The 115343-nt window shown below is 61.6% G+C and carries 101 protein-coding genes and 2 tRNA genes (2 of these 103 only partly in view); 49 read left to right on the top strand and 54 right to left on the bottom strand.

Going from position 1 to position 115343, the window contains the following annotated elements:
- From A8B82_RS05100 to A8B82_RS23850, 3 genes are all read right to left on the bottom strand, one after another.
- A protein-coding gene (locus A8B82_RS05100; RefSeq protein WP_067289054.1) for a class I SAM-dependent DNA methyltransferase crosses the window boundary here: on the bottom strand, window positions 1–2230 show its 5' portion. 680 nt of this gene lie to the left of the window's left edge; the window shows 2230 of its 2910 coding nt (coding positions 1–2230); the start codon lies at window positions 2228–2230; the stop codon falls past the left edge of the window.
- Window positions 2231–2315: 85 nt separating this feature from the next.
- Window positions 2316–2957 carry a hypothetical protein gene (locus A8B82_RS05095; RefSeq protein WP_067289493.1) on the bottom strand — a complete coding sequence of 214 codons (642 nt, stop codon included), beginning with the start codon at window positions 2955–2957 and terminating at the stop codon, window positions 2316–2318.
- Between the two features lie 264 nt (window positions 2958–3221).
- On the bottom strand, window positions 3222–3917 hold the full coding sequence (locus tag A8B82_RS23850) for a DUF4145 domain-containing protein (protein WP_161489421.1): 696 nt from the start codon (window positions 3915–3917) through the stop codon (window positions 3222–3224).
- 499 nt (window positions 3918–4416) lie between these two features.
- On the opposite strand from A8B82_RS23850, the gene A8B82_RS05085 reads away from it, so the two are divergent.
- The 3 genes from A8B82_RS05085 to A8B82_RS05075 are packed head-to-tail and all read left to right on the top strand — an operon-like array spanning window position 4417 to window position 6346.
- Window positions 4417–4851, top strand: coding sequence for a hypothetical protein (locus A8B82_RS05085; protein ID WP_067289048.1), 435 nt, complete (start codon window positions 4417–4419; stop codon window positions 4849–4851).
- A 26-nt stretch (window positions 4852–4877) separates the two neighbouring features.
- The gene (locus A8B82_RS05080) at window positions 4878–5273 is read left to right on the top strand and encodes a hypothetical protein (protein WP_067289490.1); all 396 of its coding nucleotides are present in this window, start codon (window positions 4878–4880) and stop codon (window positions 5271–5273) included.
- 8 nt (window positions 5274–5281) lie between these two features.
- Window positions 5282–6346, top strand: coding sequence for a hypothetical protein (locus A8B82_RS05075; RefSeq protein WP_067289046.1), 1065 nt, complete (start codon window positions 5282–5284; stop codon window positions 6344–6346).
- Between the two features lie 426 nt (window positions 6347–6772).
- Here A8B82_RS05075 and A8B82_RS05070 read toward each other — a convergent pair whose 3' ends face one another.
- The 7 genes from A8B82_RS05070 to A8B82_RS05040 all read right to left on the bottom strand — a co-directional run bounded on the left by A8B82_RS05070 (window position 6773) and on the right by A8B82_RS05040 (window position 14525).
- Complete coding sequence (locus A8B82_RS05070; protein ID WP_067289044.1) at window positions 6773–7159, bottom strand: hypothetical protein; 387 nt, start codon at window positions 7157–7159, stop codon at window positions 6773–6775.
- A gap of 124 nt (window positions 7160–7283) precedes the next feature.
- Entirely contained in the window at window positions 7284–7571 is a 288-nt protein-coding gene (locus A8B82_RS05065; protein ID WP_067289041.1) for a winged helix domain-containing protein, read from the bottom strand.
- Between the two features lie 97 nt (window positions 7572–7668).
- Window positions 7669–7860 carry a helix-turn-helix transcriptional regulator gene (locus A8B82_RS05060; RefSeq protein WP_067289039.1) on the bottom strand — a complete coding sequence of 64 codons (192 nt, stop codon included), beginning with the start codon at window positions 7858–7860 and terminating at the stop codon, window positions 7669–7671.
- Window positions 7861–7961: 101 nt separating this feature from the next.
- Complete coding sequence (locus A8B82_RS05055) at window positions 7962–8843, bottom strand: hypothetical protein (protein WP_067289036.1); 882 nt, start codon at window positions 8841–8843, stop codon at window positions 7962–7964.
- The gene (locus A8B82_RS05050; RefSeq protein ID WP_067289034.1) at window positions 8843–10063 is read right to left on the bottom strand and encodes a tyrosine-type recombinase/integrase; all 1221 of its coding nucleotides are present in this window, start codon (window positions 10061–10063) and stop codon (window positions 8843–8845) included. Before A8B82_RS05050 ends, A8B82_RS05055 begins: the two co-directional genes overlap by 1 nt.
- A gap of 237 nt (window positions 10064–10300) precedes the next feature.
- Window positions 10301–13231, bottom strand: coding sequence for a polysaccharide pyruvyl transferase family protein (locus A8B82_RS05045; protein ID WP_067289032.1), 2931 nt, complete (start codon window positions 13229–13231; stop codon window positions 10301–10303).
- Window positions 13232–13367: 136 nt separating this feature from the next.
- Window positions 13368–14525, bottom strand: a complete 1158-nt coding sequence (locus A8B82_RS05040) for a cytochrome P450 (protein ID WP_067289030.1) — start codon at window positions 14523–14525, stop codon at window positions 13368–13370.
- A gap of 33 nt (window positions 14526–14558) precedes the next feature.
- Between A8B82_RS05040 and A8B82_RS05035 the strand changes: the two genes are divergently transcribed.
- Complete coding sequence (locus tag A8B82_RS05035; RefSeq protein WP_067289028.1) at window positions 14559–15458, top strand: glycosyltransferase family 2 protein; 900 nt, start codon at window positions 14559–14561, stop codon at window positions 15456–15458.
- Between the two features lie 578 nt (window positions 15459–16036).
- On the opposite strand, the gene A8B82_RS05030 is transcribed toward A8B82_RS05035, so the two are convergent.
- The 4 genes from A8B82_RS05030 to A8B82_RS05015 are packed head-to-tail and all read right to left on the bottom strand — an operon-like array spanning window position 16037 to window position 19311.
- Window positions 16037–16861 (bottom strand): phytanoyl-CoA dioxygenase family protein, encoded by an 825-nt coding sequence (locus A8B82_RS05030; RefSeq protein ID WP_067289026.1) that lies wholly within the window; start codon window positions 16859–16861, stop codon window positions 16037–16039.
- Window positions 16858–17724, bottom strand: a complete 867-nt coding sequence (locus A8B82_RS05025; protein ID WP_067289024.1) for a phytanoyl-CoA dioxygenase family protein — start codon at window positions 17722–17724, stop codon at window positions 16858–16860. The genes A8B82_RS05030 and A8B82_RS05025 overlap by 4 nt, the downstream gene beginning before the upstream one ends.
- 4 nt (window positions 17725–17728) lie before the next feature.
- Window positions 17729–19015 (bottom strand): polysaccharide pyruvyl transferase family protein, encoded by a 1287-nt coding sequence (locus A8B82_RS05020; protein ID WP_161489420.1) that lies wholly within the window; start codon window positions 19013–19015, stop codon window positions 17729–17731.
- Window positions 19016–19023: 8 nt separating this feature from the next.
- Window positions 19024–19311 (bottom strand): acyl carrier protein, encoded by a 288-nt coding sequence (locus A8B82_RS05015; RefSeq protein ID WP_067289018.1) that lies wholly within the window; start codon window positions 19309–19311, stop codon window positions 19024–19026.
- Between the two features lie 88 nt (window positions 19312–19399).
- Between A8B82_RS05015 and A8B82_RS05010 the strand changes: the two genes are divergently transcribed.
- On the top strand, window positions 19400–20152 hold the full coding sequence (locus A8B82_RS05010) for a class I SAM-dependent methyltransferase (protein ID WP_067289015.1): 753 nt from the start codon (window positions 19400–19402) through the stop codon (window positions 20150–20152).
- A 103-nt stretch (window positions 20153–20255) separates the two neighbouring features.
- Here A8B82_RS05010 and A8B82_RS05005 read toward each other — a convergent pair whose 3' ends face one another.
- Both A8B82_RS05005 and A8B82_RS05000 read right to left on the bottom strand, forming a co-directional pair.
- Complete coding sequence (locus A8B82_RS05005) at window positions 20256–22094, bottom strand: polyketide synthase (protein ID WP_067289012.1); 1839 nt, start codon at window positions 22092–22094, stop codon at window positions 20256–20258.
- Window positions 22091–24169: an AMP-binding protein gene (locus A8B82_RS05000; RefSeq protein WP_082899143.1), complete on the bottom strand. Its 2079-nt coding sequence runs from the start codon at window positions 24167–24169 to the stop codon at window positions 22091–22093. Before A8B82_RS05000 ends, A8B82_RS05005 begins: the two co-directional genes overlap by 4 nt.
- A gap of 95 nt (window positions 24170–24264) precedes the next feature.
- Here A8B82_RS05000 and A8B82_RS04995 point away from each other — a divergent pair, with 95 nt between their 5' ends.
- A complete protein-coding gene (locus A8B82_RS04995) occupies window positions 24265–25284 on the top strand; it encodes a hypothetical protein (protein ID WP_161489419.1) in 1020 nt (339 codons plus the stop codon).
- Window positions 25285–25298: 14 nt separating this feature from the next.
- On the opposite strand, the gene A8B82_RS04990 is transcribed toward A8B82_RS04995, so the two are convergent.
- Both A8B82_RS04990 and A8B82_RS04985 read right to left on the bottom strand, forming a co-directional pair.
- On the bottom strand, window positions 25299–27731 hold the full coding sequence (locus A8B82_RS04990; protein ID WP_067289006.1) for a class I SAM-dependent methyltransferase: 2433 nt from the start codon (window positions 27729–27731) through the stop codon (window positions 25299–25301).
- Window positions 27732–27840: 109 nt separating this feature from the next.
- The gene (locus A8B82_RS04985; protein WP_161489418.1) at window positions 27841–30558 is read right to left on the bottom strand and encodes a glycosyltransferase; all 2718 of its coding nucleotides are present in this window, start codon (window positions 30556–30558) and stop codon (window positions 27841–27843) included.
- Between the two features lie 345 nt (window positions 30559–30903).
- On the opposite strand from A8B82_RS04985, the gene A8B82_RS04980 reads away from it, so the two are divergent.
- The 5 genes from A8B82_RS04980 to A8B82_RS23450 all read left to right on the top strand — a co-directional run bounded on the left by A8B82_RS04980 (window position 30904) and on the right by A8B82_RS23450 (window position 37243).
- Complete coding sequence (locus tag A8B82_RS04980; RefSeq protein WP_067289002.1) at window positions 30904–31827, top strand: choline ABC transporter substrate-binding protein; 924 nt, start codon at window positions 30904–30906, stop codon at window positions 31825–31827.
- Window positions 31828–31909: 82 nt separating this feature from the next.
- Window positions 31910–32743: a choline ABC transporter permease subunit gene (gene choW / locus A8B82_RS04975; protein WP_067288999.1), complete on the top strand. Its 834-nt coding sequence runs from the start codon at window positions 31910–31912 to the stop codon at window positions 32741–32743.
- On the top strand, window positions 32740–33756 hold the full coding sequence (gene choV, locus A8B82_RS04970; protein ID WP_067288997.1) for a choline ABC transporter ATP-binding protein: 1017 nt from the start codon (window positions 32740–32742) through the stop codon (window positions 33754–33756). Before choW ends, choV begins: the two co-directional genes overlap by 4 nt.
- 189 nt (window positions 33757–33945) lie before the next feature.
- On the top strand, window positions 33946–34215 hold the full coding sequence (locus A8B82_RS04965; RefSeq protein WP_067288994.1) for a hypothetical protein: 270 nt from the start codon (window positions 33946–33948) through the stop codon (window positions 34213–34215).
- A 181-nt stretch (window positions 34216–34396) separates the two neighbouring features.
- Entirely contained in the window at window positions 34397–37243 is a 2847-nt protein-coding gene (locus A8B82_RS23450) for a calcium-binding protein (RefSeq protein WP_082899141.1), read from the top strand.
- Between the two features lie 78 nt (window positions 37244–37321).
- Here A8B82_RS23450 and A8B82_RS04955 read toward each other — a convergent pair whose 3' ends face one another.
- Complete coding sequence (locus tag A8B82_RS04955) at window positions 37322–38335, bottom strand: Hint domain-containing protein (RefSeq protein WP_067288992.1); 1014 nt, start codon at window positions 38333–38335, stop codon at window positions 37322–37324.
- A gap of 521 nt (window positions 38336–38856) precedes the next feature.
- Here A8B82_RS04955 and A8B82_RS04950 point away from each other — a divergent pair.
- The 5 genes from A8B82_RS04950 (at window position 38857) to A8B82_RS04930 (ending at window position 42625) form a co-directional block, all read left to right on the top strand.
- Window positions 38857–39636, top strand: coding sequence for an SDR family oxidoreductase (locus A8B82_RS04950; protein ID WP_067288990.1), 780 nt, complete (start codon window positions 38857–38859; stop codon window positions 39634–39636).
- Window positions 39636–40760 (top strand): hypothetical protein, encoded by a 1125-nt coding sequence (locus A8B82_RS04945; RefSeq protein ID WP_067288987.1) that lies wholly within the window; start codon window positions 39636–39638, stop codon window positions 40758–40760. The genes A8B82_RS04950 and A8B82_RS04945 overlap by 1 nt, the downstream gene beginning before the upstream one ends.
- A gap of 69 nt (window positions 40761–40829) precedes the next feature.
- On the top strand, window positions 40830–41930 hold the full coding sequence (locus A8B82_RS04940) for an ABC transporter ATP-binding protein (protein ID WP_067288986.1): 1101 nt from the start codon (window positions 40830–40832) through the stop codon (window positions 41928–41930).
- On the top strand, window positions 41923–42276 hold the full coding sequence (locus A8B82_RS04935; RefSeq protein ID WP_067288983.1) for a Lin0512 family protein: 354 nt from the start codon (window positions 41923–41925) through the stop codon (window positions 42274–42276). Before A8B82_RS04940 ends, A8B82_RS04935 begins: the two co-directional genes overlap by 8 nt.
- Entirely contained in the window at window positions 42269–42625 is a 357-nt protein-coding gene (locus A8B82_RS04930; RefSeq protein ID WP_067288980.1) for a Lin0512 family protein, read from the top strand. The genes A8B82_RS04935 and A8B82_RS04930 overlap by 8 nt, the downstream gene beginning before the upstream one ends.
- Window positions 42626–42703: 78 nt before the next feature.
- Here A8B82_RS04930 and A8B82_RS04925 read toward each other — a convergent pair whose 3' ends face one another.
- Together A8B82_RS04925 and A8B82_RS04920 are read right to left on the bottom strand one after the other, a co-directional pair.
- Window positions 42704–43369: a helix-turn-helix transcriptional regulator gene (locus A8B82_RS04925; RefSeq protein ID WP_067288978.1), complete on the bottom strand. Its 666-nt coding sequence runs from the start codon at window positions 43367–43369 to the stop codon at window positions 42704–42706.
- 21 nt (window positions 43370–43390) lie between these two features.
- Window positions 43391–43699 (bottom strand): hypothetical protein, encoded by a 309-nt coding sequence (locus A8B82_RS04920; protein ID WP_067289485.1) that lies wholly within the window; start codon window positions 43697–43699, stop codon window positions 43391–43393.
- A 214-nt stretch (window positions 43700–43913) separates the two neighbouring features.
- On the opposite strand from A8B82_RS04920, the gene tatA reads away from it, so the two are divergent.
- Genes tatA through A8B82_RS04900 form a run of 4 tightly spaced genes read left to right on the top strand, consistent with a single transcriptional unit; the run spans window position 43914 to window position 46615 of the window.
- Window positions 43914–44177 (top strand): twin-arginine translocase TatA/TatE family subunit, encoded by a 264-nt coding sequence (gene tatA, locus A8B82_RS04915; protein ID WP_067288976.1) that lies wholly within the window; start codon window positions 43914–43916, stop codon window positions 44175–44177.
- A gap of 6 nt (window positions 44178–44183) precedes the next feature.
- A complete protein-coding gene (gene tatB, locus A8B82_RS04910; RefSeq protein ID WP_067288974.1) occupies window positions 44184–44864 on the top strand; it encodes a Sec-independent protein translocase protein TatB in 681 nt (226 codons plus the stop codon).
- A 3-nt stretch (window positions 44865–44867) separates the two neighbouring features.
- On the top strand, window positions 44868–45776 hold the full coding sequence (gene tatC / locus A8B82_RS04905) for a twin-arginine translocase subunit TatC (protein WP_067288972.1): 909 nt from the start codon (window positions 44868–44870) through the stop codon (window positions 45774–45776).
- Complete coding sequence (locus A8B82_RS04900) at window positions 45773–46615, top strand: ATP-binding protein (RefSeq protein WP_138069672.1); 843 nt, start codon at window positions 45773–45775, stop codon at window positions 46613–46615. The genes tatC and A8B82_RS04900 overlap by 4 nt, the downstream gene beginning before the upstream one ends.
- A gap of 2 nt (window positions 46616–46617) precedes the next feature.
- Here A8B82_RS04900 and A8B82_RS04895 read toward each other — a convergent pair whose 3' ends face one another.
- From A8B82_RS04895 to A8B82_RS04835, 13 genes are all read right to left on the bottom strand, one after another.
- Window positions 46618–47646, bottom strand: coding sequence for a Hint domain-containing protein (locus A8B82_RS04895; protein WP_067288970.1), 1029 nt, complete (start codon window positions 47644–47646; stop codon window positions 46618–46620).
- 145 nt (window positions 47647–47791) lie between these two features.
- Window positions 47792–49021 carry a LysM peptidoglycan-binding domain-containing M23 family metallopeptidase gene (locus A8B82_RS04890; protein WP_067289481.1) on the bottom strand — a complete coding sequence of 410 codons (1230 nt, stop codon included), beginning with the start codon at window positions 49019–49021 and terminating at the stop codon, window positions 47792–47794.
- Between the two features lie 62 nt (window positions 49022–49083).
- A complete protein-coding gene (locus tag A8B82_RS04885; protein WP_082899140.1) occupies window positions 49084–49740 on the bottom strand; it encodes a protein-L-isoaspartate(D-aspartate) O-methyltransferase in 657 nt (218 codons plus the stop codon).
- Window positions 49737–50522 (bottom strand): 5'/3'-nucleotidase SurE, encoded by a 786-nt coding sequence (surE, locus tag A8B82_RS04880; protein WP_067288968.1) that lies wholly within the window; start codon window positions 50520–50522, stop codon window positions 49737–49739. Before surE ends, A8B82_RS04885 begins: the two co-directional genes overlap by 4 nt.
- Before the next feature lie 80 nt (window positions 50523–50602).
- Window positions 50603–51238 (bottom strand): SDR family NAD(P)-dependent oxidoreductase, encoded by a 636-nt coding sequence (locus tag A8B82_RS04875; RefSeq protein WP_067289475.1) that lies wholly within the window; start codon window positions 51236–51238, stop codon window positions 50603–50605.
- 144 nt (window positions 51239–51382) lie between these two features.
- Window positions 51383–51649 (bottom strand): pilus assembly protein PilZ, encoded by a 267-nt coding sequence (locus tag A8B82_RS04870; RefSeq protein ID WP_067288966.1) that lies wholly within the window; start codon window positions 51647–51649, stop codon window positions 51383–51385.
- A gap of 126 nt (window positions 51650–51775) precedes the next feature.
- Window positions 51776–52198: a hypothetical protein gene (locus tag A8B82_RS04865; RefSeq protein ID WP_067288964.1), complete on the bottom strand. Its 423-nt coding sequence runs from the start codon at window positions 52196–52198 to the stop codon at window positions 51776–51778.
- A 43-nt stretch (window positions 52199–52241) separates the two neighbouring features.
- Window positions 52242–53726 (bottom strand): amidophosphoribosyltransferase, encoded by a 1485-nt coding sequence (gene purF / locus A8B82_RS04860; protein WP_067289473.1) that lies wholly within the window; start codon window positions 53724–53726, stop codon window positions 52242–52244.
- 992 nt (window positions 53727–54718) lie between these two features.
- Window positions 54719–55837 carry a PAS domain-containing sensor histidine kinase gene (locus A8B82_RS04855; RefSeq protein ID WP_067288962.1) on the bottom strand — a complete coding sequence of 373 codons (1119 nt, stop codon included), beginning with the start codon at window positions 55835–55837 and terminating at the stop codon, window positions 54719–54721.
- A 66-nt stretch (window positions 55838–55903) separates the two neighbouring features.
- A complete protein-coding gene (locus A8B82_RS04850; protein WP_067288954.1) occupies window positions 55904–56458 on the bottom strand; it encodes a CvpA family protein in 555 nt (184 codons plus the stop codon).
- A gap of 26 nt (window positions 56459–56484) precedes the next feature.
- Window positions 56485–57852, bottom strand: coding sequence for a DNA repair protein RadA (gene radA / locus A8B82_RS04845; protein WP_067288952.1), 1368 nt, complete (start codon window positions 57850–57852; stop codon window positions 56485–56487).
- 55 nt (window positions 57853–57907) lie between these two features.
- Window positions 57908–59134, bottom strand: a complete 1227-nt coding sequence (locus tag A8B82_RS04840; protein ID WP_067288950.1) for a Tm-1-like ATP-binding domain-containing protein — start codon at window positions 59132–59134, stop codon at window positions 57908–57910.
- Complete coding sequence (locus A8B82_RS04835) at window positions 59131–60615, bottom strand: aldehyde dehydrogenase family protein (RefSeq protein WP_067288948.1); 1485 nt, start codon at window positions 60613–60615, stop codon at window positions 59131–59133. Before A8B82_RS04835 ends, A8B82_RS04840 begins: the two co-directional genes overlap by 4 nt.
- A gap of 174 nt (window positions 60616–60789) precedes the next feature.
- Here A8B82_RS04835 and A8B82_RS04830 point away from each other — a divergent pair, with 174 nt between their 5' ends.
- From A8B82_RS04830 to A8B82_RS04795, 8 genes are read left to right on the top strand one after another with little or no spacing between them, the layout of a single operon-like run.
- Window positions 60790–61725: a tripartite tricarboxylate transporter substrate-binding protein gene (locus A8B82_RS04830; RefSeq protein ID WP_067288945.1), complete on the top strand. Its 936-nt coding sequence runs from the start codon at window positions 60790–60792 to the stop codon at window positions 61723–61725.
- Between the two features lie 51 nt (window positions 61726–61776).
- Window positions 61777–62310 (top strand): tripartite tricarboxylate transporter TctB family protein, encoded by a 534-nt coding sequence (locus A8B82_RS04825; protein ID WP_138069669.1) that lies wholly within the window; start codon window positions 61777–61779, stop codon window positions 62308–62310.
- Entirely contained in the window at window positions 62310–63914 is a 1605-nt protein-coding gene (locus A8B82_RS04820) for a tripartite tricarboxylate transporter permease (protein WP_067288942.1), read from the top strand. The genes A8B82_RS04825 and A8B82_RS04820 overlap by 1 nt, the downstream gene beginning before the upstream one ends.
- A complete protein-coding gene (locus A8B82_RS04815) occupies window positions 63895–65151 on the top strand; it encodes a cytochrome P450 (RefSeq protein ID WP_067288940.1) in 1257 nt (418 codons plus the stop codon). The genes A8B82_RS04820 and A8B82_RS04815 overlap by 20 nt, the downstream gene beginning before the upstream one ends.
- 7 nt (window positions 65152–65158) lie before the next feature.
- Window positions 65159–66451, top strand: coding sequence for a glutamine synthetase family protein (locus tag A8B82_RS04810; RefSeq protein ID WP_067288938.1), 1293 nt, complete (start codon window positions 65159–65161; stop codon window positions 66449–66451).
- 1 nt (window position 66452) lies between these two features.
- Window positions 66453–67187 (top strand): type 1 glutamine amidotransferase, encoded by a 735-nt coding sequence (locus tag A8B82_RS04805; protein WP_067288935.1) that lies wholly within the window; start codon window positions 66453–66455, stop codon window positions 67185–67187.
- Window positions 67187–67987, top strand: a complete 801-nt coding sequence (locus A8B82_RS04800; protein WP_067289467.1) for an IclR family transcriptional regulator — start codon at window positions 67187–67189, stop codon at window positions 67985–67987. Before A8B82_RS04805 ends, A8B82_RS04800 begins: the two co-directional genes overlap by 1 nt.
- 13 nt (window positions 67988–68000) lie before the next feature.
- Entirely contained in the window at window positions 68001–69356 is a 1356-nt protein-coding gene (locus tag A8B82_RS04795) for an aminotransferase class III-fold pyridoxal phosphate-dependent enzyme (protein WP_067288933.1), read from the top strand.
- Window positions 69357–69473: 117 nt separating this feature from the next.
- Here A8B82_RS04795 and A8B82_RS04790 read toward each other — a convergent pair whose 3' ends face one another.
- On the bottom strand, window positions 69474–70394 hold the full coding sequence (locus A8B82_RS04790) for an SMP-30/gluconolactonase/LRE family protein (protein ID WP_201120741.1): 921 nt from the start codon (window positions 70392–70394) through the stop codon (window positions 69474–69476).
- Window positions 70395–70516: 122 nt separating this feature from the next.
- Here A8B82_RS04790 and A8B82_RS04785 point away from each other — a divergent pair, with 122 nt between their 5' ends.
- The gene (locus A8B82_RS04785; protein ID WP_067289462.1) at window positions 70517–71287 is read left to right on the top strand and encodes an SDR family oxidoreductase; all 771 of its coding nucleotides are present in this window, start codon (window positions 70517–70519) and stop codon (window positions 71285–71287) included.
- A gap of 122 nt (window positions 71288–71409) precedes the next feature.
- On the opposite strand, the gene A8B82_RS24660 is transcribed toward A8B82_RS04785, so the two are convergent.
- From A8B82_RS24660 to selA, 5 genes are all read right to left on the bottom strand, one after another.
- The gene (locus tag A8B82_RS24660) at window positions 71410–71931 is read right to left on the bottom strand and encodes a UGSC family (seleno)protein (RefSeq protein ID WP_268873792.1); all 522 of its coding nucleotides are present in this window, start codon (window positions 71929–71931) and stop codon (window positions 71410–71412) included.
- 23 nt (window positions 71932–71954) lie between these two features.
- On the bottom strand, window positions 71955–73559 hold the full coding sequence (locus tag A8B82_RS04770) for a peroxiredoxin family protein (RefSeq protein ID WP_067288926.1): 1605 nt from the start codon (window positions 73557–73559) through the stop codon (window positions 71955–71957).
- Window positions 73560–73615: 56 nt separating this feature from the next.
- Window positions 73616–73710 (bottom strand) — tRNA-Sec (locus A8B82_RS04765).
- A 191-nt stretch (window positions 73711–73901) separates the two neighbouring features.
- Entirely contained in the window at window positions 73902–75812 is a 1911-nt protein-coding gene (selB, locus tag A8B82_RS04760) for a selenocysteine-specific translation elongation factor (protein WP_067288923.1), read from the bottom strand.
- Complete coding sequence (gene selA / locus A8B82_RS04755; protein WP_067288920.1) at window positions 75809–77203, bottom strand: L-seryl-tRNA(Sec) selenium transferase; 1395 nt, start codon at window positions 77201–77203, stop codon at window positions 75809–75811. Before selA ends, selB begins: the two co-directional genes overlap by 4 nt.
- A gap of 237 nt (window positions 77204–77440) precedes the next feature.
- On the opposite strand from selA, the gene A8B82_RS04750 reads away from it, so the two are divergent.
- The 4 genes from A8B82_RS04750 (at window position 77441) to A8B82_RS04735 (ending at window position 83787) form a co-directional block, all read left to right on the top strand.
- Window positions 77441–78577: a TAXI family TRAP transporter solute-binding subunit gene (locus A8B82_RS04750; RefSeq protein WP_067288917.1), complete on the top strand. Its 1137-nt coding sequence runs from the start codon at window positions 77441–77443 to the stop codon at window positions 78575–78577.
- Window positions 78578–78659: 82 nt separating this feature from the next.
- Complete coding sequence (locus A8B82_RS04745; protein WP_067288916.1) at window positions 78660–80651, top strand: TRAP transporter permease; 1992 nt, start codon at window positions 78660–78662, stop codon at window positions 80649–80651.
- 5 nt (window positions 80652–80656) lie between these two features.
- Window positions 80657–82231 carry a class I adenylate-forming enzyme family protein gene (locus A8B82_RS04740; protein WP_067288914.1) on the top strand — a complete coding sequence of 525 codons (1575 nt, stop codon included), beginning with the start codon at window positions 80657–80659 and terminating at the stop codon, window positions 82229–82231.
- An 11-nt stretch (window positions 82232–82242) separates the two neighbouring features.
- Complete coding sequence (locus A8B82_RS04735; protein ID WP_067289459.1) at window positions 82243–83787, top strand: acetolactate synthase large subunit; 1545 nt, start codon at window positions 82243–82245, stop codon at window positions 83785–83787.
- Between the two features lie 146 nt (window positions 83788–83933).
- Here A8B82_RS04735 and A8B82_RS04730 read toward each other — a convergent pair.
- A tRNA-Thr gene (locus A8B82_RS04730) sits at window positions 83934–84009 on the bottom strand.
- 275 nt (window positions 84010–84284) lie between these two features.
- Between A8B82_RS04730 and A8B82_RS04725 the strand changes: the two genes are divergently transcribed.
- Complete coding sequence (locus A8B82_RS04725; protein WP_067288912.1) at window positions 84285–85160, top strand: hypothetical protein; 876 nt, start codon at window positions 84285–84287, stop codon at window positions 85158–85160.
- A 12-nt stretch (window positions 85161–85172) separates the two neighbouring features.
- Here the strand turns inward: A8B82_RS04725 and A8B82_RS04720 are convergent, their stop codons facing one another.
- Both A8B82_RS04720 and A8B82_RS04715 read right to left on the bottom strand, forming a co-directional pair.
- Window positions 85173–86591: a pyridoxal phosphate-dependent decarboxylase family protein gene (locus A8B82_RS04720; protein WP_067288906.1), complete on the bottom strand. Its 1419-nt coding sequence runs from the start codon at window positions 86589–86591 to the stop codon at window positions 85173–85175.
- 69 nt (window positions 86592–86660) lie between these two features.
- Window positions 86661–87548, bottom strand: coding sequence for a 2-dehydro-3-deoxygalactonokinase (locus A8B82_RS04715; protein WP_067288904.1), 888 nt, complete (start codon window positions 87546–87548; stop codon window positions 86661–86663).
- Window positions 87549–87718: 170 nt separating this feature from the next.
- On the opposite strand from A8B82_RS04715, the gene A8B82_RS04710 reads away from it, so the two are divergent.
- From A8B82_RS04710 to kynU, 8 genes are read left to right on the top strand one after another with little or no spacing between them, the layout of a single operon-like run.
- A complete protein-coding gene (locus tag A8B82_RS04710; RefSeq protein ID WP_067288901.1) occupies window positions 87719–90010 on the top strand; it encodes a bifunctional salicylyl-CoA 5-hydroxylase/oxidoreductase in 2292 nt (763 codons plus the stop codon).
- Window positions 90007–90741, top strand: coding sequence for an SDR family NAD(P)-dependent oxidoreductase (locus tag A8B82_RS04705; RefSeq protein ID WP_067288899.1), 735 nt, complete (start codon window positions 90007–90009; stop codon window positions 90739–90741). The genes A8B82_RS04710 and A8B82_RS04705 overlap by 4 nt, the downstream gene beginning before the upstream one ends.
- Window positions 90738–91202 carry a MarR family winged helix-turn-helix transcriptional regulator gene (locus tag A8B82_RS04700; RefSeq protein WP_067288897.1) on the top strand — a complete coding sequence of 155 codons (465 nt, stop codon included), beginning with the start codon at window positions 90738–90740 and terminating at the stop codon, window positions 91200–91202. Before A8B82_RS04705 ends, A8B82_RS04700 begins: the two co-directional genes overlap by 4 nt.
- Window positions 91192–91992, top strand: a complete 801-nt coding sequence (locus A8B82_RS04695; protein WP_067288894.1) for an enoyl-CoA hydratase family protein — start codon at window positions 91192–91194, stop codon at window positions 91990–91992. Before A8B82_RS04700 ends, A8B82_RS04695 begins: the two co-directional genes overlap by 11 nt.
- A gap of 58 nt (window positions 91993–92050) precedes the next feature.
- Complete coding sequence (locus A8B82_RS04690; RefSeq protein WP_067289456.1) at window positions 92051–93199, top strand: acyl-CoA dehydrogenase family protein; 1149 nt, start codon at window positions 92051–92053, stop codon at window positions 93197–93199.
- Between the two features lies 1 nt (window position 93200).
- Complete coding sequence (locus A8B82_RS04685) at window positions 93201–94820, top strand: AMP-binding protein (protein WP_067288892.1); 1620 nt, start codon at window positions 93201–93203, stop codon at window positions 94818–94820.
- Window positions 94817–95644: a tryptophan 2,3-dioxygenase gene (locus tag A8B82_RS04680; protein WP_067288889.1), complete on the top strand. Its 828-nt coding sequence runs from the start codon at window positions 94817–94819 to the stop codon at window positions 95642–95644. Before A8B82_RS04685 ends, A8B82_RS04680 begins: the two co-directional genes overlap by 4 nt.
- A complete protein-coding gene (kynU, locus tag A8B82_RS04675; protein ID WP_067288887.1) occupies window positions 95645–96835 on the top strand; it encodes a kynureninase in 1191 nt (396 codons plus the stop codon).
- 243 nt (window positions 96836–97078) lie between these two features.
- Here kynU and A8B82_RS04670 read toward each other — a convergent pair whose 3' ends face one another.
- Window positions 97079–99106, bottom strand: a complete 2028-nt coding sequence (locus A8B82_RS04670; protein WP_067288885.1) for a PhoX family protein — start codon at window positions 99104–99106, stop codon at window positions 97079–97081.
- 199 nt (window positions 99107–99305) lie between these two features.
- Here A8B82_RS04670 and A8B82_RS04665 point away from each other — a divergent pair, with 199 nt between their 5' ends.
- The 4 genes from A8B82_RS04665 to A8B82_RS04650 all read left to right on the top strand — a co-directional run bounded on the left by A8B82_RS04665 (window position 99306) and on the right by A8B82_RS04650 (window position 103615).
- On the top strand, window positions 99306–100802 hold the full coding sequence (locus A8B82_RS04665) for a 5'-nucleotidase C-terminal domain-containing protein (RefSeq protein WP_067288884.1): 1497 nt from the start codon (window positions 99306–99308) through the stop codon (window positions 100800–100802).
- 219 nt (window positions 100803–101021) lie between these two features.
- A complete protein-coding gene (locus A8B82_RS04660; RefSeq protein ID WP_067288882.1) occupies window positions 101022–101666 on the top strand; it encodes an ATP-dependent Clp protease proteolytic subunit in 645 nt (214 codons plus the stop codon).
- A 132-nt stretch (window positions 101667–101798) separates the two neighbouring features.
- Window positions 101799–103064, top strand: a complete 1266-nt coding sequence (gene clpX, locus A8B82_RS04655) for an ATP-dependent Clp protease ATP-binding subunit ClpX (protein WP_067288879.1) — start codon at window positions 101799–101801, stop codon at window positions 103062–103064.
- A 194-nt stretch (window positions 103065–103258) separates the two neighbouring features.
- On the top strand, window positions 103259–103615 hold the full coding sequence (locus tag A8B82_RS04650) for a RidA family protein (protein ID WP_067288877.1): 357 nt from the start codon (window positions 103259–103261) through the stop codon (window positions 103613–103615).
- On the opposite strand, the gene A8B82_RS04645 is transcribed toward A8B82_RS04650, so the two are convergent.
- Window positions 103612–105378: an FkbM family methyltransferase gene (locus A8B82_RS04645; protein WP_067288874.1), complete on the bottom strand. Its 1767-nt coding sequence runs from the start codon at window positions 105376–105378 to the stop codon at window positions 103612–103614. The two genes, A8B82_RS04650 and A8B82_RS04645, sit on opposite strands and share 4 nt — an antisense overlap.
- Window positions 105379–105542: 164 nt before the next feature.
- Between A8B82_RS04645 and A8B82_RS04640 the strand changes: the two genes are divergently transcribed.
- On the top strand, window positions 105543–105926 hold the full coding sequence (locus A8B82_RS04640; RefSeq protein ID WP_067288872.1) for an NADH:ubiquinone oxidoreductase subunit NDUFA12: 384 nt from the start codon (window positions 105543–105545) through the stop codon (window positions 105924–105926).
- A 26-nt stretch (window positions 105927–105952) separates the two neighbouring features.
- Window positions 105953–106306, top strand: a complete 354-nt coding sequence (locus tag A8B82_RS04635) for a DUF2155 domain-containing protein (protein WP_067289454.1) — start codon at window positions 105953–105955, stop codon at window positions 106304–106306.
- On the opposite strand, the gene aat is transcribed toward A8B82_RS04635, so the two are convergent.
- The 9 genes from aat to A8B82_RS04590 all read right to left on the bottom strand — a co-directional run bounded on the left by aat (window position 106270) and on the right by A8B82_RS04590 (window position 115003).
- Window positions 106270–106905: a leucyl/phenylalanyl-tRNA--protein transferase gene (gene aat, locus A8B82_RS04630; RefSeq protein WP_067288869.1), complete on the bottom strand. Its 636-nt coding sequence runs from the start codon at window positions 106903–106905 to the stop codon at window positions 106270–106272. The two genes, A8B82_RS04635 and aat, sit on opposite strands and share 37 nt — an antisense overlap.
- 5 nt (window positions 106906–106910) lie before the next feature.
- Window positions 106911–108263, bottom strand: a complete 1353-nt coding sequence (accC, locus tag A8B82_RS04625; protein ID WP_067288867.1) for an acetyl-CoA carboxylase biotin carboxylase subunit — start codon at window positions 108261–108263, stop codon at window positions 106911–106913.
- A 10-nt stretch (window positions 108264–108273) separates the two neighbouring features.
- Complete coding sequence (gene accB / locus A8B82_RS04620) at window positions 108274–108777, bottom strand: acetyl-CoA carboxylase biotin carboxyl carrier protein (protein ID WP_067288864.1); 504 nt, start codon at window positions 108775–108777, stop codon at window positions 108274–108276.
- 279 nt (window positions 108778–109056) lie between these two features.
- The gene (locus A8B82_RS04615; RefSeq protein WP_067288862.1) at window positions 109057–109599 is read right to left on the bottom strand and encodes a superoxide dismutase family protein; all 543 of its coding nucleotides are present in this window, start codon (window positions 109597–109599) and stop codon (window positions 109057–109059) included.
- Window positions 109600–109743: 144 nt separating this feature from the next.
- Complete coding sequence (locus A8B82_RS04610) at window positions 109744–110496, bottom strand: ABC transporter ATP-binding protein (protein ID WP_067288859.1); 753 nt, start codon at window positions 110494–110496, stop codon at window positions 109744–109746.
- 39 nt (window positions 110497–110535) lie between these two features.
- Window positions 110536–111300 carry an ABC transporter ATP-binding protein gene (locus A8B82_RS04605; RefSeq protein ID WP_067288857.1) on the bottom strand — a complete coding sequence of 255 codons (765 nt, stop codon included), beginning with the start codon at window positions 111298–111300 and terminating at the stop codon, window positions 110536–110538.
- 11 nt (window positions 111301–111311) lie between these two features.
- Window positions 111312–112520, bottom strand: coding sequence for a branched-chain amino acid ABC transporter permease (locus A8B82_RS04600; protein WP_067288855.1), 1209 nt, complete (start codon window positions 112518–112520; stop codon window positions 111312–111314).
- Window positions 112521–112523: 3 nt separating this feature from the next.
- On the bottom strand, window positions 112524–113552 hold the full coding sequence (locus A8B82_RS04595; RefSeq protein WP_067288853.1) for a branched-chain amino acid ABC transporter permease: 1029 nt from the start codon (window positions 113550–113552) through the stop codon (window positions 112524–112526).
- A gap of 104 nt (window positions 113553–113656) precedes the next feature.
- Window positions 113657–115003 (bottom strand): substrate-binding protein, encoded by a 1347-nt coding sequence (locus A8B82_RS04590; protein WP_067288851.1) that lies wholly within the window; start codon window positions 115001–115003, stop codon window positions 113657–113659.
- Between the two features lie 227 nt (window positions 115004–115230).
- Here A8B82_RS04590 and A8B82_RS04585 point away from each other — a divergent pair, with 227 nt between their 5' ends.
- Window positions 115231–115343, top strand: the beginning of a protein-coding gene (locus A8B82_RS04585; protein ID WP_067288849.1) for a helix-turn-helix domain-containing protein. The gene runs 1183 nt beyond the window's last position; the window shows 113 of its 1296 coding nt (coding positions 1–113); it begins with the start codon at window positions 115231–115233; the stop codon falls past the right edge of the window.

Raw genomic sequence — 115343 nt, 5'->3', positions numbered from 1 at the left:
TCTCAGTCGCGCTTGCGTGGTCATGTTGCGCCCGCAGTTCGGGTAGTAGACGCCCTTTCTCATCTGGCGTGACTGCAAGGTGCTCGAAAGGCTTCTCCCAACAAGCAGCCTCGGCTTCATTTAGGAGCCTAGGAAAATCTAAAAACCAGATGTCTCTTGGTCTGGCGGTAAAATCGTCTCCATTCCAATATGGTTTTAGGACCTCTGAGTTGGGTTGCCCGTTCGGGTTCTTTGGCAGCATCAACCATTCTCGTGCCACTTTGCCTTGCACATCGAACGGACCACTTTTCTGGATGCCAAGCATACTTTGGTTTCGGTTCTGTGCGAGCGGTTTGGCCAAAGTTAAGTTGGTTCCGGAAGTAAGGTTCGGATTGATCTCCGAAACTGATTGCCCATTTAACAGCGCTACACTCGGTGCCGCGTCTTTGTGGCAAAAATTGATTATAGAGACTCTTACCGCAGCGCCGTTAACTACCCAGGGTTCATCAGACCAAGCTTCAAATATGAATGCATCGCTCGAAATGCGCCGCATAACCGGTAGGTTCGAGTTCTTCGAAATTGAGTTGGTAGCGACCAAACCTGCGCGACTTGCGTGACCATTTGCAATCATTTCGCGCGCCTTTTCGAACCAGTAGCAGACCAAATCTGTGAATCCTGGAAGTCGTCCGACAAACGCGTTTCTAATGGTTTCGGTTGCCGCAACACCTAACGAGCCCTTCATCAGTTTTGCGCCCAAAAAAGGTGGATTCCCAACAATCACATCAACACTTGGCCAATTCGCTTCTGTGCCATCCGAGTTCACAATTGCATCCCGGTTTTCAATCGTCTTGAGAGACCGCAAGATCGGATTTTTCGCCGCCTCGAACCCGTTGCGGCGCATCCACTGGATTTCCCCTATCCAAACCGACACGCGGGCCAGTTCCGCCGCATAGGCGCTCAACTCAATTCCCAGCACCACCTCGGGGCCAATCTGCGGAAACCCTCGGGGCAGGCCCAGCGCCTCGGCCTCAAGGTTCACCCGGTGTTCGATGTTCTTGAGTTCCAAAAGCGCGATGTAGAGGAAGTTTCCTGACCCACAGGCCGGGTCCAGCACCCGGAACGCCTTGAGGCGGTCCAGAAACGCCTGATGCAGGGCCTCGGCCTTGTCCAGTGCGCGGGTCGCGGCGGCTTTCTGTGCCGTGCTGAGCAGCTTGTCCTTGGTCGCTTTGGGGGCTTTGTCGATCAGGTCTTCGATCTGGGATTTCACCTCGGCCCATTCGGTCAAGAGCGGGTCCACAATGACCGGATTCACGATCTGCATAATCTTGTCACGGTCGGTGTAGTGTGCGCCCAGTTGGCTGCGCTTAGCCGGGTCCAACCCGCGTTCGAACAAGGTGCCAAGGATGGACGGGTCAATGTCGGACCAGTCAAGATGTGCGGCGCGAATGAGGTCGTCCAGATCTTCCCATGCGAGCGGCAACACATCATCATTGTCGAACAGGCCACCGTTGAACCAGTCCACCTGTTCAAAGCCCACCATGCCGCCATCCTTCATCGCGCCGAACAGGGCCTTGGCATGGATGGCAAAGGTTTCGGGTTTGGGACGTGCCGCCTTTATCATCCGTTCAAACATTTTGTTCGGCAGAAGCTCTACGTCCTCGGCAAACATGCAGAACACCAGACGGTTGACGAAATGCGCCACCTGTTGCGGGTCGTGACCGCGTTCCCGCAGGCGCTGGGCGAGATTGGCAAAGTTCTGCGCCGCCTGTTCCGTGACCAGTTGCCGGGTCTTGGTCGGTTTGAAGGTTTCGGGGTGCAGAAAGGCGTTGCGCAGCTTGTCGCGGTTGGCGGCGTCCTTGAGGTCTTCCAGTGTCAGGGTGTGGACCTGCTGCACCGTGTTGGTCCAGTTGGTGTGGATGCGTATCACATCCATGTCCGATACGATCAGAAGGGGCGGGTTCTCCAGCGCAATGGCGTATTGCAAAAGCTGGTCAAACGCCTTGCCCAGATTGGCGCGCTTGCCCTTGTATTCCCACGCAAAGCAATCCTTGCGCCAGACATCCGCCCAGCCTTCGCCGCCACTGGTCTTGGACGCGCCTTTCTCGAAGGTGAACCATTCGCCTTTGCCGTCTGCCGTTGTCGGATCGTCCAGTTCCAGCAAACGGCACAAGTCAATGAAATGCGACTGGGATGCGGACCGTTCTTTGAGTTCAGTATTGCGCCACTTGTTGATGAAGTCTTGAGGCGTCATGGATGGTCCTAACAATTCCGCGCCCGCCCAATAGACGCATGGTTCGCGCTGGCGTCAACTGTAGGGTGAGTGGTGTGTGCAGTTGTCAGGTGTCGAAATACATCTTGAGTTCATCTTCGCTGAGAAGGTGGCGAAATTTGCTGAGAAAGAGTTGGTTTGCTTGGTCCTCGCACCACTGGATTTCCCAACGTTTGCGCTGATACGTCCGTTGCCACATGCCCTTGGGTTTCGGTGCAATCCAGTGGGCGGTTCCCGGTTCGCCGCCTAGCGCCATGCGCAGTTTGTTTGCGCGGCGCAACATGCGGTCGTAGCGGGCTTCTGACTGGCTGGTGTAGGCGACGTTGTAGCAATGACGGCACAGGAAGTAGCGCCCGCCCGAGAACAGCTTGCCAACGCGGCGTCCACAGGCGCGACCGTTCACGACGCCGGAGCAAATAAAATAGGGCCTTTTATTCCCGTAGTTGCAAGGCGTGTAGGTGAGCCGGGTCAATTGTTCGATGCTTTCCCAGTCGCCGCCATAAAGGCGGACACGGTAGTCTAGGACAAAGCGCCCGTCCTCGGCACGGTAGCCAATACGCGCGATTTCTTCGCCATTTCTTGACCAAACCCAATTGCCCATTCTGCCGGGTTCAAGACACCCTTCCCGGTGAAGGCGGTTCACGTCGAGTGAGCGACATTCCTCGGCCTTCTGTTTGTAGCCGGGTCGTCCTGAGCCGTATCCGCCCATGATTGAGTCTCCGAATTTTTCCGAAATCATTAGGGAAGTTTAACTTTATCGGTGCACTTCGAGTGTCAGTTTGTCAGACTTTTTCTGAATTGAGGATGTGTGCGAGTTGCGACTGGCCGGGTTGGCGAGGTGTTTCGCGTGACGATAGGGATACCTCCCCTTTTTTTGGAGCGAATATTGCAAACGCAGGGATAGAATGGGTTTCCGGAAAAAGGTGCCAGAGATTGAGATGCCCCTCCCGTTACCCCGCAGAGCGTTTGTTCATTAGACCTTTTTGGGTTCCTTTTGTTTTTGTGGTACTTTCGCTCTTAGGTCTTCGGAGATCTCCTCCATTAAGAATGAGCGATGAAGGAAGCTCTCCAAAAGCGTTACCATGGCTTCTAGTTGCTTGGCCGTTGGCTCCCAACCCCGATGCGCAGCAGCGCTACCAGCATCAATAAGTACGGCCAGAACGTTTCGTTCGGTTTCGACAATGAACCCAACCGATTTAAGTTCTGCCAGTTTTTGCTCAAACGAAAGACCTGGATTAATGCCAAGCAATTCAGCCGCGCGGTCAAAGGTTGTCCTCATTGCGATGGCTGCAAGAGTTCCAAGATCGTTGCTCATTGCAGTAAAGACATCACTAAGAAGCTTCCACAGCCTGCGGTCTTTCCATTGCAGCTTTGATAGCCAATCTGGAGGCCGACGGTCACTAGCGCGTGGCCAGAACTCGACATTTTCTACGTAGTATGGCTCGGCTTGGCCATTTTCGTCATATTGATAGTCGATGTCTTCTGAGTTGTAGCTTCTAGACTTAAAGTAAAATTGGGTGCAGCCGCCACAGCGGAGAACGCTATAGATTGTAGAGCCGCTGATGTCCGGATGGTCTATGCTTTCGACGTGTTGAGCGACGACAAATGCCTGTCTTGAGCCGCACTGCGGACAATGGCCGTTTTCAAAGTCTGGCAATTTTTGTGGCAAATCATGGCTCCACTGATGCCTTTTGGGCGTATACGACCGTTGAGCTTTCAAGCCGCACATATTTGTGCAAGCGTTTTTACTCTCGTGCTACTTAACCGAACGACGACTGCCGATGGCTAGATGTATAAATGTCCGCTTTCTTGTGACGCAAGTGTAACCAGATCGGCCTTCTGCGTCACAGTATTTGTGACGGTTCATCGCTCTACGACCTTAAGTTTGCCCCTAGTGTCACAATCATTGTGACGGGGCGGCACAGATTTTGTGCGGGGGTTCTGCACTTACGGCGATGGCGCAAAAGTAGTGTGGGGCCGCAGTTTGGCTTAAGGATGCACGATACCTAGGTGCTACCAAACTGAGATCTTTTGGAGTTCCGGATACATGTTGGTAAGTTTAAGCCGATTCCAACTAGACATACTGGTGCGCAACGGCTCAAGTTATGCAAGCGAGAACAAGAATTTCTCCGTGTTGCCCACTACAATAGCAAGGCAGGAAAACAACAATGGAGCAGATCGCCGGTGGATTGCTGCAACTCAGCTATCGAGATAAGGGGATTCGAATAACCGCGCCTGGTTCAAGGAGACTGTTGGTTTCAACTCCGGACATTCCGATACAGGACCATCAGTTGGTAATCCAAGATTTTCTTTATGATACTCAGGAGTTACACCTCGCGGAAGTTGGTTTAAGATACATTTTACACGAGCTGATTGCCAAGGGAACCATCAAGTCGTTGAGGTTTAGTCACATTTCAACACTGCCTGTGTCGTCTTCGCTCGCTGATCCAAAATTGTACTACAGATTTGACCAAATTCACGAAGTGCTTAAGAATATGATGCCGGACTTTGGCTATGTAGTCGCGGACGCCAGGTTGATGACACGTCTTGATGTAATGGATGGGCTCTTTGAGCTCTCCGCTGTTGAACTATCGTGTGAGTGATGGCGCGCAAGAACGAAAGGTGCGTTTTGTCCAGTAGAGATAAGCATTTGGATTTCATCCAAGCGACGATTTCTCGCTTGGCCCAGAACTCGTTTCAAATAAAGGGTTGGACTGTTTTGTCGGTCTCTGCTGTCCTTGCGATAGCCTTCCGCGAAAGCAGCTCAGGAGCAGCAATCTTGGCACTGATACCCACAATTATGTTCTGGTTTCTGGACAGCTACTATCTCGCTTTGGAGCGGATTTATAGATCCATGTTTGACGAAGTTCGGCAACGCGACGAAGGCAAAATCGATTTCAACATGATTGTTCCGAGAGGGGCTGTATCGATAGCTGCTGTGTTTGAATGCATGTGGTCAATCAACAACACAATATACTATCCAACTATTGTCGTCATATTAATCATCACTGCAGCATTTTTTTGAGAGGTGGTATGAAAGTCTGTAAGATTTTTGTTGTCGGACCTGAGGAAAACGGTACTGAAAAGCCGGGTTATTTGCACGTCAAGGAGGCAATTTACAAAATATTTAATGAGTTTGTCGATAAGGGAAAAAGTAAATTTGATGCATTAGAGGTTTATGACCCACGCAACAACCCGGGTGGTGACAACTTCAATAACTGGATATTTGCTCAAATCGACACCTGTAACCTTCTGGTAGCCGACATTACGAGTTTCAATCCAAACGTTGTTTATGAAGTGGCTCTCGCACACTCGCTAGGTGTTCCTTGTCAGTATGTTCGGTTTGGAAAACAAGAGGACGGAGAATTCTATCTTGAAGGTGAAGAGGCTAATCCAGACAGCATTGCCCATTATTTCAACAATGCGCTTCTGTCGCCTGCTAGCACCGTCGATCAGGCAATCCTGGGTAAAGGTCAGTTCGCTGAGAGGCTTGAACTTTTTTTCAAAGAAGGTCGTTCGCCAGCGCAAAACTTGATGACAACATTCTATGGCGGCGTTCCATTAGTAGATGCTGAATTTACTCGTGGTCTAGCGCAAACCTATTGTCGAAACTTCTTACTACCAATGCTCCGAGTTGAAATCACTGAAGAGATGCCTGCTCGGAGGTTAAAAATCGTGATGCCAGACACCTTTGCTAGACCTGACAGTGTCGCTCGTGAGAAGCTCATTCAAGCGCTCGATGGCGGAGGTTACGGCGAACTTGGCAAGAATATGCTTGGGCGCAAATTCAACGTCATTTACGAACCTTCAACTGGCACTGTCTACGACTTGCCGTCCATTGCATTTACGATTGCTGACTGCAGGCGTTTCAAGGGCGTCAATAACAGGGAAATCTACTCTGAATTGGATAAGGACCGGCACACTGATGTAATGTGCCGCAAGTTCGTAAGTGAAGTCCGAATTCAACTTGAAGAAAATAACAACAACTTGGAGACTTTGGCTGGTGACGTCAGTTTTGTTTGGCTAAGCCAAATTGTTGGAGATTGGGCAAAAGATGGTAGACTAATCAACCACGATCCTCTTGAACAACCAAACTAAGGTTTCTTCCTACTGGACTCTGCGCCACAGAAAATGTCAACTTCTTCTGAAAGCTCGGCACATTAACTACTTGAACCGCGATCTGTCCGGGTTGGTTTTGTGCCGCAAACAATGCCTCGGTCCGCCAGTGCGGTGCTGTATGATGGTCACACATAACGGGCGCCCGTCAACGAACCGCCAATCACTCAAACGGTCCGCTTCGAAACATGATGTTTGACATTTTTGTTTGCGCTCTCTTGTGACGCCCGAAATCCAAAACCGTTCTTTCACGTCACAATTTTCAGGAAGTTTCCTTTGCATTTTACTTTTTTCAAAAGGCTTTGTTGATGGCGCGGACGCGACCACCTACCGGCATCAACAAAGCCTATTCGAAGTCTCACCGTCACAGTCTTTGTGACACCCTGTCCCGTTCTTTGTGCGGGGCTTCTAAATTTGCCGCCATAACGCGAACGCTTTTGACGGGGCTTTCATGTCGTCACTTGGCAACTCTGTTAGCTTCCAATGCGATGTCTGACCAACGCCAGACGGTCCAAGATGCGGAGCTTGCTTCATCACGATGAAATACCGCGACTCTAGTTCCTTGAACCATGGTCCAACAGTGTTGCGGTGCACGTTCAGCGCCTTGGCTGCGTCCCGGTGGCTAAGGATGATGCGCCCGTTGTTCGATCCGGTGTAGCGGCGTTTCAATTCAATATAGAGTGCCCTCGGACCGGGGGCCAAGGTTGCCCATGCCTCGGTCTTTTGAAGCCACTCAGGAAGTTGGACGAAACGCCCAACTCCCTTCTTTTGGTGTTTGTAGGATTTACGCGCCACTAGCGTTTGCCTCCGAACAATTCGCCGAATGTGCGTGCCCAATGGCTAGGTAAGTTGTGTTTGTGGATCAGGTGACGCTCAAAGGCGCTGAGCGTGTCACGGCGGGCTGTAGGGCGCGTTGGTGTCATTTTGTCACCTCTGAACCCAGCGCCTTAATTTGAACGTCACAGGCAAGCCTGTAGCGCGCGTGTTGGCCAGGATAGGGGCCTTGGTGTGGTTCCATCTCTGTGTCGATCTGGATGCCGCGTTCGCGCAACCTATGAACATTAGCCGACCAGCGCGGCGCGGGGCGGTCGATGGTGGCGACACCCTGCGCGCCTGCCATCGAAAGTTGAGCCATTGCCCAGCCCAAACGGCCTTCAAATTCGAACGTGTGGGATGGTTCGCTCAAGAGCGTTACTTGGATTTTCATTCTACCGAGTCCTTTACGAAGGGAGTTCAGCGCGGTATCTGGAAGGTGTCTAGACTACCCAGCGCCCGCGCCAGTTTTGCTACTGCGTGGGCGTTGATTATTCTGCGCCTGCGGATGTCGGGCGGTTTGCGAGCCAAGCCTCGATTGCGCTTTGAGGCCATGCGACCGCGCGCTTCCCGATGCGGATAGGGCGGGGGAATTCCCCTGCGTCCATCATTGCGTAGATGCTGCTTCGACTGAGTCCGGTTGCCGCTTCGACGGCTGGGCGGCGGAGGTGAAGTTCTGCCATTTTGGTTTCCTTAACATCTGTTTGGATGTCTCAGGAATTTGAACCAAATCTGCATCGCTGAAAAGCTGGGCAAGTGGGCAATGGCTGGGCGCTAGGCGATGCTAATTTTGCCCACCTACTGCCCAGTCTTCCCAAAGGTCATTCTGCTTTAGCGCTCTTACAATACTCCGACGTGAATAACCTACTTTTAGTTCCACAGTTTCCCATGTCGCTTTCCCTTTGCCGTTTGGATAGGCTGATAGCAAGCAATCCATAACGCTCTGATGTGGCGTCTCTTTCGCAGTTTTTGAAGTCCTGATGCTGACCTCAAGTGTATTCCAGTCAATGTCTTGGAAGCCAATTTCAGAGTAAATTTCCGAGTTCGATTCAGGAATGTCGTTAGGGTTCCAGCAGATCGACCATCCAATAAATGGTCTTACTTGCTCCTCAATAAATTTCTTAACGTCGTTGTCGCTTGGCCCATGGCCAAACGAGCTTTGATGGAATAATTGCACCGAGTGCGGCTTGAGTTTGATTTGGCCGGTAACATAGTCGATGGAGCAGAAACGATTTTTTGCGTCGGCAATCTTAAAGTTCCCGTTTCGGAAATATTCGAGGTAGCCAGATGATTCTGAAATCCCAAACTTTTTCGCCGCAAGTGGCCAGCTCCACCAATCAAGTGCATCGCCGTGGGCTTTAATTGGTGCCGGACAACGCATTGTCCTTCCAGAGGGTGAACAAAGAACTGCGTCAAAAGTGTCTAGGAAGTTGGCTAGAACCCAAAGCTCGCAAACCTGAAGCGCAAAATTTATCTCACCTAGGTTTTCTGCGAAGCCCTCATTGAGTAGCTTTTGGTGGATGAATTGGTCGATTTCATACGAACTCCAATCCTCTGCAGCGCGCACGAAGGATGGGAATCGTGTCGCCAGGGCGAGGTCTTGCGTCCAGTCGCAGGCCGCACAACAGATTTCATCCCATGACCAATACCCTTCAGGCGTGAACATTAGCCAATCCTCGCAACGGATGCTGTCCAGTTCGCCGTGAAGTCGGACCACTTCTCCATTAGCTTCTGTCGCTTCTCAAAAAAGTCCGACCGCGCATAGGCCGCCTCGGCCTTGTTCTTCACAACATGCGCCAGTGCGGCCTCTGATACTTCGCGCGGCGTGTTGGTCCGCTCTTGCGCCCATGTCTTGAACGAGGTGCGGAACCCGTGAACGTCCACATCATAGCCCAGCGCCTTCGTTAGTTTAAGCAAGGTCATGTCAGACAACGGTTTTCCGATTTTAGTCCCCGGAAAAACCAGACCTTCACCCGTGCCAAGTTCGCGGGCTTTTTTCAGGATTGCCAAAGCGCGTGGCGACAAGGGAACCCGATGCTCTTTCTTCGATTTCATGCGTTCGGCTGGGCGGGTCCAGATGCCTTGCTCCAGATCAATTTCTGACCAATCCGCCTTGCGAACTTCACTGGAACGGGACGCGGTTAAAATAACCATTTCTAACGCAAGCTTGGTCAATTCTCCCGCGTCCGATGCTTGCAACGTTCCAATGAACTCTGACACCTTGTCATAGGGCAGGGCCTTGCGGTGTTGCTGCGTGTCGATCTGCTTTGGCAGGGCTTGGGAAATCGCCTCTGCCGGGTTGTCCGTCCGCCAGCCGTTTGCGACCGCCCACTTCATCACTGTGCCGATGCGTTGGCGAACGCGCCGTGCGGTTTCAGGCTTTTCGAGCCAGATGGGTTGCAGAACGGCCAATACATCAGCCGTTGTCACCTCGGACACCTTGAGTTTGCCGATGCGTGGGAAAGTGTACGTGTCTAAAGTAGAGATAAATTGAGCGGCATGTTTCTTGTTGCGCCATGTGGGTTCGTGGATTTTGTGAACCTTGCGGGCGGCTTCCTGGAATGTCAGAAGCGCCTGAGCGGAGCGCTTGGCTTGCAGCGGGTCTCCACCCGCCCGCGCCAGCTTGCGATTCTGCAGGGCGGTCTCACGCGCTTCTGCCAAGGTAACAAGAGACGCGCTGCCCATGCCAATTTCGGTGCGCTTGCCACGAATTGTGATGCGCTGCACCCAACGCTTTGCACCCGATGTGTCCACCTTGAGAAACAGGCCGTGACCGTCCGTGTATTTGCCGGGGTTGGTGACTGTGCGGACAAATGCGGCGGACAAGGCTTTCTCAGCCCGCTTGCTTGGTGTCTTACGTTCGATTTCCTGATTTTTGTCCGCCATAACGTCCCCCATTATTAATAGGAATATGGGGGACGGCCTTGGAACACACAAGACGCAATATGTGTTTAAGTAGCTGAATTTAGTATTTTATTGGAACTGGTCGGAATGTGTTTAGGCGGACTGAGCCTCCGCCATTATCCCCAACGCGAACCGATGACACCGCGATGGGCCCTTAAACAGCATCCGCGCCGCTTTCGCGTTTCTGGCAAGATCAATCTTGCCGGGCATCCCCGGTCTTCAGCCCGCAGAACTGCGGCAGGCAGGGGTCTCCGACAGCGCCTCGTTCAGCAGGCGTTTCAGGGTGCCGTCGGTGATTGCTGGCAGCGCGATGTGATGCGTGTCAATGCCATCGAGGATGATCGTGCGGGCATTCTGCACCTCGTCGATTGCACGTAGGCGTTTCATGTCGGGTGCATAACTTCCGCCGACAACCTGGGTCAGCTGAAGCTTGGGGTGGGAACGCAGCTGCGGGCGCAGATCAAAGGCATCCAGATCGGTCCCGAATATCTCTGCCATGCCGCGCCGGGCATGGTCCGCGTCCTGAGCGTCGGCAGCACTGGGGGTGACAAAACCGGCCAGTGAAATGACAGTATCCGCATCAATGGCGAGGCCCGTGCGCAATGCGGCATATCCGGCGGCCGAGCCGCCGATTGCAACCACTTTTCCCGCGCCAAGATCTGCAATCAGGGAGGCAAGTGCCGTCTGCATTGCCGTTTCATCCGCGCCAAGTTCAGGAACACCCTTGAGGAAAATCTGCCCGTGAGGATCGCGAAGGTAGATGATATGCGCCGGAAGATCCGCCAATATCGTATCCAGATACCGGCTGTTGATATAACTCAGCCCTCCGATCAGACCTTCAAACACGACAACAGTGTATTCTGCGCCTCTTTTTCTGACAATTCTGACATCGCCGTCCCCAAGCACCGCTTTGCGGGGGCGCGATTTTCCCAGGACATCAAGCGCGGCCAGCAAGCTGCGCGCGGTTGGGCCCAGAAGTTCTGTTTCGTCAAGGCGGACCAGGGTTTCGCGGCCTTCGCTCTTGGACCCGGCGCGCAGGGCGAAAAGCGCATATTGCAGCAACCAGGACGGTTCCGGCTCAAGTGTTGTCGCCACCCGCTTGAGGTCCGCGAATATCTTCTTGTCCTCAGCCCGTGTCAGGAAAACACGATTGAGCCTGTAAACCGTCCGCCATTCCAGCGGGTGCAGTTCCAGCGCCCGCCGCAGGGCCGACACGGACAGGTCGAACCGCCCCGCAGCCGCGGCCAGCCTGCAAAGGCGGCACAGGCTGACAACATCTTCTGCCCCGGCCTCGACATCGGCCTGCAGCCGATCCACGGCTTCCACCAGGGGGAGTTCCAGCGCATGAAGCTGTTTTCGAACCTTGGCCGCATAGTCGGGCAGGGGCCCGTCCTGCTCTGCCTTCCTGAACAGGTCGAGCGCAAGCTGGAAATCGCCGCTGGCATCTGCACGCATTGCAAGGCGCAGCATCAAATGCGTGCTTTGGGGGCGTTTTTCGAGTGCGGTCTTGAGAAACGCGATCTGCGCCTGCAAGGGTATCAACGCCAATACATCCCCGGTCGCGCCTTTCAACATGGTTTCGTCTATGTCCGGTCGCGCGAGGCCTGCGTGGAACAATGCCATGGCAGCATCGGATTGACCGGCGCGGGACAGGCTTTTCAGATGGATGTTCCAGACCCAGGGGTTGTCGGGCCATGCCTCGACCAGTTTTGCCGCCAGATCGACGGCCTTTTGGGTCTCATCCCGTGCCATCGCCAGCCGCACCTCGGCCAGACGGGCGGGAAGATGCGAAGGGGTCTGCGCAAGCTGGCTGGTGATCAGTTTATCTGCCGCTGAGTAGGCCTGATCGGCCATCATCCGATCCAAAGCCTTGGCATCCCATTCCATCGGGGCATCGGGGGCCGTGTCACCGGGTGGTGGGAGTGGCTCCTTGCCGGGCCGGGGTGGGGACACGGCACCGTGCCGCATGACCGCGACGGCATCTGCAAGCGCCGTGTCTATGTCGGCACCCGGAAAGATGTCTCCATGCGTCATCATCTGCCGACCGGAGGCAAAAATCCGCGTGACCTCGCCCCAGTGGGCGTCAAGCTGCGACGCAATCGAGGCAGGCAGCGGTTGTTTCGGCTGTCCGAGAACGCCGGGCAGATCCATCAGCGCGGTTTCCCAGCTTCCGACAACATCGTCGGCCCGGTCCATCTGGATCGCCTGGCCTTCAAACTTGTGCAGGTTCGGCACAGCCACCAGCCGCGCCGGGACATCATAGGCGGCAGCCGTGATCTGACCGTGCAGCGATGCCCCGAGATAGGCGTCCGATCCGGCGATCACGGCGGCAATGTCCTGCAAGGTATCGGCATCCTCGAAAGGGATGGTATGGCGGGGTGCCGCGTTGTTGATCGCCCGGACCAGCTCATGATCGCCGTGGCAGCGCCCGATGGCGATCAGAACTGCGGTTGCGCCATTGTCCTCAAGTGCGGCATCCAATTGCTGTGCAAAATCGGCGACAGAGGTCGTGCGCAGGCTGCGCGCCTTGACGTGCAGCGCGATCACAGACCGCGCCTTTGGGATTTTCAGTGTTTTTCTGATCCGGGCAAAGCGATCTTTCAAGGTGGCTTTGGACCACAGGAGGGGCAGATCGGTTGCCGTGTCCGGCATCACCTCCGGGCGGCGACCTGTCCAGCGGTCCATGGCATCGGCGCTTTGTGCGTCCCGCACGGCAAAACGGTCGGCGGCCGCCGCGACATGTTGCAGCCAGTCAGGGCCGCGCGCCGCGCCCTCCGGGGCCAGCACGCCCGGCGCATTCCAGGCCACCGGCAGGTCATGGCGCACAGCATGGGCGGTCGCACCGGCCCACAGGGAGGGGTAGGCAATATCGCTGTACCCCGGCAGGCCAAAGTCGCGGATGTGAACGATATTTCCGCCCCCGATCAGGATACCGTCGAAGGTATCCACCGTGTTCGCAAACTCCTCCACCGCGATGACAGGCACCGTATCGCGGTAGCGGGTGACCCCGGCTGTCGGTGAAACGGCCACGACATCAATGCCTTCACCCGCCAATCGTTGCTGGGCCAGCAGAGGAAAAAGAAGGTCGCCATAGTTCTCAACGTCGAAAGTGCCGAAAATTGCGATACGGCGCTGTTTGGAAGCAGGCATGAGAGTCTCCGGACGGCCACGGGAAAGGGGCGTGGAAATGAAGCATAAGCAGAGAAAACACATACCGCTGCTGGCACGTTACCTTGCACTTTATCGCTATGGTTGCAATGACCACAGAGTCAATGGGTTGCAGGCGTCAGAGTGGCGCAAAGCGCAGACGGCAGGTATCGTAGCCCCTGACCAAGGAACACCGCGTGTAGGTCCGATCGTCTTCTTTTGCGGCCAAGGGTTCTGACAGGCGAAGGGTTTCCAGAACAGCATCCAGAAGGATGCTCAGGAACTGACGGCTGGTCTGGCTGCCGGTGCAGGCAAGTGCGCCAAACGAGAACGTGGCCGTCTGACGGCGCGGGCGGTCGAGGCGGAATGCGTCGGGGTCGTCCCAGACTTCGGGGTCGCGGTTGGCCGCCGCCAGATCGAGCGTCACGCGAGAATGGGGCGGCAAACGCGTGTCGCCCAGATCCAGACCGGCGGGGCCGACCTGACGGGACATATAACGTATGCCCGCCAGCAGACGTTCCACCTCTTGCAGGTACGCCGGGCGCATATCCGCGCGGTCGCGCAGAACCTCCTGAATGTCCGGATTGTCGGCCAGATGCGCAAGCATCAGACAGCCGGTTCTGGACATGGGTTCCAAGGCCAGAAAGGCAGGCGAAGTCAAATGCAACAGCGGCAACGTCTGCCCGGCGGGCCAGCTCATGTTCAGCGCCGAGAGATTGCGCAGGATGGCGGCGGCCTTCGGCTCCAGCTTGACATAATCAGGGATCGCCATCTGCTCAAGGCTTGCCATCAGGTCAATGAGGTCCTCTGCGATTTCCCGGCCCGTTGCGGCGTCGATCCCAAGCGCTGCGGCACGCCATTCAACAATTGGTTTCTGCACCGCATTTGCCATCGCGTCAGCATCGGTTTCGCCGGCAGAGATCAGCGCGGCGAGGGGAGAACGGAAATCCAGCGCGGGCAGGCATTCCATAAACCGCTTCGTCACGGTGATGGCGTCCCTGCGCTCTGCGTCGTTGGGGGTGCGGTGCGCGCGGCTGATATGACTGAACAGACGGAAAATACTGTCAACATCACTGCGCTTTTCACGGAACCGGGAAAAAACCCTGAGAGCAAGATCGTCCGTGGTGGTGCCAGGGTCTGCCATCAAGGCGCGCACGTCCCGCATGCGCGACACATGCCAATGACCATAGCCGCGCCGCCAGGGAACGCCGACCACGATGGGGTCGAGGTTGGGGTCCGCCGCCTCGCGGATCATGGACGGGCCGAAGGCTTGAGAATTCAATTCTGATGTGCGCATAGTCGGGCCTGTCTTTAAAAGAATGGTGCCGTTGTGCAGGTTAAGCCCAGTGTCTCGCAAACGGAAGGCGCTGAAGCGGCGACACCCGATATTTCGATCGCGATCACGTGCTGGCGCATGGATCGGGAACTGCCCCGCACGCTTTGGTCACTGTCGCGCAGCTTTCAGCAAGGGGCCGAAGGGCTGAGCTGGGAAATCATCGTGGTCGACAACGGCTCTGAGCAATTGCCTGCCGCGCCTGACATGACGCCTGTCCCGCAGATCATTGCGGCAACCAGCCCCGGTCCGTCGCCGGTCAGTGCGATGAACCAGGCACTGTCGCTGGCACGCGGCAAGATCATTGGCGCATGGATCGACGGCGCGCGCATGGCGTCATCAGGCCTGTTGGCCGCCGTGGCCCGTGCGGCCGCGGCACATCCGGCCCCCGTGATTGCCGTTCCCAACCGGCAGTTCGGGTCTGACCGGCAGGCCACGGCCACGCAGCACGGCTATGATCAGGCCACCGAGGACGCGCTGTTGTCACGGGCCGGCTGGCCCGACCCGGCGGCGGACTTTTTTGCCGTGTCATGGCCGGAAGAGGCCTCCGCCACCGCACCGATGCTGGAATCGAATGCCTTGTTTCTGCACCGCGACACCTGGGCGGCGCTTGGTGGCTTTGATCCGCTCTTTACAGAGCCGGGCGGCGGCATGTGCAATCCCGACATGCTGGACCGGGCGCTGAACCACGCCGGGACGCAGTTTGTCCGCATGGCCGGGGTCGCGACATTTCATCAGATCCACGGCGGCACATCGACGTCTGACGCCGCACAGGCGGTACGGAGCGTGAAGGAAGCGACGCGGAACTATCTGCGTTTGCGCGGCAAACCACCACGCAAGCAGCGCGCGCCCGGCTGGCTTTATGATGCAACGACCGGCGTGATGACCCGCAGCTAGAAATTGCCGCACAAAACCGGGAAACGATATTACAGCGTTTCGGGATAACCTGAATCATCGCACATCACTTTTCGCGTTCGACCGAAGGGAGAGGCAGCGAACAAGTGATCCAAGTATATCCCGGACCGCTATACGCTCCTCGGATATGCCAAATCAACAGGTTACAGCGTCCTGGCTTTGAATTGAGGCAGGCTACATCGCCACTGTCCCGAGAGCGCGTAGCTTGGCGGGGTATCGGCGCTTCCAATTTCACGCGAAGTGTCATAGCGGCCCCGGTGCTCTTGCCCGCCCCATCCGCCAGTGCTTTGCAAATGAAGACATGTCATTTTTGACATGTCTTCATTTGCAGGTCAGCGCCGAGCGCATTTCCCGACAAGGCATATCGTTCAAAAGTGGGAACCGGTTCTGAACGCCCCGGACATGCGACATTAAGGCGCCCCGCCTTAAACTTGAATCGCCGATACCCTGCCGCGCTTCGCGCTCTCGGGACATCGGCGATACGGAGTGTATCAGGTTAAAGGCGGGACGCTGTAACAAGTCAGAGCGCGTCGTGTGAATTCGAATGAACGCGACACTTTCTAGCGCGGTTGCTGATCAATCCCGGCCGCTTCGCGCTGCACCAGAGAGGCCGAATGCCTCAGAATGTCGCGGTAGCGCCGCAAGGCCGCAGGCTCAAGATCGGACTGCGGCCGCTCTTCCAGAAGATAGGTGCCGTGGTCGCGCCCACGCACATGCGTGGCATAGCCCTTTTGATCGCCAAGCTGCCTGACATCACCGGCGACATAGCGGATCGCAAAACCGATGCGTCTGCCGGAAGTTGCCTGATTGGGGGTCGACCCATGCACCAGTGTGACATGGTGGAGCGACATTTCACCCGGTTCGAGCGGGCACATCACGGCGCTTGCCTCATCAACCTCACCCGCGACCTCTTCGCCCAGTGGCAACATGGATGAGGGCGCGTTCCTGACCGCATGTGGAAGCGCGCTCAAATGGCTGCGCGGCACCACGCGCAGGCATCCGCTCTGCGGTGTGCTGGGGGTCAGGGCAAGCCATGCGGTCAGCCCCCTGGGCGCATCCAGCCCCCAGCAGGTGCCGTCCTGATGCCAGGGCACCACGCTGGATGATCCGGCATCCTTGGAAAAGAAACTTGATCCCCAGCATAGGATGTCCGGCCCGAGAATGTTCTCGACGTGGTCGAGGATGCGGTGATCGTGAACAAGGTCCCACAGGAACGGATAAAGCAGGTGACCCTTGGCGTTGAGCCGCGCAAACCCTTCCTGACCAAGGCGGCGTTCGGCCCGTTCAAGTCGGATCACAAGCTCCGCCGCAGCTTCTTGCGGCATGACCCTGATGGGGCTGGCAAAGCCTTCTCGGGCGAAATCCTGCGCCAATGTATCGGTCATTTCAGGTGATCCTTTCCTGCCGCCGATTCGGCAAGATGACGGGTCTTTGCGTTGCGGATGACGTTGGCAGCCTGTCGGATGATCCCGCCGTGCCGGGCCAATGCAGCGGGGTCCATTTCAGCCTCAGGCCGCATTTCAAGCGGCCCCTGCGCCAGGTTCCTGCCGCGCACCAGCGTCGCGGTGCCGCCTTCCTGGCGGACCCGCGCGGATGTATAGCGGATCACAAACCCCAACCGGCGGTCGTCAGAGGCATTTGGCCCGGACCCATGCAGCACCTGTGGGTGGTGCAGCGACATCTGCCCCGGTTTCAGCGTCATCCAGACCGCCTGGCTGAGGTCAAGCTGGGTCTCGACTGCTTCCCTTGCGCCCAGCATGTTTTTGTCGTCACCCGTGTCCAGATGGCGCAGCTGCCGCGCATGAGTGCCGGGCATCGCCTGCATGGCACCGGAAGCGGTAGTGGCGTCACTCAGGGCCAGCCAGGCCGTTGCGCCATTGTTTTCATCCAATCCCCAGAATGTCGCATCCTGATGCCAGGCGACATAGCCGTCCGAGTGGGCGGGTTTGTCGATCACGCTGGAGCCGATGCACAGAATGTCCTCTCCCAACAGGCTGCTGACCCGGTCAACGATGCGGGCGTCGTGGACGACATCCCAAAGGTAGGGCAGCAGCAAATGGGGCTTGGCGCGCACCAATCCGGACAAGCGCCCGTGTTTTCGGGCCTCCAGCGCTTCGATGCGCGCTCTCAGCGCTTTGGCCTCATCTTCGGGCATCACGTCAATCGGGTGCAGAAATCCGTCGCGCTGAAAAGTCTCGCATTGGGTCGCGTCCAATCCGGCGGGGCGGGCAGGGGAAAGCTGTGTCATGGTTTCAGAAAGGCTCCATCTCGCGTACGTCGGCACCGTCCACTGCGGCTGCGCGGTCTTTTGCGGTTGTGAAAGGCGTCATTGCCCAACCCGGCCCTTCGCGGTCCAGCCCGGCACGCATTGCAAGCGCCGCGAAACGCAGTCTTGCACTTCGCTTTGGTGCCGGTCCGGTGGCAAAGGCAGCGGCAATACTGTCCCAATGCTGCCCAAGCTGCGCCGAGATGGCTTTCGGCAGGGCAGGCGGGGTGGCGGCAAGTGTCCGGGGCAGTGCAGCCAGTGCCGCAGCCCAGTTGTTCACAAGGTCCTGGGGCCGTTCCAGATGGGCAACCAGACCGTCGAATTTCCGATAGGCAGGCCGTGCAACCAAAAGCCCCGGCACACCATATGCCGCCGCAGTGATGTAGCCGTGCGCGGAAGAACCTGCATAGGCCCTTGCATGGGCAAGCAGTGCCGCGACATCGCGCAACCCTTCGGGCCGGTCAAGCGCAACTGCCGGGGTGCCTCGGTCGCGGACTGCCGCAGCAACATCGCGTGCGATGCGGTCATCGGCATGTGCTGTGCCCAACCCGATCAGGACCGGCGTAAGGTCCAGCGACCGGCAGGCTGCCGCCAATCCATCGGCAAAGGACGGGATCGGTTCACCGCCCAGCGATCTTTGCCGCACATGGACGGCCAGCACGCGATCCTTCCGTTCCAATCCCAACTGGGCGCAGAGGCGGGAAAAGTCATCTGCCAATCCGTCCCGAGGCCAGACGCGGTCCAAGCCCAGGATCGGGTCCGGCACGATTGTTGCCGTGGGAGCATTGGCCATACGGGCGGACCCCGCGTCCCGCAGCGACAGGTAATCCGCAGCGGCAAAGGCTGCGGTGGCAAGGGGGACGACACCCTGGCGCAGCGGGTGCGGTGTGCCTGGCGCGTTCCAGGCGACGGGCACGTCACGCAAGGCCGCCACCAGGGTCGATCCCAGCCAAACGGAAGGCGCGACCGCCGCACCAATGCCTTGACCGCGATATTCCCTCAGGGTGTCCATCCGGTGCGTATGCACGATGTAGCCGCCCCCGATCAGGATGCCGGAAAATGACCTGCCGGGATCGAGGGCCGACCAGATCGGACGGCTCGGCAAAGCCTGCTTCAGATTGATCGTGGCCCCGGTTGGCGAAAGCGCCTGCACCTGGTATCCGCGCAGGCCCAGTTCATGCGCCGCCACCACGGGGAACATCAGGTCGCCGAAGTTGAGCATGTCGAACATGCCGGAAATCAGAACCTCCCTGGAGCCTTCTGATCCGGGCACATCCGATGTCATACTGTGGCGGAACGTTCGCTGATCCGTTGCGCGATATGCAAAGACAGTGCTGCGACGGAAGGGTTGTTGAAGACCTCGCTCGGGCTGACCTCAATCTCGTATTGTTCTTCCATCATGCCGCACATGATGGTGATCTCAACGGAATCCAGACCATAATTGTCAAAGCGGTCGTTGACCGGGAAAGAGTCCTTCGGCATGTCGATCACGGATGAAATATAGTTCACCATCCAGTCGCTGACCGCAGCCGCGCGAGTGGTGTCCTCTGAGGTTCCGTTGGTGTGCATGGACGTCCTTTCGTCGGTGAATTGTAGAATAGCAATTGACTTGAAACGCAGTATTCCCTTTCCTCAGACGACAACCAAAAGGATAGCCATGTCAAGCGAATGCGCCCTGAGATTGAAAGAAAGTGACTATGATTTCGCCATTCTCCATCCAGCGCTGCGTCGCCTTTTTGGGGCAAGCGATCTGTACAACTATGGCTATTGGCGCGACGCCGATGGTGGGCGTGTCACGACGTTGCCGGAGGCCGCAGCAAGGCTGGTCCAACTGCATGTAGAGACCGATCCGGGGCGTGGCAACACCCGTCGTGTACTTGATGTGGGGTGCGGGCTTGGCGCATGCACCGGGATGTTCGCAGCCGCCTACCCGGATGCAGAAATCACCGGGGTCAACTACTCTGCGCGCCAGATCGCCCATGCGGAACGCTATCATGGCGGTCCGCGCATCAATTTCCGACAGATGGACGCGACGGCGCTGGATTTTCCGGACCAGAGCGTTGACTGCATTCATGCTGTCGAAGCCGCCATGCATTTCAACCCGCGCCGCAGGTTTTTCGAAGAGGCGCGCAGGGTTCTTGTGCCGGGCGGACGGTTGATCCTGACCGATGTTCTGGCGCGCAGGCCGACGACCTTCATTCCCGCCGCCAACAACGAATCAACGATCAGCGACTATGCCCGGACCTTGGTGGAAACCGGGCTGCAACCCATTGATATTTCGGATGTCCTTGCCGATACAGCCGCGCCCTTTGCCAAGGCAATGCACGATAATGCGATGCATGCCTACGGGCGCGCCATCGAGGAAGATGTTTCAGGCTATCTTCTTGTCCATGCCGTGAATCCCGGCTGACCGACCAGCAGATTGCTGTCAATTCGCTGGTTCTGCCTTTTGAAAGGCGGTCCATTGCCGGTGCAGTCACTGTCCTTGCCATCGCAGGAACCTCAGCAGGGGGTCACTTTCCCGCCTCTGGCGGGGACGGCGTTTCAACGTACCAGCAACGTTGCCTGTCGAACGGGTATCCCGGCAGGTCGGGTGCCGCTGGGTCCGCTTCTGTGACGGCGCGGGTATCAAGCGTCGCACCGGCAAGATGCAATGCAAGCAGGGCTGCCGGGATCTCTCCGGTCGGGGCCGAGACCCTGACGGCGCCTGTTCCACCCGCATCTGATGCGACAAGGTCCGGGCAGGCCCGGCAAAGGGTGGCGAACAGGGCTTCGGACAAGGGTTCCGGCGTTTCAAGCATGACGTGACCCAAAAGCCGTGCGGGCTGTTGCGCTGGGCCGGAAACGATCCTGCCCGCAGCCGCCCTGGCCTCTGCGATGGTATCGGCCTGAAACCCGGCGCGCAGGTTCAGACCACCCCACCGGCGCGTTACGGTGGCCGACAGCCTGTGCAAGCAGACCTGCGGATCATCCAGCGCGGCAAGAAGCTGTGTTGCCCGATGGCGAAGTGCCGCCGGACTGGCGGCAGACAGCAAAAACAGGTGGCCGCCTGATGTCGTTCGGGCACCTGCACCCGGCGCTGCCGCCGCGTGGGCATCGGCGGAACAGACGATGGCATGGCAATTCAGCCCGCTCATGCCGAAGGAACTGACGCCAGCAACCCGGCGCTGGCTTTGCCATGAGCCTGTGACCTGCGGCACTTGGAACGGAAGGGCGTTCCAGTCGATGCGAGGGGAGGGCGTTTCAAAATGTGGCTGTCCCGGCAGGATGTTGTCGCGCACCATCACAATCGCCTTGATCAGGCCTGCGATGCCCGCTGCCGCCTCCAGATGGCCGACAGCGGCCTTGATCGACCCAAGTGCAGCAGGTGGACGTTTCCGGTCGGCAAAGACCTCAGCGAGGGCCAATGTTTCGATTGCGTCACCCAATGCTGTTGCGGACCCATGCGCTTCGATTGCGCCGATATCGTCCACTGTGACCCCGGCAGACCGCATCGCCCCTGTGATGACCCGCACCTGTCCTGCGCGCGACGGGGCGCTCAAGCCGTTGCTGCGCCCGTCCTGGCCGGTCGCCCAGCCCGGCAGGACGGCGTGGATGCGGTCGTTGTCGGCCAGCGCATCCGGCAGCCGTTTGAGCACCACGATACCGCAGCCTTCGGACCGGACGAACCCATCCGCGCCCGCCTCGAATGGACGTGTCTGGCCAGTGGGCGACAGGACATTCATTTTCCCCAGCGCCATGAAACCGGCTGGGTTCAGCAGCACGTTGACGCCGCCGGCCAACGCAATATCACAGTGGTCCAGGCGCAGCGCGTCGCCCGCCAGTGTCACGGCCGTCAGGCCCGAAGAACAGGCGGTATCCACAGTCAGCGAAGGCCCGGTAAGGCCAAGGCAATAGCTGACCCTGCCGGAGACAGCAGCGTTCTGTACCGCATTTGGCAAATGGGCATTGCTGGCAAAATCCGGGGATCGCGCCATTTGCATCGCATGATCTGAGGATGCCACACCGATGTAAACGCCTGCCGGAGTGCCTTCGAGATTGGCGGGAGACAGGCCCGCGTCCTCCAGCGCATGCCAGGCCATTTCCAGAACCAGACGTTGCTGGGGGTCCAGCAGCGGCGCTTCATTGGCAGAGATGCGAAAGGGATGGCGATCAAAGCTGTCTATGCCGTCCACTAGGCCCATCGCCTGGACCGGCAGGCGGTCCGCCCCCATCAGCGCCAGACGCGCAGGCGTTACCGGGCCGGTTCCGCTGCGGCCCGTCCGCAGCATATTCGCCAGATCCGCCACAGAGGCCGCGCCGGGAAACCGGCAGGCCATGCCAACAACTGCAATCGGGACCTGCGACGTCATGACTGCGGCGCCTTCATCCGGCTTGCCAGTGTTGTTGCCAACATGCGTGGGTCGGGCAGATCGAACAGTTCCTCTGTCTGAACCTGCGCGCCGATTGCGGTTTCAAGGTCCAGCGACAGGTCGGTCAACATCAGGGAATCGAGCCCCTGATCGCTCCAGGGCAGATCGGGGTCGACCTCGTGCAAAGGAACATCCGTCGCGGCAGCGACCCAGGCCAGGAAAAATTCCAACAGCGTTGCCGCATCAAGCTGGCCGTTCCGGGCTGTCTCGGCCAGCGCACCGATTGCGACAAGCTGGGCTTGCCTCGATTTTGCGTGGTCCGGTGTCCAGTCGCACAGCACCTGCTGTGGTTCGCTTTGCAGCCGCACATGGCTGGCGCTGCGCCTGATCTTGCCGCTTGAGGTCCATTGCAACGTGCCGGGCCGAACCAGCACCACACGATCCGCCTCGACCCCAGTTTCCGCCATCAGACGCCGCCAAAGGCGCGATGCAAGGTCCATGTCGCCGCTGCTGGCAGCCGTCGAGGGCAGGGCATCCCGGTCGGTTGAAACCTCTGCGATAAGCACAATTTCATTTTCGCCGGTTTGCCGCACGGCAAGGCGTCGGCGTCGGACACGGGGCTCGACGCCATCCAGAACCAGTTCCAGATCGGCGGCATGCAGGGTACGTCCGTGCCACAGCACGATGTCCTTCATACGTCCGGTGACATAGAGTTCGCCATCAAGCAGGAATCCGGTGTCGCCACTGCGCAGATAGGGGCCTTCGCCGGTTGCGGTGTAGGCACCGAAAGTCTTGCGGCTTTCTTCTGGCAATCCCAGATAGCCGCTGCCCATGCTGTCCCCCGCAATCCAGATTTCCCCGATCCGGTTCGGCGGGCAGGGTTGTCCTGTCTGAGCTGAAACGATCTGCACACCACCCGTTGTCCGGACCGGCCCGGAAGACACAAGCTGTCGGCCCTGTCCGTTCTCGGCGGTGACCACGATGTCACGCTCCATCGCCGCAGGGTCGAACCATCCGGTTGTGGCACCCTTGCCCCCGCTTGCCCCCGAAACCAGAAGCGTTGCCTCCGCCAACCCATAGCAGGGCAGGAATGCCTGCGGGTCGAAACCGCAGCCCGCAAAGGCTTGGGCGAAACTGTCCAATGTCGTGGCCTGAACCGGTTCGGCACCGTTCAATGCCACCCGCCACGACGCCAGATCCAGCTCGGACCGGCGGCCTTGCGGAATTGTTCGCACGCAAAGATCAAAGGCAAAATTCGGTGCGACAGACAGGGTCGCGCTGAAACGGCTGATCGCCTCCAGCCACCGGATGGGCCGTTTGATGAAGGCCACCGGGGAGAGCACGTAAGTGATATGCCCGCGCCAGAGGTTGAAGAGCAATCCGCCCATCAGCCCCATATCATGTTCCGGCGGCAACCAGGTCACACTGCGTTCTTGCGCGCGCGGTTGAACAGCTGCCGCAATCGCCTGCTGTTGTGCGGCCAGGGCGGCATGCGTCACCAGCACCCCGCGCGGTGTGCTGGTCGAGCCGGAGGTATATTGCACGACCGCAATGTCGTCCGGTTGCACATCCGGCAATGGCATGTCCTGTTGTGACCCGCCGATCCCTGCAAGGTCTTCGATGAACAGCAGATTATGCCCGGCAAACAGATCGTCCGCCGCTGCCGCAGCAATTTCCGCAGGGTTCGCACCGGTCAGAATCGCCACGCAACGGGCTTCTTTCAGGATCGCCGCCGCCCGCGCCCGCATGACGGCGCCTGCCGGAAAGGCGACCGGCACTGCCGCACATCCTGCCATGAAAATGGCGATTAGCCCGGTTACGAAGGCAGGCCCATGACCGCACATCAGGGCAACCCTCGCCCCTTTAGTACAGCCCGCCGCCACAAGCCCGAGTGCCAATTCGCGCGCATTTATTGCAAGCGCGCCATAAGTCAGTTCCTGCGATGGGCCTGTGGGGTTGAGGTAGTGAAAAGCGATGTCCCCGTACCTGGATTCCCCATGCGACATGACAACCGCTGGCAGCAAGTCGCAAGTGGCCGGGGCAGGGCGGTACACGGCATCTGGCAACCCCGTCATTTGTTGTCCCTTGAGGTGCGTTTGACAGCTTCGAGTTGCAAGTCGGGCGGGGGTAACATCCTATGCGCGGGTGGGGCAAAGCGAAGACGGGACAAATGACAGGAACTGAACCAAGGCTCTTGATTATCGGCTTTTCGAATGTGGCCACGAAATGGGGCTTTTCCATCCCGACGATCGAACGCCTCAAATCCGTCTGGCCGGGGGTCGAAGCCTTTCGCGTCGGTTTGGGCGCGTTGCAGCCACAGGTCATCCCCCCCTATATCCGTACTGCGGCAGAGGCGTTGGGGCCGTTTACCCATGTGCTGCTGGAAATCAATTCTTCGGCTTACGCCATGCATCCGCTTTCGACCGAAGAAAATGGCCGCGAGCTGTTGGCGGATATTCTTCTCACCGTTCAGGATTGCGGGGCGGAGGCGGCGTTCATGTTGCACCTGCGGCACTGGACGCGGCCGGTTTGTCTTGATTTCGACGCCCTTGTTAGCCGGTTCTGCGCGGAACTGGATCTGCCGATCATCGACCTTTCCCAAGGCTGGATCGCGCAACATGGTGCTGATCAGGTCGCGGCGTGGATGCGCGATGAAACGCACACCACAAAAGAGGGCGGCGAAGCCATGGCAGAAACCCTGACGCCTTTTCTGATCGACTTTCTGGGCCGCCAGCCCTCGTTGACAGGGCGCAACCTGCCGCGCCCGCGCTTGCGGCGCGGGGTCTTGTCGACAGCACCATTGCTGGAAGGGTGGCCGAGGGAGCGACATGAATGCCTTGGCCTGCCCCTTGATTTCGCCCGGATAGACGGGGGCGAGGCGCGCCTTCAGCTTGACCACACGGTAAGGGCGCAAGGCCTTGTCCATATGTTTCACTGCGCAGGAGGGCGCAACACCGTGACACTGGACCCGTCTGGCGAAACCTTGCCCCTGACCACGATTGATCCCCACAGCAATGTACCTCGGGTTGGCGTCTTGGCCTTTGACAAGATGCGCGGTACCGATCTGCGGGGCCTGACGATCTCGTCTACGGAACCTGCCGACGACGTCCAATTGCGCAAAGGCGTCCGGGAAACGCCGTTGCGGATCTATGTGGGGCCACTGCTGACCCTTGAACCTGTGCAAGACTGACCGGCCCATTGCGTTCATCTGCGATGCAGTACCCAGGATTGACGCTTGGCCTCAACTTCGAAACCCTGTTCATGGGCAAACTGCTTGACCACATCCTGCATGACGAACTTGCCGGTCTCGTCCGGCCAAAGCCAATCGTCACCGCACAGGATGGCATCCGGGAAGAGATGATGCGCAATCTGAAGGTCGACCTGATGCTTGAAGGCATCAATATAGATCAGGTCCGGAATGATGTTGCGGCGGCGCAGGTAATACAGCGCTTCGGGTGACGAAAGGCGCAGCGGATAAAAGCGGTCCTTGTAGGCGCGCAGATTGTTCAGTGCCACGGGGTAGTTTCCGTATTCCAGCAATAGCCCGGCAATCCGTTCCACTTCGCCGTCGGAAAGATGCTCGATATGGCGGGACATCGTCGGATGCGTCAGCATGCTCTCGACATACTCCGCCCAATTGCCATTCCAGGGGTCCACGCCGATCAGTTCGAGATCCGGTTTGGTGTTCAGCCAGTGCAGGGACGATCCGCCCAGAAAGCAGCCGATTTCGACCATCAGGCGGATATCTTTTTCGATCAACTGGCGTTGAACGATCTCGCGGCCCCCGTCGCCGTTGCAGTCCAGCGCCAGCAGAAAGGGAGGGTGCTGATCCCAGGGGAAATCGGGCCATGGCTGGTCCCGTTTGAGCTTGGCCAACCCAAGGATGGCATCAGAACCGAGGGGGACATCCTCGGCTGGATAGACAGACCCTGCAATGTCGCGTTCTGTACGGACCATTGAAACGAACGGGGCGGTTTTGACAAACGGGGCAACTGACGATTGCGCAGCGGCTTGCGGCACCGGGGGCTGTTTTTCCTGCTTTGGTCGCGAAAGCGCCTCGGCCGGGGGGCGCGCGCCTTTTTTATAATGAAAGATGCTGTGGCCCGAAATGCCCTGCCAGGCGACGGTCGGAATGACGGCCCGGCGCAGGTCGTCGCGTTTGAACAGCTGGATGGGTTCGACCAGATGCTCACCCGGTCCCCAGACCTTGGACAGCAGCGCTTGCAGGTCAACAGAGCCGAAGATCCGCATATGGTCTTCCTGCCCGAAGCGGGCAAGCCGTTCGGCATCGGTCAGGTCCGGCGAAAGATCCTCGATTGTCCTTTCGCCCCGGATCGGAACAGACAGGAAATGAATGCCGCCGGGTGCCAGAATGCGGTCCATCTCGCGCAGGACGGTTTCCACGTCGCAGGGCACGTGCTCCAGTACATGGCTGTGCAGGATCAGATCATAGCTGGCATCGGGGATGTCGCCAAGGTCGGTGCACAGGTCCAGCTTGCGCATCTTGATGAATTTGCTCTTGTAGCGCTCGACATCCAGATCAGCGCCCTGATAGGCGTCGCCGGACAATTCCGTCAGCTTGCGCGCAAGCCCAAGCTCAGGCGCAAGATGCAGAACCCGTTTGCCCGCCTCGAAACCGCCAAGCCGGTCGAGCGTCATCCACATCAGGCGGTTGCGTTCAACGCTTCTGCATTTCGTGCAGCGGGCATTGCTGCGTCCATTGAATGCTTCAAATTCCGTTCCCTGGCAAATCGGACATTCCAGTTCGGGGGCCTGGGATGCGCCAGAACCGTTACCGGCCTTCGCGACGGCGGGGGCAGGCGGATCGGACGGGCGGGTGATGGCGGGGCTTTGCCCGATGTGGCTGACCGGACGTCGCGCGCCGGCGGACACGATCTTGCGCAGCACGAAGGTTGCGTTTGAATGGCTGGGATTGTGAGCGATGCTGCGGCGCACCACCGCCAACCGCCCGCCAAGGGAACGCAGCATGTCGGAGATATCGGCCCCGTAATCTGTGTAGACCAGACATTTCGTCCCATCGCCGGAATTGTGATAGCGGGCGGGCTTGATGAATACCTCTTCGCCATCCACGAATTTGACGCGTGGCTCGGTATGGTCGGGAAATGGGAAATCGTTGGGGATCGTGAACACATGCACCCCGCCGGGCCTCAGCACGCGCAAGGTCTCGGCAAATGCAAGTTCGATATTGGGCAGATGTTCCATCACATCGGACGAGATGATCAGGTCAAAGCTGTCCTCATCGAATGTCAGCTGGGTCAGGTCTTCGTTGCGGACACCGTTCGAGGATTCGCTGCCAAGCGGCTCCTCAGGCCGGAAATAGGACCGCGTGTAATTCTTCAACCCCTGCAGGCGCTGCACAAATGGACCACGAAGGGCGGGTTCATAGATGGCGACATCCTGCAGCAGCTTCTTTGAAACAAGATCGTCAATGGACAAGGCCTGTCCGCGACCGAATTCGTCGATGATGACGCTGGCCTGATCCCGCCAGCGCAGGGTGAAGCGACAGTTGGGGCAGGGGTAGGACTCGCGCAGGGACCGCTCATTCCCAAGGGAAAAACTCCCCTGGTGGCCGCAGATTGTACAAAGTCCGTGTTGTTGGGTTTCCTGCAAATTCATGCCTCCTTGCACGAAGTAAATTCAGCCTGACGCCCTTTGGCGACCAGGGGCCACGGCATTCCGGGAAAGTCTGGTGATGGGGGCCGGGATGCCATATTCGGTAGTACGATCAGTCGAGGGGCGGGAGCAGCTCCGCCACAACCCTCGGGGTTTGAGGATTCAGCACTTTTTTATCGTCCTTCCTGCCCGCAAATGATTGGATAATGATTTTCATGTAGGCGCGCGCCGACGGGTTCTTTCCGTCTTCAGGCAGGTCGATCCGGGACACTTTGTCCGACAGGTGATGCTGTTCGAACGCCTGCTTTACCGCATCGAGAAACCCGGCATGGTCCGGAAAGACGGACAGCCCGTCATCCGCCGCAAGACCAAGCACTTCGGTAGAAATCACGGGAACGCCCATGGCCCGGTACATATGTACCTTCAGCGGGTTCATGTAGGACGATATCTCGTCCGACAGATGGGGCAGTATCGCCAGATCGCAACTGCGCAGCAGGTTCAGAACCTGTGATTCCTGCATCGGTCCCCAGTATACGACATTCTTTCTGGCGGTAAGCCTGCTCAACGCGGGAATCTGTCGTCTTGCCGCACCGACCAGGTGCAGGGTGATATCATCGGAAATCAGGGTCAGGCTCTCCAGCAGGGCCCAGTCGATCCTGTCGTTCATGTTGCCGGAGTAGATGACATTGAAGCCGGTCTCGCCGCCCATGCGCTCCTGAGGCATCTGCTCTTCCGCGCCAGAATACCAGTTCGAGATGACCGAAACTCTGCCGCTCTCGATGTCCTGATCCGTGATCATTCCGTAGTCCTTGAAGAAATCCACGTTGAATTGCGAATTGAACACAAGTGTCTCGGCCATTGAGATGAGGCTGAAATATTGCGACCCCACATACCTCTTTGTCGTCTCGTTCGCCCATGGAAACTGATTGTCCACGATATCAATGATGCAACGGAATTGCGAAATGATGTCATAGACTTCTTCGAGAAAGCGAATGACCGGGAACAGGATCAGCATGCTGTGTGTCGGAGAAATGCCCTGTTCGACCAGGTAGGACATGAAGTCTTCGTTCAGGGACCCGACGGAGGAATGCAGGATTGTGTGATAATCGACATCAAAACCGTCCCTGTAGGACCTTGCGATCTTCCGGTCGATTGCGGGGCCGACAATCTTTGCATCACCTGAAAACTCAAAAGCCTGCTTGAGGATGGAATCGTAAGTGGTCCGGTGGCAAAACTCCAAAACGATGACCCGGAAGGACGGGAAAAGCGATTTGTAGGATCGCGCAATCTGATCAACACGCCGACCGTAGATGCCCGCGTCATTCTGTTTCCACAGAAGGACCAGTGTGTCCTGGGGTGCAACGGCCTGTTCGGATTTGTCAGCGGCCAGAAGGCTGAAACTCATCGGAAGTGTCGTGGCTTTCGCCTCGGCTGTGTGAAAAGCCTCATAAGCGCCATCGAAGGAGAACTGATGCGGTAGCCCGATCTCTGTTTGCAGCGCCATGGCGTTCTTGATGGCTGCGGAAAAGGTTGAACCGTGGAAAATGAAGACCCCGTTGACGTTCTCCAGGTCCTCGACGCTTTGACTGTAGGGGACAAGCGCAGGACGCCCCACGGCCAGGGCATCGCCGATCTTCGATGAAATCTGATACTTTGTGATGCTCTCGTCATTGACGCCCTGTGTCGGAAACCCGGTGAGCACCACATCGAACGTGGAAAGCAGGTCGAACAGGTCGGCGTTTTTGACATTGTCCTGTACGACGACGCCCAGTTCGATCAGTTCATCTTTCAAAGATGCCGGGCTGAAATCGCCATATACGTGAAATTCCAGGGGTATCTGCAAGTTCCAACTGGACACACGAATGGCCCGCGCAGCTTCGATCAGCCCCTTGTGGGGCCGCACGGTTCCGATAAAGCCGATCTTGATGGCTTCGGGATGTGCCGCCGGTGGCGTGACGCTTTGATAGGCAGGTCTCGCATGGCGGACAATCTCGGCATCGCATTCAACGGCCAGTGTCGCGCTTGCCGCCGTATGTGCGGTTATCGCCCTTTGCAGATAAGAGGCCAGCGGCACCGAATTCGGGCCATAGTAGCGATCCGCCTTGGTCTGTTTGGAAAAATGATGATCGTTGTCGTCATGATCCAGGATCAGTTTCGTGGTCTTGCCGGAAATCCGCGCCGCCAATTCGAATGTGGGCAGCCTGGGCTTGCTCAGCCAGATTGTCGGAAAATGCAGACCCACCATCTGGAAGAGCGAAAAATACCGATGCCGGTCATCCCAGGGGATGACGATCCTGTCGAAATTCTCATTCTCCAGGGGGGGCCATAGTTTGGTGCCAAATTCCGAAAAATTAAAAGAGAACAGAAAGGCAGGTCGATGTTTGGCGATCACGTTGTAAAGGACATGGGCCCGGCCAATCGGGTTGTGGCTTGATTCCCAGCATGCGATCGCAACGCTGTCGGGGCTCTTTGAAACCTGTCTGGCCTTCATGACTTGTTGCAGGATCGCGCCCGCCGGGACGCGCTGTTCTGCAATTTTTACGTGTACAAGCCAGGAGCGCTCTCCGTTGCAGGCATGCAGCTCAAGCCGGTCCCCGATTTCGATGCCCTCGGCAGAGAATTCAAACCCAAGATCGCCGGGCAGGCCAACCTTGCTATTCACATCCCGTCGCGGAATGTCTTTTCGTAATAATTTGATTGGAAAGTTATTTTTCAGGACGAGCGGCTCGGTGCCGTCCTCTGCACCCACCAGCCATCCGCTGTATTTGCCGTCTGCCTGCTTTTCGATCCTGCCCAATGCCTCGCCTTGCCGATACGGTAATTTGGTCATTGTGTCGGCATTAGGCATAGTTACACTCTCAGGTGTGGGGACAACCTTGAGTGGTATACCAGCATCTTCGGGAACGGGAAGCACTTTCCTGCCGGTTTTGCGACATTAGGGTCCTGATCCTGACCTCGCCGGAAACGACGCCGCCGGAACATCAGATCGACACCGCACGGTGCGTCGAGGGCGAAGGTTGCCACGGGGTGTTTGTACCGCTGTGACCTTTGCGGTAATGAAGGGGCAGCCACGGGCAGGGGGCGCGCGACCGGCGATCAACCGATTTATCCGGTTGCAAAGCCGCGCGGGAGCGCTTTCCTGTAGCTACACAAAAACAACAACGGGAGATCACCTATGAAAAACCTACTTGCCACCACCGCTGTTACCCTCACGGTCGGCACAGCCGTTGCCGCCGCAGGCTGTGACAAGGTCACGTTTTCCGACGTTGGCTGGACCGACATTACCGCCACCACCGCCGCTGCCACCGTCGTGCTGGATGCGCTGGGCTATGAGACGGAGATCAAGATCCTGTCGGTGCCCGTCACCTATACCTCGATGGCTGCGGGCGACATTGATGTCTTTCTGGGAAACTGGATGCCCACGATGGAGGCGGATATCGCCAAGTACCGCGACGATGGCACCGTGGACACCGTGCGGGCCAACCTTGAAGGCGCAAAATACACATTGGCAGTGAACAAGGCGGCAGCGGATCTCGGGATCACCTCCTTTGACGCCATCGCCGCCAACGCCGAGGCGCTGGACGGCAAGATCTATGGCATCGAGCCGGGCAATGATGGCAACCGACTGATCCAGTCCATGATCGACGACGATGCCTTTGGCCTGAAGGATTTCGAAGTGGTCGAAAGTTCCGAGCAGGGGATGCTGGCGCAGGTCCAGCGTCAGTCCCGCAAGGAAGAGCCGATCGTCTTCCTTGGCTGGGAACCGCATCCGATGAACGCCAATTTCGAACTGACCTACCTGACCGGCGGCGATGACTTCTTTGGTCCCGATCTGGGTGGTGCCACAGTCTTTACCAACACCCGCGCAGGCTATGTCGGGGAATGCCCGAACGTGGGCAAGCTGCTGGAAAACATGGAATTCTCCCTTGCCATGGAGAACGAGATCATGGGCGCGATCCTGGATAACGGCCAAGACCCGGAGGATGCGGCCGAAGGCTGGCTCAAGGCAAATGCCGGTGTGCTGGATACCTGGCTGGCGGGCGTGACCACCAAGGACGGCGGCGACGCCATGGCGGCGGTCAAGGACGAACTGGATTGATCGCCATCAATGAATGAAAGATGCCCACCCTCGGCGGGGTGGGCATTTTTATGATATTGCCTGACGTAACGGGGACGCGCGGATGAACTGGCTGACCGAAAACAAGATACCCATCGACGATGTCGCCGAAGGCGCTTTCGAGTGGTTGCAAATCAACGGCGGCTGGTTCTTTGACGGCCTTTCCGACGCGATGGAGGCGCTGATCGAGGCGATCCTGTGGGTGTTGCAAACGCCGAACCCGCTGATCATCGTCGCGGTCTTTGCGGCCCTCACCTGGGTCATCCAGCGCAACTGGAAAGTGCCCGCGCTGGTCATCGTGGGGTTCCTGTTCATCCTCAACCAGGGCTATTGGGAGGAAACAACCGAAAGCCTTACGCTGGTGCTGTCGGCCTGTGTGGTCTGCATGGGGGTGGGCGTGCCCATCGGCATCGCGGCGGCACACCGTCCCAGGCTGTACCGTTTCATGGCTCCGGTGCTGGACCTGATGCAGACCTTGCCGACCTTCGTTTACCTGATCCCGGCCATCGTGTTCTTTGGCATCGGCATGGTGCCGGGGCTGATCGCCACGGTGATCTTTGTGCTGCCCGCGCCCATCCGGTTGACGCAGCTTGGCATTTCAAGCACCCCCAAGGCGCTGCTTGAGGCGGCCCAGGCCTTTGGCGCGAAGCCAAGCCAGACGCTTTGGAAAATCGAACTGCCCTATGCCCTGCCGCAGATCATGGCGGGGCTGAACCAGACCATCATGCTGTCGCTGTCGATGGTGGTGATCGCGGCACTTGTGGGCGCCGATGGCCTTGGCGTGCCGGTGGTGCGGGCGCTCAACCAGGTGAACACCGGCCTTGGTTTTGAATCCGGGCTGATCATTGTTGTCGTGGCGATCATGCTCGACCGGATGCTGCGGGTGACACGCAAATGAAAAACGCTGTTGAATTCGATAAGGTGAGCATCGTTTTCGGCGACAAGCCGGAACAGGCCTTGCCGTTGATGGACAAGGGCCAAAGCCGGTCCGAGATCGAGGCGGCGACGGGGCAGGTGCTGGGCGTGCACGACTGTTCGCTCAATGTGGCCGAAGGTGAGATCCTTGTGTTGATGGGCCTTTCCGGCTCGGGTAAATCTACGCTTCTGCGTGCGGTCAACGGGCTGAACCCGGTTGTGCGCGGGTCTGTCACTGTCAATGACGGCGCATGGTCGGCCAATGTGCAGGGCTGTTCAGCGCCCGACCTGCGCAAGGTCCGCCGCGAATGCGTGTCGATGGTGTTTCAGCAGTTCGGCCTGCTGCCCTGGCGCAGCGTGCGCGACAACGTGGCGCTGGCGCTGGAACTGGCCAATGTGCCGCGCGGCGAAAGACTGGAGCGCGCGGACAGGCAGTTGGCGCTGGTGGGCCTGTCGGATTGGGCCGACCGCAAGGTGGGGGAACTGTCCGGCGGGATGCAACAACGCGTGGGCCTTGCCCGCGCCTTTGTCACCGAAGCGCCGATCCTGCTGATGGACGAACCTTTTTCGGCCCTGGACCCGCTGATCCGCACCCGCTTGCAGGATGAATTGCTGGACCTGCAACGCGATTTGAAACGCACGATCATATTCGTCAGCCACGATCTGGACGAGGCATTCAAGCTGGGCGGGCGCATCGCGATCATGGAGGGCGGGCGGATCGTGCAGGTCGGCACCCCGCGCGAGATTTTCTCGAACCCTGCCTCCGATTACGTTGCCGAATTCGTGGCCAACATGAACCCGCTTGGCGTGCTGACAGCGCGCGACGTGATGGGGGCAGCGCAGACCGGAGAACACGGATCGGTGGATGCGGAAATGCCGGTGGCCGATCTGATCACCCGTTTGAGCGGGGAGGAAACCTGTCTCGAAGTACGCGAAGGCGATGTGATTATCGGATCGGTCACCGCACAGACAATTGTCGATCGCCTGAAAGGCTGAAGGTTCCGCAGACCTGCTGTTACAGCGTCCCGCCTTTAACCTGAAGCATATCACTTCGCCAATGTCCCGAAAGCGCGCAGCGCGGCAGGGTATTGGCGCTTCAATGTGCAGGTAGGGCGCTATAAATCAGGTGGTTGACAGGGCGGATTTGCTCTGCCCAGATAATTTGCCTCTGGGGGGAGATTTAAAATGTTGTACTTTTTCTTGATCAGCGCGGTCGTTTTGGCAATACTGAGGTGCCTGTCGGTCTATTTTCCCGATGGAACAGCGATGCAGTTTTTTGCAGATAAGCTGGTTCTATTCGCGTATTTGGCCTCGGGACTTTTGCTTGTCGCCGCGGCAATGAGCGAAAAGGGTTTGTCGAATGCCCAGACCTCGGTATTGCTGAAGATTGCGGGGTTCTGGGTTATAGGGTTGGTTATTGTCTGGGGGGTTCCTGCGATTTTCCGCAGGATGTGAGCCTTTCGGAAATTGCATTTGTGCAAGAGATTTCGGGGGGAATTTTTGATCCTGTTGTTGCGGCGGCTTCGCGCCATGCGCCTTTCCTTTTCCAAAGGTGGCCATGTGCACATGCGCCCGGAAACACCTGCCAATCCATTTCGTCATTCACAGAGACACACATAATTTTTAAGGAGAAACCATGCCCCAGACTCAGCTTGCAGAGGACCCGACCACGGAAGTGCCCGAGGTCCTGACCACAATCACCTTTTCAGAGCAACCGCAGAATACCACCAACCCGACCTTTGAATTCGACAACAATACGGTCACCACTGTGGGCCAGATTGTCAGTGACGGTGCCCAGCCCAATACGCCGGTGATCGCAGCCAATACCAGTTACCGGGGCCCGGTGTTCCTGTATTTTGAAAACCCTGTGAACTACGTCAGCCTCGATGTCGGCTATTTCGACAATGTCGGCAGCACCCGCATCGAATTCCGCGATGCGGCGGGCAATGTCGTGCATGTCGCCCACAATACCGGCCTTGGCGTTCTGACCTTCGAATTCGAATATGACCTTGGCATCGCCTCGGTCGCCGCCATCGACGAAAGCTTTGATGACGCGGGGTTTTCGGTCGATACCGTGGTCTTTGGCGATCCGGTTGCTGATCTGGACCCGCCGACCATCGAACTGCTCGATACGGTGCCGGCCGGGGTCGACCGCGATCTTGGCGTGATCGAGGCGGATACCGAGTATTTCTTTTCCGATTCCGTCAGCGAAGTGGACACCGAGGACTACATCCGCGTCACCGCGAACGAGCAATTGACCGCGACGATCCGGGTCTATCTGAACGGCAATCCAAACGATGTGCGCGAACTGGCCGTGACCTTCGAGCAGGGGGTGAACATCATCCAGCTCAGCGCGCTGCCCGGTTACACCGATGCCGAACCCTATTCGGTGATTGTGGATGTGAATCCGCCGACACGCTTGCCAGAGGATGATCTGATCGACGATCTTTTCGCCAGCGTGGCAGGGGCGCTTGTCTTTGATTTCAACGCCAAGAAACACGAGATTTTCCAGCTTGTCGTCGACAACATGGATAATGCCGACGACGCGGCGCGTATCCTGGGCAAGATCGGCAAGGCTTTTGGCGTCTTGGGGCTGGTGCTGGACATCGGCAACCGGATCGACAACGTCTACAATTCCAATGACGCGCCCCGGCAGGCCTTTATCGAGATTGTGGATATGTTCACAGGGATGGCCGCGACAGGTGCCGTCACTGCCGGCGTTTCTTTTGTCGGAACGCCAATTGCGGGGGTCCTGGGCGGCTTTGTCACCGGGCTGATCTATACCTTCGGGCTCAGTAACTCCGTGCGCAACACGGCGAACGGCTGGTACGATGACCTGCTGAACGAGGCGAACATCGAAAACAGCGGCGCATTGCCGGGCGATGTGATCGGGGTCGATGAGGTTGCGGGCGATGTCGATATTTCCGCGAACATCTTCGATGCAGAATTCTATCTCGACACCTATGCCGACGCCGCCGAGGCGGTGAACTCGGGTGCGGCTGTCAGCGCGCTGGCCTATTACCTGTCGATCGGGATCAACCAGGGCCATCAGATCAACGATCAGGGCACGGTTGTCGCACCTGCCGACCTGGCGCTGAATGTCACCATCGACAATCCGGCGAACCTCTTTGACATCGGGGTCTTTGCCGCAGAATTGGGCACGCGGCCCGGTGACGGCGTGACCACGCCAGAGGCCGACCTGGCCGATTACATCAACCAGCAACGGACCGACGGCACCGAATACGCGTTCAACGCCGCGCTCTCGGCGCTGGCCAACCGGGTCGCGGTGGACTGGATCGGGAACCGTGCCGAGGCGCCGTTCAGCGTGGCTTCTGCCGCTGCTGCGGCAACCTGGGCCGAGATGTTGACCAACGGCCAAAGCTATCAGGCCGCGCTGGACAGCATCGCCGATGCGGCAGGCATCGACCTGTCGCAGACCCAGATCCTCGCGGCCTGGAACCCTGGTGCCACGGCGGCAGAGGTGTTTGCCTATCTCAGCAACTCGACCGCCGGGTCACAGGCGCTGATCGGGCTGGATTACAACTCCATGGGCATCGCCAACTTTGGTGGCATGTGGGTGATCCTGCTGTCCGACGATTTCCTTGCCGATGATGTGACAACGCCCGACGACAGCGGCGTGTTGTTCCTGTTCGGAGAGGAAACCTCCGATTTCATCGTTGGCAGCGAAAGCGCGGATGACATCAGCGCCTTTGCCGGCAACGACGAGGTCAACGCCGCGGGCGGGAATGACATGATCGACGGCGGTGGCGGCAACGACACCCTGCGCGGTGGGTCCGGCGACGACATGATCGAAGGCGGGAACCAGGAAGACCTGCTTTTCGGTGATGCCGGCAATGACACCATGGATGGCGGTGCCGGGTTCGACCTGATGTATGGCGGCACTGGCAATGACTTCATGAACGGGGGCAACCAGGCCGATAACCTCTTTGGTCAACAGGGCGAAGATACACTGCTGGGCGGCAACGGGTTCGACCGGCTGTTTGGCGGCGATGACGACGACGTCGCCTATGGCTGGTTCGGGACCGATGCGCTGTTTGGTCAGCTTGGCAATGACCGGCTTTATGGTCAGGGCGACAACGACCGGCTGTTCGGCGGTCTGGGCAATGACTTTGTAGATGGCGGGGCCGACGACGACGAAATCGCCGGGGGTGCCGGGTTTGACACCATCGCCGGCGGCACAGGTAACGATGTGCTGGTCGGTAACTTCAACGCCGACACGTTCATCTTTGCCGATTTCGGTGGCGGTTTCGGTCAGGATACGATCCGGGATTTCGACGCCAACAACGTCTTTGAACGGATCGACCTGCGGTATGTCTCCTCGATCCGGGATCTGAACGATCTGATGACCAACCACGCGACGCAGGTCGGGCAGGACGTGTTGATCGACGCGGGCGGTGGCAACACCATCCTGCTTGAAGGGGTCGACCGCAACGATCTGGATGCGAGCGACTTCATCTTCTGATCCCGATCCCGCACCAACGACAGGGGGGCCGTCACCGGCCCCCTTTTCATGCGCGGCAGGCGTTCCGCCGCCTGCCTCTCAGCGTGAGGAGGCCTTGCGCAGCAGTTCCGCGGCGTCTGGCCGTTTCAACAGCTTCTCGTTCACGTCCAGCCCGGCATGGGGCAGGTCGTAATGGCCGGGTATCACCTCGCCCATGGCCTGGGACAGGTCATCGGGCAGGATGGCGCGGGTCCTTGTGTCGATCAGCATCGTCTCGGCCGCGATCCCCTCGGCATAGATTATCTGGTGGCTGTCAAACAGAAGCTGGAAATAATCCACAAAACCGCCGTCCAACAGGGTGACGGTATAGCCGTTCACCAGATGCCGTGCCTTGACCAGCAGTTCTGACCGCCCCGCGCCAACCTCGTCGGTGCGCTGGTAGATGAACAGGCGATGATCCGGGCTGACAATCAGGTCGTTCTCATTGTTCAATGCGCCCGCCGCGATGCGGATCGGGGCGAAATCACCCACCGCGCGCACCGTGCTCTCTCCGATCCAGCGCACCGCCTGCACGCCATCGTCGCGGGTCAGCACCCGGTCGCCCACGGACAGATCCTCGATCAGGCGCTGTTCGCCGCTGGCCAGCGTGATGTGGGTGCCGCGCGTGAAGGACACGCATCCCACCTGGGCAAACTTCCGGCGCGGGGTGTCGGTGTCGATGCCAACAAGGCGGTATTCCACCTGCGGCAGCAATTGTGCCATCGGCAGAAGATAGATTTCCGCCGCCGATCCGTCCTGATCCACCTCCACCAGCAAAAGCGCCTCCTGCGTCTGGCCGTCGGGGGACATGAACATCAGCGCGCTGTCCAGATGCAGCGCCGAGCCGGGCGCGCCAGTTTCGCTGTCCTCGGCCACCGTGAAACGGTTCCCCGCCGAGGGCAGCAATGACAGCCGCAGGGGGGTCACATCAAAGGGCAGCTCATAGATGTCATCCAGCACCAGTTCGGTCGCAAAGGACAGGGTATCCCCCATGTTGGCCCCATCGGTTGCCCGAATGTCACTGGCCCTGAAAACCGGGGCGGACTGGGCAGGGGCGGGGCGGGATCGGGCCATCGGAACCTCGGTTGAATTGGTATTCTGGTCAGCGGATTACGCTAGAATTGTGTCGCACTTGGGTCAAGCCCGCGGTGTTTTGCTGGCATCCCCGGCGGGGCGTGCAAGGGTGTCGCCAAAATTGCCCGTTTCTGCGCGACAGCGTCCCGCCTTTCTTCTACTGCATCTGATCTGCAAATGAAGACATGTCAAAAATGACATGTCTTCATTTGCAAAGAGCCAGGGGATGGGGCAGGCAAGGGATACGGGGCCGCCTTGGCACTTCAATTTCAAGGCGGGGCGCGCCAATGCGTTTCGGGATCTACCTGGATCACTAGTTCGCGGCCTCCCCCTTCGGTCGAACGCGAAAAGTGATGTGCGATGTTTCAAGTTTATCCCGAAACGCTGTAAGAGAGCTTGAAATAGCTGGCTATTCCGGCTCTCTCTTGCCTGGAACTGAGCAATTTTGGACCGAAACGGGTGGTGGACAATGCATGTCCACACGCCCTAGGTCTTTGGCAACCAATCAGAAGGAATCGCAAATGGATTTGGGTATCAAAGGAAAAACGGCACTTGTCTGCGCGTCGTCAAAGGGGCTGGGCCTGGGCTGTGCCGAGGCGCTGGCAGAGGCTGGTGTCAACCTGGTGATGAATGCGCGCGGGGCCGAGGCGCTGGATGCGGCAGCAGAGCGGCTGCGCAGCGAATACGGCGTATCGGTCAAGACCGTTGCGGTGGATGTCGCCACCGAAGAAGGGCAGAAAACCCTGATCGACGCCGCTGGCGAGATCGACATCCTGGTCAATAACGCAGGCGGCCCGCCCCCCGGCATGTGGCACGAATGGGACCGGTCCAATTTCATCGCGGCGCTGGATGCCAACATGCTGGCCCCCATTGCCCTGATCAAGGCGCTGGTGCCAGCAATGATGGACCGGGGCTGGGGCAGGGTGGTCAACATCACCTCGCAATCCGTGCGCGCGCCCGTCGGTATTCTGGGCCTGTCCAATTCCGCCCGCACCGGGCTGACCGGCTACGTCGCGGGCACCTCGCGTCAGGTTGCAGGCTCGGGCGTGACCATCAACAACCTGCTGCCCGGTATCCATGCCACTGACCGGGCCGATGCGCTGGACAGCGGCGTGGTCAAGGCCAAGGGCATCACGATGGAGGAAGCACGCAAGCAACGTGCCGCCGAAATCCCTGCCGGCCGCTATGGCACCCGTCAGGAGTTTGGCGCGGCCTGCGCGTTCCTGTGTTCGCAACATGCGGGATTCATCGTGGGGCAGAACTTGCTTCTGGATGGCGGCGCAACCAATATCACCATGTGATGGCAGAGCCGTTTTCGCTGAAGGACCATCTGTTCAACGCGGAAACTATCGGGGAGCTGGCGGAGGAATATGCCGCCGGCCTGCCGGGGTTCGACGCGGCGCGGTTTCAGCAAGAGACCCTGGCAGGTTTCCCGGAACGCGGGTTGATGGAGCGGCTCGACTGGATTGCCGATTGCCTTGAGCCGCATCTGGCCCCCGACTTCCCGACCATGGCAGAGCAGGTGGAGGCGATGATGCCGCCGCCGCTGGACCCGACGCTGCGCGACGATGACTTTGGCCGCTTTATCCATGCGGTGCCGGGGATATTGGCAGTACGGCACGGGTTGGAGGACCATCGCGCGCGCGCGCTGGACCTGATCCATGCCGCCACCCGGCGGTTTTCGATGGAGTTCTATATCCGTCCCTTCCTGAACCGCTGGCCCGAAGAAACCCTCGTCCGGCTGGCGGGTTGGGCGGGGGATGACAATTACCACGTCCGCCGTCTGGTCAGCGAAGGCACAAGGCCGCGCCTGCCCTGGGCGCGGGCCGTGACCCTGACCAGCGATCAGACCCTGCCACTGCTGGAAAAGCTGCACGCGGATCAGACGCGCTATGTCACAAGGTCGGTCGCCAACCACCTGAACGATATTGCAAAAAAGGAGCCAGACCGCGTGGTGTCCGGGCTGCGCGACTGGGCGAGGGCGGCGCAACAACAGCCAAAGGAACTGGCATGGATGACCCGCCACGCCCTGCGCACCCTGATCAAACAGGGCGATGAAGCCGCGCTTGACCTGTTGGGATACCGCCGCGACGTGCCGGTGACCGCACGGCTTGAGTTGGAGGCAGGCCGCGTACCCATCGGCGGCGCGCTGAGCTTCTCGCTGCAACTTGAGGCCCCGCAGGACCTGCCGGTGATGGTGGACTACCGCCTGCGCTTTGTCCGGCCCGGCGGGAAAGAGGCTGAAAAGGTCTTCAAGCTCAAGGCGACGCAGATCGACGCAGGCCAAAAACTGACCCTGCGCAAGTCCCACAAGCTCAAGGGCGACGCGACAACCTTTACCCTGCATCCGGGTGTTCACGGGATCATTGTGCAGGTCAACGGTGTCGATGTGGCGCATACCGACTTCATGCTGACATCTGGCTGACCTGTGCGGGTGCTTGCGGGGACACGGCGGGGCTGATAGCTGCTCTCCGAGTGATTTAATCGGATACCCATGACTGCCGACATTCCCCGCCTCGAAATCAAAGACCTCAAACGGTCCTATAACGGCCGCCCTGTGGTCGACGGCGTGTCCCTGCGGATCATGCCGGGGCAGGTGACCTGCCTGTTGGGCCCGTCCGGCTGCGGCAAGTCCACGACACTGCGGATGATCGCAGGCGTGGAAATGCAGGACAGCGGCACCATCCATGTGGATGGCAAGCTGATCTGCGACACCGTGTTCCGCGTGCCCCCCGAACGGCGCGGGATCGGGCTGATGTTTCAGGACTTTGCCCTGTTTCCTCACCTCAGCGTCGCTGACAATGTGGGCTTTGGCCTGAAAAAGGGCACCCGCGCCGAGAAACGCGCCCGGATCGAGGAGCTGCTCGACCGGGTCGACCTCAAACGCTACATCGACGGCTATCCGCATCAACTGTCGGGCGGCGAACAGCAACGTGTGGCGCTGGCCCGCGCACTGGCACCGCGTCCGCGCATCATGCTGATGGATGAGCCGTTTTCAGGCCTCGACAACCGGCTGCGCGACGGCATCCGGGACGAGACGCTTGGCATCCTCAAGGAAGAGGACACCGCCGTTCTGCTGGTCACCCATGAGCCGGACGAGGCGATGCGCATGGCGGATGAAATCGCCCTGATGCGCGACGGGCGGATTGTGATGCAGGGCGCTCCCTACAACGTCTACACAAGGCCCGTGGACCGCGCGGCGGTTGCGGTCTTTTCCGACGCCAACCTGCTGCGCGCAAGGGTCGAGGGCGCGCTGGCCGACACGCCGTTCGGGCAGTTTCTGGCCCCCGGTGTGCCGGATGGCACGGATGTGGATATCGTGTTCCGCCCCCAGCACCTGCGCATCGACTTTGACCGCGCCGGGCAGGGGCCGCGCCCGACCGCGACGGATGGCACGGCGGCGCGGGCCGTGGTGGAACGCGCCCGCTTCATGGGCAATGAATCACTGGTCGAATTTGTGCTGGACGATGGCGGGCTGCGGCTCAGGGCGACGGTGCCGAATGTGTTCCTGCCGCAACCCGGCGCCGTGATGTGGCTGACCGTGCGCCGCGACAGATGTTTTGTTTTCCCGGTGACAGGAGGGCGCGATGCCTGAAACACTGATGGTGGAATTCGGCATGGGGTCCTCCCTGCGCCGGGGCGATCACACCCAGGCCGCAACCCGCGCGGTGCGCGATGCGCTGTGGCATAATTCGATCAACCTGGCGGAGCTTTTCGGCTTTGATAAGAAAGACATGCGCATCACTCTTGATGTTGGGGTCCAGCAGCCCGACAAGGTGGATGCCGAGGCGCTGCGCGCGGTCTTTCCCTATGGCCATGTCACGGTGAACCTGCATCTCGGCGGGCTGGACGTGCCGCGGCCCGACGGGGACGGGCATCCAACGATCATGGCAAATGTCGCCCTGTCCGTCGGTTTTGACATGGAGCGGGTTGATGGCTGAGCAGCGTGTGATCATCGAAATGGGCATGGGCAACGACCTGCACGGCATGGACTATACCAAGGCCAGCGCAAGGGCGATCGACGACGCGCTGCGCCATTCCTCGCTGCCGCTGTTTGCGGTGACCGGCCTGTCGCATGAAGAGATGCGCGTGCAGGTCACGGTTGCGGTGCAGGAACCTGACAAGGTGGATGTCGGCGCGCTGACCGCGAAACTGCCGCGCGGCCGGGCCGAGGTTCGCGCGGTATTCGGCGGGCTGAATGTGCCCGCCGGGGGCGAAACCATCGTGATCGCGCAGGCCAGCGTGGAGGCGTTTCTGCCACCGCAGACCGGGTGGCGGTTGAAGGGGTGATCCGGCTGCCGGATGCCGTTTTCTTCGAAGAAAACGGTCCGGAGTTTTCGAAAACTCCGGCGGCGCGCGCATTTCGGGTCAAGGCTCGTAATCCTCGATCCGCTTGCCCGGCTCGTCCACAAACAGTTCCGGCAGGGCCTCGGCGCTTTCGATCAGGTCGAGACGAAAGACGCGGAAACCCTCGCGCAGCTCGCACCAGGCGGTCAGGGTCCAGACGCGGCCCCAGTATTCCATATGCAGCGGGCGCACGGTGCGGGTGGTGACCATCGCCTCCCTGGAGGTATAGACCAGCCGCAGCTTTTGCCGTGCCTTGATCGCCGCGCGCACCACCGGCATATGGGTGAAATTATGGGTGGCATCGGCAAAGGGGTAGACCGCGAATTTCCAGGCGTCCGCCTCCGCGATGGTCTGGGTCGGCAGCACCGCGTCGATCTTGTCGGCCAGCGTCAGGGCCGCGGCCTTCAAATCCGCATCGGCAATCTGCGTGGCCACGGCAATGCCAAGGTTCAGCGCCTCCAGCTCTGCCGGGGTCAGGGTCAGCGGGGGCAGGGTGATGGCCTGGGTGATCATGTAACCGACGCCGCGCTCGCCCGCGACCGGCACGCCAGAGGCCACCAGCGTGTCCATATCGCGGTAAATCGTGCGGGTTGAAACCTCCAGCCGGTCGGCAATGTCCTGCGCGCGGTGCAGCCGCCCGTCGCGCAGGATCTGGATGATGTCAAAAAGGCGGTCCGTGCGGCGCATAAACGCTAAACTGACACCGCGTCAGGGCTGCTGCAAGGTGATCCTTGCATGCCGCATCTGTACCTCGCCGGGGGCAATCATCGCCATCAGCGCCGCTGCCTCCGGGGCATTGGCAATCCCCTGCGCCGCGCGCTGGGCTGCTGCCATATTCTCCCAGATGACATGATCGGTCCAGAGCCCGGTTTCATCCACCGACAGGGTGCGGCGTATCATCCCGCCGCTGCGTTCGATAAACGGTGCCAGATCCGCTGCCGCCCTGGTAAAGGCCGCCTCATCGCTGCCGGCGATCAGCCGGAATGTGACGATTTCGCTCACGTGTTCTTGTGTCATCTTGCTCTCCTTGATGATTGACAGCTTGCCTATGACAGGGTCCAACTGACATAAACCTGTCAGTTGAAGTGCGGTGCGCGCGAAAAACATCAATTGCACGGGGCTGGCGGCGGTTTTGCACCGCTTTCACCCTTCATGGTGCCGGTGCGCAGCGGTAGACAGGATCAAACGGCCACCCATTTGGGGGCATCATGGATTACATGGGAGAGATGAGATGTTGAACAATATTGGCCTGCCGGGCCTCTTGCTGATTGCGGTGGTGGTGCTGGTGCTTTTCGGGCGCGGCAAGATCTCCAGCCTGATGGGTGAGGTCGGCAAAGGCATCACCAGCTTCAAGAAAGGCGTCAGCGAAGGCGAGACCGAAGTGACGCAGGTCGAGGACCTGGATGGTGCGGACCTGCCCAGCCACAGCGACACCGGCACGCACCCCAAGACGGACAAGCTTGCCGACAAGGGCGCGAAAAAGAACAAGGTGTAATCACCCATGTTCGATATGAGCTGGACCGAGCTGTTGGTCGTGGGCATCGTGGCGCTGATCGTCGTGGGCCCCAAGGACCTGCCGGTGTTGTTCCGCAAGGTGGGGCAGTTCGTGGGCAAGGCCAAGGGCATGGCGCGCGAATTCACCAGTGCGATGAACGACGCGGCCGACAGCAGCGGCATGCGCGAGATTTCGTCGAACCTGAACACCTCTCTCAAAGCGGCGACGAACCCGTTGGGGGCGGCCATGGACGGGGTGAAATCGGCGACCAAGTCGCTTGCGGACATCGACCCGGACAGCGAAACCGGCAAGCTGGCCGCGCAACGGGCCGAGGACGTGAAGAAAATTCAGGCCAAGACAGCCCGCACCGCTGCTGAACGCAAGCAACGCGAGGCGGCAGAGGCGATGGCCCGCGCCGACGCGCTGGAAGCCGAATCGGCCCCGGCTGCGCCAAAGCCGGAAACACCCAAGCCCGCCGCGAAGAAGGCCCCCGCGGCGAAAGCCCCCGCGAAGAAGGCCCCCGCCAAGAAGCCCGCCGCGAAAAAGCCGGTTGCGACCAAAACTGCCGGAACCAAAACTGCCGGGACCAAAACGGCAGCCAAATCTGCCGCAAAATCCGCCGCCCGGAAGCCCGCCGCGAAAAAACCGGCAGCCAAGCCTGCCGCCACAGCGGCCAAAAAAGAGTAAACCATGAGCGCCACCGACGATATCGACGACAGCGCAGCGCCGCTGATCGAACATCTGGCAGAACTGCGCACCCGGCTGATCCGGTCGGTGCTGGCCTTTATCGTGGGCATGGTGATCTGCTTTTCCTTTGGCAGTGCGATCCTGGATTTCCTGCTGGTGCCGATTGAAAAGACCATGCGCAATCTCGGCAATCCGAACCCGGTGATGCAATACACCGCCCCGCAGGAGTATTTCTTTACCCTGATCCGCATCTCGATGGTGGGCGGGCTGGCCATCAGCTTTCCGGTGATCGCCACGCAGCTGTGGCGTTTTGTGGCGCCGGGCCTTTACAAGAACGAGAAAAACGCGTTCCTGCCGTTTCTCGTGGCATCGCCCGCGCTGTTCCTGCTGGGGGCCGCGTTTGCGCATTACGTGGTTGTGCCACTGGCGATGCAGTTCTTTCTGGGCTTTTCCGACGCCGCCTCCTACCTGACCGCGCTGGTGGTCGAGGGCGACGCGCGCAAGTCCGGCATCGACATCGTCTTTAACGGCAAGGTCAACGAAAGCCTTGATATCACGCTCAAAATGATCGTGGCCTTCGGGCTTTGCTTTCAGCTTCCGGTATTGCTGACCCTGATGGGCAAGGCCGGGCTGGTCAGCACCGAGGGGCTGCGCAACGTGCGCAAATACGCGGTTGTCGGCATCCTGCTGCTTGCCGCCCTTGTCACACCGCCGGATGTAGTGACACAGCTGATCCTTTTTGTCGTGGTCTACGGGCTCTATGAAGTGTCGATCTTCCTTGTCAGCCGGGTGGAGGCCAAGCGCGAGGCGCAACTGCGCGCGGAGGGCTATTACGACGACGAGGTCGAGGAAGACCCCCTGATGGCGGGTTTCGACGAAGATCCAGAAGACGACGAGGGTGATCTGAAGTGATAGACGACCCGCTTGACCGTATTGCAGCGGCGCTGGAACGTATGGCACCGGCGCCGCTGCCCACACCTGATTTCAACGCGGCGGCGGCCTTTGTCTGGCACACCGGGCCGGATCGGCTGGAACCTGTGCAGAATGTCTCCCGCGTGGCGCTGGACCTGCTGATCGGCGTCGACCGGTCGCGCGATACGCTGCTGGCCAACACACGGCAGTTCGCTGCTGGTCTGCCCGCCAACAACGCGCTGCTTTGGGGCGCGCGGGGGATGGGAAAATCCAGCCTTGTAAAGGCGATACACGCCGATGTTCATGCGTCGCACGAGGCGCTGCGCATGGTCGAACTGCAACGCGAGGACCTGCCGTCGGTGGGGCGGTTGCTGAACCTGCTGCGCGGTGCGTCGCAACGGTTCATCCTGTTCTGCGATGACCTCAGCTTTGGTCATGATGATGCGCATTACAAGTCGCTCAAGGCCGTGCTGGATGGCGGTATCGAAGGGCGGCCCGACAATGTCGTGCTTTATGCCACCTCCAACCGCCGCCACCTGATGCCGCGCGACATGATCGAAAACGAACGCGGCAGCGCCATCAACCCGGCGGAGGCGGTAGAGGAAAAGGTTTCCCTGTCAGACCGTTTTGGCCTCTGGCTGGGGTTTCACGCCTGCGATCAGGATCAATACCTGGCGATGATCCGGGGCTATTGCGATGCCTATGGGGTCGAGATCGACGCAGAGACCCTGCACGCCGAGGCTGTCGAATGGCAGGCCACGCGCGGGTCGCGGTCGGGCCGGGTGGCCTGGCAGTATTTCACCGACCTTGCAGGCCGCAAGGGCGTCCAGGTCGCCTGACTTCAGGCCGCCAGCAGACCGGCCTCATAGGCGCGCAGGCAGGGGGCGACCTTGGGGCCATAGGCCGCGAGGTCGGGAAACAGCTTTCTGATCTCCTCTCCGGCGGCGTCGTTGACAGACTGAAGGGTCATGTCGCCGGGATACAGGCTTTCGGTCCAGAGCCCTTCGGAGTGCAGCAGGTGATGCGCCTCGAACAGAATGTGGTGATAGGTCACGATCCCGCCCGGACGCCGGTAAACGCCGTCATGGCCAATCAGGTCCTTGGCCCGTACCAGCACTTCCTCCTGACCGAACAGAAGTTCGGCACGCCAGTCCTGCAACAGGATGGCATGTTGCGGCGAAACAACCAGATCGCGATTGTTGCCCAATGTGCCTTTGCTGATCACGATCGGGGCAAGTTCCCCCTGCGCCGCAATGGTGGTCGAACCGATCCAGGCGATGGGTTGCAGCCCGGCGTCACGGGTCAGGGCAAGCTGGCCGGGGCAAAGTGCTTCGACCGCGACGGGGCCGTCTGCCGTTTCGATAAGGGTGCCGCTGGCAAAGCACACCACACTGGCGCCGAGGCTGCTATGGGGGATCAGGTCGCTGTTGTCGCTGATCCCATTGGCCGTGAGGTTGGTATCTGGCGGCGGCATCCCATCGGGAAAGACCAGGTAAAAACCATCCTCGTTTGCATCGTCCAGGTCGTTGTCGTTGTTCAGGTCGACATCAATAACCGCCACGCGCCAGGTTGTCGTGCCATCGGTGACCGTAAAGGTATAATCATAGATCACCTGCCGCGGTGTGCCGCCCACGTCCGTGGTCTGCTGGCCGAAACCGCCGAAACGCTCCTGCGCGGAAACCACCTCGTTCGTGGGGTCGCCGTTGAACTGCGTCGCACCGTCGTTTTCATCGACCACGAAATAGGTGTCCGGCCCGGTGTAGCGCCAGGTTGAGCCTGCTGCAGGCGAGAACCCATAGTTATGCGCGGCCCCGTTGACCGTGCTCTGGGTGCCGTAGATCGTGTTCGTGTAGCCGTAGTGGACGGGCATCAGAGTATCCAATCGCAACAATTTGCGTCGGATTGTTTCTAATACCGCAACGCGGCAGCCTTACGGCGGAAGCTGGCCATTTGAGACAAATGCAGGGCATTTTCAAGGTATCTTGCCGCACACCAAAAGGCGCGCGGCAGGTTGATCAGTTCAGATAGGGGGCAGGGTCAACACTCTCAAAACCCTTGCGCACCTCGAAATGAACATAGGCGTCGTCGCCGCCGCGCAGCTTGGCAATCTGCTGGCCGCGCGCCACATTGTCGCCCTTGGCAACGCTGACGCTGGCCACATTGGCATAGACCGTCAACAGGTTGCCCTCATGCCGGACCACCACAATCGGCACGCCCTCGGCGCTTTTGGTGATGGCGGCAACGGTGCCGGAATCGGCGGCCTTGACCGGGGCACCGGCGGCCGCCTTGATGTTGATGCCTTCATTCTTGCCCTTGGCATAGCCGCGAATGATGCTGCCCTGAACCGGGGTTGTCATCTTGGCCTTGGCCGTGGTGGCCGTCGTCTTGCCAACGTCCGCGACCGGTTTCTGCGGTGTGGCGGCGGGGGGCAGCGGCTTGGCTGTGTCATCCTGGGGCAGGGCCGTCTTGGCCGATGGCGGTGTCGGTGTCGGGCTGCCCTGACCCGGCAGGGTGGTGTCGGGGGCAGGTACAGCCGCCGGGGTTGCCGTCACGGCGGTGCTGCGCTTTGGCGGGTTCTGCTGCGGCACCGGGATCAACAGGAACTGACCTTCGCGCACCGCAAAATCCGCGCCCAGCCCGTTCCATTCCGCCAGCGCCTTGACCGGCACGGAATAGAGCCGCGCCACGGTATAGGCCGTCTCGCCCCGCTCAACGCGGTGGCGGATCGGTTCCCTGGCCGATTGCACGGCGGCGGCGGGTGCGGGGCTGGCCGGTGCCAGCGTCGCGGTCTGAACACCGGGAGCGGTGGGGGCACGATCAATCGCGCTGCCTGCCAGTGACGAAATATCCACCGGCCCAGCCGCGGCACCGGTTGCGGCAGAGGGTTCAGCAACGCGGTTGGGCAGGGCGATGATCTCGTCCTTGCGCAGCTTCACCGATGGGTCGATGCCGTTGTAGCTGGCCAGTTGCGAGGTGCTGGCCCCCACGCGCGCGGCCACATCGGCCAGCGTATCGCCGCGCCGGGCCACCGCGACCTGGTAATTCGGATAGGAAATCACACCACGGCTGTCCGGGCTGGGCCGGTCCGCCAGGGGTGCTGTCGCGGCCTGTGCCGTGGTGAAGGTGCCGAGATTCCCGCGCAGGTCAAAGTCCAGCGGCTGGCCCGCGCAGGCGCTTAGCAACATGGCGCTGGACCCGGCCAGAAAGCTCAGCCGCACGGGGCGGCGCATGAATGAATGGCGCATCTGCATGTCCTCATCTATCTCCCCCCGTGTAAATCCGGGGATTTGCCGCACTTATAGCGCAATTATGTGTCCTTGCCCAACCCTTCGAGCAGCGGAACGAAGCGAACGGCCCTCATTTCGTCATATTCAAGGCCCTGAGCGGTTTTCCGCACACGGATCAAGTGCTGAACGGTGTCCGACTGGCCCACCGGCAGCACCATGATGCCCCCCACCTTGAGCTGCGCCAGCAGCGGGCTGGGCGGGTCTTCGGCGGCGGCGGTCACGATGATGCGGTCAAAGGGGGCCTGTTCGGTCAGTCCGAAACTGCCATCCGCCGTGATCGCGGTGATGTTGTTCAGATCCATCTGCTCGAATATCGCGCGGGCCTCGTGGACCAGCCTGCGGTGCCGGTCGATGGTATAGACCCGGCGCGCCAGCTTGCTCAGAATTGCCGCCTGATAGCCCGACCCGGTGCCGATCTCCAGCACCTTGTCGCGGGGCGAGACCTCAAGCGCCTGCGTCATCAGCCCCACGACCGAAGGCTGGCTGATGGTCTGGCCGCAGGCGATGGGCAGCGGCATGTCCTCATAGGCACGTTGCGCGAACAGTCCCTTGATGAAGGGACCGCGATCGACGGTTTCCATCGCGTTCAGTACGCGGGTGTCCGTCACCCCCTTGGAGCGCAGGGCATAGAGAAACTGCATCTTGCGTTCGGCTTCTGTCAGTTCCTCATCGGTCACGTGTTGATGCCCGCGAATCTGTCCATCATGTCATGCGCCGTCAGGTCGGCCCGCATCGGCGTGACCGAGACATAGCCTTCCAGGTTTACCGCCGCATCGGAACCGGGGGCGGTCATCACCTGCTGGTCGCCCCCCTTTATCCAGGAAAACCGGCGGCCCGAGGGGGCCAAATGCGGTTCGGTCGCGAAAACCACACCGGGGCGGCGGCCCTGGGGTGCCAGACGCGTGCCCTTGACGGCGCTGGCGGGGACTGGGGGGAAATTCACATTGTGGAACAGCCGATAATCGGTCTCATCCTCGGGGGTGACCGCAAGGATACGCCGGATCACATCCGCGCCATGGGTCGCCGCCGCCTCGAACGGGTCGTCCAGGTCGCGGTTCGCGGGGCCAAAGTACTGCGACAGCGCGATGGCGGGAAAGCCCTGCAACGCCGCTTCCATCGCACCGCCGATGGTGCCGGAGTACAACGTGTTCTCGGCCGAGTTGTTGCCCCGGTTCACCCCCGACAGCACCAGGTCGGGCAGGGCGGATTTCATCACGTCATGAACGCCGATCAACACGCAATCGGCGGGCGAGCCTTCGGCCGCATAGCGGCGCGGCCCCAATTCGCTGATCATCGTGGGTTTGACGTAGTTGATGCAATGGCCCACGCCCGACTGCTCGAACGCGGGTGCCACGGTCCAGACCTCGCCGCCATTGCCCGCCAGTTCAGTGGCAATACGGGCCAGAACCTTGAGGCCGGGTGCGGCGATGCCGTCGTCGTTTGTGATGAGAATGCGCATGGAAAGCCCTTTTGCCCTTGATAGGCGAGGGTCGCGCGGGCGGCAAGGACAGGGCGGGTCGATTGAAAAAGGAGGGGTGCCTAGAGTTGCGCGATTACCGCAGCGGCCTGTCCATGCGGATCGGCCAGATTGCTGCGCTCCTCGCCCGGGAAGAACCTGGCGCGGGTGGCGGTGGGCATCGGGTCCGGGGTCAGGATATGCACCTTTGGCCCGTTCTTTGCCGCCTCTGCCGCCCAGGACCGTGCCAGCGCGATCTGCGCCGCCTTGCTGGCACCATAGGCGCCAAAAAACTTCTCTCCCGCGCGCGGATCATCGAAAAAGACCGCCTGACCCGACTGCCCCAGCAACGGCGCGACATAGGTGATAAGGGTGGCCGTGGCGGTGACATTGCAGGCCACCGATTTCTCCATGTCCTTCGCATCGACATGATCGGCGGGGGCCAGCGGGGCCGCGTGGATGGCGCAGTGCAGCCACAGGTCCAGCCTGCCCCAGCGGTCGTGAATGCCCCGGCAGAGCACCGCCATGGCTTCGGGCGTGGCGACATCCATCGGTGCAAGTGTCGCGGCACCGCCCCTGGCCTGGATGCGGTCATCCAGTTCCTCAAGCGCGCCGGTGGTGCGGCCCACGGCGATGATGTGATGGGTGGGGCAAAGCGCCTCTGCCAGCGCGGCACCCAGGCCGCGCGACGCGCCGGTGATCAATGCGGTTTTTGTCATGGTGGCCATGTGCCTTGCCGCGCGCGCGCCGTCAATAGTTGCACTACAGCGTCCCGCCTTTAACCTGAAGCATACCCCATCGCCAATATCCCGAGAGCGCGCAGCGCGGCAGGGTATTGGCGATTCAAGTTCAAGGCGGGGCGCTTAGCCTCGCGGCAGTTTCAGCGACTTGGTCCGGCTGCCCATGTTCAGCACCAACTGGTCATCGCCGATGGCGGCAACGGTGCCGCCTGCGACCTTGTCGCCAACACCGACGCGGGCGATCTTGCCGTTGGGGGTGCGCACCAGCGCGCCGGGGGCGGCGGCGCTGCCGAAAATGCCGATCAGGGCGGTCCGGGCCAGCCGGGCCTCTGTGGTGGCGATCTCGGCCACTTTCGCGGGGGTGGGTTGCTGTTTCTCTGTGCTGCTCATGGTGTGCCTTTTCGCGGCATGCGCGGGTTGCCGATTCGTCGGTGAACGGCCAGCTAACAAGGCTGTACGGCAAGGAGAAGGGGGTGCCATCCGATCAGCCAAGCCCTGCCGAGGGCTGCGCGGCCTTTAGCCTACGGTCCGGGCTGCACGGCGCGACAGATGGTAGCAGAAGGTCATCTGCGCCAGATGGGCGATGGGTTGTTCCGGCAGGGGGCGGCCCAGATCCAACGCGATCTGTCGCCGTCCGTCGTTTACACCAAGGTCCGGGTAGATCTCGCGCATCCTTGCGGCCAGATCGGTCTTGCAATCAACGAAGAGCAGCAGGTTTTGTGGCTGACCCGCCGACCAGCCCATCCGCAGGGTGCTGCCGGTGCGCGGCGCGCGGGGCCGCCATGCGGGCTGGCCCCATTTCAGGCTTTCGTCCAGCGGCCCGATTTCCGCCTGTTCTGCCGCGACGTGAAACAGGCCCCGACAGGCCCAAAGCGCATCGCGCGCAGGCTCGGACCAGGTGGTCAGGACAGAAAGAAGCGGGGCAGGGGCGTGGTCCATCCCGCCATCATGGCAGGACCTCATGACAGAAAATGGCAGCAGGTTACTCTGCCGCCGTCTTCATCTTGAAGCCTTCCTTGATCTTGTCCGCCGGGGTCACGGGGTATTCCCCGGAAAAACAGGCATCACAATACTGCGGGCATTTGGCATTGCGCCCTTCAGCCTCACCCACGGCCCGGTACAGACCGTCAAGCGAGATAAAGCGCAGGGAATCCACCGCGAGATGTTTGCACATCTCGTCTTCGGACATGGTCGCGGCCAGCAGTTTTTCGCGCTGCGGCGTGTCAACGCCATAGAAACAGGGCCAGGCCGTGGGCGGGCTGGCGATGCGGAAATGGACCTCGGCAGCACCCGCATCCAGGATCATTTCCTTGATCTTGCGGCTGGTGGTGCCACGCACCACGCTGTCATCCACCAGGATCACCCGCTTGCCCTTGATCAGGGCGCGGTTGACGTTCAGCTTCAGACGCACGCCCATGTTGCGGATCTGCTCTGTCGGTTCAATAAAGGTGCGGCCCATGTACTGGTTGCGGATGATCCCCATGGCATAGGGAATGCCGGATTCTAGGCTGTAGCCGATGGCGGCGGGCGTGCCACTGTCGGGCACCGGGCAGACCAGATCGGCCTCCACCGGGCTTTCCTTGGCCAGTTCGCGGCCAATCGCCTCGCGGGTTTCATAGACGCTGCGGCCCCCCAGAATGCTGTCGGGGCGGCTGAAATAGACATGTTCGAAAATGCAGAAACGGGGTGACTGGCGGCGGAAGGGGAAATGGCTTTCCACGCCGCTGGCGGTGATCACCACCATCTCGCCGGGTTCGATCTCGCGCACGAACTCCGCGCCGATGATGTCCAGCGCGCAGGTTTCCGAGCTGAGCGCCCAGCCGTCGCCGACGCGGCCCAGCACCAGCGGGCGCACGCCCAGCGGGTCGCGCACGCCGATCAGCTTGGTCCGGGTCATGGCGACGATGGAAAACGCGCCTTCGACCCGGCGCAGGGCGTCTTCCATCCGTTCGGGGATGTTGCGTTGCAGGGACCGCGCCATCAGATGGATGATGCATTCGCTGTCCGAGGAGGACTGAAAGATCGAGCCGCGCTCGATCAGCTCGCGGCGCAGGGCGTTGGCATTGGTGATATTGCCGTTATGGGCAATCGCCGCCCCGCCCATGGCGAATTCGCCAAAAAAGGGCTGCACGTCGCGAATCGCTGTCTGCCCCTTGGACCCGGTGGTGGAATAACGCACATGGCCGATGGCCAGCTCGCCGGGCAGTGTTTCCATCACCGCCTGGCTGGTGAAATTGTCGCGCACATAGCCAAACCGCCGTGCGGATTGAAACCCGGCCTCTGACTGGTAAGAGACGATGCCGCCCGCCTCCTGGCCGCGATGTTGCAGGGCATGCAGCCCCAGCGCGACGAAATTGGAGGCGTCGGCCACGCCGACCACGCCAAAGATGCCGCATTCCTCCTTCAGTTTGTCGTCGTCATCGCCATCGCGAAGGTACGAGGTGTCGAAAGGATGGGCAGGGGGCATGATCTTGGCGGTGGGATTGGTCACGGGGAGCAGCTCCGAATCCGGGTGGGCGTGCCGCCTATGTAGGGGTCTTGAAGCGCAGTGTCACCCCGCAGCCCGCAGTACCATGCGGTTTGTTTCGTTCTTGTGACGCTGATTGAAGATATTTGCCGGAAAAGCGGTTCTTGCTCAGGGCCCCATTGAGCCTAGGGCCTGTGGGCATTCATCTTCCGCCACCCGCGCGAGTCGGATTTTGCCGCTGGCGCTCTGATTTGAGCGCAGCAATGTGATCATTGGTAGCGAAAATCCGAGATGGCAGAGGCAAAATCCGCCGTGCCCCGCAGGGGTTTCGCCAAAATTGCCCACTTCTGCGTTAAGAGAGCTTGAAATAGCTGGCCATTCCTGTGCTCTCTTGCCTGGAACTGAGCAATTTTGGACTGAAACGGGTGGTGGAAGATGAATGTCCACAGGCCCTAGATCTTGAACGTCACACGAAAACGACCTGATCATCAGGTTTGTGACCCAGGCGCATGATCTCGGCGATATGGCTGTCCGGCTGCTGAACGTTAGACGGCTTTGGCCTTCACGTCATAAGCTGACCGAAGTTTGGAAGCCGGGCCTTCGTGCAGGTTGTGGGGAATGGCGGGAAGGAGTCCCAGAGTGACATGAGGCGTCAGCCGGGTATCGCCCGACCTGGAGGGCGTTCCAGACCTGTATGTGATGGGAAACGTTTCAGCCCGCAGACCGGATCATGGCTTGGCTGACGGTGCAAAATCGCCCTCCGGGGGGAGGTCGGGCGATGCCCGGCTGACGCCGGGCGGAGGCGCTTGGGGGTAGGCACCGCGCCAATGGCACCGCAACAAAGTCCACGAACTGGACCTTGCCCCACACGGCACCCAACGTCCGGTCCGGATCGGAAACACTCGATGTTTTGGGCCAATATTGCATGATGCCGCCCCTAGGCAGGAATCCAAAAAAGGCCCCATTGAGTCAAGGATGCGCGGCGTTCCACATCAGACCGACTGCTGTTGCAGCGATGGGCGCGATGGCAGGGGCAGTTGCCGGGCGATGGCCTGCGCCCCCGTGGCCACGATCCGCCCTGGCAGGGTGAACCGGATCGTGGCACCGCCCATCGTGGGGGAGTTGCCGGCGGTGATCGTGCCGCCACGGGCTCGGATCATGCGCCGGACACCGAACAGCCCGTAGCCGCCGTCCACCCGGAAACCGCCGCCGTTCATCAGTTGCAGCGCGGCATCGCTGAAACCCTTGCCATTGTCCTCAAGCGTGACGGCGATCATGCCGCCGGGCAATTGTTCGACCGAGATGTCCAGCAGCATCTGCACTCTGCCGGTGTGTTTCACCGCATTCTCGATCAGGTTGCGCAGGGCGATCTGCAGCGCTGTTTTGTCGGTCAGCAGGGCGGCGGGGGTGACATTGACGTGATGGCGTTCTTCGGGGTCGAGGATATCGCAGATCAGACAGGTCAGTTCGGAGAGGTCGAACAGCGTTTCGGTCTCCTCCGCCTCGACCGACTGGGTGTGCAACAGGATATCGTCGATCAGCTTCATGGTTTTGTCGGCAATGCCGTCCATCATGTTGATCATGTCCAGCTTGCCATCGCCGTGATCGACGAAATCGTCCTTGAGCATTTCCGCCAGCATGGTGACATTGCGCATTGGCGCGCGCAGATCATGGGCCGCCATCGCCACGAACTGCTCCATCTCGGAGGCGGCGGTGTGAAAGGAAACCCTCGCCTCCCGCGCCCTGGTTTCCTCGGTGATATCAAGCGATGCGCCATAAAGCCTGAAAACCCTGCCGTCCGCATCCATTTCCGGCGACAGCGTGGTGCGCACCTGCCGGACCTCGCCCGCCAGGGGCAACTGCAGCTCGTAGGTCAGGGGCTTACCGCCTTTGGCAACCTGGCAATGGCGCGACAATGCCGCGCGCCCGTAAACGGTGTCATAGATCTGTGCCGCCGTGCGCCCCAGGTAGTCCGACAGGGGCCGCCCGCTGATCGCGCGGGCGCTGGCGTTGAATGCGCAATAGACCGGCAGGCCGTCTGCCGGCACCTCCAGCACAAAGACGGGGGTGGCAATGTAATCCAGATGGGCAAATTGGTCCGTATCGGACATGAGACTGCTCCTGACGGGGGCAATCTACCGTTGCTTGGATAACAGAAGGTTAAACCCCGACCGGGCTCAGGCGCCGCAGCTGCCCACCAGTTCCTCGTAGCGCGTGGTGATCCAACCCAACGCATCCTCGGGGTTTTGTTCCTCGATCTGGCCGGTGAAGCGCGCGAATACGGTGGCCGACCGGCTTTCATCAACCATGGTGAACTGCTGATCCGGGATGACCGTTTGATAGACGAAAAAGGCAATCGCCACCAGGATGATGCCCCGCGCCACACCAAAGACAAAGCCAAGCCCCTGGTCCAGCCCACCCAGAACGGAGCGTTGCACCAGCGAAGAAAACAGCGGCGTGAACAGCGAGACCACGATCAGCGCCACGGCAAAGACGATGGCAAAGGCCCCGATGATGGACAATTCGCAGCTGTCGGCCAGGAATTCGCCGACCACAGGCAGTTCGCGTACCAGCGGTTCGACCTGCGGCGCAAAGAGATAGGCCAGCACCGCCGCGGCGATCCAGCCGACAATGGCCATCAACTCGCGCACCAACCCGCGGCCATAAGCCAAAAGCGCGGAAAGCACGATGACCAGCGCCACCACGCCATCAATAATGGTAAACCCGTCCATCTGCTGCTCGCCTTCGTCCCAGGGCGCTATCCAGCGCCGAATATTTCACCGACAAAACCGGTCAGATCGCTCAGTTGATTGAGCGTGATGCCCGTTGTCCCCACCGCTTTGCCCCCTGCGGGCGCGATTGCGGAGGTAAAACCAAGTTTTTGCGCTTCTTTCAACCTGTTTTCAGTCTGACTGGCGGGCCGCAGCGCACCAGAGAGGCTGATTTCGCCAAAAACCACTGTTTCTGCGGGCAGCGCCACATCTTCGCGCGCGCTCAGCAGGGCGGCGGCAACCGCCAGATCGGCGGCGGGTTCGGACACCTTCATGCCGCCCGCGACGTTCAGATAGACGTCAAGCCCGGCAAAAGGGATGCCACAGCGCGCCTCAAGCACGGCGAGAATCATCGCCAGCCGCCCTGAATCCCAGCCCACCACCGTGCGCCGCGCCTGGCTGTGGGGCGAGGGGGCGACCAGCGCCTGGAACTCGACCAGCACGGGCCTTGTGCCTTCGATCCCGGCAAAGACCACCGATCCGGCAGAGGGTTCGCCGCGTTCGGACAGGAACAGGGCCGAGGGGTTGGTGACCTCGGCCAGGCCCTGGCCGGTCATTTCGAACACCCCGATCTCGTCCGCTGGTCCAAAGCGGTTCTTGACCGCGCGCAGGATGCGGAACTGATGGCCGCGCTCTCCTTCGAAATAAAGCACGGTATCGACCATATGTTCGACCACGCGGGGCCCGGCGATCTGGCCGTCCTTGGTGACATGGCCCACCAGAATGACCGATGTGCCGGTGCGCTTGGCGAAGGCTGTCAATTCGTGGCTGGCGGCGCGCACCTGACTGACCGAGCCGGGGGCGCTTTCGACATTGTCGGCCCACATGGTCTGGATGGAGTCGATGATGGCAAGCTGCGGGCGTTCGCGGTCCAGCGTGGTCAGGATATCGCGCAGGTTGGTCTCTGCCGCCAGTTTCACCGGCGCATCCGACAGGCCCAGCCGCTGGGCGCGCATGCGCACCTGTGCGCTGGCCTCTTCGCCGCTGACGTATATGGTTTTCAGCCCGTTGCGTGCAAATTGCGCGGCCGCCTGCAACAGCAGCGTCGATTTGCCGATGCCCGGATCGCCGCCCACCAGAATGGCCGAGGCCGCCACCAGACCTCCGCCCAGCACGCGGTCAAGCTCTGCGATCATGCTTTGGCTGCGCGGCGGCGGGGCCTCTTCGGTGCTCAGATCCGTCAACGTCACCGCAGAGCCGCGCCGCGCGCCCAGCGACTTGCTGGGTGGGCCTGCGGAAATTCCCTTGTCCTCCTGAATGGTGTTCCATTCACCGCAGCCATCACAGCGCCCGGACCATTTGTTGAACGTCGCGCCGCAGGCCGTGCAGGAAAATGTCTTGGTTGGTTTTGCCATGCAGCCTTTTGCCCGTGGCCGGGAGAGAGGTCAAAGGAAAACCGGTCTCCGGGCCCTACAGCACCCCGTCAGCCCGCCAGGCGTCAAAGACTTCAAGCGCCATGTCAGAGAAGGCCGTGTCGTTAATATGCGCGTCCAGCGAAATCAGTCGTACGTTGTCCGGACACCGCGCCTTGATCTCGGCCACAAAGGCGATCAGGCCATCGGGGTCGGACAGCGGCCCGCCTGGGCGGTCCCATTCGTTGCATCCCTGTTCAGGCAGGATCAGCACCGTGGGTCCCTGCGCCTGCGCCAGCTTGTCACACATCGCGCGCGCCATGTCGCGGCGCTGTCCGGCGGTCATCATCACCGAGGACAGCAGCCGGTTGTGGGCATGAATTTCTTGCCCCGCGACCTGCGCGGGCGGGTCCTGCCAGCCGACGAAATCCACGAGGTCATAGCATCCCGGTGCAATGATCTGGGGGATGCCGGCACGCCCGGCGGCGGTCATCCGGTCCGCGCCCGCGCTGATCGTCGATCCCATCAGGTGATTGCCAACCTCCTGCGGGGCGAAATCCATCACAGCGGCAAAGGCGCCCTCGGCGGCCAGACTTTCAAAAGCACGTCCGCCCATGCCCGTGGCATGAAATACAGCGACTTCAAAACCGCGTTCCTCCAGCGCCGGTTTCAGGCTGACCATGTAGTGCAGCACCGTCTTGCCAAAGGAGGTCATGCCGATCAGCGGGCGGTCGCGTTCGGGTGGTTCAACCGCGCGTGCCGCGCCAAGCACCGCACCGGCGGCCTGCGACAGCGACGCCTTGCAGACCGAGTTCAGCCCGTAGAGCCCGCCCGCCCAGAGGATCATCTGCACATCCGCCGCCAGACGATCAGGCGGGATCAGCGCTGAAAAGCTGACGGTCGAGACGATGTATTTCGGTACGCCCAGGGGCAGTGCCGCACAGACATCCAGTGCCAGATCGGTGCCCATGGTCCCGCCCAGCACGATGACCCCGTGAATATCCCCCGACCGGTACAGGCGCAGCGCCTCGGTTGCGGCCCCTTTGGCCATGATCTGCATCGCGATGTTTTCGTCGCCGCTGTCGATGGCGTCGGCGATGGAATGACCCCCGGCCTCGGCCACCTGATGTTTGGACACATCCGTGGGCCCGGAAGGGTCGCCAAGCACGCTGACATCCATGCTCAGAACGCCGCCGCCCTGACGGCGGATCACATCGCCGAGGTAATTCAGTTCGTCGTCCTTGGTGTCATAGGTCCCGACGACCAGAATGGTGCGGTTCTTCATAGCTTGATCCACGCTGTTTTCAGGTCGAGGTACTTGTCAAAGGCATGCGGGGACTTGTCATGCCCGTTGCCCGATTGCTTGACGCCGCCCAAAGGTACGCTCAGGTCCGATCCGCCGTAGGTGTTCACATGCACCAGCCCGGCCCGTATCCTGCGCACCATCCGGTGCGCGCGGCCCAGATTGGCGGTCCAGACGGCAGCGGCAAGGCCATAGTCGGTGCCATTGGCTAGGTTGACGGCGTCGTCCTCGGTGTCAAAGGCCTGCACGGCCAGCACGGGGCCGAAGACTTCTTCCCGCGCGAGCCGGTCATCGGACTGCACGCCGGTGATTACGGTGGGGGCCATGTAGTAGCCGCCCGTGTCTTGCAGAATGCGCCCGCCGCCCGTGACAATGGTGCGCCCCTGTGCGCGGGCCTCTTCGACAAAGGCAAGGTTGCGGTCCAGTTGCGCCTGCGAATTGACCGCGCCGCAGGTGGTGTCCGGGTCCAGCGGGTCCCCGACTTTCATGGTCTGGGTAAAGGCGGCCAGCTTTTCGACAAATTCATCGTGGATGCTGCGTTCCACCAGCAGGCGCGACCCGGCGATACAGACCTGACCTGCGTTGCGGAAGATGCCGTTGGCCGTGACCTTCACCGCCTCATCCAGATCGGGGGCATCGGCAAAGACAATGTTGGGGGATTTGCCGCCCAGTTCCAGATAGACCCGTTTCAGGTTCGAGCGGGCCGAGGCCTCAAGCAGCCGCCGCCCGGTGGGGCCGGAGCCGGTAAAGACCAGCACATCCACATCCATCGATTCCGCAATGGCCGCGCCCACTTCAGCCCCCGGTCCGGTGACAACATTCAAAACGCCGGGTGGCACCCCCGCGTCCAGCGCCAGCTCCGCGATGCGCAGCAGGGTCAGCGATGCAGTCTCTGCCGGTTTCAGCACCACGCTGCATCCGGCCGCCAGCGCCGGTCCCAGTTTCCATGCGCCGATCATCAACGGGAAATTCCAGGGCACGATGGCCCCCACGACCCCCGCCGGTTCGCGGTGCACCAGCCCCAGCGTGCCGGGCGCGGTCGGGGCGATTTCGCCATATAGCTTGTCGATGCTTTCGGCGTAATAGCGGATGGTGCCAGCCGCCGACAGCGGCTCGGCCTTCAGTGCCATGCCGATTTCGGTGCCGTTTTCGCGCACCCCCAGCACCGCAATCTCCAGTGCGTGTTCTTCGATCAGTGCCGCCCATTTCAGCAGCACCGCCTTGCGCGCTGCCGGGGCCAGGTTGGCCCAGACCCCGCTGTCAAAGGCGCGTCGCGCCGCGGCGATGGCCTGATCCGCATCCGCGCGGGTGCCCTTTGCCATTGTGGTCAGGACCGCACCGTTCAGGGGGGAGCATACCTCCATTTCCCGGCCGTCCGACGCGGCGACGGCAGCGCCGCCGATCAAATGGCGGGCAGGGGGCACGGGCGCATCCCGCAACTCTGCGATTCGGCTTTGGTCCATCGGGCATTCCTCCATCGGGCGTTGCGTCAAAACGGAGCGCATTACAGCGGTCGAACGGCTCGGCCACCTTGGCTGTCTCAAATGAACTGTTGACAGGTGGGTGTGGAAAGTCAAGAATTTCAAACCAGTGGTTCGAATAATGAACCATGCTGATAATATAACAGGGAGTTCACCATGAAGACGGTTCTGACCGCAACAATCGCGGCCCTTGCGCTGGGCCTTGCCGGGCCTGCATTGGCCGAATACCCCGAAAAGCCGGTGACGTTCATCGTGCCGTGGCCTCCGGGCGATCTGGAAGACGTGCTGACACGGATGATCGCCGAGGATTTCCAGACCGAATACGGCGTCGCCGCGGCGGTTGTGAACAAGCCCGGCGGCGGCGGCGGCCCGTTCCCCGGTGCCATCGACGTGGCCACCGCCCCGGCGGACGGTTACACCATCGGGTCTTTCGTGCCCGCCGTGTCCCTGGTCGGCCACCAGATCGACATTCCCGAACTGACGCCCGAGAAGTTCGACCCCATCGGCATCTTTCTGACCTATCCCTTTGTCATCGCAACCTCGGGCAATGCGCCCTATTCCTCGATGCAGGAGCTGGCCGCCTACGCCAGGGAGAACGATGTGGTTCTGGGTCACTTTGGCGACGTGCTGACACCGACACAGGTGACCAAGGCGCTTGCCAGCAAGATGGATTTCAACTGGGCTTCCGACGCGGCTTTCGACGCGCTGGATTGCAACACGCTGGCCTCCGGCGATGCGGATGTCATCAACACGACGCTGCAGCTGATCCTGCCCTGCCTTGATCAGGTCAAGGTACTGGTGGCAATCACCGGTGAGCGGATCAGCAAGATCCCCGACACCCCCACCATCGGTGAAGTCGACGGCGATCTGAACATCGCGCTGTGGAACGGCCTGTTCGTGACCAAGGACACGCCCGAGGACGTCCGCGCCAAGATCGCGGCAGTGGCCGAAAAGACCGCGATGAGCGACCGCGCCCAGAAAGTGGCCGAAGAGACCGGCGCGCTGGTCTATTGGAAGGACGCTGCCGAAAGTGCCGCGATCATCGAGGCTGACAAGAAAACGCTCGGCGCGATCGGCGAAGCGCTCGACTAAGCCAGACGAAGGGGCCATGCCGGCCCCTTCCACTTGTCCGGGGGACATGACGTGAGCATTGAATCCGATCTTCAGGCCAGGACGCGCGTGGCGGGGCAGGCCGTGTTTATCCTTGGCGCACTGGGGCTGTCGCTGCTGCTGCTGTCACAGATCACCACACAGACCGTGTGGATCGAAGACGCCAAGTCCTTTCCCGCCCAGCCCCGGTTCTGGCCCGGCGTGGCGATTGCCATGATGGTCACCAGTTTCGGACTGCACCTCTTGCTCATGCGGCGCCGTCGCCCCGACCGGCTGGACTGGGTCGAGGCGCGGCGCTGGCTGGAGCCTTTGGAATATGTGCTGTGGTTCATGGCCTATGTGTTTCTGGTTCCGGTGGCAGGCTTTCTGCCGATGAGCCTGATCTTCGCCTGCGCGCTGACATGGCGGCTGGGCTACCGGGATGCGGGCTATTTCTGGGTCGCGGCACTTTTTGCGGTCTGCACGGTTGCCCTTTTCAAGGGGCTTCTGGGCGTCAAGATCCCCGGTGCGGCCGTCTATGATGCGTTGCCCGGCACGCTTCGCTCCTTTTTCATATTGTACCTGTGATGGATATCCTTCTTTCCGCGATAGAGGTTCTGTCCCGCTGGGATGTGGCCATCGCCCTTCTGGTGGGGTCCATCGGCGGGGTCGCCATCGGTGCGATCCCCGGCGTGGGGCCTGCGGTGGCCATCGCGATCCTGCTGCCCGCGACGTTTTCGATGGATCCGATTGTGGGGCTGACGGTGCTTTTGGGCATCTACGGCTCCTCCATGTTCGGCGGAGCGATACCGGCGATCCTGATCAACACGCCCGGCACCGCCGTCAATGCGCTGACCACCTATGACGGCTACCCGATGACCCTGCGGGGCGAGGGGCGGCGCGCGCTGTCGCTGGCCTATTCCGCCAGCTTCTTCGGCGGTATCTTCTCTGTCATCTGCCTGATTGCGCTGTCGCCGCTGCTGGCACGCGTCGCGCCGATGTTCGGCTCGCGCGAGATTTTCCTGGCCGCGCTTCTGGGCATCATTCTGGTGATCGTGGCGCATCGGGGGCAGATGCTGATGGCGACGGCGCTGACCGGTTTTGGCATCTTTCTGTCTACCGTGGGGCTGGAGCCGGTCAAATACACCCGCCGCTTTACCTTCGACCAGACATGGCTTGCCAGTGGCGTGAACCTGATCGTGGTGGTGCTGGGGCTTTTCGCGCTCAGCCAGGCGCTGGTGCTGCTGACCATGGACGATGAAAAGGTGCGGCTGACAAAGTCGCGCGGCTCGCTGTTCCAGGGGTTTCGCGAGCTGGCGCGGCATCCGCGTGTCGCGACCGTATCTGCCGGTTTCGGCGTTTTCATGGGGATGATCCCCGGCGTGGGCGAATTCACCGCGCAGTTCATGTCCTACACATCCGCGCGGAAGATGTCGAAAACGCCCGAGGCCTTCGGTCAGGGCTCCGCCGAAGGGTTGATTGCATCGGAAACCGCCAACAACGCGGTGCCTGCGGCGGCGATGATCCCGCTGCTGGCGCTGGGCATTCCGGGCGAGGCGCTGACCGCGATGATGCTGTCGGTCTTTTACGTTCACAATGTGGTGCCGGGGCCGGGGCTGTTCCTGTATCAGATGGATTTCGTGGTGGCGCTGTACCTGGCGCTGCTGCTGCTGAATGTCCTTGTGGTGATCTTCCTGCTGATCTCAACCGGCTGGCTGGTGTATCTGACAAAAATCCCCAACCGTTTCCTGGGCATGTGCATCCTGCTGCTCAGCTTTGTCGGGGTCTATTCGATCCGCAATTCGGCGGTGGACTGCGCCATCGCGGCGGTCTTTGGCCTGATCGGTTACGTGCTGAAACGGCTGAACCTGCCCATCGTGCCGATTGTGCTGGGCATGGTGCTGGGCGGCATCATGGAGGTCAAGCTGCGGGCATCGATGAACCGGGTGAACACGCCTTTCGACTTCATCGACCGGCCCATCGCCTTTGTCATTTTCGCGCTGATCGTGGTGATCCTGCTGGGCACCTTCTGGCGGGTCTGGCGCGACTGGGTGCCGACCGACCGCCGCAGCCTGGCACGCAAATCCTCTGACCGCTTTGCCCGGCGCATCGCGGGGCGCAAGACGCGGCATTTTGAAATCAAGACGAAACAGCAAAGGCGCAGACGCAGCTATGACCATATGGGTTCCTGAAGACGACGGGTTCGCCGACCTGGGCAAGCATGACAGCTTTGCCAACGGCGCGCCCTACAACACCTTTGCCCGGTTGCGGGCCGAAGACCCCTGCCATTGGTCGGACTTCGATCAGGGCAAGGGATACTGGTCGATCACAAGGCACGAGGACATTGTGCAGATGATCCGCGATACGGAGACGTTTTCATCGGCCCAGGGCATCCGGATGGAGGATCAGACACCCGAAGAATACCTGGCCCGCCGCACCTTTCAGGAGACGGATGGCACAGATCACCGCAAGGTGCGCATGAAGGTGGCACGGGCGTTCTCGCCCGGTGTCGTGGCAGGTTTCGAGGACCAGATCCGCGATCTGTGTCATCCGATCCTGGATGCGGCGCTGGCCAAGGGCGAATTCTGCGCCACACAGGACATCGCGCGCGAACTGCCGATGCGGATGCTGGGCCAGATCCTTGGCACCCCGGACGCGGATCTGCCCTGGCTGGTGGACAAGGGCGATGCGCTGATGGCCAACACCGATCCCGATTTCACCGACCATGTGGCCGACAAGCTGGACACCGACGCCTACCGCCTGATGCCGTTCAATTCCCCTGCGGGCGCGGAGCTTTATGAATACGCCCGCGCGTTGATGGAAAAGAAGAACGCCGCAGGCGATACAGACGGTATCCTGCACCTGATCCTGCAACCGGACGAGAATGGCGAGGTGATTTCGGAAAGCGATTTTCGCAACTTCTTCTGCCTGCTGGTGGCAGCGGGCAATGACACCACGCGCTATTCCATCGCCGCGGGCATCCAGGCGCTGGCGCGCCAGCCCGGTCTGCTGGAGGAAATGCAATCCGGCGCGGTCTGGGCCAGCGCCCCGGATGAGATCGTGCGCTGGGCCTCGCCCGCCACCTACTTCCGCCGCACCGCCACCCGCGACACCGAGGTCCATGGCAAGCAGATCAGGCAGGGCGACAAGGTGCTCTACTGGTTTGTCTCGGCCAACCGCGACGAAGAGATGTTCGAGGACCCCTACAGGTTGACCTTTGCGCGCAAGCCGAACCGCCAGCTGGGCTGGGGGCAGGGTGGGCCGCATGTCTGCCTTGGGATGCATCTGGCCCGGCTTGAGGTCCGCGTTCTGTTCGAGGAACTCACCAAGCGGATCAAAAGCATCGAACCCGCCGGGCCGGAGGCCTTTGTCCGCTCCAATTTCGTCGGCGGGATCAAGCGTCTTCCCGTGCGCGTCACGCTGAATTGAGGTTGCCATGACTGACCGATTACGCGCCTTGTTCATCGACCACCTGTCGATCCCGCGCGGCAAATACCTGCCGGGGTCAAAGATCGGCGACAATGACACCCGCTTTGCCCGCGCCACCTTTGGCGTCCATTACGACCGCGACCTGCTGCTGGACGCGCCCTTTGCCAAAGTGCGCGAGGGGATGCCGGACATGGAACTGCGCTGGCGGGGCGATGACATCCGCGCCAGTTGGGAGCCGGACACGAAAATTGTGCTGGGTGATCTTTACGACACCGACGGCATGGCCCTGCCACTGTGTCCGCGCGGGGCGTTGAAACGGGCGATTGCGGACTGGGGCAGGCACGGGCTGACCCCCAAGGTCGGGATCGAGCTTGAGGCCTATGCGTTTCAGGGTGACGAAAATGGTCGGTTGCGCCCCTATGATGCGCCCGGCGGCGTGGTCTATGGCACCGGACCTTTCGCCGACCCGATGCGGTTCAATGACGTGATCTGGCGCAAGGCCGGGGAAATGGGCTTTCAGCTCGACATGATCACGGCGGAATACGACAGCCCGCAGTTCGAATATACGCTCACCTTCGATGACGCGCTGAAGGCCGTCGACGACATCGTGCTGTTCCGCCTGATGGCGCGTGAGGTCGCGCTGGATCACGGGATCATCCTGACCTTCCTGCCCAAACCCATCGCGGATGTGGGCGGATCGGGGATGCACATCAACTTTTCCTTCACCGATGCGGCGGGACAGAATGCGCTGGCCGCCGGTCCGCTGGGCGGGCCGGATCACCTCAATGACCTGTCGCGTGGCTGCCTGGCGGGGCTGGTTCATCATCACAAGGCGCTGGCCGGGCTCCTGGCCCCCACCGCGACCTCCTATCTGCGGCTGCAGCCGGGGTCGTTGTCGGGGTACTGGCAGAACTGGGGCGGCGATCACCGCGCGGTGACCACGCGGGTCTCCTGCGAAGGCGGGGCCAAGGCGCGGCTGGAACACCGGATGGCAGACGCCAGCGCCAACCCCTATACCGCTACCGCCGCCGTGTTGCAGGCCGCAAGACTGGGCTTTGAGGGCAAGCTGGCCCTGCCTGCAATCGAGACCGGTGACGGATTTGACTGGACCGATGCGAAACACGGCGTTGCGCCCAATCTCAGGCAGGCCATGAAGGACCTGCAGGCCGACAGGGTGCTGGCAGAGGCCGTGGGCGAAGAACTTGTCGCACATCAGGTTTTCATGAAGGAACGGGAATACCGCAAGACTCGAGACATGGAACCCAATGCCCTGCTGGATTTCTACGTGTGGTTTGTCTGACATGAACATCGCGATCCTGATCACCAACACCGATGACAGCGCCTTTGCCCATGCACGGCCCCATGATGGCGAGAAATTCGCCGATCTGATCCACCTCGTGCGCCCGGGCTGGAGCTGCGTGCCGTTCTGGGTCTGCCGGGGTGTGTTCCCGGAAGATATTCAGAGCTTCGACGGCGTGATGATCACCGGCAGCCCCGCATCGGTGAATGCAGACCTGCCCTGGATGCTGCGTTTGCAGGCGCTGATCCGCGGCATGATCACCGCCCGCTTGCCGCTGTTCGGGGCCTGTTTCGGGCATCAGCTGATCGCCAAGGTGCTGGGCGCGCCGATTGTCCCGAATCCGCAAGGGTGGGGGCATGGGCTGTTGGACGTCCGGCGTGTGGGCCTGACGCCCTGGGCCGGGCCGGACCGGGAACTGGCGCTTTACGGATCGCACATTGAACAGGTTGGCGCTGTGCCGGAGGGCGCGCAGGTCGTCTTTGAGGGGCCGGGCTGCGCGGTTGCCGGTTTTGCGATTGGCACCAGCCTGTTCACGGTTCAGCACCACCCGGAAATGACCCACCAGTTCATCACCGACCTTGTCGAACATTATGCCGACGAGGTCGGTGCCGAGGTGACGGAAAAGGCCCGCGCCTCTCTGCGCTGCCGGGCCGACCGACGGGTCTTTGCCGAAGAGATCGCGCGCTTTTTCGAATATGCGGAGGCCCATGTAATGCCTGAACAGGGGGGATGGTGATGGGGACGATTACCAAGGCGCTTGAACTGCTTGATCATTTCACCAAGGCCAGATCAGAAATCGGGCTGGGCGATTTTGCCCGCCTGGCCGGCCGGGACAAGGCCACCGTCCACCGCCATCTGGCGGAACTGGAGCGTAACGGCTTTCTGGAACAGGATGCGGTGACACGGGCCTACCGGCTGGGGCCTGCGCTGCTGCGGCTGACGGCGGTGCGCGAGGCCGCCTTTCCGGTGCGCCGCCTGCTGCGTCCTATCGTGACCGAGCTGGCCGATGACCTGGGCGAACTGGCCCATGCCTCGCTTTTGCAGGGCGGCATGCTGTCTTCGGTGTTCCACTACGATCCCATGCGCCATGGCACCCAGGTCTCCTTTGATGCGGCTGAAATGCTGCCCCTGCACGCCACGTCGAGCGGGCTGGCGGTGCTGGCCTTTGCCGACGCGGAACTGGTCGACAGGGTCCTGGCACAGCCGCTTGCCCCGATGACGGAAAAGACGATCACGAACCCCGATGCCCTGCGCGCGATGATGGCCGAGGTTCGCGCGGCTGGCACCAGCCAGCTCGACAGCGCCTTTGATACCGAGGTCACCTCTCAGGGCGCGCCGCTGTTCGGGCAGGGGGGCAAGGTGATCGGCGCGCTTTCCGTCGCCGTCCCGAGGGCGCGCGCGACGCCCGACGTTCTTGCCGCGATCACCCCGCGGCTGAAGGCAGCGGCGCAGGCCGCCACGTTCAGCCTCGGCGGTCGCGATCCGGAATTCACCCAAACCGACCGTCCCTCGCAGGTTCTGTCACAAGCCAAATAGAATAGGACACCCGATGAAAGACTCCAACTTTCTCAAGGAACATAACGCCCGCAACCTCTGGCACCCGATGACCCACCCGGCGGACAGCCTTGCCAATCCGCCGCAGATCATCGTGGGTGGCGAAGGTGTTCACATCACCGACGTGGATGGTCACCGCACCATCGACGCGGTGGGCGGGCTGTGGAACGTCAACCTGGGCTATTCCTGCGCCCCGGTGAAAGAGGCGATCACCGCGCAGATGGACAAGCTGCCCTATTATTCCATCTTTCGCGGCACCTCGAATGACGTGGTGATCGAGTTGAGCCAAATGCTGAAAGACTTCTTTGAACCTGACGGGTTGAGCCGCGCGTTCTTTACCTCCGGCGGGTCGGATTCGATGGAGGTCGCGCTGCGACTGGCGCGGCAATACCACAAGATCCGGGGCGCGGCGGGGCGGGTGAAATACCTGTCCCTGAAGAAGGGCTATCACGGCACCCACACCCTGGCGGCCAGCGTCAACGGCAATGCCAATTTCCGCACCCAGTACGAGCCGATGATGCCCGGATGTTTCCACATTCCGGCCCCCTATACCTATCGCAACCCCTTCAACGAGACCGACCCGGAAAAGCTGGCGCAGCTTTGCCTGGCCGCGCTGGAAGACGAGATCGCCTTTCAGGGCGCGGAAACCATTGCGGCCTTTGTGATGGAGCCGATACTGGGCGCGGGTGGGGTGATCCCGCCGCATCCCAGCTTCATGCCGGGTGTCCGCGACATCTGCGACCGCCACGGGATCCTGCTGATCGCGGACGAGGTGATCACCGCATTCGGCCGCACCGGCGACTGGACCGGATCGCGCCACTGGGGGGTCAGGCCCGACATGTCCTGCACTGCCAAGGCGATCACAAACGGATATTTTCCATTCGGGGCGGTGATGATCTCTGACGCGATTGCAGAGGTGTTCGAGGGCGACAAGACCGGCAAGGGCGCAATTGCCTCCGGCTATACCTATTCGGGCCATCCCGTGGGCGCGGCGGCGGCCGTCGCCTGCCTGCGTGAAACCGAGCGGCTTCAGGTCAAGGACAACGCCGCCGCGCGCGGTGCCCAGATGTTCGAGGGCATGACCAGGCTGGCCAAGACCCATGAGGTGATCGGCGATGTGCGCGGCGGTCACGGGTTGATGACGGCAATCGAGCTGACGTCGAACCGTGCCACCAAGGCGGGCGTCGACAAGAAGCTGATCGCCACCCTGCATCAGGTGACCTATGAACACGGGGCGATGGTGCGGACCTCCGGGTCCAATATCATCCTGTCCCCGCCGCTGATTATTTCAGAAGACGAAGTTGCGCGCATCATCGACGCGCTGGACGCGGGCCTTGCTGCTGTTTCGTGATGTTTGATCGCCGCCCCCGGATCACGCGTGATCCGGGGGCTGTAGGTGCCGCAGGCCTCAAACCACTGACCTTTTGTGGTTTTGCTGTCAGCGGTGTCGGATAAATGGGTTCTGGCCCTAGGCGTTGAAGTTCAGCCGAAGGCCCGGTTCCGGCCAGCGCGCGTGATACAGGCAGCCGGTCCCGGAGGCCGTGATCCAGGCGTCGCGCATGTCCGGCCCGCCAAAGCAGATGTTGGTGATATAGGGATCGCCCGGTCCCGCGACATAGCGCACCGGGCCGCCATCCACCGGCACAACGCTGATCCCGCCGCGCATCAGGGTCGCCACACAGATCTGCCCGTCTGCCTGCACCGCCAGACTGTCCAGCAACTGATAATCGGGCAGGGTGGTGAGCAACCGCCCCGGCATGGTATAGGGATGCGGTTGGGTCCTGCCGGGTTCCAGCAGATCAAAGCTCCAGACCCTTCCGGTGCGGGTTTCGGCCACATGCACGGTCTTGTCATCCGGCGACAGACCAATGCCGTTGGGCGTGATCATCGGCGCATGGACCCGCGTGATCCGGCTGCCGTCCGGTCTGGCGTAATAGAACGCTCCATGATGCACGTAGTCTGGCGTGGTCTTGCCCAGATCGGTGAAATAGAAACCCCCTTCCTTGTCAAAGACGATGTCATTGGGGCCGCGCAGGGGCTGGCCGTCGCAGGCATCATAAACCGTCTCGAACGCGCCGGTCACCGGATCGACCCGCTGGATCGAGCCGCTGACGTAATCATCCGGCGTGCCGATGGGGCGGGTGATCTCATCCCCTTCGGTCCAGACAAAGCCGCCGTTGTTGCAGACATAGATCATCCCGTCCGGCCCCACCGCCGCGCCATTGGGGCCACCGCCCAGCTCGGCAATGACCTGCTTGCCTCCGTCCGGCTTGACGCGGGTCAGGCGCTGGCCGCGTATCTCCACCAGGATCACTGATCCGTCATCCATGGCGATGGGGCCTTCGGGAAAATCCAGCCCCTCGCATACCAGTGTCAGCGTCACGTCCATGTCATCCTCCCGCAGCGCATTGTCGCCTCCGCTCAGAACAGCATGAGGGCCCTGCCAGCGCAATGGACATGGGCGGACTTCTGTGTCTGTCTTGGCCCGAACACCGCATGAGGGAGGAAACCATGGGTACTCTGACAGGAAAGACCGCCTGGGTCACAGGTGCCGGTGGCGGCATCGGGGAGGCGGCGGCAAAGGCATTGGCGGCGAGCGGGGCCCATGTGGTGCTGTCGGGGCGGCGGCAGGCCGAACTTGACCGCGTCGCGGCAGCGATCGCACAGGCAGGCGGCACGGCAGAGGCGCAGGTTCTTGACGTGATCGACCCCGATGCAACACAGGCGATCTGCGACGATGTGATGGCCCGGCGCGGGCGGATCGACATTTTCATGGCCAATGCAGGTATCAACGTCCCCAACCGCGCGGTAAACGCCATCACGCCTGCCGATTTCGCCCGGGTGGTGGACATCAACCTGAAGGGCGTGATGAACGGCGTTCTGGCTGTCCTGCCGCAGATGCGGGCGCGGGGTGACGGCACGCTGATCCTGACGTCTTCCTGGGCGGGACGGCACCCGTCGCGGCTGACCGGACCCGCCTACAGCGCGTCAAAACACGCGGTTGTGGCGCTGAGCCATTCGATCAATCAGGATGAGGGCGTGAACGGGATCCGCTGCACCGCCCTGATGCCCGGCGAGGTCGCAACACCGATCATGCAGCACCGCCCCAGGCCCCCCTCTGAGGCAGACATGGCAAGGATGCTTCAGGCCGAGGACCTGGGCGCAATGGTCCGCTATATCGCCGAGGCCCCGCCCCATGTCTGCATCAACGAAGTGCTGATCAGCCCCACATGGAACCGCAGCTTTGTCGGCGTTGCGGAGCTGGGCGGGATGAAGCTGTAGCGGCGCGTTGCTGCGGGGCCGCGACCACAGGCACCCACCCGGCCTGTGCCTCATGGCTCACCGCTTCCTTTCGGGTTAATTATCTGTCGCGCAGCCCTTCCGGAAGGGCTGCGCGACGCGTTTCAGCCTGCGGTCAGTGCGGCGATGATGTCATCCGCCGCCTGCGCCGCCTTGGCGCGCATTTCAGCGTCAGTCGCATCCTGAATCGGATGCGGCACCAGCACATAGCGCGCGTCATTCATGCCCAACGCGCGGCGCTGCGATTCTGCGGCCTGGCCAAATTCGCTCGATGCGATGGCGACTGCCGGGATCCCCTGGATTTCAAACCAGACGTTGTCGTGCATACTGCACGTCGTACAGGAACCTCAGTCGGCCAAAGCCTCGATCACAAAATTGCAGTCACCGCGAATCTCATGGCGCAGCGCATCGGGGCAGGGTTTAGCAAAGGTCGGCTTGGTATAGCGCCGGGTGGTGATCCCGGGGGCTTTCTCTGCCAGCAGACCTTCGAGCGCATCCAGAAACACATTGCCGCGCGGCTTGCTGATGTCCAGCAGGCCGACCACCCCCGACAGGCTGCCCGGACGTTCGGCCACCTGCCGCTCTACCGGGGTGCGTTCGTCCGTGGGGTCGAGAATTGTCGTCATAGGCGTTCTCCTCTGTCCATAACCTAACCCGGATCAATCTTTCTGGAAACCGAGATCGAGCCGACCTCCCCCGTGGCCCAGCCGTGGAACGCGGAGGAGAATTTGCCCGCGTCCGATCCGGCCACCACGATATGGATGAAATCGGTGCCGGCAAATTTCGGCGCCGGGCGGTCAAGCGCCTCTGCATCCATCCCTGCGGCGGCGTCGGGCAGGATACCGGCACCGGATCTTTCGTCGGCCAGCATCTCCCGCAAGGGCCGCGAAGTGACCTGCTGTATCCGGTCGCGCAGGCGGTCCTTGTCCCATGGGCCGTCCCGCATCAGCGTGTCGATATGTTCCGGGCAGACCACCAGCAGCGCGTCGACAGGAAGGTTGTGCATCTTGGGCAGGAACACCCCCTCCAGCCCCATGCCCAGCGAGCCTGCGATCTGCTCCGGGCCGCGCGAGGTCTGATCCACGATATGGACCGGCCCGCCGGTCATGGCAAAGACGGTCACCACCGAATCCTCCCGGTTGAAACCCCGCTCCACATGCAGCGGCTCCCAGGGCGCGCGTTCTTCCCATTCCGCGAAACACATGGTGAATTTCATCGGATTGCCAAGGGTGGAGCGTTCGACCCCCCCGGTAGAGGCACCGCCGACATTGCGCACCACCAGCCGCAGCGCGCGGCCTATGGTGGCATTGGCACGGTTGCCGGCCCCCAGCGCCCCCAGCTTCATGTTCATGCCGATCCTGTCGCGGATCGGGCCGTTCACAACCATCACCGGGGCCGCACCCATCGTGGTCGCGGTGACGCCGTGGATGTTGAAGGCATCGGTGCAGACCGCCTCGACCCCGGCGATGACCACGGGCAGATACTCGGGTTTGCACCCGGCCATCACCGCGTTGATCGCGACCTTCTCCACCGTGGCCTCGCCCATGTTTGGCGGCACGGTGGCCACCACGTCCTGCGCGTCGCGGTGGGTGCCTGCCAGCATCCGCATCACCCGCTCGGGCGTGGGCGGCACCAGCGGCAACCCGTCAGAGAATCCCTGGTCGAACATGAACTCCGCCACATCGTCGCTGCTGGCGATCTCGATGCGCCGCGCGCGGATCGGGCTGCCTTGCGCCTCGGCGCGCAGCTTGTCAAAGACCTCGGGGTCCAGGTGCTTTGACCCACATCCCGGTCGCCAGGCGGGGAGGCCCTGCCAGTCGACCTGTGCGGCTGGTGTGCCGGTCTGGGCTGCCAGGTCAGCGGCCAGCGCCTCCCAGTCGCTGCGCACGAAGCCTTCGAAACGGGTCATGCATGTGCCGTCCGCATCACACAGGAACACCGATGGCACGCTTTCGATGTCCCAGGCAAAGGCGGTCTTGCAGGCGCGGTCATCCAGCACCGGCATCCTCAGCCCATGGCGCTGGGCGAAAACCGTGCTGGCGTCACCCGACTGGGACACCAGCAGGACATCCATCTCTGACCCGAACGCGCGGTGAAACGCCTCCAGCACCGGGCCTGCCGTATTGCAGGTTTCGCAATCTTGCTTGACGAAACAGACCAGCGCCCTGCGCCGGGTGGGAAAGCTGTGGGTTGCGCCCGCCAGATCTGCCAGAGAGAATCCGGGCGGCGAAATATCCGCTGTCTCATTGTGCATCCTGGCCCCTCCCGCTGGTCAGGACACAGTGTGGCGCATCGCGCCGCGATGTCCAGTGGCGGAGGTGGATGGGAATCGAACCCACCACACGCCGTTGCGACGCGTCCATGGTTTTGAAGACCAGGGAAGCCACCAGACTCCAGTCACCTCCGTATGGCCCTGACCCCAAAGCGCCCCGCCTTGAACCTGAATCGCCAATACCCTGCCGCGCTGCGCGCTCTCGGGACATTGGCGAATTGATATGCTCCAGGTCAAAGGCGGGACGCTGTTAGCGCCAGTTTCATTGTTCCCAAAATATACCACGGGGGTCCGGGGGTGTGAAACCCCCGGTGCGCCACCCCCTCAACCCGCGCCATGGCCAGGGTCGCGCAATCCGCCCGGAACATCCGACATCCGACGCCGGTCGCCGCCGCGCGTGGTGACCCCGAGGGCATCGAAATGCTCCAGCAGCGGGACGATGATACGCCGACTTGTGTCCAGCGCCGCGCGGGCTTCGCCGGTGGTAAAGGCGGCAGGGGGCGGGAAGGCTGCGCGCAGCGCCCCCGCCGCCGTGCGCAGGGTCTCGCGGTGCAGCACCACGGTCTGTTTCAGCGCGATATTGGGCAGGGCGATCAACGCGCCCTGGTCGATCAGCAGGCCCAGCAGGTCCTGATCCTGAGGTCCGCCCAACACCTGCGACAGCGCAGGCGGTGCCAGCCCGCCATCGCGGACCGCGGCCTCGATCTGTGCCAGCCGCTCCAGATGCGCGCGCGGCAGTGCTGTCATTGGATCATGTCGTGCCAGCGCCATGCCGCGCTCGGATTGCCGGCAGGTGCCGTCCTCGATCAGCGCCTGCCGGACATGGTGCAGCAGGTCGGGGGCGGTGTCGCGCGGGCAAAGCGCCGAGAGCGGCACCGCCGATCTGGCCGGATAGCGCCTGTGATGGTCGCGGATGACCTGCAACAGCGCCGCCCGGCAATCTGCGATGGCCTCGGCAGAGGTCACCCTGTCTGCGGCTATCTCAATGACCTCGGGGCCAGGCGCCGCGCGCAGGGTCGCCAGATCCCGCCGCGCAAGCCTTGCCGCGTCTTGCAGGGGGACGGCACCGCCATTGGCGGCGATCAGGGCAAGGGCAACCTCGGCAAGGTCTTGCGCCACAGCGGCGCGCAACACCCGCACCCGCGCCTTGTCACCAGCCCGCGACGGCGGGGCTTGCGGGTCCAGCACAACCGCGCCGCCCAGTGTCGATGGCGGCGACAACCGGCGCAGGATCGCGCGTTGCCCGGCATGGGCCATGACCGGATGCCGGAACCGCAACTGGGCAAGGCCGTTCTCCCCCGCCGCCAACCTGCCCGCGCCAAAGAGCCGTATCTGCGCCACGACATGTGCGGTGCCGATATGCACACGAACCTCCTGCATGTGTTTCAGCCCCGCTGCCGCCAGCAGCGTCAGATGCACGTCGATGCAAGTCGATGCGTCACCCGCCGCCGCGCCACACAGGACCGCGCCACGCGGCACGTCTTCGACGGCAACGCCGCGCAGATTTGCGGCTGTGCGTCCGCCCGCGATGATCGTCTCTTGCGCCGCGTCCCGGCTGTGCAGCCCCCGGATGGTCACCGGCAGCGCGCCCGGTTGCAGCAGCATGTCCGCCCCGACCCTCAGCGCGCGCCCCAGCAGCGTCCCGGTGACGATGGTGCCGCGCCCCGGCAGGGTAAAGGCGCGGTCAACCGGCAGATAGGGGAAGGCCGGACCACGCCCCGCCTGCACCCGGCGCAGCAGGACTTCAATCGCCCCCTCCAGCGCCTGCACGCCGCTGCCTGTGACCGAGGAACAGGGGATCATCGGCGCATCGGCAAATGCGCTGCCCGCAAGATCGTCGCGGATGGCCGTCAGCACTTCGTCCAGCGCCCCGGTGGGCAGCAGGTCGGTTTTGGTCACCGCGATGACCGCCTCGGTAAGGCCAAGCAGAGCAGCAATCTCAAGGTGCTCGCGGGTCTGGGGCGCGATGCCATCAACGGCAGAGATCACCACCAGCGCGGCCTGCGCGCCAGAACTTGCCGAAATCATCGCCTGCACGAAATCGCTGTGGCCCGGCGCATCGACAAAATCGACGGTGCCGCCGGCATAGGTGCGATGGGCATAGCCTGCGACAATGGACAGGCCGCGTGCTTTCTCCTCGGCCAGCCGGTCGGTGTCGATCCCGGTCAGCCGCCGCACCAGAGCGGTCTTGCCATGGTCCACATGGCCGATCACCACAAGGCAGCAGACCGTCATCGGCGCAGGATCGCGGCAAAGGCCTCCGCGATCAGGGGCAGTTCATCGTCCTGCACGCTGCGCATGTCGAGCAGTACACGATCCTGCGCGATCCGGCCGATCACCGGGGGCGGGCCACGGCGCAGTGCCGCAGCCAGCGCCTCTGCCGACATTCCGTCGAGGCGGATGGACAGGGCCCGGCTGGGCAGGTCCTGCTCTGGCGAGGTGCCGCCGCCGACGCGGGCGGATGTGGCCTCTGTCTTGATATCGCGAACCCCGACCATGGCCAGCCTGTCCGCCAGCGCGGCGGCGCGCCCGGCCACATCTTCCAGCGGCTCCGACAGCATCCGCAGCACCGGCACCTCCTGCAATGGATCATGCGGCGCGCGGTAAAGCCGCAAGGTCGCCTCAAGGGCGGCCAGCGACAGTTTGTCGATGCGCAGCGCGCGCATCAACGGATGCGCCTTTAACTCTGCCACGATCTCGCGCCTTCCGGCGATGATGCCTGCCTGCGGCCCCCCCAGCAGCTTGTCGCCCGAGAACATGACCAGATCGACACCGGCCTTCAGCACATCGGAGACCACGGGTTCATCGCTCAGCCCGAAGCGGGTCAGGTCGACCAGCACGCCACTGCCGAGGTCTTCCATCAGGATCACCCTGCGTTCGCTGGCCAACCGGGCAAGCGCCTGCCTGTCGGGTGCTGCGGTGAAACCGACGATCCGAAAGTTGCTGGTATGGCTTTTCAGCAGCACGGCGGTGGTGTCGTCGATGGCATCGGCGTAATCCGCCACCCGCGTCTTGTTCGTCGTGCCCACCTCGCGCAGCCGTGCACCGCTTTGCGCAATCACGTCAGGCAGGCGGAAGGACCCGCCGATCTCGACCAATTCCCCGCGCGAGGCGACCACACTGCGCCCGCTTGCGGTGGCCATCAGGCTCAGCAGCACCGCAGCGGCACAATTGTTGACCACCACGGCGGCCTCGGCCCCGGTCAGATCGCGGATCAGCCCCTCCACATGGGCATGACGCGACCCGCGCTTGCCGGTTTCAAGGTCAAGCTCAAGGTTTGTCGCGTCTGCCCCCGCCCCAGTCATTGCCGCAATCGCCTGTGGGGCCATACGGGCGCGGCCCAGGTTGGTGTGGATGATGACGCCGGTTGCATTGATCACCGACCGGAGCGACGGCGCGCGCGCCGCCGTTATCTGCAGCGCCACCAGGGCGGCAAAATCCCCACCAGCAAAGTCGGGCAGGGCGGCGGGCGGTGTCGCGCTTTGCAGGGCTGCGCGCAATCCGCCGATGACGTCACGTAACGCCGCCGCAGTTTCTGCCCGGCTATAGGCCTGCGACAGGTCCGCAATGCTCGGCTGTGACAGCAGCGCCTCGATCTGAGGCAGGTCTTTCAGGCTGGCGGTCATTCATGGCCCCTCAAATCTGGTGACCTTCCCTGCATAGGTCAGGGGCGGCGGCGGGTCGAGAGCCACGGCGGCGCGCGGCTGCCAAGACAGGCGATGTGGTGTTGACTCCGCAAAGCCATGCTTCATATCTTGTTCCGTAAGGCGGAATTCGATTTCGCAACAGGGAGAGGCAAGACCACAATCAAGTTCAACACGCTTTCAAATGCGGAAGCGTCATAAAATTCCGGGGAGGAAACAATGAACTACATTACGTCAACGATCGCGGCGCTGGGCCTGACGGCCACCATGGCGACCGCGCAGGAGTTTGATCTGCCCAAGCAGATGAGCTGGACCGCCTATGACACAGGCTCGGCTGGCTATAACCAGGCTGTCGCCATCGGTGCGGCGCTTCAGGATGCGGCGGGTGTGAACCTGCGCGTGCTGCCGGGCAAGAACGACGTGTCGCGGACAGAGCCACTGCGGCAGGGCCGGGTGGAATTCTCTGCGACCGGCGTTGGCGGCAGCTTCATGGCGCAGGAAGGTGTGTTTGACTTCGGCGCGGAAAACTGGGGCCCGCAGCCCATCCGCGTGCTGATGGCCAACAATGGCGGCGCGATCAACCTTGCGGTTGGCGTGGCAAATGACCTCGACATCAAGGAATTTTCCGACCTCAAGGGCAAGCGCGTGGCCTATATCGTCGGCGCGCCCGCGCTGAACGTGAACACCGAGGCCTATCTCGCCTATGGCGGTCTGACATGGGATGACGTGGAGCGGGTCGATTTCGGCGGTTTCGGTGCCAGCTGGACCGGGCTGATCGAAGGCCAGGTCGATGCGGCCTTTGCCTCCACCAACTCCGGCAAGGCCTATGAGGCCGAAGCGGGTCCGCGCGGGTTGTTCTGGCCGCCCGTCGACCCCGACAATGCAGAAGGTCTGGCGCGGATGACGGCCATCGCGCCGTTCTTCACGCCGAACAAGGCCGTGGTGGGTGCCACCATCGACGGCACCGACGGGTATCAGGGGGCGGGCTATGCCTATCCCGTTCTGACGGCGATTGACGCCACCGATACGGATCTCGTGTACAACATGACCAAGGCGATGGTCGAACTCTTCCCCCAGTATGACGGCAAGGCACCGGGCATTGGCGGCTGGGCCATGGACAAGCAGGACATGGAATGGGTGGTGCCCTACCACGAAGGTGCGATCCGCTATTACACCGAAGCGGGTGTCTGGACCGATGCGGCACAGGCGCATAACGACAACCTGATTGCCCGTCAGGAAGCCCTGGCAAAAGCCTGGGAAGAAACCAAGGCCGCCAACCCCGCTGACTGGGAAGCGGCATGGGCCGACGCGCGCCGCAAGGCGCTGGAAGCCGGCGGTTTCGAAGTCGTCTTCTGATCTTCGCGACATGTGACCGAACCGGCCGACGTTTTCGCCGGCCGGTTTGCCCTGTGCCGTCCCCCAATACGTGAGCGAGCCCATGACCGAGCAGAACAAGAACGCAGCCGAAAAAGCGGTCGAAGAAGTCGCAATCGACGGGGAAACCCCGGCAGAGCGGATCAGCGGCCCCGCACGCTGGGCCGTCATCACCGGGACACTTCTGTCGCTGGTGCTGGTGGTCAACCAGTTGTTCAACACACAGCTTTTCGGGCTGGTGCTGATCGAGGGGCGGTATCTTTACCTTTTGGGCGGGATATTTCTGGCCCTGACATTCCTGATTTTCCAGATGCGCGGCGGCAAGGGCGGCAGGCCCAGCTTGCTGGACTGGGCGTTGTTCGCGGCCTCGCTGGCCTGCACCGGGTATCTGACCCAGACCGCACAGGCGAACCTGTCTCAGGGCTGGGAATACGCGGCACCCGAGACGGCGCAATATGTCTCGGTCGCCTTCTTCTTCCTGATCCTTGAAGCGACGCGCCGCGCAGGCGGGCTGATCCTGTTCCTGATCGTGACGCTCTTTGCCTTTTATCCCACGTTTGCAGGCCATGTGCCTGACCCGTTCTCGGGATTCCAGAGCACGTTCATGCAGACCGTACCCTATCACATCTATTCCGCCGAAAGCTCATTCGGCATTCCAATGAAGGCCTTTGGTGGCGTTGTCATCGGCTTCATCCTGTTCGGGGCGGTGTTGCAACGCACCGGCGGCGGACAGTTCTTCAACGATCTGGCGCTGGGGCTGGTCGGCGGCTACCGGGGCGGCGCTGCCAAGGTGTCGATCTTTGCCAGCGGTTTCATGGGGTCCATGTCGGGCTCTGTCATTTCCAATGTGCTGACCACGGGGGCGGTGTCGATCCCGGCGATGCGCAAGACCGGCTTCTCCGCCAAGACCGCCGCCGCGACAGAGGCCTGCGCCTCTACCGGCGGGGTGTTGATGCCGCCAATCATGGGGGCCACCGCCTTTGTCATGGCATCCTTCCTGTCGCGCCCCTATGTGGAGATCGCGCTGGCGGCGGCAATCCCCAGCATCCTGTATTACTGGAGCCTTTTCGCCCAGATCGACGCCTATTCGGCCCGGCGCGGGTTGCGCGGCCTGCCCAAGCCGGATCTGCCAAGGCTCAAGGAAGTCATGATCGAGGGCTGGCCCTATATCTTTGTCTTCGCGCTGCTGCTCTACATGATGATCGGGTTGCGCCAGGAATCCTCCGCGCCTTTCTATGCAACTGTCCTGCTGCTGATCGTGAACCAGTTTCGCGCCCGCTTCCGCCTGAACGGGCAGCGGCTGGGCAATATGATCGTGGGCGTTGGCATGGGGCTGGCAGAGCTGACTGCCATTCTGCTGGGGGTCGGGCTGATTGTCGGTTCGTTTTCGGCCACCGGGCTGGCGGGCACGCTGGTGAATGAACTGGTCTTCCTTGCCGGGGACAACACGCTTGTGCTGCTGCTGATGGGCGCGCTGACCGCATTTATCTTCGGCATGGGGATGACGGTGACCGCCTGTTACATCTTTCTGGCGGTGGTGCTGGCCCCCGCGCTTGAGGCCGGTGGGCTGAACCGGCTCGCGGTGCACCTCTTCATCCTTTACTGGGGCATGGTCAGCTATATCACGCCGCCCGTCGCACTGGGGGCATTTGCGGCCTCAACCATGGCCGGGTCCAACCCCATCGCCACCGGGTTCGAGGCGATGCGCCTGGGTGGGGTGATCTATATTGCGCCTTTCTTCTTTGTGCTGAACCCTGCGCTGATCGGGCAGGCCCCGGCATGGGAGGTCGCGGTCGCATTGTCCTGCGCGCTGATCGGCGTGGCGATGATTGCCTCGGCGCTTCAGGGCTACATCAGCCTGGTCGGCCCGGTGCGGGGGCGGTTCGAACTGCCGCTGCGGGTGCTGTTGTTTTTTGGCGGTGTCCTGATTGCCAAACCGCACACCGATCTGCTGAACTGGGGCTACAGCCTGTCGTTCATCATCGGTGCCGCCCTTTGCGCCCTGCCGATAATTCTGGCATGGCGCGCAAGACAGATTGAACCAACAGCAGCCTGATTGCCATGATACCCATCAACCCGCCTGTCGGCGAAATACCCCCCACCGAAACCATTGTCGCGCGCGTCCGCGCCAATGCCGCGGCCCATCCCGACCGGCTGGCGCTGGTCTGTGGCCAGGATCGGCTGACCTGGGGCGACTTTGACGTGCAAATCAACCGGGTAGCTAACCTGCTGCTGGGGCAGGGTCTGCAAAAGGGGCAGAACGTGGCGATCCTGTCGCCCAATTCGATCCCCTATGCCACGCTCTTCATGGGTATTCTGCGGGCAGGGGGATGCGTGACGCCGCTGTCCTCCATGGCGTCCCCCGATGCGCTTCACAAGATGCTGACAGACTGCGGGGCCAAGGCGATCTTTGTTGCGCAGACCTACCGTGACCTGCTGGACGGGTTCCTGGGCGAGATGGCAATCAACCGCTTTGCGCTGGATTTCGAGGCGGCGGGCTATGACAGCTTTGAGGGTGCGCTGGCGGGGGCCGACAGCTCTGACCCGATGGTGCCCATCGACATGAAGGACCCCTTCAACCTGATTTACTCCTCCGGCACCACCGGCACGCCAAAGGGGATCGTCCACGACCACTGGATGCGTGCCGCCCAGATGGACCGGGTCACGCCCAACGGCTATGACGCGGATGCCCGCACGCTGATCTCCACCCCGCTTTATTCCAACACCACCATCGTGGCCTTTGTCCCGACCCTGTTCGGCGGATCGACAGTGCACCTGATGCCGAAATTCGACGCCCGCACCTATCTGGAAACCGTGCAGCGCGAGCAGATCACCCACACCATGCTGGTGCCGGTCCAGTACAAACGCATCATGGACCTGCCGGATTTCGACAGCTTCGATCTGTCCTCCATGCGGATGAAATTTTCGACCTCCGCCCCGCTGCGCGCGGACGTCAAACGCGATGTACTGGCGCGCTTTCCCGGCAAGCTGATCGAATACTACGGGCTGACCGAGGGTGGCGGCGTCACGGTTCTGATCGCGGATGAGCATCCCGACAAGCTGCACACCGTGGGCAAAGCCGCACCGGGCAATGAAATTCGCCTGATAGACGGGCAGGGGAACGAGGTGCCGACGGGGCAGGTCGGTGAAATCTGCGGCCGTGGGCCTACCATGATGGCGGGATACTTCGGGCGCGACGACCTGACGGCGGACACCATCTGGCGTGACGCGGCGGGCCATGTGTTCTTTCGCTCCGGCGACATGGGGTATCTGGACGACGACGGCTTTCTGACTCTGTCGGACCGCAAGAAGGACATGATCATTTCGGGCGGGCTGAACATCTATGCCAATGACCTGGAACTGGTGCTGCTGGACGACCCGGACGTCACCGATGCCGCCGTGATCGGCGTGCCGTCAGAGGCCTGGGGCGAAACTCCGCTGGGCCTTGTAGTGCGGCGCGAGGGCACCGCGCGCGGGGCCGAAGAGATACTGGCGCGGGCCAACGCTAAACTGGGCAAAAGCCAACGCCTGTCGGCGGTCGAACTGCGCGACGCCCTGCCGCGCAGCACCATCGGGAAAATACTGAAGAAAGACTTGCGGGCCCCTTATTGGGCCGCAGAAAAGGAAAATACGTGAAAGACGACCAGATGAACGGCGCTGAAAGCCTGGTGCACAGCCTGCTGGCCAACGGGGTGGAGGTCTGTTTCACCAATCCCGGCACCTCGGAAATGCATTTTGTCGCGGCATTGGACCATATTCCGGGCATGCGGTCGATCCTGGCCCTGCAGGAAGCTGTCGCGACCGGGGCCGCCGATGGTTATTTCCGCATGGCACGCAAACCCGCCTCGACGCTGTTGCACCTGGGGCCGGGGCTGGCCAACGGGGTGTCCAACCTGCACAACGCGAAAAAGGCAGGCTCGGGCGTGGTCAACATCGTGGGCGAACATGCCTCCAGCCATATCGAGTTGGACGCGCCGCTGACCGCCGATATCGAAGGGATTGCGCGCCCGGTCTCGCATTGGGTTCGCACATCGCCCTCTGCCGGGACCGTGGGCAAGGATGCCGCCGAGGCGGTGCAGGCCGCCATGACCGCACCGGGGCAGATCGCGACCCTGATCCTGCCAAGCGACACCGCCTGGGACACCGGCGGCACCCCGGCGGCGGCGCTGGAACCCCCTGTACCCGCGCGTTTTGACGAAAACATGCTGGCGCAGGCCGCTGCCGCATTGGACGGGCCAGACACCCTGCTGCTGCTGGGCGGCACAGCCCTGACTGAAGAGAACCTTGAAACCGCCGGGCGGATCGCCGCGAAAACCGGCTGCAAGCTGCTGTCGGAATGGTCCAACGCGCGGCTGGAACGCGGGGCAGGGCGGGTCGCCGTTGGCCGTGTGCCATACCCCATCGACATCGCCCTGAAGGTGCTGGAACCGTTCAAGCGGATTGTCCTGATCGGCGCGCGCGCGCCCATCGGCTTTTTCGCCTATCCCGGCAAGCCCGCGATCCTGACCCGCGACGGGGCCGAGATCGTGACACTGGCCGATGCGGGCGCAGATCTGGGCGCGGCGCTGAGTGGCCTCTGCGCGGCGCTGGCAGCATCAGACACACCTCCCGCCCATGTGGCCCAGCATGATCTGCCCGATGCGCCCAGCGGCACCATCGACCTGGAGAAACTGGCGGCCTGCATCGCCCGCGCGATTCCGCAGGATGGCATCGTGGTGGACGAATCCGTGACAACGGGCCGGGCGTTTTCCCCCGCGACCATGGGCGCGGCGCGCCATACCTGGCTGAACAACTGCGGCGGTTCGATCGGATACTGCCTGCCTGCTGCCATCGGCGCGGCCATTGCCTGCCCCGATCGCCGGGTAATGGCGCTGACCGGGGACGGATCAGCGATGTACACCGTTCAGGCGCTGTGGACGATGGCACGCGAGAATCTGGACATCACGACGTTGGTTTTTGCCAACCGCAGCTACAAGATCCTGCGGGGCGAGCTGACCAACGTGGGCGTCGGCAACCCCGGCCCGCGTGCAATCGACATGCTCAGCCTCGACCGCCCGGCGCTGGACTGGGTGCAGATGTCGCGGTCCATGGGCGTGGAGGCCATCCGGGTCACCGACTGCGAAGATCTGGAAGCCGCCCTTGCGGACGGTCTGACCCGCAAGGGCCCGAGCCTGATCGAAGTGGTGCTGTGACCGGCGCGGATCTCGGTTTCCGCCGCAGGGAACAGGGGACTGTCCCCAAGGAATGCCAGGCCCCTTTTCATACGTTCATGTGACAACCTGCGCGCTTAGCGACAGGCGGATGGATAGGCGTAAAGCTGTTGATATCTCGCGAAAAATGGTGCCCCCACACGGACTCGAACCGCGGACCTACTGATTACAAATCAGTTGCTCTACCAGCTGAGCTATAGGGGCCGTCGCCTCAGGCGATGACGCTTTGAAAGGGGATGCCCATTCAAGCGTGCGCGTTCTTTAGTAGATCGCGATTGGGGATGCAAGCGCGTCGGTGAGGGGCGGTGAAAAATCTTTTGCCGTGCTGCGCCGGTGTGACCAGCCGGTCGGGCAGAGCGCGGGTGAGACGGGGCTTGCCGGATTCCCGCTGGGCCGGTTCGGCAAGGCATTTGCAGTTTTACACAGGTCCCGCAACGGGATAAGGAAGGGCGAAATCAAGAGAGTGCGAAGAAAACACCATGCAGTTGATCTTGCATACAGGCGCCCATTACACCGAGCAGGACCGGTTGATCAAATCCCTCCTGCGCAACGCATCCCAGTTTCGGGACCGTGGCGTCATGATCCCCAGTCCGGGGACCTACCGCAAGCTTGTCCGCGATACGCTGAATGCGATGCACCGCGCGCCAGCAGGGCCCGAGGCGCGCGAGGTGCTTCTGGATGTCATCCTTGATGATGACGCCGCCGAACGGGTGATCCTGTCCGATCCCAACTTCTTTCGCACCGCAGGCACGGCGATGCGGCAAGGGATGCTCTATCCCGACGCGGCAGCACGGATGCGCAACATGTCCGAGATTTTTCCCGATGACGAGGTGGAGATCTTTCTGGCGATCCGCAATCCGGCGGCGCTGTTGCCGGTGTTGCATTCTGTTGCGTTGGAAAAATCCGATACCGCCTTCTGGGGTGGGCGCGGGCCGCTGGATGTCAAATGGTCCGACACCCTGACGGCAATCCGTCAGGCTGCACCCGATGTTCCGATCACCGTCTGGTGCAACGAGGACATGCCGCTGATCTGGTCACAGATCATCCGCGAGATGGCGGGCGTTGAACATCACGAGAAGATCATCGGCGGCTTCGATCTGCTCGCCGCGATCATGAGCAAGGAAGGCATGCAGCGCTTCCGCGCCTATATCGACAACCACCCCGGCATGTCCGAGATGCAGAAGCGCCGGGTGATTTCGGCCTTCCTCGACAAGTTCGCGCTGGAGGAGGAGATCGAGGAAGAGCTCGACATGCCCGGTTGGACGGATGAACTGGTCGAACAGATGACCGACATCTATGACGAGGACGTTGAGGTGATCCAGCGCATTCCCGGCGTGACCGTCGTCGCACCTTGAGGCTTTCCCGGCTTACGCAGGGCGCATCTCCGCCGCCAGTTCGGTGATCACGTCGAACGCCATGTCCACGTCCTGCGCCGTTGCGGTAAAGGCACCGGCCTGGAACCGGATCACCAGCGCGCCATCTATCCGCGTCTGGGTCAGATAGATGCGCCCGTCGTCATTGATCCTGTTCACCAGTTCCTGGTTCAGCGCGTCCAGATCGCCCGCACCCGGCGGCGCATAGCGGAAGGTGAAAAGCGACAGCATCGGTTGCGTCACGATTTCGAATCCTTGCACTTCTGCCAGCCGCCGTGCCAGACCTTCGGTCCAGCCGACGTGGTTGCGGATCATTTGCCGCAGCCCGTCCAACCCATGCGCCCGGATCAGGAACCACAGTTTCAGCGCGCGGAACCGGCGACCCAGCGGCACCGACCATTCGGAATAATTGATGATACCGTCCGCGCCGTGGGTTTTCAGATACTCGGGCTGGATCGCCAGCGTTTTCACCAGTGTCGCCGGATCACGCAGGAAATGGGTGGTGCAGTCGAACTGCGCGCCTAGCCATTTATGCGGGTTCAGCACCACCGAATCCGCCCGTTCCACTCCGGCCCAAAGTGTCTGGAATTCGGGGCAGATCATCGCTGATCCGGCCCAGGCCGCGTCGATGTGGGTGTATAGGTCTTCGGCCTCGGCCACATCCATCACAGCGGCGATGCCATCTGTCGCCCCGGCGCTGGTGCCGCCGACACAGGCGATGATCCCGGCGGGGTGGAGCCCCGCCGCCCGGTCCGCCGCGATGGCGGCGCGCAGGGCGTCCACATCCATCGCGCGGGTGGGCCCGCCGGTGGGGACGCGTACGAGGTTTGCCTCACCGATGCCGCTGATCCAGATCGCCCGGTCGATGGAGGTATGCACCTCCGCCGAGCAATAGATACGCAAGGTCGGCTGGCCGCTCAGCCCCTTGGTGTTCCCCGTCCAGTCCAGCGCACGTTCGCGCATGCTGAGCACGGCACAAAGCGTTGCGGTGCTGGCGCTGTCCTGGATCACGCCTGAAAATCCGTCAGGCAGGCCGATGGCCTGTCGCATCCAGTCACAGACGCGGGTTTCCAGTTCAGTCGCCGCCGGAGAGGTCTGCCAGAGCATGCATTGCGCCGCGATGGCGCTGACGTAATATTCCGCCAGGACCGATATGGGGGCCGCATTGGCCGGGAAGTAGGCAAAGAAACGGGGGTGCTGCCAATGGGTCATGCCCGGCAGGATGGTGTGTTCCAGATCGGCCAGGATGTCATCGACGGGCTGTGCCGCATCCGGCGGGGAGAGCGGCAGTTGCGCCAGCACATCGCCCGGCTTGCTGCGCGCCCTGACGGGCCGGTCACGCAGATCTCGGTGATAATCCGACGCCCAGTTCGCTGCATCCGCACCGCGCTTTCGAAATTCTTCCCAGTTCACAGCCGCTGCTCCCTAATAAGTTATCATGTTAAGTAATAGCAGAAGCCAGCGGGGTCAACCGGGTCTGTGTCAGGTGTTTGCCAGCCGGTAGGCGGCCGTCAGCCCGGCCAATGCCATGCGGGCGGCGTCTGCGACCGTTGCGGGGGCGCCCTGTGCCTCCAGTGCGGCTGCATAAAGCCGGGTCTGTTCCGGCGCGCCGATCAGGGCCAGGTTCTGGCCCAGCCAATAGGCGCGCGCAGCCGCCAGTTCCGCCCCGATCAGCAGACCGTTCAACTGCGCAAGCCCCGTGCCATCCGCCTGGGGTCTCAGCAGGTTGCCGGAGCGGATGGTCAGCAGTCTTGCGGCCAGACGTTCGGGCCGGCTCAGGGCGTCCGATACCGCTTCGGTAAAGTCGGCCATGTCGATGGCGGATGTGCCAAGGGCAGGGCGCAGGGTCGAGTGCTTCCCAAGCAGGTCAACCAGCTCCCCGGTCATGAAGCTTTGAAAGCTGACCACTTCGCCCGCGCTGACCTCTGCCCATTTGCTGTGCGGCCCGGTCAGGCAGATCACCCCGTCCCAGCCGGGGTTCAGCGCCATGAAGCCCGCGATGCGGGTTTCCTCGCCCTGCATGACATCGGCGGGGGATTTCTGCCGCAGCCCCGGCACGGGAAAAAGCGGCGATGGCGCACCGGCTGCACGCGAAAGGGTTTCCCCAAGCGGTGTGCAGGGCACCGCCCGCAGCGCGGCATCGCCGCCTTCGAGGGGGCCGCAGATCACCACCGGCGTGCCTGCGCCAGTTTGCCAGCCAGCGGTCAATTGGTCCAGGGCCGGGCGCAGCCCCGCAGGGGTCAGGTCATCGGCGTCGAAGCCGGATTGCACCTGCGCCACCGCCCGACCGCCCCGCATGGCCCAGGCCCGCAGCCCATGCGCGCCTGCATCTACCGCAACCCAGTCGGGATTTATCTGTTTATCTGTCATGGGGCGACATTGGCCCAATCGCGCGGCAAGGGCCATCCTCAATTCACAGGGCGCAAGGCCGGGGCAAAGACGGAGAGTTCACTTTCCTTCAACCTTAAAATATTTTTGCTTGAAGTAAAAAATAAAACCGCATAGCCTTGTCTCAACTGCTTTGATGAGGGGATGTGACCATGCGTGCAATTTGTCTGGGCGGCGGTCCCGCCGGGCTGTATTTCGCCATCTCGACCAAGTTGCGGAACCCGGACGCGGATGTGACCGTGCTGGAACGCAACAAACCCGACGACACCTTCGGCTGGGGCGTGGTGCTGTCGGATGAAACCCTTGCGAACCTCGAAGCCAACGATCCGGTCTCGGCCCGCGAAATCCGCAGCCACTTCGCCTATTGGGATGACATGGCGCTGGTCTACAAGGGCCAAAAGACAGTCAGCTCCGGCCATGGGTTCTGCGGCATCGGGCGCAAGCAATTGCTGATGATCCTGCAGGCGCGGGCCCGCGAACTGGGCGTGAACCTGCAATTCGAAACAGAGGTCGAAAGCGCATCGGCATATATGGACGATTATGACCTCGTGGTCGCCTGCGACGGGCTGAATTCCAAGACCCGGCTTGAATTTCAGGACACTTTCCAGCCTGACATTGATGTACGCAAATGCCAGTTCCTCTGGCTTGGGACGCATCAGAAATTCGACGACGCCTTTACCTTCATCTTCGAGAAGACCGACAAGGGCTGGCTTTGGGTGCATGCCTATCAGTTCGACAAGGACACGGCGACCTTCATCGTCGAATGTTCGCAGCAGACCTTCGACAACTACGGTTTCGGTGACAAGACACAGGCCGAGACAATTGCCATCTGCGAAGAGGTGTTCAAGGATCACCTTGACGGCCACAGCCTGATGACAAATGCAAAACACATCCGGGGTTCAGCCTGGATCAGGTTCCCCCGCGTGTTGTGCGAAACCTGGCACCACAAGAACGTCGTGCTGCTGGGCGACGCCGCCGCGACCGCACACTTCTCCATCGGGTCGGGGACCAAGCTGGCACTGGAATCCGCGATCTCGCTGGCTGACCATGTGCACAGGGACAACAACCTTGAAACCGCCTTTGCCAAATACGAGGACAGCCGCCGCCTTGAGGTGCTGCGCCTGCAATCCGCGGCGCGCAACTCGCTTGAGTGGTTCGAAGATGTCGAACGCTATCTCGACCTTGACCCGGTACAGCTGAACTATTCGATGCTGACCCGCAGCCAGCGCATCAGCCACGAAAACCTGCGCGAACGCGACGCCAAATGGCTGGAGGGGGCGGAAAAGTGGTTCATGGAACAGGCGGGCGCGGGCAGCAATGGCCCCGTGCGGGCACCGATGTTCGCGCCCTTCCGCCTGCGCAAGATGGCGCTTGCCAACCGCATCGTCGTCTCGCCCATGGCGCAGTACAAGGCGGTCGATGGCTGCCCGACCGACTGGCACCTGATCCACTACGGCGAACGGGCCAAGGGCGGCGCGGGGCTGGTCTATACCGAGATGACCTGCGTCTCGCCCGAAGGGCGGATCACACCAGGCTGCCCCGGCCTTTATGCGCCCGAGCATGAGGCCGCGTGGAAGCGCCTGACCACCTTTGTCCATGAAGAGACCGACGCAAAGATCTGCTGCCAGATCGGCCATTCCGGGCGCAAGGGTTCAACCCGGATCGGCTGGGAAGGCATGGACAAGCCCCTGAAACAGGGCAATTGGCCGCTGATCTCCGCCTCTGCGATCCCGTGGTCAAATGAAAACGCCACGCCACAGGCCGCGACCCGCGCCGATATGAACAAGGTGCGCGATGAATTTGTCGCCGCCGCCGAAATGGCCGATCGCGCGGGCTTTGACATGATCGAACTGCACGCGGCGCACGGCTATTTCATCTCCTCCTTCATCTCTCCGCTCAGCAATACGCGGCAGGATGAATACGGTGGCAGTCTGGAAAACCGCATGCGTTACCCGCTGGAGGTCTTTGCCGCCATGCGCGCCGTCTGGCCCGAGGACAAGCCGATGTCAGTGCGCATCTCGGCCAACGACTGGTCGGGTGATGATGGCGTGACCCCAAAAGAAGCCGTTGAAATCGCCAGGATGTTCGAAGCGGCGGGTGCCGACATCATCGACGTCTCCGCCGGGCAGACCTCGACCACGGGCAAGCCGGTCTATGGCCGGATGTTCCAGACCCCGTTCTCTGACCGGATCCGCAACGAGGCGGGGATCAAGACGATGGCGGTCGGCAATATCTATGAGGCCGACCACGTCAACTCGATCCTGATGGCGGGGCGTGCCGATCTTGTCTGCCTGGCGCGGCCGCATCTGTCGGACCCGTATTGGACACTGCATGCGGGTGCCGCGATTGGCGACAGGCACGCGAAATGGCCGCAGCCCTATGATGCGGGCCGCGATCAGGCCTGGCGACTGGCCGACCGCGCGGCAGAGGTCGAACAGGTATGACCGGCCATGTGATTGTCACCGGAGGCGGCACCGGCGTAGGTGCCGAGATTGCGCAGGCGGTGGCAAAATCCGGCACCGCCGTCACGATCATGGGCCGCCGCGAAGCGCCGCTGAAAGAGCAGGGGCTGCCCTATCAGCTCTGCGATGTGACCGACCCGGACGCGGTCGCCACAGCCTTTGCCGCCGCGCGGGATGCGCAGGGGCCGATCACCGGGGTTATCGCCAACGCAGGGGCCGCCCATTCGGCCCCCTTTCACAAGATCACCGCGCAGGACATGACCGAGATGATGGCGGTCAATGTGACCGGTGTCTTCAACGTCTGGCAGGCGGCGCTGGCGGATATGAAGGATGCAGGCACCGGGCGGCTGATTGTTGTCGCCTCCACCGCCGGGCTCAAGGGCTATCCCTATGTTGCGGGCTACGTCACGGCGAAACATGGGGTGATCGGCCTGACCCGCGCGCTGGCGCTGGAACTGGCCCGCACGGGCATCACGGTAAACGCCATCTGTCCGGGGTTCATCGACACGCCGCTGCTGGCCCGCAGCGTGGACAACATTGTGCAATCCACCGGCAAGAGCGAAGACGAGGCGCGCGCCATCCTGGCCAGGGCCAGCCCGCAGAACCGCTTTGTCAAAACCTCCGAGGTTGCCGCCGCAGCGCTTTACCTGTTGTCTGACGGTGCCGCCGCAGTGAACGGCCACACGCTGTCCCTGTCGGGGGGCGAGGTATGAGTGCCGCCAAAGACCGGCTGCGCCTCTGGCTCCGCCTGCTCAAGGTGGTGCGGGGCATGGAACAGGAAGTGCGTGAGAAACTGCGCCGCGAGCACAACACGACGCTGCCGCGCTTTGACGTGATGTCAGCCCTGTCGCGGCATCCCGAAGGGCTGAAGATGAGCCAGCTCAGCGGGGTGCTGCGGGTGTCGAACGGCAATGTGACCGGCATCGCGGACCGGCTGAGCGATGAAGGTCTGGTGGAACGTACCCCGGTGCCGGGGGACCGCCGCGCCATCATCCTGCGCCTGACGCCTGCGGGGCAAAAGGAGTTTGCGCGCCAGGCGCAGGCCCATGAAAACTGGATCGACAAGATGCTGGCGGGGGTCAGCCCCGCCGATGCCCGCGCGATGGCCGAAGGGCTGCAAGCCTTTGCCACCGCTGCCGAATTTGAAAAAGAGGAGACTGCAAATGCGCAGTGACGTGAAGCATTTCATTTGTGACATCAAGGACGGGATCGCCACTGTGCGGCTGGACCGCCCGGACCGCAAGAACCCGCTGACCTTTGACAGCTATGCCGAAATGCGCGACTGGTTCCGTGATCTGGTCTATGCCGATGACGTGGATGTGGTGGTCTTTGGCTCCAACGGGGGAAACTTCAGCTCCGGCGGGGATGTGCATGATATCATTGGCCCTTTGACCAAAATGAACATGAAGGAACTGCTGCGGTTCACGCGCATGACCGGCGATCTGGTCAAGGCCATCGTGAACTGCGGCAAGCCAGTGATCGCCGCTGTCGATGGCATCTGCGTCGGTGCGGGTGCGATCATCGCCATGGCGTCCGACCTGCGCATCGCCACGCCCGAGGCGAAGACCGCGTTCCTGTTCACCCGTGTCGGGCTTGCGGGCTGCGACATGGGCGCCTGCGCGATCCTGCCGCGCATCATCGGTCAGACACGGGCGGCAGAGTTGCTTTACACCGGGCGGTCGATGTCGGCGGACGAGGGCGAGCGCTGGGGCTTTTTCAACCGGCTCACCGGCGCAGACGCGCTGGAGGCGGACGCATTGAAGCTGGCGCAGCAGATTCAGGCCGGCCCGAACTTTGCCCATATGATGACCAAGACGATGCTGGCGCAGGAATGGGCCATGTCGATCGAACAGGCCATCGAGGCCGAGGCGCAGGCCCAGGCGATCTGCATGCAGACCGGCGATTTCGAGCGCGCCTACAAGGCCTTTGTGGCCAAGGAACGCCCGGTCTTTGAGGGGGACTGAGAGATGCAGGCCGGGCGTTGGAGTATTTTTGGCATAAAGAAGCGGGGGAATGCGCATCATGTCTGACCGGAGTTTCCTAACCTGGCCGTTTTTCGAGGACCGCCACCGCGAACTGGCGGAGGCGCTGGACGATTGGGCCGGCAAGACGCTGGGCGAGGTGGATCACAGCGATACGGATGCGGCCTGCCGCGATCTGGTGGCGCGCCTTGGGGCGGGCGGCTGGTTGCGTCATTCCGGGGCCGAGGGCGATCAGGTGCTGGACGTGCGCAGCCTCTGCCTGATCCGCGAGACCCTGGCGCGGCATGACGGGCTGGCCGATTTCGCCTTTGCCATGCAGGGGCTGGGCACCGGTGCGATCTCGCTTTTCGGCACGCCGGAACAGCAGGCGGCCTGGTTGCCCAAGACACGGGCCGGAGAGGCGATTTCCGCCTTTGCCCTGACCGAGCCGCAATCGGGGTCAGACGTGGCCAGTTCGACCATGACGGCGGAAACGGAAGGCAACGGCTTTGTGCTGAACGGGCGCAAGACCTGGATTTCCAATGGCGGCATCGCCGATGTCTATACGGTTTTCGCACGGACCGGCGAAACACCGGGCGCGCGGGGGTTGTCGGCCTTTGTCGTACCCGCCGACACGCCCGGCCTGATCGTGGAGGAACGGCTGGAAACCATCGCACCGCATCCGCTGGCGACGCTGCATTTCGACAACGTGAAGATCCCCGGCTCGGCGCTGATTGGTGAACGCGGCAAGGGCTTCGGCATTGCCATGTCGGTGCTGGATGTTTTCCGCTCCACCGTGGCGGCGGCAGCACTCGGTTTTGCCCGCCGGGCGCTGGACGAGGCGATTGCCCGCGTGACTGCCCGCAAGGTGCAGGGCGCGCCGCTGGCCGATCTGCAGATGGTACAGGGCCATATCGCCGACATGGCGGTGGATGTGGATGCGAGTGCCTTGCTGATCTACCGCGCCGCCTGGACCAAGGATTCCGGCGCGCCGCGCGTGACCCGCGAGGCGGCGATGGCCAAGCTTTTTGCCACCGACCACGCGCAACAGGTAATCGACAAGGCGGTGCAACTGCATGGCGGCGACGGTGTGCGGCACGGCCAGATGGTCGAAAGCCTCTACCGCGAGATCCGCGCGTTACGCATCTATGAAGGGGCCTCCGACGTGCAACGCGTCGTGATCGCCCGCCAGACATTGGGAGGACACTGACATGCTTGGCGTTTCGGCTCACACAGATACCTTCACCCGCGACAACCTGCCCGCGCAGGGCGATTGGCCCGATTTTCTGTTGGATGGGTTTGATTATCCGGAAAAGTTGAATGTCGGTGTGGAACTGACTGATTCAATGGTTGAAAAAGGGTTTGGGGATCACACCGCCCTGATCGGCAACGGGCGGCGGCGCACCTATAAGGAATTGACCGACTGGACCAATAAACTGGCCCGTGCACTGGTTGAAGACCTCGGCGTAAAGCCCGGTAATCGCGTGCTTATCCGCTCGGCCAACAATCCCGCCATGGTGGCCTGCTGGCTGGCCGCGACCAAGGCGGGCGCGGTTGTGGTCAACACCATGCCGATGTTGCGCGCCCGCGAGTTGGCGGCGATTGTGGACAAGGCGGAGATCAGCCACGCGCTGTGCGACACGCGGTTGATGGATGAAATGACCACCTGTGCCAAGACCTCTGATTTCCTGACAACCGTGGTGGGTTTCGACGGCACCTCCAACCATGACGCGGAACTGGACCGGCTGGCGCTGGAAAAGCCGGTGAGGTTCGACGCGGTCGAGACTTCGGCGGATGACGTGGCGCTGCTGGGCTTCACGTCGGGGACCACGGGCAGCCCCAAGGCGACGATGCATTTCCACCGCGATCTGATGATCATCGCGGACGGCTACGCCCGCGAGGTGCTGGGTGTGACGCCAGAGGATGTCTTTGTCGGCTCACCGCCGCTGGCCTTCACCTTCGGGCTGGGCGGTTTGGCAGTCTTTCCGCTTCGCTTCGGGGCGGCGGCGACGCTGTTGGAGACGGCAAGCCCGCCGAATATGATTGAAATCATTGAGAAATTCAAGGCAACCGTCTGTTTCACCGCGCCCACGGCATATCGTGCGATGTTGCAGGCGATGGAGGATGGGGCTGACCTCAGCTCGCTGCGCGCCGCGGTCAGCGCGGGAGAGACGTTGCCCGCACCCGTCTATCACGACTGGAAGGAAAAGACCGGCAAACCGATGCTGGACGGGATCGGGGCGACAGAGATGCTGCACATCTTCATTTCCAACCGGTTCGACGATCACAGGGCCGCTTGCACGGGCAAGCCGGTGACAGGCTATGAGGCCAGGGTGATCGACGAGAAAGGCGCGGAAGTGCCACGCGGCGAGGTTGGGCGGCTCGCGGTGCGGGGCCCGACCGGCTGCCGTTATCTGGCCGACGACCGGCAGCAGGTCTATGTCAAGGACGGTTGGAATATCACCGGCGACAGTTTCACCATGGACGAGGACGGCTATCTGCATTTTGCAGCGCGGAATGATGATATGATCATTTCTGCCGGGTACAATATCGCCGGGCCAGAGGTGGAGGCGGCGCTGCTGAGCCACCCGATGGTCAGAGAATGTGCCGTGGTCGGTGCCCCGGACGAGGCGCGCGGCTGTATCGTGCAGGCGCATGTGGTTCTGGTCGAGGGTGCGCCGAAAGATGCCAGCACTGTCAAGCTGTTGCAGGATCATGTTAAAGCGGAAATTGCACCCTATAAATACCCCCGTGACGTTCGTTTTGTGGATGATCTGCCAAAAACGGCGACCGGGAAAATCCAGCGCTTTGCACTGCGGGAGAAAACATGAGCGACTTTGACAGCGCCTCCGAAGGGGCGAAGATGGATTTTGCCAAGGACATGTCCTATGGCGATTATCTGGGCCTTGACGCCATCCTGTCGGCCCAGCACCCGCAAAGCACGGCCCATGACGAGATGTTGTTCATCGTGCAGCACCAGACGTCTGAGCTGTGGATGCGGCTGGCGATCCATGAATTGCAGGCGGCGCGTCAGTCGATGTTGCAGGGCAGGCTGCAACCCGCCTTCAAGATGCTCACCCGCGTTGCGCGGATCTTTGAGCAGTTGAATTCGGCCTGGGACGTGCTGCGCACCATGACCCCCAGCGAATACACGGCGTTTCGGCCAAGCCTCGGAAATTCAAGCGGTTTTCAGTCGCATCAGTACCGGCTGGTTGAATATCTGCTGGGCAACCGTATTGGCGCGTTGATGAAGTTGCACAAGCACAAGGCAGAGGCATACGAGGCGCTGAAAACGGAACTGGCGCAGCCCAGCCTCTATCAGGTTGCGATTGATACGGTCTGTGCGCGGCTGGATGTGCCCTCATTGGCCGGCGTCCCGGGCGAGGGCGACTGGAAGGCCGACCCGGCAGTGCAGGACCTGTGGCAAAAGATATACGAAGACCCCGAAACCCATTGGGAACTTTATGAACTGGCCGAGAAACTGGTCGATCTGGAGGATTACTTCCGCCGCTGGCGGTTCAACCATGTCACCACGGTGGAACGCATCATCGGATTCAAGCGCGGCACCGGCGGCACCAGTGGGGTGGCCTATCTGCGCAAGATGTTGGAAGTGGAGTTGTTCCCCGAGTTGTGGAACGTGAGAGGAGCGCTGTAAGTGGCTGATGTATTGAGAAAAGACCGTTTCATCCTGCCCGAGGGCGTGATCTATCTGGATGGCAATTCGCTGGGTCCGATGCCCGTGGATGTGCCGGCGCGGGTGTCCGGCGTGATGAACGAGGAATGGGCGCAGATGCTGATCCGGGGCTGGAACAAGGCCGGATGGATGGCGATGCCCTCGGACGTGGGCGATGCGGTGGGTCGGCTGATCGGCGCGCCGCAGGGGTCGGTGGTGATGGGAGATACCTTGTCGATCAAGGTCTATCAGGCGCTGGCCTCGGCGGTGAAGATGCGGCCAGAGCGGCGCGTGATCCTCAGTGACACCGGCAACTTCCCCAGCGATCTTTATATCGCCGAAGGGTTGGTGGGCCTGCTGGAGCAAGGTTACGAGCTGAAAACGGTGGAGCCGGAGGCAGTGGCGGAGGCGATCGACGACAGCATTGCCGTGGTGATGCTGACAGAGGTGGATTACCGCACGGGTCGCAAGCACGAGATGAAGCCGATGACCGACCTGGCCCATGCGGCGGGCGCGGTCATGGTCTGGGATCTGGCGCATTCGGCAGGCGCCTTGCCGGTGGACCTGAAGGGGTCAAACTGTGAGTTCGCGGTGGGCTGTACCTACAAGTACCTGAATGGCGGGCCGGGCGCGCCGGGATTCATCTATGTGCGCCCCGATCTTGCGGATGTGGCGGAACCGGCGCTCAGTGGCTGGCTGGGTCACCGCGCGCCGTTTGATTTCGATCTCAATTACACACCCGGTCGGGGGATTGAACGGATGCGTGTCGGCACGCCGCCGATCTTGCAAATGGCCGCGCTGCAAGAGGCGATGAAGGTCTGGGAAGGCGTTGACATGAACGACCTGCGCGCCGCCTCCATCGCCTTGCAGGAGCAGTTCATCGAAGAGGTGGAGCGCGATGTGCCGCAGCTCACCCTGGCCAGCCCGCGCGACGCGCAGGTGCGTGGCAGCCAGGTGTCGTTCCGGTTCGAACATGGTTATGCCGCGATGCAGGCGCTGATTGACCGGGGCGTGATCGGCGATTTCCGCGCGCCGGATATCATGCGGTTCGGGTTCACGCCGCTCTATCTGGATGCTGGTGACGTGAGTGCAGCGGTTGCGGTGATCCGGGATGTGATGGTGAACAACCTGTGGGACGATGAGGCCTACAAGGTGCGCAGCCGCGTAACGTGATCCCGTGGTACAGCCATGCGAACGAGGCTGCCGCCGATCACTGGCACCCAGGCCCGGAACAAGCCGCAGGCGCTGGCCCGTCTTGCACTTCGCGTCACGATGGTCTCAAAGCAACCCTTCACTGCGCTCGGCACAAAGCACTGCTGTTCCGGTCGCCCCCCGATCTGACACACAGCAGGTTGCGCAAGGCATCCAACAGAAAGGGGCCCCGCAAGCAGGGCCCCTTCGTCAATGGCAGCGATTTCAGACCGCGATCTTGCCGCCGCCCTTTTTGGTCACCACCACCACAGAGGGGCGCGGCGGCATGGCGGGGTCGAAGTCCGGCCAGCGGGTTGCCGGGTCTTCGAAGGTCGAGGCGCGCTCAAATCCCGCAAGATCCTTGGTGCCATCCGTGCCGGGGTGCTGCACCGCCAGAAACAATGTCTCGCCATTGTCGGTGAAATAGGGGCCGCACATCTCGCCGCCCACGGGGCAGCGGAAAAATAGCTTGGACGTGCCGCGCGTCTCGCCTTCGGTCTCCAGCGCGTAAAGCCCGTCTGATTTGCCGGTCTTGCCCCAGTTGGATCCCTGATCGGTCGAGATCCACAGCCGCCCGTTCGCGTCGATGGCGCAGTTGTCGGGGGACCCGAACCAGCCGTTTTCAGAGGTTTCGGGGTTCCACTGTGCGCCCACATCGGCAATCGCTGGATCGCCGCATTTCACCAGGATCGACCAGGTGCCAGAGGTGGCCGAATGGTTGCCGCCGTCTTCCTTGATCTCGATGATATGGCCAAAGTTGTTCTGGGGGCGCGGGTTGGCGGCGTTGCCCTCTTCGCGGCGCGAGTTGTTGGTCAGCATGATATAGGCCGTGCCGTCGCCGCGCGGCTGCGCGTCTTCGGGGCGGTCCATCGGGGTGGCCCCGACCAGATCGGCGGCGATGCGCGTGTCGATCATCACATCGCCCTGGTCGTTGAACCCGTTTTCCGCTGTCAGTGGACCTTCGCCATGCACCAGCGGCAGCCAAGTCACCGTGCCATCCTCATCAAAGCGCGCGACGTAAAGCGTGCCGTCCTCCAGCAGCTTGGTATTGGCGGCGCGGTCGTCCGACACGGTGCCGTTGGAGACATATTTGTACTGGTAATCAAAGCGGTTGTCGTCGCCCATGTAGATCACCAGCTTGCCATCCGAGGCGACAGTCGTTTCCGCGCCCTCGTGGCGGAAGCGGCCCAGTGCGGTGTGCTTGACCGGGGTGGAGGTCGGGTCCATCGGGTCAACCTCGACCACCCAGCCGAACTTGTTGGGCATGTTGGGTTCGCGGTCGATGTTCCAGCGGTCGTGGGTCTTGCCCCAGGCATACCAGCCCCCCGGCACGCCGTAGCGTTCATAAGAGGCCGCCTCCGGGTTGGCGCTGTCGATCACCGGTTTGCCTTCGGCATCGACATTGTCGGTCCAGAAATAGCCGTGAAAATTCTCTTCGGCCATCAGCCATGTGCCCCAGGGGGTCAAGCCGCCTGCGCAGTTGTTGATCGTGCCGATCACCTTGGTCCCTGTCGGGTCGTCATTGGTCATCAGACGCTTGTGGCCAGCGGCGGGGCCGCTGAGGGCCATTGCGGTGTCCAGCGGCGTGATCCGGCGGTTCATCTTGCCGTCGCGCACGACAGACCATTTCCCCGCGTCGTCCTGTGCGATCTCGACGACGGAGCCGCCATGGGCGGCCATCTCGATGTCGATCAACTCAGGCGTCATGCCGGCGAAACCGTCGCTGTCCTGTCGGCCCAGACCGGGGAACATGACCTCTTCGTTGGTGTATTCGTGATTCACGCACAGCAGCCCGCGCGTGCCATCCTCGTTCAGCGGGACAAAGCCCACATAGTCGTTGTTGTAACCGAACTGCTTGAGCTGTGCGGTCGCTGTCTGGTTCATCACGTCGAATTCCGGCGCATCGGCCATGATCGGGTCACCCCAGCGCAGCAGGATCTGCGCGTCATAGCCATCGGCCACATGGTGGGTCTCGTCATTGCCTGCCGTCACCTCGTCAAAGACATAGCGGCTGTCGGCATGGGCCGCCGCCTGCGCCTGTTTCGGCGCGATCAGCGCGGAGGTGCCGAAAAGCGCGGTCGTGGCCGAGACCCCCAGCATCCCGCGCAGCATGTCGCGGCGTCCGTAGCGGGCGTTGATCACATCCCCGATGGTGCGGGTCAGGTTGGGGTTTGTCGGAATGTCATCGAAGGCTTCAAAGGCTTCGGCCTTGTTGCCGATGCTGGGGTCGTTGACGATGTCGCTGCGCTTCATTGCGGGAATCCTCTGGCTGTGTTTCGCTGCGCCGTCTTTGACGTCGAAGTATTGTTGTTTCATGACAAATCTGACGCATATTTCCGGCCATGTCCCGTGCATTTGGCAATTTCCCTCAAGCGGCGGCGCGGGGTCTTGCGACCGGGGGGGCAAGCGGGCAAGCTGGTGCCGATCACCAAAGCAGGGGGAACGGGCAAGGATGCCGACGCGTCGCGAGGTCCTGGGGCAGACGATTGCTGCCGGTGTCGGGTTTGCGCTGTCCGCGCGGCGGGCCGTGGCACAGGACCGCTATGATCAGGCGGCGCTGCTCGATTTCTACCCGTTGGGAGACATCACCCTGCTGCATTTCAGCGATCTGCGCGGGATGGTCCTGCCGCATCATCTGCGCCCGGCGGCGGTGCGCTATGGCCCTGACCGGGTGCCGAACCTGACCGGGGAGGCGATGCGCATCCGATATGGGATTGGCGGGCGCACCCCGATGGATGCCGCGATGACCGCCGAAGGTTTTGATGCACTTGGCGCGGTCTATGGGCCGATGGGCGGGCTGGCGCAGATGGCCACGGTGATCGGCGCGATCCGCAGCGCGCGCCCCGGCACCATCGTTCTGGACGGGGGCGGCAGCGGCACAGCGCTGGCGGGGCATCTGCTGAAACCGGAAGCGGAAACCTTTGACCGGGCGGTGCCGCAGCCATCCCCCGGCGCGCTGGCCGCCAATGCCGCAGATCAGCCGGATCATGCGACTTTCACACCGGGCGGGGCACAGGTTGCCGTGATCGGCCTGGCCGATCCGCACCGGCCCGATACCGGATTTTCGTTGGCGGCGCTGCAACAGACCATTGCCGCGCGCCGTGCCGCCGGGGCGCAGGTTGTTGTCTTGCTGTCGCAAATGGGGTTCGAGGCGGACCGCGCCCTGGCCTCGGGGCTGGAGGGGGTCGATGTGATCTTTTCAGGGCGCTCCGGCCATGCCTTGCCCGAGCCCGAGGTGGTGGGCGGCACGCATATCGTCGCCTCCGGGGCGCAGGGCCGCTTTGTGACCCGCGTCGATATTGCGGTGAAGAATGGGCAGATGGCCGACCTGCGCCAGGGGCTGATCCCGATTTTCAGCCGGTTGATCAGGCCGGATGCCGCAGCGTTACAGGTGGTGGGCGCGGGGGACGACACGCCGGTCGGAACCGCGGCGGACATGCTGCATCATCGCGACAGTTTCAGCGGCACCTGGAAGGCGCTGATCGGGGATGCGATGCTGGCGGAGACGGGGGCCGATGTGGCGCTGGTCCCGCCTTTGAGAGCGGCGGAAACGATTTTGCCCGGACAGCCGATTCTGTCGCGCCATCTGGCGCAGGTGTCCGGCGACCGGCATGTGGCCAAACGCGGCCTGACGGGGGCTGCCATTGCGGTCCTGCTGGAAGCGGCGGCACATGCCGCCTTTGCCGAAGACCCTTTCGCGCGGCAGGACACAAGGATGATGCGGGCGGCGGGACTGTCCTTTGCCATCGCGCCGGGGGCGGCGGAAGGCACGCGCATTTCAGACCTGACCCTGCGCGCGACGGGGCGGCGGCTGGACCCGGTGGAGGAGGTCACGGTCGCATTGTTACAGGGGCGCGACGGCGCGCCATTGGCGCAGGTGCTGGCGCGATATATCACGCGGCGCGGGCAGGTGACGGCCACACCGGCACCGGTCACGGTGCAGGGCTGAACCCGCCTTTGCCGGATCCCCGATCGGCGTTTTCGCCGGGCCAGATTATACTGCCGCCGGAAGCGGCAATTCGAAGCTTTTTGCCAACCGCGTCAGATAGATCGCCCCGCTGACGGGCCAAGGCGGCCCGGCCCCCCTTGAACCCCCTCTGCGGCGCGACTAATCTCTGGGTAAGAGTTTGCGGGTATGGTCCAGCGAACGAGAACGACAGGCAGAGCGATGAACGATCCATATGACACCTACATGAACACGCTGGTCCCGATGGTGGTTGAGCAGACCAGCCGGGGCGAACGCGCCTATGACATCTTCTCGCGCCTGCTGAAGGAGCGGATCATCTTTGTGAACGGTCCGATTCACAGCGGGATGAGCCACCTTATCGTGGCGCAACTGCTGCATCTTGAGGCGGAAAACCCGTCGAAGGAAATCAGCATGTACATCAACTCGCCCGGTGGCGAGGTGACGGCCGGCCTGTCGATCTATGACACCATGCAATACATCAAGCCCAAGGTCTCGACGCTGATCTGCGGCATGGCGGCCTCCATGGGGTCGGTCATCGCGATCGGCGGCGAAAAGGGGATGCGGTTCTCGCTGCCCAATGGCGAAGTGATGATCCACCAACCCTCCGGCGGCTCGCAGGGCAAGGCGGAAGACATCCTGATTTCCGCGCGTCACATCGAACGCACCCGCGAACGGATGTACGAGCTCTATGTCAAACACTCCGGCCAGACGATGAAGGCTGTCCAGAAGGCGCTGGACCGCGACCTGTGGATGACCCCCGAAGAAGCCAAGGACTGGGGCCATATCGACGAGATCGTCGAAAGCCGCGGCAAGGCGGATGACCCCGACGCGGCGAAGAAAAAATAACACAGGGTCTCACCCCCTCGCGACTGTGACGATTTTGCGATTGTGGCTGGGGGGGGCGTGGCCTAGGGTTGGGAAGAAGAGTGGCGCGCTTGCGCGTCGATTGAGCGAAAAAGCAGACCTGAAAGGCCTGACATGGCGAATAATTCCGGCGGTGACAGCAAGAACACCCTATATTGCAGCTTTTGCGGTAAAAGCCAGCATGAGGTGCGCAAGCTGATTGCAGGCCCCACTGTGTTCATTTGTGATGAATGCGTTGAGCTTTGCATGGACATCATCCGTGAAGAGACCAAGGCGAGCGGGCTGAAGGCAACCGATGGTGTGCCGACGCCCAAGGACATTTGCGACGTGCTGGACGACTACGTGATCGGCCAGCAGAACGCGAAAAAGGTGCTCTCTGTCGCGGTCCACAACCACTACAAACGTTTGAACCACGCCCAGAAGGGCGGTGACATCGAACTGGCGAAATCCAACATCCTGCTGATCGGCCCGACCGGCTGCGGCAAGACGCTGCTGGCACAAACGCTGGCGCGGATTCTCGACGTGCCCTTCACCATGGCCGATGCAACCACCCTGACCGAAGCCGGTTACGTGGGCGAAGATGTGGAAAACATCATTCTCAAGCTGCTTCAGTCTTCTGAATACAACGTGGAGCGGGCGCAGCGCGGCATTGTCTATATCGACGAGGTCGACAAGATCACGCGCAAATCCGAAAACCCCTCGATCACCCGCGACGTGTCGGGCGAGGGCGTGCAGCAGGCGCTGCTGAAGCTGATGGAAGGCACGGTTGCCTCCGTGCCGCCGCAGGGCGGGCGCAAGCATCCGCAGCAGGAATTCCTGCAAGTGGACACCACAAACATCCTGTTTATCTGCGGCGGGGCCTTTGCGGGTCTTGACCGGATCATCGCGGCACGCGGCAAAGGGTCTGCCATGGGCTTTGGCGCCGACGTGCGCGACAAGGATGCCCGCGGCATTGGCGAGATTTTCACCGATCTTGAGCCTGAGGACCTGCTGAAATTCGGGTTGATCCCGGAGTTTGTAGGTCGTCTGCCGGTTCTGGCAACGCTTGAGGATCTGGACGAGGACGCGCTTGTCACCATCCTGACCCAGCCCAAGAACGCGCTGGTCAAGCAATACCAGCGCCTGTTCGAACTGGAAGACACCGAGTTGACCTTTACCGATGATGCGTTGCAGGCGATTGCCAAACGCGCCATCGAACGGAAAACCGGCGCGCGGGGCCTGCGCTCCATCCTTGAGGACATTCTGCTGGACACGATGTTCGAACTGCCGGGGCTGGATTCAGTCAATGAGGTGGTTGTCAACGAAGAGGCTGTGATGTCCGACGCAGCCCCGCTGATGATCCACAGCGATGCCGAAAAGGAATCGGCCACCGCCGGGTGACCCATGCGGTGCGCCACAGTATGATAAGATATGAGACAGGGCGTGCCGGGTGGCGCGCCCTTTTTCATTACGACAACCGGGATCACGGCGTTTCGCGTTTATCTTGATAAGGGTTTAACGCGAAGCGCTATAGCCCCCGATGATACGGGCGGCTGATGCCATGAAACAGATCACAAGACAGGAGCAGTGACAGGATGCAACGGATATTCTCGGGCGGCGCGTTCGAGCCGACGATCGGCTATTGCCGCGCGGTGGTCGCGGGCGGTTTCGTGCATGTGGCAGGGACCGTGGGGCAGGGCGACGATGTGGTCGAACAATGCCGCTCTGCGCTTGCCATCATCGGGCAGGCCCTGACCGAGGCGGGTGTCGGCTTTGCCGATGTTGTGCGGGTCACCTACATGCTGCCCGACCGGGCAGAGTTCGAACCCTGCTGGCCGGTGTTGCAGGCCACCTTCGGCGCGCACCCACCGGCGGCAACGATGATCGAATGCGGGTTGATCGACCCGAAATACCGGATCGAGATCGAGGTGACGGCGCTGGCCAAAGCCTAGGCCACTTCCTCGAACTGGCCACCAAGACGTTTCTGCACCTCTTTCGGGTCCAGGGGCGCCCAAGTGCCTGATTTGGCAGCGATAAACCCGCCCTCCGCCAATGCGGATTGCAGGGCGGGCATGTCCAGCTCACCCATCCACAGGCGGGGTTTGGCCGCCCCCATGGGTTTCCACGATCTGGCCAGTTGGATGATGGTCAGCGGGGTGATCCCGGCAAAGGACATGAGGTGCTGTTCAAGGTTGCGCGTCGCACCGGAGGGGCGGCGCACGACAATGGCCACCTGTGCCGCCGGATCGGCCACCATCGCCAGCAGATGCAAGGCAGACCCTTCGGCGGCAATGATCTGGCGGGCCGCCTTGTAGGTGGCGATCTGGCTGCGCAGATCATGCTTTTCGGGATGATAGATGGTGTAGCCTTCGGCGGAAAGCTTCGCCTCCAACTCGGTTTCGCCCACCAGATTGCCCCGGCCCGAGGGCAGGCCACTGCGGCTGATATAAAGCTTTTCCGGCCCCTCGGCCGCCACGTCGCGGCCAAACCGCGCGGCAATTGCATCGCGGAACTTCTGGGTGCCGGTGATCATGGTGCCAAGTCCAAAGCCCTGACCCGGCACGATCAGCCGTTCAACCCGCGTCGGTGCGGTCACACTGACCACCGGCACATCCGTGCCCATCAGTTCAATGAAATCCTTCTGAAAGGTCTGAACCTCTTCGCCGGTCTTTGGCCGCTTGGGCACAAACAGAATGCCGTCGATATCGGTCTTCAGGGTCTCCAGCGCCCACAGCCGCGCGGTGCTTTCCACCAGGAAATGGCCGAAATGCGCCCAAAGCACGCCCCCCCACAGCCATGTGCCCTTGCGCAGGGGTAGATCCCCCTCCGGCATCGGCGGTGCCACCGTCAGGGCGCGCCCGTTGCGCCACAGCGCCCCGCTGCCGTGATAGGTGCCGTTGCGTTCCAATACTCCCACCGGCTGGACAAAGCCGCTGTCGGCCGGTGGGACGACGATGGCCTCTTCAAGTGTCTGCTGATCGCAGGACCATCCCGCATCCGGCACCGGCGGGCGCAGGCTGGCATCAAAGGTGCAGGTCCAGACCTGACGGGTGCAATGCTCCGGTACCTTGGCAAAGCCCGCGCGTTCCAGAATGGATTTGCACTCGCGCATCCCCTCCTTGCCATAGGCGGCGGGGTGGAATTCGAGCACGATGGCGCGGATGCCTTCAAGCGAGGCATGGCGTAGGAAATCCAGCTCGCCCCCTTCGATGTCCATAAGCAGGACCGTCGGGGCAAAGTCGCGGCGCACCTCGTCATAGCGGGCGGTCGGCACCTCGACCCGTGTAGTCGCGCGTTTGTCGGTGTCGATCAGCGAAGAGCCAAGGTAGGAATTGCGGATGTGAAATGCCATGGTTTCCGGCGGGTTCGGCGCGCTGATCAGCACCTCGTTGCGCACCTCAATCTGGTCTTGCAGGTCGTTCAGCCGGTACAGCGTGTTGATATGCTGGATCAGGCCTGGGTTTGCCTCGAACGACAGGACCTTTTCGGGCTTGCCGTTCGAGGCGGCAATTGCGCCCACCAGCCCGATGCCGGCACCCAGTTCCAGAACCCGGTCGCCGGGGCGGATGACCTCAAGCGCGCCGGCGATCTCCTGGCCCTCATAGCGTGCGGCATTGATCCGCTCGGCCCGTTCAGGGGTCATCATCGGGCTGTCGGGCACCTTGACGCCGTGACATTCAGCGACATGCTTGGGGGTCTTGGTCTTGGCTGCCATGGGATGTCTCCGTTTTGGAAACAATATGGAGCATCGCCATTCAGGCCAATACGCGATGCGGGGCAGGGCCACATGTCGCGCAGGAGGGGAGTCTTTGCTGCAACACCCGCTGGACCCTGCGGCACCGATGGTGCATAACAACGCCAACAAGAGCGGAGAGTTTCATGGGCATTCTCAACACGATATTCCGGGCGCTGACATGGTGGGACGGGCAGACCCTGAACACCCAGTTCTTCACCTGGCGCAAGGGCACCCGCGTGGGTGAGGATGATCAGGGCAACATCTATTACCGCAATGCGGACGATTCCAAACGCTGGGTGATCTTCAACGGCGACATGGAAGCCTCTCGCGTCAGCCCCGATTGGCATGGCTGGCTGCACCGCACCTGGGACGAGCCGCCCAGCGACAAGCCGCTGGTGCACAAGGCCTGGGAAAAACCCCATATCGAGAACCTGACCGGCACCGCGCTGGCTTATGCGCCTGCGGGCTCGATCCGGCAGCCGCATCCAAAGGACCGGTCCGATTACGAGGCCTGGAGCCCGGAGTGAACCCGGCGCGTCCAACAGTGGTCAACATGATCAGGTTTCTTGTTCTTGCTGCATGTCTTGCCGTACCTGCCGCCGCGCAGGAGGTGTCCAGCGCATCCGGTGCCGTGCTGCGCGCGCTGGACAAGACCTCTGGCCACACCAGCGACATCGAATTGAGCGCGGGCCAGTCGGCGCGGCTGGGCAATCTTGATATCGTGCTGAACGAATGCCGCTATCCTGTGGGCAACCCCGCTGGCGACGCCTTTGCCGAGCTTGAAATCTCGGAAACCGGCAAGACCGGCACGGTGTTTTCCGGCTGGATGATCGCATCGGCCCCGGCGTTGTCGGCGCTGGAGCATCGGCGCTATGACGTCTGGGTCATGCGCTGCACTACGTCCTGAAGCGGCAGAACCGGCGGCGCGGCAAAGTCCGCACGGGTCGCCAGCGCCTTTTCCAGTCTCAGGTGGTATTGCGCCCGCGTGATCTCTATCGCGCCGAGGGAGGCGAGGTGGTCGGTCAGGAACTGCGCGTCAAACAGGGAAAACCCGGCATCGCGCAAGCGCACAACCAATGCGGCCAGTGCCATTTTCGACGCATTGCTGCGCCGCGAGAACATGCTTTCGCCAAAGAACGCGGCCCCAAGGGTCACGCCATAGACCCCGCCGACCAGCACGCCATCCTCGCGGATTTCAAGCGAATGCGCATTGCCCATCTCGTGCAGCGCGCTGTAAAGGCTTGATATTTCTGCATTGATCCAGGTGTCGGTGCGGTCTGCGCAGGCGGCAACCACACCGGCAAAGTCCTGGTTGATGGTCACGTCAAAACCCGTCCGCCGCATCGCCTTGCCAAGGGACCGCGAAAGGTGGAACCCCTCCAGGGGCATGATGCCCCTGCGGCGCGGATCGACCCAGAAGATTTCCGGGTCGTCGCGGTGTTCGGCCATCGGGAAAATGCCGATCCCATAGCCGCGCAGCACCAGTTCCGGCGTCAGGTCTGTCATCGGCGTCAGCCGTCGCCGAGATTGGTTTCCAGCCAGTGTTCGAGCCAGTGAATGTTGTAGTTGCCGGTCTGGATGTCCTCTTCGCGCAGCAGCGCGTGAAACAGCGGCACAGTTGTATCCACGCCATCCACGATCAGCTCGCCCAGGGCGCGGCCCAACCGTGCCAGCGCTTCGGGCCGGTTGCGGCCATGCACGATCAGCTTGCCAATCAGGCTGTCGTAATAGGGTGGGATTGAATAGCCGTCATAAAGTGCCGAATCCATCCGCACCCCCAGGCCGCCCGGCGCGTGGTACTGGGTGATCCGGCCCGGACAGGGACGGAAGTTGGGCAATTTCTCTGCGTTGATGCGGACCTCGATCGCGTGGCCGTTGATCTTCAGGTCTTCCTGCTGGAAGGACATCGGCATCCCGCTGGCGACCTGAATCTGTTCGCGCACCAGATCGACACCAAAGATGCCCTCGGTCACGGGATGTTCGACCTGCAGGCGGGTGTTCATCTCGATGAAGTAGAATTCGCCGTTTTCGTACAGGAATTCGATGGTGCCCGCGCCGATATAGTTGATATCGGCCATGGCATCGGCACAGGTCTTGCCGATGCGCGCGCGCTCTTCCTCGCTGATGGCGGGGCCGGGGGCTTCCTCGAACACTTTCTGGTGGCGGCGTTGCAGCGAACAATCGCGTTCGCCCAGATGCACCGCGCGCCCCTTGCCGTCTCCAAAGACCTGGATCTCGATGTGGCGCGGGGTGGTGAGGTATTTCTCGATATAAACTTCGTCGTTGCCGAAGTTCGACTTGCCCTCGGCGCGCGCCGTCTGAAAGGCGCGTTCCATCTCGGCGGCGGATGCTGCCACCTTCATGCCCTTGCCGCCACCACCTGCGGTGGCCTTGATGATCACCGGATAGCCGATTTCCTCGCCTAGGCGCTTGGCCTCTTCCAAGGTCGCCACGCCGCCTTCGGAACCGGGCACGCAGGGCACACCCAGCTTGCGCATGGTTTCCTTGGCGGTGATCTTGTCGCCCATGACGCGGATATGTTCGGCGGTGGGGCCGATGAAGGTCAGCCCGTGATCCTCGATCACCTGCACGAATCCTGCGTTTTCGGACAAAAAGCCATAGCCGGGGTGGATCGCCTCTGCCCCCGTGATCTCGCAGGCGGCGATGATCGACGGGATCGACAGATAGGATTGCGCAGAAGAGGGCGGGCCGATGCAGACGGATTCGTCCGCCATCCGCACATGCATGGCGTCGCTGTCGGCGGTCGAATGCACCGCAACGGACTGGATGCCCATTTCGCGGGCGGCACGGATCACGCGCAGCGCGATTTCACCCCGGTTTGCGACAAGAATTTTATTAAACATTGTCAGCGCCTTATTCGATGATCACCAGGGGCGCACCGAATTCGACCGCGTCGCCGTCGCCCACCAGGATGCGTTTGACAGTCCCGGAGCGCGGGGCGGGAATATGGTTCATTGTTTTCATCGCCTCGACGATCAGCAGGGTTTCGCCCTCTGACACGGATTTGCCGACAGCGACAAAGGCGGGCGCGCCCGGTTCTGCCTGCATATAGACGGTGCCGACCATGGGCGACACAACCGCGCCGGGGTGGCTGGCCGGATCGTCCTCGGCACCGGATGCGGCAGCTGCGGGGGCGCTCATCGGTGTGGGCGCGGGAGAGGCCATCGCGGGCGGGGCCGCCTGCATTTGCTGGGGTGCCACGATCTGCTGCGGCGGTTTGCGGCTGACGCGCACGTTCAGGCTGTCGTCTTCGGCATAGTCCCGCTTGACCTGAAGCTCGGTCAGGTCATTTTCGTTCAGCAGTTCTGCCAATGCCCGGATAAAGGCCACATCTGCGTCATGGGTGTTTTTGGTCATAAATTCCTCGACGTTTCCCTCTTGTCCGGCGCTGCGCGGGCCGTGACGTTTTGCCCAGTTATATGACATGGGCCCAGGCATTGAAAGCCGCCAGTTGTGACAGGCCCCGACAGTTGGCAAGTTGCATGCAGGAGGACAAGGAGAACATCGCAGATTGGCTGATCCGGGCGGCATCACGCGGAGCGGATGGTTGATTGCCCGATCCCCTATGCCAGGTCCGCCGCCCCCCGGATCGAGGGGCGATCCGGCGGGGTGGCGGGGGGCGGCATCACCAGTGTGTCAGGATGCCGGTTCCAGAACGCCACAGGCCAGCCGTGCGCCCGTGGTGCCACCGGGCTGGGTGAAATGGTCATCACCCTCGGCGTGGATCATCACGCTGGCACCGTCGGAATCGAGCAACCCGTCAGGTGTTTCGGTCAGGGAAACCGCGCTGGCAACGGTCTGCATCTCGCCTGTGCCGTCGGCACCGACATAGAGGTTTGGCAGGTCCCCGTCATGCGGACCATCGGGATGCAGCAGGCCATGCGCGCTGTCGGCGTCCCCGATGTGCGGCCCGGCGGACTTGAACTCCGTTGCGGGATCACAATCACCCACCTCGTGCAGATGCACCCCTTTTGGCCCCGGTTCCGCGCCTTCGACCTTGACGTAGATCAGAACACCATTGGTGCCGGGGGTGACGGTTGCGCTGCCCAGCACGGTGCCGTCCAGCGTCTTGATTTCGGCGCTGGCGACAGGTTCGGGGGCGCTGGCATGGCTGTCGGCCAGGGCGGCACCGGCGATGAGGGCCAGACCGGAGGCGAGGGCGGGAAGCGTGCGTTTCATGGGTATACTCCTTGCGTTTGCCGGGCCCCTTTGGGCCGTTCGAGGTCTAACGCATGGATGCCCCATTGGGTTCATGGGCCGGGCGGTTTGTCACCGGCCCCGGCTTTTTCACGACCTGCAAAGGGTTTTCGCCGGAACGCGCGATCAGATCGCGAGGTATTCGGCGCGCAATTGCTCGTTTTCCAGCACTTCCTGCGCCGTGCCATCGAACACGATTCCGCCGGTATCAAGGATCACCGCACGGTCGGCCAGTTTCAGCGCGCGCACCGCGTTCTGCTCCACCAGGATGGTGGTGATGCCCTGCTCCTTGATGATGGCAAGCGTCTTTTCGATCTCGTCCACGATGACGGGGGCCAGCCCCTCGTAGGGTTCATCCAGCAACAGCACCTTGATGTCGCGGGCCAGGGCGCGGGCGATGGCCAGCATCTGCTGCTCGCCCCCCGACAGGGTGGTGCCTTCCTGGTTCTTGCGTTCGCCCAGACGGGGGAAAAGATCGTAAAGCCGCTCCAGTGACCAGCCAATGGGCGGTGCGATCTGGGCCAGTTTCAGGTTTTCCTCAACGGTCAGGCCGGCAATGATGCGGCGGTCTTCGGGCACCAGGCCCAGACCCCATTGCGACGCTTCATGCGCCTTCATCTTGTGCAGCGGCTTGTGGTCGAGCCAGATTTCCCCCTTGGTCACCTCGGGCGAGGCGAGGCGCGCGATGGCGCGCAGGGTCGAAGTCTTGCCCGCGCCGTTGCGCCCCAGCAGGGCCAGAATCTCGCCCTCGTGCACGTTAAAGCTGATGCCCTGCACGATGTAGCTTTCGCCGTAATAGGCCTCAAGGTCCCAGACCGACAGAAAGGCGGGGGCCGTGGCGGCGCGGTTGGCGTTCTTGTCGAGGGTTTGGGTGTTCATGAAAGCTGTCCTTTGGCGGTCGGGTGGGGCAAGCTCGGTCTATGCGGCGTCCTGGGATTCACCCAGGTAGGCTTCGCGCACCTTGGGGTGTCCCTTGATCTTTTCCGGCGTGTCTTCGACCAGCGGGGTGCCCTGGGCCAGCACGGTGATCCGTTCGGCCAGAGAGAACACGACATGCATGTCATGTTCGATGATCGCGATGGTGATGTCGCGCTCTTCCTTGATCCGTTTCAGCAGGTCGATGGTATTGTTGGTATCGGCCCGTGCCATACCGGCGGTGGGTTCGTCCAGCAGCAGCAGGCGGGGGTCCTGGGCCAGGCACATCGCAATCTCCAGCCTGCGCTTGTCGCCCCGCGACATGGAGGCGGCATGCATCTCGCGCTTGTCGATCAGGTTCATGTCCTCCAACATGTGTTCCGCCTTTTCGATGATGTCGCGCTGGCTGGTCACCGACATGATGGCGTTCATCTCGAACGCCCCGTCGCGCTTGGCGAAACAGGGGATCATCATGTTTTCCATCACCGTCAGATCGCCGAAGATTTCCGGCGTCTGGAACACGCGCGAGATTCCCATCTGGTTGATCTCATAGGGTTTGCGCCCCAGCACGGATTGACCGTCGAACATCACCGACCCGGTGTCCGGGATCAGCTTGCCCACCAGGCAGTTCAGCAGGGTGGATTTGCCCGCGCCGTTGGGCCCGATGATGGCATGGCAGGAGTTTTCCGCCACGCTGAGGTTGACGTTGCCCAGGGCCTGAAGACCGCCAAAGCGTTTGCCCACGTTCTTGACTTCGAGAATTGCCATGGTGTCAGTCCTTATTCCGCAGGTGTCTTGGAGCCGTCGGGCGCGTCGTTCTTGGCGGGTTTGCCGCGGAACAGCCGCGCGATGCGCTGGCCGCCTTCGACAAGGCCACCGGGCAGGAAGATCACGACGATCATGAACATCAGGCCCAGGGTCAGGTTCCAGCCCTTGCCGACAAAGGGATGCACGATGACCACTAGGAAATCCTCGATCCCGTCGGGCAGGAAGGCAAACCAGCTGTGCAGCACGTTGTCGTTGATCTTGGAAAAGATGTTCTCGAAGTACTTGATGAAACCGGCGCCCAGTACCGGGCCGATCAGCGTGCCCGCGCCCCCCAGGATCGTCATCAGGACAACCTCGCCCGAGGCGGTCCATTGCATCCGTTCGGCCCCGGCAAGCGGGTCCATCGCGGCCATCAGGCCACCGGCCAGCCCGGCGTACATGCCCGAGATCACAAAGGCCGCCAACGCATAGGGCCGGGTGTTCAGGCCGGTATAGTTCATCCGTTGCTGGTTCGATTTCACCGCCCGCAGCATCATGCCAAAGGGCGAGCGGAAGATGCGGATCGCGAGGTAAAAGGCCAGGATCATGATGACGGCGCAGAAATAATAGCCCGCGTTGAAGTCGAAGGACCAGTTCCCCAGATTGAGCGTATAGGTGGAGCGCATCTCGACCAGCCCCAGTAGGTGCGGCACGCGTTCCCAGCTGTCGATCAGGATCTGCGGGTCCGAGGTATAGACCTGCAACCCGGTCTCGCCATTGGTGATGGTGGTGCCAAAGAAGCGGCCCAGCAGGTCAGAGTAGCTGATCGCGAACATCATCTGCGCAAAGGCCAGCGTCAGGATCGAAAAGTAGATTCCCGATCGCCGCAGCGAGATGAAGCCGATCATCAGGGCAAAGACGCCCGACACCAGGATCGCCAGCGGCAGCCCCCAGATGACGTTGTAATCCAGCAGCTTGTACATCCAGACCACCGCATAGGAGCCAAGCCCGAGGAAGGCGGCATGGCCAAAGCTGAGGTATCCGGTCAGGCCGAACAGGATGTTGAACCCGATGGCGAAGATGCCAAAGATCACAAAGCGTTGCATCAGGTCAGGATAGCCTGCATTGAACTGCGCCATCGCCGATCCCGCCGGGAAGGGGTTGAGCAGGAAAGGTGCGAAAAGCGTCAGGATCGCGACGATGATCAACAGGGCGGTGTCTCTTTTTGCGGTGCCGAACATGTCTTATTCCTCCATCACGCCTTTGCGGCCCATCAGGCCACGGGGACGTGTCAGCAAGATGATGATTGCCACCACATAGATGATGATCTGGTCGATGCCGGGCAGAATCGCCTTGATCTCGTTCATCGAGGCAAAGGATTGCAGGATGCCCAGCATGAAACCGGCCAGCACCGCGCCGGGCAGGGAGCCCATGCCCCCCACGACCACCACGACAAAGCTGAGCACAAGGAAATCCATGCCCATGTGGTAATTGGGCGAGTTGATGGGGGCATACATGACCCCCGCCAGCCCCGCGACCGCAGCGGCGATGCCGAACATGATGGTAAAGCGGCGGTCAATGTCTATGCCCAACAGGCCCACTGTCTCGCGGTCCGCCATGCCGGCGCGGACGACCATGCCGAAGGTGGTGAATTGCAGAAAGGCAAAAACGGCCGCGATGATCACCGCCGAAAAGGCGAAGTAGACCAGCCGCCAGTAGGGATAGGCCAGTGCGGTATCCAGCCCTAGCAGCGCCCCGAAGTCAAAGCTGCCGCGGAAGGCGTCCGGCGCGGGTGTAGGGATCGGGTTGGCACCGTAGAAATACTTGATGACCTCCTGCAACACGATGGCAAGGCCAAAGGTCACCAGGATCTGGTCGGCATGGGGACGTTTGTAGAAATGCTTGATCAGGCCGCGTTCCATCACATAGCCGATCACCAGCATCACCGGGATGGCAAATACGATAGCCAAGGGCACCGACCAGTTGATGATGGCACCACCAATGTCCGGTCCGAACCAGTTTTCAATGATGGGGGTCTTCACCTCAAGCGGGCGGCCCAGGAAATCCTTTTGCGTCTCGTCGATGCTGATGGTGCTGATGGTCAGGATTTTTTGCAGGGTGACCGAGCAGAAAGCACCGATCATGAACAGCGCGCCGTGGGCAAAGTTCACCACACCCAGCGTGCCGAAGATCAGGGTCAGGCCAAGGGCGATCAACGCATAAGCGGAGCCCTTGTCGAGACCGTTAATTATTTGAAGAAGGATTGCGTCCATGATCCCCACCTGATGTATGCGCGCAGCCGCCGGTCGAAACCGGGGCTGGCGGGTCGTTTAAGAGGGAAGGGCGGGTTTTGTACCGCCCTCCTGGTAGGTCCGGCTCAGGCGCCCGGATTGCATTCGCCCAGGTCGCCACCGGCGAACATGGGGTGGTCGGGGTCGTACTCGACCTGCGCGCGCGGCGTGACTTCGACGATTTCCAGCGTGTCGTATTCGTTGGACGGGTTTTCCGTGCCCTTCATGACAAGCACGTCCTTGAAACACTGGTGATCGTCGGCACGATAGAGAACCGGACCGTTGCCCATGCCGTCGAATTCGAAGCCTTCGAGAGCCTCGACCACGCCGCAGGGGTTGAAAGTGCCAGCACGTTCGCAGGCATCCGCGTAGAGCAGCGTCTGCACGTAACAGGTGTGCGCCGAATTCGACGGGGGCCGTCCGTACTTCTCGCCGAAGGACTTGGTGAAAGCCTTGGAGCCTTCGTCTTGCAACTGCCAGTTCCAGTTCATCGATCCGATCACGCCCTGCACGTTGGGGCCCGCACCGGCAGCCATCAGTTCGGAGTAGAGCGGCACGACGATTTCGAACTTCTTGCCGTTGACTTCCTTGTCAAGCAGGCCGAACTGCACCGCTTGGGTCAGGGAGTTGACCATGTCCCCGCCATATTCGTTCAGCACCAGCACATCGGCACCGGAATTTTGAATGGGCGCGAGGTAGGCAGAGAAGTCCGTGGCTTGTAGAGGCGTCAGGACGTTGTTGACCGTTTCCCATCCAACAGCTTCTGTCGCAGCGGCGATAGATTCCTGCTGGGTCCAGCCCCAAGTGTAATCAGCCGTCAGATGATAGGCTCGGCGTTCGGAACCATAGGCGTTCTTAAGCACGGGTGCCAGTGCCGCCGCTGACATGTAGGCGTTGAAAAAGTGCCGGAAACCGTTGCGTTTGCGGTCCTTGCCAGTGGTATCGTTGGAGTGAGTCAGACCGGCCATGAAGATGATACCAGAGTCTTGACACAGACCTTGAACAGCGACGGCCACGCCCGAGGACGAGCCACCATTGATCATAATCGCACCGTCTTTCTGGATCATCGACTGGGCAGAGGCGCGCGCGGCGTCGGATTTGGTCTGGGTGTCCCCGGTCACGAAGGTGACCTTCTTGCCCAGGATGCCGTTCCCCTTCAGCGCCTTGGAGCTGAACGTGTTCAGCATGCCGCCATCGCCTTCGCCGTTCAGGTGCTGGACAGCCAGCTCCTGGGCGCGCAGCTCATCCAAACCTTCTTCGGCATAGGATCCTGTTTGCGGCACGTTGAAGCCTAGCGTGACGGTGTCGCCGGTGGGGGCATTGGTATACCCGGCATGGGCGTCAGCGCGCAGATAGGTGGGCAGTGCAAGACCTGCACCGGCCACGGCGCTGGTTTTGATCAGACCACGACGTGTCAGTTTCGAAAATGACATGAATTCCTCCCGATTTGTAAACGCATGTCGGATTCCTCCATCCGGCACACGCGGCACTATTGTGCAAACACTTTATCACCCGGCTTGTGAAACCCATCAATAAGTCCTTTTAAATTCTGCATAATCCTGTAAATATCTTCGCAATAAGTCTATGGAACCTGTAAATATCATGATATTGCAGCGCAGAAACACATTGAAATCGCACAGTTTTACCGGATGCTTTTGCCGTGGCGCGTGAGGGGCTGACAGGCAGCCGCATCCGCGAAAGGCGGATCATGGCGTCGCTCAAGCAGGCCGACCTGGCCCGCGCCATCGGGATATCCGCCAGCTATCTCAATCT

This window comes from Sulfitobacter sp. EhC04, assembly GCF_001650875.1.
Classification (GTDB): Bacteria; Pseudomonadota; Alphaproteobacteria; order Rhodobacterales; family Rhodobacteraceae; genus Sulfitobacter.
This window is presented reverse-complemented; position numbering and strand designations above follow the sequence as displayed.

Excerpts from the sequence above, each read along its gene's own strand:
- A8B82_RS05095 (WP_067289493.1), bottom strand. The coding sequence starts at position 2,957 with ATGGGCGGATACGGCTCAGGACGACCCGGCTACAAACAGAAGGCCGAG.
- A8B82_RS05085 (WP_067289048.1), top strand. The coding sequence starts at position 4,417 with ATGGAGCAGATCGCCGGTGGATTGCTGCAACTCAGCTATCGAGATAAG.
- A8B82_RS05075 (WP_067289046.1), top strand. The coding sequence starts at position 5,282 with ATGAAAGTCTGTAAGATTTTTGTTGTCGGACCTGAGGAAAACGGTACT.
- A8B82_RS05065 (WP_067289041.1), bottom strand. The coding sequence starts at position 7,571 with ATGAAAATCCAAGTAACGCTCTTGAGCGAACCATCCCACACGTTCGAA.
- A8B82_RS05060 (WP_067289039.1), bottom strand. The coding sequence starts at position 7,860 with ATGGCAGAACTTCACCTCCGCCGCCCAGCCGTCGAAGCGGCAACCGGA.
- A8B82_RS05055 (WP_067289036.1), bottom strand. The coding sequence starts at position 8,843 with ATGTTCACGCCTGAAGGGTATTGGTCATGGGATGAAATCTGTTGTGCG.
- A8B82_RS05050 (WP_067289034.1), bottom strand. The coding sequence starts at position 10,063 with ATGGCGGACAAAAATCAGGAAATCGAACGTAAGACACCAAGCAAGCGG.
- A8B82_RS05045 (WP_067289032.1), bottom strand. The coding sequence starts at position 13,231 with ATGCCTGCTTCCAAACAGCGCCGTATCGCAATTTTCGGCACTTTCGAC.
- A8B82_RS05040 (WP_067289030.1), bottom strand. The coding sequence starts at position 14,525 with ATGCGCACATCAGAATTGAATTCTCAAGCCTTCGGCCCGTCCATGATC.
- A8B82_RS05030 (WP_067289026.1), bottom strand. The coding sequence starts at position 16,861 with ATGACCGATACATTGGCGCAGGATTTCGCCCGAGAAGGCTTTGCCAGC.
- A8B82_RS05025 (WP_067289024.1), bottom strand. The coding sequence starts at position 17,724 with ATGACACAGCTTTCCCCTGCCCGCCCCGCCGGATTGGACGCGACCCAA.
- A8B82_RS05015 (WP_067289018.1), bottom strand. The coding sequence starts at position 19,311 with ATGCACACCAACGGAACCTCAGAGGACACCACTCGCGCGGCTGCGGTC.
- A8B82_RS05010 (WP_067289015.1), top strand. The coding sequence starts at position 19,400 with ATGTCAAGCGAATGCGCCCTGAGATTGAAAGAAAGTGACTATGATTTC.
- A8B82_RS05005 (WP_067289012.1), bottom strand. The coding sequence starts at position 22,094 with ATGACGTCGCAGGTCCCGATTGCAGTTGTTGGCATGGCCTGCCGGTTT.
- A8B82_RS05000 (WP_082899143.1), bottom strand. The coding sequence starts at position 24,169 with ATGACGGGGTTGCCAGATGCCGTGTACCGCCCTGCCCCGGCCACTTGC.
- A8B82_RS04995 (WP_161489419.1), top strand. The coding sequence starts at position 24,265 with ATGACAGGAACTGAACCAAGGCTCTTGATTATCGGCTTTTCGAATGTG.
- A8B82_RS04990 (WP_067289006.1), bottom strand. The coding sequence starts at position 27,731 with ATGAATTTGCAGGAAACCCAACAACACGGACTTTGTACAATCTGCGGC.
- A8B82_RS04985 (WP_161489418.1), bottom strand. The coding sequence starts at position 30,558 with ATGACCAAATTACCGTATCGGCAAGGCGAGGCATTGGGCAGGATCGAA.
- A8B82_RS04980 (WP_067289002.1), top strand. The coding sequence starts at position 30,904 with ATGAAAAACCTACTTGCCACCACCGCTGTTACCCTCACGGTCGGCACA.
- choW (WP_067288999.1), top strand. The coding sequence starts at position 31,910 with ATGAACTGGCTGACCGAAAACAAGATACCCATCGACGATGTCGCCGAA.
- choV (WP_067288997.1), top strand. The coding sequence starts at position 32,740 with ATGAAAAACGCTGTTGAATTCGATAAGGTGAGCATCGTTTTCGGCGAC.
- A8B82_RS04965 (WP_067288994.1), top strand. The coding sequence starts at position 33,946 with ATGTTGTACTTTTTCTTGATCAGCGCGGTCGTTTTGGCAATACTGAGG.
- A8B82_RS23450 (WP_082899141.1), top strand. The coding sequence starts at position 34,397 with ATGCCCCAGACTCAGCTTGCAGAGGACCCGACCACGGAAGTGCCCGAG.
- A8B82_RS04955 (WP_067288992.1), bottom strand. The coding sequence starts at position 38,335 with ATGGCCCGATCCCGCCCCGCCCCTGCCCAGTCCGCCCCGGTTTTCAGG.
- A8B82_RS04950 (WP_067288990.1), top strand. The coding sequence starts at position 38,857 with ATGGATTTGGGTATCAAAGGAAAAACGGCACTTGTCTGCGCGTCGTCA.
- A8B82_RS04945 (WP_067288987.1), top strand. The coding sequence starts at position 39,636 with ATGGCAGAGCCGTTTTCGCTGAAGGACCATCTGTTCAACGCGGAAACT.
- A8B82_RS04940 (WP_067288986.1), top strand. The coding sequence starts at position 40,830 with ATGACTGCCGACATTCCCCGCCTCGAAATCAAAGACCTCAAACGGTCC.
- A8B82_RS04935 (WP_067288983.1), top strand. The coding sequence starts at position 41,923 with ATGCCTGAAACACTGATGGTGGAATTCGGCATGGGGTCCTCCCTGCGC.
- A8B82_RS04930 (WP_067288980.1), top strand. The coding sequence starts at position 42,269 with ATGGCTGAGCAGCGTGTGATCATCGAAATGGGCATGGGCAACGACCTG.
- A8B82_RS04925 (WP_067288978.1), bottom strand. The coding sequence starts at position 43,369 with ATGCGCCGCACGGACCGCCTTTTTGACATCATCCAGATCCTGCGCGAC.
- A8B82_RS04920 (WP_067289485.1), bottom strand. The coding sequence starts at position 43,699 with ATGACACAAGAACACGTGAGCGAAATCGTCACATTCCGGCTGATCGCC.
- tatA (WP_067288976.1), top strand. The coding sequence starts at position 43,914 with ATGTTGAACAATATTGGCCTGCCGGGCCTCTTGCTGATTGCGGTGGTG.
- tatB (WP_067288974.1), top strand. The coding sequence starts at position 44,184 with ATGTTCGATATGAGCTGGACCGAGCTGTTGGTCGTGGGCATCGTGGCG.
- tatC (WP_067288972.1), top strand. The coding sequence starts at position 44,868 with ATGAGCGCCACCGACGATATCGACGACAGCGCAGCGCCGCTGATCGAA.
- A8B82_RS04895 (WP_067288970.1), bottom strand. The coding sequence starts at position 47,646 with ATGCCCGTCCACTACGGCTACACGAACACGATCTACGGCACCCAGAGC.
- A8B82_RS04890 (WP_067289481.1), bottom strand. The coding sequence starts at position 49,021 with ATGCGCCATTCATTCATGCGCCGCCCCGTGCGGCTGAGCTTTCTGGCC.
- surE (WP_067288968.1), bottom strand. The coding sequence starts at position 50,522 with ATGCGCATTCTCATCACAAACGACGACGGCATCGCCGCACCCGGCCTC.
- A8B82_RS04875 (WP_067289475.1), bottom strand. The coding sequence starts at position 51,238 with ATGACAAAAACCGCATTGATCACCGGCGCGTCGCGCGGCCTGGGTGCC.
- A8B82_RS04870 (WP_067288966.1), bottom strand. The coding sequence starts at position 51,649 with ATGAGCAGCACAGAGAAACAGCAACCCACCCCCGCGAAAGTGGCCGAG.
- A8B82_RS04865 (WP_067288964.1), bottom strand. The coding sequence starts at position 52,198 with ATGGACCACGCCCCTGCCCCGCTTCTTTCTGTCCTGACCACCTGGTCC.
- purF (WP_067289473.1), bottom strand. The coding sequence starts at position 53,726 with ATGCCCCCTGCCCATCCTTTCGACACCTCGTACCTTCGCGATGGCGAT.
- A8B82_RS04855 (WP_067288962.1), bottom strand. The coding sequence starts at position 55,837 with ATGTCCGATACGGACCAATTTGCCCATCTGGATTACATTGCCACCCCC.
- A8B82_RS04850 (WP_067288954.1), bottom strand. The coding sequence starts at position 56,458 with ATGGACGGGTTTACCATTATTGATGGCGTGGTGGCGCTGGTCATCGTG.
- radA (WP_067288952.1), bottom strand. The coding sequence starts at position 57,852 with ATGGCAAAACCAACCAAGACATTTTCCTGCACGGCCTGCGGCGCGACG.
- A8B82_RS04840 (WP_067288950.1), bottom strand. The coding sequence starts at position 59,134 with ATGAAGAACCGCACCATTCTGGTCGTCGGGACCTATGACACCAAGGAC.
- A8B82_RS04835 (WP_067288948.1), bottom strand. The coding sequence starts at position 60,615 with ATGGACCAAAGCCGAATCGCAGAGTTGCGGGATGCGCCCGTGCCCCCT.
- A8B82_RS04830 (WP_067288945.1), top strand. The coding sequence starts at position 60,790 with ATGAAGACGGTTCTGACCGCAACAATCGCGGCCCTTGCGCTGGGCCTT.
- A8B82_RS04820 (WP_067288942.1), top strand. The coding sequence starts at position 62,310 with ATGGATATCCTTCTTTCCGCGATAGAGGTTCTGTCCCGCTGGGATGTG.
- A8B82_RS04815 (WP_067288940.1), top strand. The coding sequence starts at position 63,895 with ATGACCATATGGGTTCCTGAAGACGACGGGTTCGCCGACCTGGGCAAG.
- A8B82_RS04810 (WP_067288938.1), top strand. The coding sequence starts at position 65,159 with ATGACTGACCGATTACGCGCCTTGTTCATCGACCACCTGTCGATCCCG.
- A8B82_RS04805 (WP_067288935.1), top strand. The coding sequence starts at position 66,453 with ATGAACATCGCGATCCTGATCACCAACACCGATGACAGCGCCTTTGCC.
- A8B82_RS04800 (WP_067289467.1), top strand. The coding sequence starts at position 67,187 with ATGGGGACGATTACCAAGGCGCTTGAACTGCTTGATCATTTCACCAAG.
- A8B82_RS04795 (WP_067288933.1), top strand. The coding sequence starts at position 68,001 with ATGAAAGACTCCAACTTTCTCAAGGAACATAACGCCCGCAACCTCTGG.
- A8B82_RS04790 (WP_201120741.1), bottom strand. The coding sequence starts at position 70,394 with ATGGACGTGACGCTGACACTGGTATGCGAGGGGCTGGATTTTCCCGAA.
- A8B82_RS04785 (WP_067289462.1), top strand. The coding sequence starts at position 70,517 with ATGGGTACTCTGACAGGAAAGACCGCCTGGGTCACAGGTGCCGGTGGC.
- A8B82_RS04770 (WP_067288926.1), bottom strand. The coding sequence starts at position 73,559 with ATGCACAATGAGACAGCGGATATTTCGCCGCCCGGATTCTCTCTGGCA.
- selB (WP_067288923.1), bottom strand. The coding sequence starts at position 75,812 with ATGACGGTCTGCTGCCTTGTGGTGATCGGCCATGTGGACCATGGCAAG.
- selA (WP_067288920.1), bottom strand. The coding sequence starts at position 77,203 with ATGACCGCCAGCCTGAAAGACCTGCCTCAGATCGAGGCGCTGCTGTCA.
- A8B82_RS04750 (WP_067288917.1), top strand. The coding sequence starts at position 77,441 with ATGAACTACATTACGTCAACGATCGCGGCGCTGGGCCTGACGGCCACC.
- A8B82_RS04745 (WP_067288916.1), top strand. The coding sequence starts at position 78,660 with ATGACCGAGCAGAACAAGAACGCAGCCGAAAAAGCGGTCGAAGAAGTC.
- A8B82_RS04740 (WP_067288914.1), top strand. The coding sequence starts at position 80,657 with ATGATACCCATCAACCCGCCTGTCGGCGAAATACCCCCCACCGAAACC.
- A8B82_RS04735 (WP_067289459.1), top strand. The coding sequence starts at position 82,243 with ATGAACGGCGCTGAAAGCCTGGTGCACAGCCTGCTGGCCAACGGGGTG.
- A8B82_RS04725 (WP_067288912.1), top strand. The coding sequence starts at position 84,285 with ATGCAGTTGATCTTGCATACAGGCGCCCATTACACCGAGCAGGACCGG.
- A8B82_RS04715 (WP_067288904.1), bottom strand. The coding sequence starts at position 87,548 with ATGACAGATAAACAGATAAATCCCGACTGGGTTGCGGTAGATGCAGGC.
- A8B82_RS04710 (WP_067288901.1), top strand. The coding sequence starts at position 87,719 with ATGCGTGCAATTTGTCTGGGCGGCGGTCCCGCCGGGCTGTATTTCGCC.
- A8B82_RS04705 (WP_067288899.1), top strand. The coding sequence starts at position 90,007 with ATGACCGGCCATGTGATTGTCACCGGAGGCGGCACCGGCGTAGGTGCC.
- A8B82_RS04700 (WP_067288897.1), top strand. The coding sequence starts at position 90,738 with ATGAGTGCCGCCAAAGACCGGCTGCGCCTCTGGCTCCGCCTGCTCAAG.
- A8B82_RS04695 (WP_067288894.1), top strand. The coding sequence starts at position 91,192 with ATGCGCAGTGACGTGAAGCATTTCATTTGTGACATCAAGGACGGGATC.
- A8B82_RS04690 (WP_067289456.1), top strand. The coding sequence starts at position 92,051 with ATGTCTGACCGGAGTTTCCTAACCTGGCCGTTTTTCGAGGACCGCCAC.
- A8B82_RS04685 (WP_067288892.1), top strand. The coding sequence starts at position 93,201 with ATGCTTGGCGTTTCGGCTCACACAGATACCTTCACCCGCGACAACCTG.
- A8B82_RS04680 (WP_067288889.1), top strand. The coding sequence starts at position 94,817 with ATGAGCGACTTTGACAGCGCCTCCGAAGGGGCGAAGATGGATTTTGCC.
- A8B82_RS04670 (WP_067288885.1), bottom strand. The coding sequence starts at position 99,106 with ATGAAGCGCAGCGACATCGTCAACGACCCCAGCATCGGCAACAAGGCC.
- A8B82_RS04665 (WP_067288884.1), top strand. The coding sequence starts at position 99,306 with ATGCCGACGCGTCGCGAGGTCCTGGGGCAGACGATTGCTGCCGGTGTC.
- A8B82_RS04660 (WP_067288882.1), top strand. The coding sequence starts at position 101,022 with ATGAACGATCCATATGACACCTACATGAACACGCTGGTCCCGATGGTG.
- clpX (WP_067288879.1), top strand. The coding sequence starts at position 101,799 with ATGGCGAATAATTCCGGCGGTGACAGCAAGAACACCCTATATTGCAGC.
- A8B82_RS04650 (WP_067288877.1), top strand. The coding sequence starts at position 103,259 with ATGCAACGGATATTCTCGGGCGGCGCGTTCGAGCCGACGATCGGCTAT.
- A8B82_RS04645 (WP_067288874.1), bottom strand. The coding sequence starts at position 105,378 with ATGGCAGCCAAGACCAAGACCCCCAAGCATGTCGCTGAATGTCACGGC.
- A8B82_RS04640 (WP_067288872.1), top strand. The coding sequence starts at position 105,543 with ATGGGCATTCTCAACACGATATTCCGGGCGCTGACATGGTGGGACGGG.
- A8B82_RS04635 (WP_067289454.1), top strand. The coding sequence starts at position 105,953 with ATGATCAGGTTTCTTGTTCTTGCTGCATGTCTTGCCGTACCTGCCGCC.
- aat (WP_067288869.1), bottom strand. The coding sequence starts at position 106,905 with ATGACAGACCTGACGCCGGAACTGGTGCTGCGCGGCTATGGGATCGGC.
- accC (WP_067288867.1), bottom strand. The coding sequence starts at position 108,263 with ATGTTTAATAAAATTCTTGTCGCAAACCGGGGTGAAATCGCGCTGCGC.
- accB (WP_067288864.1), bottom strand. The coding sequence starts at position 108,777 with ATGACCAAAAACACCCATGACGCAGATGTGGCCTTTATCCGGGCATTG.
- A8B82_RS04615 (WP_067288862.1), bottom strand. The coding sequence starts at position 109,599 with ATGAAACGCACGCTTCCCGCCCTCGCCTCCGGTCTGGCCCTCATCGCC.
- A8B82_RS04610 (WP_067288859.1), bottom strand. The coding sequence starts at position 110,496 with ATGAACACCCAAACCCTCGACAAGAACGCCAACCGCGCCGCCACGGCC.
- A8B82_RS04605 (WP_067288857.1), bottom strand. The coding sequence starts at position 111,300 with ATGGCAATTCTCGAAGTCAAGAACGTGGGCAAACGCTTTGGCGGTCTT.
- A8B82_RS04600 (WP_067288855.1), bottom strand. The coding sequence starts at position 112,520 with ATGTTCGGCACCGCAAAAAGAGACACCGCCCTGTTGATCATCGTCGCG.
- A8B82_RS04595 (WP_067288853.1), bottom strand. The coding sequence starts at position 113,552 with ATGGACGCAATCCTTCTTCAAATAATTAACGGTCTCGACAAGGGCTCC.
- A8B82_RS04590 (WP_067288851.1), bottom strand. The coding sequence starts at position 115,003 with ATGTCATTTTCGAAACTGACACGTCGTGGTCTGATCAAAACCAGCGCC.